99 protein-coding genes and 3 pseudogenes (1 of these 102 only partly in view) are annotated in these 104,918 nt (G+C 48.3%); 71 read left to right on the top strand and 31 right to left on the bottom strand.

From position 1 onward, the window contains the following. Positions 1–74: 74 nt before the first annotated feature. The 3 genes from DXA36_RS17320 (at position 75) to DXA36_RS17310 (ending at position 3,953) form a co-directional block, all read left to right on the top strand. Positions 75–1,775, top strand: a complete 1,701-nt coding sequence (locus tag DXA36_RS17320) for a sugar ABC transporter substrate-binding protein (protein WP_118680730.1) — start codon at positions 75–77, stop codon at positions 1,773–1,775. A gap of 224 nt (positions 1,776–1,999) precedes the next feature. Beyond that, positions 2,000–3,295: an AAA family ATPase gene (locus DXA36_RS17315; protein WP_118680729.1), complete on the top strand. Its 1,296-nt coding sequence runs from the start codon at positions 2,000–2,002 to the stop codon at positions 3,293–3,295. After that, positions 3,285–3,953: an RloB family protein gene (locus DXA36_RS17310; RefSeq protein WP_118680728.1), complete on the top strand. Its 669-nt coding sequence runs from the start codon at positions 3,285–3,287 to the stop codon at positions 3,951–3,953. The genes DXA36_RS17315 and DXA36_RS17310 overlap by 11 nt, the downstream gene beginning before the upstream one ends. Positions 3,954–4,198: 245 nt before the next feature. Here DXA36_RS17310 and DXA36_RS17305 read toward each other — a convergent pair whose 3' ends face one another. From DXA36_RS17305 to DXA36_RS17270, 7 genes are all read right to left on the bottom strand, one after another. Next, complete coding sequence (locus DXA36_RS17305) at positions 4,199–5,923, bottom strand: ABC transporter ATP-binding protein (RefSeq protein ID WP_182479128.1); 1,725 nt, start codon at positions 5,921–5,923, stop codon at positions 4,199–4,201. Continuing rightward, a complete protein-coding gene (locus DXA36_RS17300) occupies positions 5,910–6,833 on the bottom strand; it encodes a tetratricopeptide repeat protein (protein ID WP_118680726.1) in 924 nt (307 codons plus the stop codon). The genes DXA36_RS17305 and DXA36_RS17300 overlap by 14 nt, the downstream gene beginning before the upstream one ends. A gap of 76 nt (positions 6,834–6,909) precedes the next feature. Continuing rightward, on the bottom strand, positions 6,910–8,487 hold the full coding sequence (locus DXA36_RS17295; RefSeq protein ID WP_074049984.1) for a recombinase family protein: 1,578 nt from the start codon (positions 8,485–8,487) through the stop codon (positions 6,910–6,912). A 145-nt stretch (positions 8,488–8,632) separates the two neighbouring features. Further along, positions 8,633–8,827, bottom strand: a complete 195-nt coding sequence (locus tag DXA36_RS17290; protein ID WP_002578728.1) for a hypothetical protein — start codon at positions 8,825–8,827, stop codon at positions 8,633–8,635. A 72-nt stretch (positions 8,828–8,899) separates the two neighbouring features. Further along, on the bottom strand, positions 8,900–9,844 hold the full coding sequence (gene mobV / locus DXA36_RS17285; protein WP_118680725.1) for a MobV family relaxase: 945 nt from the start codon (positions 9,842–9,844) through the stop codon (positions 8,900–8,902). 181 nt (positions 9,845–10,025) lie between these two features. Beyond that, positions 10,026–10,421, bottom strand: coding sequence for a replication initiator protein A (locus tag DXA36_RS17275; protein WP_054323976.1), 396 nt, complete (start codon positions 10,419–10,421; stop codon positions 10,026–10,028). Positions 10,422–10,532: 111 nt separating this feature from the next. Beyond that, the gene (locus tag DXA36_RS17270; protein WP_021423970.1) at positions 10,533–10,946 is read right to left on the bottom strand and encodes a cysteine-rich VLP domain-containing protein; all 414 of its coding nucleotides are present in this window, start codon (positions 10,944–10,946) and stop codon (positions 10,533–10,535) included. 469 nt (positions 10,947–11,415) lie between these two features. Here DXA36_RS17270 and DXA36_RS17265 point away from each other — a divergent pair, with 469 nt between their 5' ends. The 4 genes from DXA36_RS17265 to ant(6) all read left to right on the top strand — a co-directional run bounded on the left by DXA36_RS17265 (position 11,416) and on the right by ant(6) (position 14,353). Further along, positions 11,416–12,216 carry a helix-turn-helix domain-containing protein gene (locus DXA36_RS17265; RefSeq protein WP_021422317.1) on the top strand — a complete coding sequence of 267 codons (801 nt, stop codon included), beginning with the start codon at positions 11,416–11,418 and terminating at the stop codon, positions 12,214–12,216. 30 nt (positions 12,217–12,246) lie between these two features. Next, the gene (locus tag DXA36_RS17260; protein WP_021422332.1) at positions 12,247–12,630 is read left to right on the top strand and encodes a cytidine deaminase family protein; all 384 of its coding nucleotides are present in this window, start codon (positions 12,247–12,249) and stop codon (positions 12,628–12,630) included. Further along, entirely contained in the window at positions 12,621–13,310 is a 690-nt protein-coding gene (locus tag DXA36_RS17255; protein WP_021422329.1) for an MBL fold metallo-hydrolase, read from the top strand. The genes DXA36_RS17260 and DXA36_RS17255 overlap by 10 nt, the downstream gene beginning before the upstream one ends. A gap of 176 nt (positions 13,311–13,486) precedes the next feature. Beyond that, positions 13,487–14,353 (top strand): aminoglycoside 6-adenylyltransferase, encoded by an 867-nt coding sequence (ant(6), locus tag DXA36_RS17250; RefSeq protein WP_021422333.1) that lies wholly within the window; start codon positions 13,487–13,489, stop codon positions 14,351–14,353. A gap of 598 nt (positions 14,354–14,951) precedes the next feature. Here ant(6) and DXA36_RS17235 read toward each other — a convergent pair. Together DXA36_RS17235 and DXA36_RS17230 are read right to left on the bottom strand one after the other, a co-directional pair. Continuing rightward, on the bottom strand, positions 14,952–15,086 hold the full coding sequence (locus DXA36_RS17235; protein WP_118680724.1) for a helix-turn-helix transcriptional regulator: 135 nt from the start codon (positions 15,084–15,086) through the stop codon (positions 14,952–14,954). A gap of 90 nt (positions 15,087–15,176) precedes the next feature. Next, complete coding sequence (locus DXA36_RS17230) at positions 15,177–16,517, bottom strand: winged helix-turn-helix domain-containing protein (protein ID WP_330425050.1); 1,341 nt, start codon at positions 16,515–16,517, stop codon at positions 15,177–15,179. 377 nt (positions 16,518–16,894) lie between these two features. Between DXA36_RS17230 and DXA36_RS17225 the strand changes: the two genes are divergently transcribed. From DXA36_RS17225 to DXA36_RS17215, 3 genes and pseudogenes are all read left to right on the top strand, one after another. Further along, positions 16,895–17,275, top strand: a complete 381-nt coding sequence (locus DXA36_RS17225; RefSeq protein ID WP_118680723.1) for an ACT domain-containing protein — start codon at positions 16,895–16,897, stop codon at positions 17,273–17,275. Positions 17,276–17,277: 2 nt separating this feature from the next. Beyond that, positions 17,278–17,610: a MazG-like family protein gene (locus DXA36_RS17220; protein WP_118680722.1), complete on the top strand. Its 333-nt coding sequence runs from the start codon at positions 17,278–17,280 to the stop codon at positions 17,608–17,610. Between the two features lie 12 nt (positions 17,611–17,622). After that, a pseudogene (locus DXA36_RS17215) lies at positions 17,623–18,099 on the top strand (NUDIX hydrolase); the annotation flags it as partial. Here the strand turns inward: DXA36_RS17215 and DXA36_RS34270 are convergent. Continuing rightward, a pseudogene (locus DXA36_RS34270) lies at positions 18,021–18,290 on the bottom strand (DUF6783 domain-containing protein). The pseudogenes DXA36_RS17215 and DXA36_RS34270 sit on opposite strands and share 79 nt — an antisense overlap. Between DXA36_RS34270 and DXA36_RS34265 the strand changes: the two are divergent. The 13 genes and pseudogenes from DXA36_RS34265 to DXA36_RS17150 form a co-directional block, all read left to right on the top strand. Next, positions 18,228–18,392, top strand: a pseudogene (locus DXA36_RS34265) (DUF6783 domain-containing protein); the annotation flags it as partial. The pseudogenes DXA36_RS34270 and DXA36_RS34265 overlap by 63 nt on opposite strands. A 20-nt stretch (positions 18,393–18,412) precedes the next feature. Further along, positions 18,413–18,925, top strand: coding sequence for a GNAT family N-acetyltransferase (locus tag DXA36_RS17205; protein ID WP_118680720.1), 513 nt, complete (start codon positions 18,413–18,415; stop codon positions 18,923–18,925). 28 nt (positions 18,926–18,953) lie between these two features. Beyond that, positions 18,954–19,937: a DUF4003 family protein gene (locus DXA36_RS17200; RefSeq protein ID WP_118680719.1), complete on the top strand. Its 984-nt coding sequence runs from the start codon at positions 18,954–18,956 to the stop codon at positions 19,935–19,937. Positions 19,938–19,978: 41 nt separating this feature from the next. Then, positions 19,979–20,758 (top strand): nitroreductase family protein, encoded by a 780-nt coding sequence (locus DXA36_RS17195; protein ID WP_118680718.1) that lies wholly within the window; start codon positions 19,979–19,981, stop codon positions 20,756–20,758. Positions 20,759–20,803: 45 nt separating this feature from the next. Beyond that, positions 20,804–21,208, top strand: coding sequence for a GNAT family N-acetyltransferase (locus DXA36_RS17190; RefSeq protein ID WP_118680717.1), 405 nt, complete (start codon positions 20,804–20,806; stop codon positions 21,206–21,208). A gap of 38 nt (positions 21,209–21,246) precedes the next feature. After that, positions 21,247–21,993: a class I SAM-dependent methyltransferase gene (locus tag DXA36_RS17185; protein WP_118680716.1), complete on the top strand. Its 747-nt coding sequence runs from the start codon at positions 21,247–21,249 to the stop codon at positions 21,991–21,993. 52 nt (positions 21,994–22,045) lie between these two features. Beyond that, on the top strand, positions 22,046–22,660 hold the full coding sequence (locus tag DXA36_RS17180) for a hypothetical protein (RefSeq protein WP_118680715.1): 615 nt from the start codon (positions 22,046–22,048) through the stop codon (positions 22,658–22,660). Between the two features lie 82 nt (positions 22,661–22,742). After that, the gene (locus DXA36_RS17175; RefSeq protein WP_118680714.1) at positions 22,743–23,474 is read left to right on the top strand and encodes an SIR2 family NAD-dependent protein deacylase; all 732 of its coding nucleotides are present in this window, start codon (positions 22,743–22,745) and stop codon (positions 23,472–23,474) included. Between the two features lie 104 nt (positions 23,475–23,578). Continuing rightward, positions 23,579–23,998: a hypothetical protein gene (locus tag DXA36_RS17170; protein WP_147366612.1), complete on the top strand. Its 420-nt coding sequence runs from the start codon at positions 23,579–23,581 to the stop codon at positions 23,996–23,998. A gap of 34 nt (positions 23,999–24,032) precedes the next feature. Next, positions 24,033–24,587, top strand: coding sequence for a Type 1 glutamine amidotransferase-like domain-containing protein (locus tag DXA36_RS17165; protein WP_118680712.1), 555 nt, complete (start codon positions 24,033–24,035; stop codon positions 24,585–24,587). Positions 24,588–24,658: 71 nt separating this feature from the next. Then, positions 24,659–25,486: a transglutaminase-like domain-containing protein gene (locus tag DXA36_RS17160; RefSeq protein ID WP_118680711.1), complete on the top strand. Its 828-nt coding sequence runs from the start codon at positions 24,659–24,661 to the stop codon at positions 25,484–25,486. A 107-nt stretch (positions 25,487–25,593) separates the two neighbouring features. Beyond that, positions 25,594–25,854 carry an AbrB/MazE/SpoVT family DNA-binding domain-containing protein gene (locus tag DXA36_RS17155; protein WP_118680710.1) on the top strand — a complete coding sequence of 87 codons (261 nt, stop codon included), beginning with the start codon at positions 25,594–25,596 and terminating at the stop codon, positions 25,852–25,854. After that, entirely contained in the window at positions 25,854–26,252 is a 399-nt protein-coding gene (locus DXA36_RS17150; protein ID WP_118680709.1) for a putative toxin-antitoxin system toxin component, PIN family, read from the top strand. Before DXA36_RS17155 ends, DXA36_RS17150 begins: the two co-directional genes overlap by 1 nt. Before the next feature lie 293 nt (positions 26,253–26,545). Here the strand turns inward: DXA36_RS17150 and DXA36_RS17140 are convergent, their stop codons facing one another. From DXA36_RS17140 to DXA36_RS17095, 10 genes are all read right to left on the bottom strand, one after another. Beyond that, complete coding sequence (locus DXA36_RS17140; RefSeq protein ID WP_118680707.1) at positions 26,546–26,965, bottom strand: amino acid-binding protein; 420 nt, start codon at positions 26,963–26,965, stop codon at positions 26,546–26,548. A 354-nt stretch (positions 26,966–27,319) separates the two neighbouring features. Beyond that, positions 27,320–27,778: a helix-turn-helix domain-containing protein gene (locus DXA36_RS17135; RefSeq protein WP_118680706.1), complete on the bottom strand. Its 459-nt coding sequence runs from the start codon at positions 27,776–27,778 to the stop codon at positions 27,320–27,322. A gap of 104 nt (positions 27,779–27,882) precedes the next feature. After that, a complete protein-coding gene (locus DXA36_RS17130; RefSeq protein WP_118680705.1) occupies positions 27,883–28,887 on the bottom strand; it encodes an HD domain-containing protein in 1,005 nt (334 codons plus the stop codon). 17 nt (positions 28,888–28,904) lie between these two features. Then, positions 28,905–29,438 (bottom strand): GNAT family N-acetyltransferase, encoded by a 534-nt coding sequence (locus DXA36_RS17125; RefSeq protein ID WP_118680704.1) that lies wholly within the window; start codon positions 29,436–29,438, stop codon positions 28,905–28,907. 177 nt (positions 29,439–29,615) lie between these two features. Continuing rightward, a complete protein-coding gene (locus DXA36_RS17120) occupies positions 29,616–30,251 on the bottom strand; it encodes a cytidylate kinase-like family protein (RefSeq protein ID WP_118680703.1) in 636 nt (211 codons plus the stop codon). Positions 30,252–30,330: 79 nt separating this feature from the next. Continuing rightward, positions 30,331–31,041, bottom strand: a complete 711-nt coding sequence (locus DXA36_RS17115) for an ABC transporter ATP-binding protein (protein ID WP_118680702.1) — start codon at positions 31,039–31,041, stop codon at positions 30,331–30,333. A 15-nt stretch (positions 31,042–31,056) separates the two neighbouring features. Next, a complete protein-coding gene (locus tag DXA36_RS17110) occupies positions 31,057–31,815 on the bottom strand; it encodes an ABC transporter ATP-binding protein (RefSeq protein ID WP_118680701.1) in 759 nt (252 codons plus the stop codon). Between the two features lie 2 nt (positions 31,816–31,817). After that, the gene (locus DXA36_RS17105; RefSeq protein WP_118680700.1) at positions 31,818–32,900 is read right to left on the bottom strand and encodes a branched-chain amino acid ABC transporter permease; all 1,083 of its coding nucleotides are present in this window, start codon (positions 32,898–32,900) and stop codon (positions 31,818–31,820) included. Between the two features lie 11 nt (positions 32,901–32,911). Further along, complete coding sequence (locus DXA36_RS17100) at positions 32,912–33,793, bottom strand: branched-chain amino acid ABC transporter permease (protein ID WP_118680699.1); 882 nt, start codon at positions 33,791–33,793, stop codon at positions 32,912–32,914. Positions 33,794–33,994: 201 nt separating this feature from the next. Beyond that, positions 33,995–35,257 carry an ABC transporter substrate-binding protein gene (locus tag DXA36_RS17095; protein WP_118680698.1) on the bottom strand — a complete coding sequence of 421 codons (1,263 nt, stop codon included), beginning with the start codon at positions 35,255–35,257 and terminating at the stop codon, positions 33,995–33,997. 364 nt (positions 35,258–35,621) lie between these two features. Here DXA36_RS17095 and DXA36_RS17090 point away from each other — a divergent pair, with 364 nt between their 5' ends. Genes DXA36_RS17090 through DXA36_RS17080 form a run of 3 tightly spaced genes read left to right on the top strand, consistent with a single transcriptional unit; the run spans position 35,622 to position 38,432 of the window. Then, positions 35,622–36,926: a dicarboxylate/amino acid:cation symporter gene (locus tag DXA36_RS17090; protein ID WP_118680697.1), complete on the top strand. Its 1,305-nt coding sequence runs from the start codon at positions 35,622–35,624 to the stop codon at positions 36,924–36,926. Between the two features lie 50 nt (positions 36,927–36,976). Continuing rightward, a complete protein-coding gene (locus DXA36_RS17085; RefSeq protein WP_118680696.1) occupies positions 36,977–37,351 on the top strand; it encodes a cytidine deaminase family protein in 375 nt (124 codons plus the stop codon). Between the two features lie 55 nt (positions 37,352–37,406). Further along, positions 37,407–38,432, top strand: coding sequence for a zinc-dependent alcohol dehydrogenase family protein (locus tag DXA36_RS17080; RefSeq protein ID WP_118680695.1), 1,026 nt, complete (start codon positions 37,407–37,409; stop codon positions 38,430–38,432). 134 nt (positions 38,433–38,566) lie between these two features. On the opposite strand, the gene DXA36_RS17075 is transcribed toward DXA36_RS17080, so the two are convergent. The 5 genes from DXA36_RS17075 to DXA36_RS17055 form a co-directional block, all read right to left on the bottom strand. Then, positions 38,567–39,310, bottom strand: coding sequence for a PepSY domain-containing protein (locus DXA36_RS17075; RefSeq protein ID WP_118680694.1), 744 nt, complete (start codon positions 39,308–39,310; stop codon positions 38,567–38,569). Between the two features lie 219 nt (positions 39,311–39,529). Continuing rightward, positions 39,530–39,925 (bottom strand): hypothetical protein, encoded by a 396-nt coding sequence (locus DXA36_RS17070; RefSeq protein ID WP_147366611.1) that lies wholly within the window; start codon positions 39,923–39,925, stop codon positions 39,530–39,532. A gap of 200 nt (positions 39,926–40,125) precedes the next feature. After that, positions 40,126–41,538: a sensor histidine kinase gene (locus tag DXA36_RS17065; RefSeq protein WP_118680692.1), complete on the bottom strand. Its 1,413-nt coding sequence runs from the start codon at positions 41,536–41,538 to the stop codon at positions 40,126–40,128. Between the two features lie 5 nt (positions 41,539–41,543). Further along, positions 41,544–42,215: a response regulator transcription factor gene (locus DXA36_RS17060; RefSeq protein ID WP_118680691.1), complete on the bottom strand. Its 672-nt coding sequence runs from the start codon at positions 42,213–42,215 to the stop codon at positions 41,544–41,546. A gap of 218 nt (positions 42,216–42,433) precedes the next feature. Further along, the gene (locus DXA36_RS17055) at positions 42,434–42,781 is read right to left on the bottom strand and encodes a hypothetical protein (protein WP_118680690.1); all 348 of its coding nucleotides are present in this window, start codon (positions 42,779–42,781) and stop codon (positions 42,434–42,436) included. Positions 42,782–43,038: 257 nt separating this feature from the next. On the opposite strand from DXA36_RS17055, the gene DXA36_RS17050 reads away from it, so the two are divergent. Then, the gene (locus tag DXA36_RS17050; protein ID WP_118680689.1) at positions 43,039–43,482 is read left to right on the top strand and encodes a rhodanese-like domain-containing protein; all 444 of its coding nucleotides are present in this window, start codon (positions 43,039–43,041) and stop codon (positions 43,480–43,482) included. Positions 43,483–43,634: 152 nt separating this feature from the next. Here DXA36_RS17050 and DXA36_RS17045 read toward each other — a convergent pair whose 3' ends face one another. Then, on the bottom strand, positions 43,635–43,937 hold the full coding sequence (locus tag DXA36_RS17045; protein WP_118680688.1) for a CD3324 family protein: 303 nt from the start codon (positions 43,935–43,937) through the stop codon (positions 43,635–43,637). A gap of 820 nt (positions 43,938–44,757) precedes the next feature. On the opposite strand from DXA36_RS17045, the gene DXA36_RS17035 reads away from it, so the two are divergent. The 5 genes from DXA36_RS17035 (at position 44,758) to DXA36_RS17015 (ending at position 50,056) form a co-directional block, all read left to right on the top strand. Next, the gene (locus DXA36_RS17035; protein ID WP_182479127.1) at positions 44,758–45,282 is read left to right on the top strand and encodes a helix-turn-helix domain-containing protein; all 525 of its coding nucleotides are present in this window, start codon (positions 44,758–44,760) and stop codon (positions 45,280–45,282) included. Positions 45,283–45,285: 3 nt separating this feature from the next. Continuing rightward, on the top strand, positions 45,286–45,999 hold the full coding sequence (locus DXA36_RS17030; protein ID WP_118680685.1) for an ABC transporter ATP-binding protein: 714 nt from the start codon (positions 45,286–45,288) through the stop codon (positions 45,997–45,999). After that, on the top strand, positions 45,992–47,605 hold the full coding sequence (locus tag DXA36_RS17025) for a hypothetical protein (RefSeq protein ID WP_118680684.1): 1,614 nt from the start codon (positions 45,992–45,994) through the stop codon (positions 47,603–47,605). Before DXA36_RS17030 ends, DXA36_RS17025 begins: the two co-directional genes overlap by 8 nt. Positions 47,606–47,758: 153 nt before the next feature. After that, on the top strand, positions 47,759–48,658 hold the full coding sequence (locus DXA36_RS17020; RefSeq protein WP_118680683.1) for a DUF2156 domain-containing protein: 900 nt from the start codon (positions 47,759–47,761) through the stop codon (positions 48,656–48,658). A gap of 87 nt (positions 48,659–48,745) precedes the next feature. Next, complete coding sequence (locus tag DXA36_RS17015; RefSeq protein WP_118680741.1) at positions 48,746–50,056, top strand: M18 family aminopeptidase; 1,311 nt, start codon at positions 48,746–48,748, stop codon at positions 50,054–50,056. Here DXA36_RS17015 and DXA36_RS17010 read toward each other — a convergent pair. Together DXA36_RS17010 and DXA36_RS17005 are read right to left on the bottom strand one after the other, a co-directional pair. After that, the gene (locus DXA36_RS17010; protein ID WP_118680682.1) at positions 50,038–51,339 is read right to left on the bottom strand and encodes a sensor histidine kinase; all 1,302 of its coding nucleotides are present in this window, start codon (positions 51,337–51,339) and stop codon (positions 50,038–50,040) included. The two genes, DXA36_RS17015 and DXA36_RS17010, sit on opposite strands and share 19 nt — an antisense overlap. A 1-nt stretch (position 51,340) precedes the next feature. After that, on the bottom strand, positions 51,341–52,015 hold the full coding sequence (locus DXA36_RS17005; RefSeq protein ID WP_118680681.1) for a response regulator transcription factor: 675 nt from the start codon (positions 52,013–52,015) through the stop codon (positions 51,341–51,343). Between the two features lie 252 nt (positions 52,016–52,267). Here DXA36_RS17005 and DXA36_RS17000 point away from each other — a divergent pair, with 252 nt between their 5' ends. From DXA36_RS17000 to DXA36_RS16905, 20 genes are all read left to right on the top strand, one after another. Next, complete coding sequence (locus tag DXA36_RS17000) at positions 52,268–54,559, top strand: ABC transporter substrate-binding protein (RefSeq protein WP_182479126.1); 2,292 nt, start codon at positions 52,268–52,270, stop codon at positions 54,557–54,559. 11 nt (positions 54,560–54,570) lie between these two features. After that, positions 54,571–55,419 carry a carbohydrate ABC transporter permease gene (locus tag DXA36_RS16995; RefSeq protein ID WP_118680679.1) on the top strand — a complete coding sequence of 283 codons (849 nt, stop codon included), beginning with the start codon at positions 54,571–54,573 and terminating at the stop codon, positions 55,417–55,419. Next, complete coding sequence (locus tag DXA36_RS16990) at positions 55,416–56,285, top strand: carbohydrate ABC transporter permease (protein WP_118680678.1); 870 nt, start codon at positions 55,416–55,418, stop codon at positions 56,283–56,285. Before DXA36_RS16995 ends, DXA36_RS16990 begins: the two co-directional genes overlap by 4 nt. 64 nt (positions 56,286–56,349) lie before the next feature. Next, on the top strand, positions 56,350–58,164 hold the full coding sequence (locus tag DXA36_RS16985; RefSeq protein ID WP_118680677.1) for a hypothetical protein: 1,815 nt from the start codon (positions 56,350–56,352) through the stop codon (positions 58,162–58,164). A 261-nt stretch (positions 58,165–58,425) separates the two neighbouring features. Beyond that, on the top strand, positions 58,426–59,103 hold the full coding sequence (locus DXA36_RS16980) for a hypothetical protein (protein WP_330425049.1): 678 nt from the start codon (positions 58,426–58,428) through the stop codon (positions 59,101–59,103). Positions 59,104–59,506: 403 nt separating this feature from the next. After that, a complete protein-coding gene (locus tag DXA36_RS16970) occupies positions 59,507–60,061 on the top strand; it encodes a M48 family metallopeptidase (protein WP_118680675.1) in 555 nt (184 codons plus the stop codon). Between the two features lie 170 nt (positions 60,062–60,231). Further along, entirely contained in the window at positions 60,232–62,046 is a 1,815-nt protein-coding gene (locus tag DXA36_RS16965; protein WP_118680739.1) for a S8 family peptidase, read from the top strand. Between the two features lie 86 nt (positions 62,047–62,132). Beyond that, positions 62,133–62,315, top strand: coding sequence for a winged helix-turn-helix transcriptional regulator (locus DXA36_RS34430; protein ID WP_412250553.1), 183 nt, complete (start codon positions 62,133–62,135; stop codon positions 62,313–62,315). After that, the gene (locus DXA36_RS33000; protein WP_182479124.1) at positions 62,308–62,478 is read left to right on the top strand and encodes a hypothetical protein; all 171 of its coding nucleotides are present in this window, start codon (positions 62,308–62,310) and stop codon (positions 62,476–62,478) included. The genes DXA36_RS34430 and DXA36_RS33000 overlap by 8 nt, the downstream gene beginning before the upstream one ends. A gap of 205 nt (positions 62,479–62,683) precedes the next feature. Continuing rightward, positions 62,684–63,889 (top strand): enolase C-terminal domain-like protein, encoded by a 1,206-nt coding sequence (locus tag DXA36_RS16955; protein ID WP_118680673.1) that lies wholly within the window; start codon positions 62,684–62,686, stop codon positions 63,887–63,889. Positions 63,890–64,092: 203 nt separating this feature from the next. Then, entirely contained in the window at positions 64,093–65,010 is a 918-nt protein-coding gene (locus tag DXA36_RS16950; protein ID WP_118680672.1) for an ABC transporter permease, read from the top strand. Beyond that, positions 65,004–65,894, top strand: a complete 891-nt coding sequence (locus DXA36_RS16945; RefSeq protein ID WP_118680671.1) for a carbohydrate ABC transporter permease — start codon at positions 65,004–65,006, stop codon at positions 65,892–65,894. The genes DXA36_RS16950 and DXA36_RS16945 overlap by 7 nt, the downstream gene beginning before the upstream one ends. Positions 65,895–65,950: 56 nt before the next feature. Next, a complete protein-coding gene (locus DXA36_RS16940; protein WP_118680670.1) occupies positions 65,951–67,582 on the top strand; it encodes an extracellular solute-binding protein in 1,632 nt (543 codons plus the stop codon). Positions 67,583–67,613: 31 nt separating this feature from the next. After that, positions 67,614–68,486 (top strand): D-psicose 3-epimerase, encoded by an 873-nt coding sequence (locus tag DXA36_RS16935; RefSeq protein WP_118680738.1) that lies wholly within the window; start codon positions 67,614–67,616, stop codon positions 68,484–68,486. 29 nt (positions 68,487–68,515) lie between these two features. Next, positions 68,516–69,940: an L-fucose/L-arabinose isomerase family protein gene (locus DXA36_RS16930; protein ID WP_118680669.1), complete on the top strand. Its 1,425-nt coding sequence runs from the start codon at positions 68,516–68,518 to the stop codon at positions 69,938–69,940. A gap of 12 nt (positions 69,941–69,952) precedes the next feature. Beyond that, a complete protein-coding gene (locus tag DXA36_RS16925; RefSeq protein ID WP_118680668.1) occupies positions 69,953–72,523 on the top strand; it encodes a glycoside hydrolase family 2 protein in 2,571 nt (856 codons plus the stop codon). A gap of 44 nt (positions 72,524–72,567) precedes the next feature. Next, positions 72,568–73,590: a Gfo/Idh/MocA family oxidoreductase gene (locus DXA36_RS16920; RefSeq protein ID WP_118680737.1), complete on the top strand. Its 1,023-nt coding sequence runs from the start codon at positions 72,568–72,570 to the stop codon at positions 73,588–73,590. Next, a complete protein-coding gene (locus tag DXA36_RS16915) occupies positions 73,587–74,624 on the top strand; it encodes an alcohol dehydrogenase catalytic domain-containing protein (RefSeq protein WP_118680667.1) in 1,038 nt (345 codons plus the stop codon). Before DXA36_RS16920 ends, DXA36_RS16915 begins: the two co-directional genes overlap by 4 nt. A 72-nt stretch (positions 74,625–74,696) precedes the next feature. Further along, complete coding sequence (locus DXA36_RS16910) at positions 74,697–76,202, top strand: xylulokinase (protein WP_147366610.1); 1,506 nt, start codon at positions 74,697–74,699, stop codon at positions 76,200–76,202. Positions 76,203–76,349: 147 nt separating this feature from the next. After that, positions 76,350–77,135 carry a DeoR/GlpR family DNA-binding transcription regulator gene (locus DXA36_RS16905; RefSeq protein ID WP_118680665.1) on the top strand — a complete coding sequence of 262 codons (786 nt, stop codon included), beginning with the start codon at positions 76,350–76,352 and terminating at the stop codon, positions 77,133–77,135. Positions 77,136–77,252: 117 nt separating this feature from the next. On the opposite strand, the gene deoC is transcribed toward DXA36_RS16905, so the two are convergent. Beyond that, positions 77,253–77,945: a deoxyribose-phosphate aldolase gene (gene deoC, locus DXA36_RS16900; RefSeq protein ID WP_118680664.1), complete on the bottom strand. Its 693-nt coding sequence runs from the start codon at positions 77,943–77,945 to the stop codon at positions 77,253–77,255. Between the two features lie 356 nt (positions 77,946–78,301). Here deoC and DXA36_RS16895 point away from each other — a divergent pair, with 356 nt between their 5' ends. The 6 genes from DXA36_RS16895 (at position 78,302) to DXA36_RS32990 (ending at position 83,725) form a co-directional block, all read left to right on the top strand. Further along, positions 78,302–79,453, top strand: coding sequence for an AAA family ATPase (locus DXA36_RS16895; protein WP_118680663.1), 1,152 nt, complete (start codon positions 78,302–78,304; stop codon positions 79,451–79,453). Then, positions 79,446–80,471: a hypothetical protein gene (locus DXA36_RS16890; protein WP_118680662.1), complete on the top strand. Its 1,026-nt coding sequence runs from the start codon at positions 79,446–79,448 to the stop codon at positions 80,469–80,471. Before DXA36_RS16895 ends, DXA36_RS16890 begins: the two co-directional genes overlap by 8 nt. Before the next feature lie 330 nt (positions 80,472–80,801). Then, complete coding sequence (locus tag DXA36_RS16885; protein WP_118680661.1) at positions 80,802–81,548, top strand: 8-oxo-dGTP diphosphatase; 747 nt, start codon at positions 80,802–80,804, stop codon at positions 81,546–81,548. Positions 81,549–81,721: 173 nt separating this feature from the next. Beyond that, positions 81,722–83,053, top strand: coding sequence for a serpin family protein (locus DXA36_RS16880; RefSeq protein WP_118680660.1), 1,332 nt, complete (start codon positions 81,722–81,724; stop codon positions 83,051–83,053). A gap of 340 nt (positions 83,054–83,393) precedes the next feature. Further along, the gene (locus DXA36_RS32995; protein ID WP_182479123.1) at positions 83,394–83,561 is read left to right on the top strand and encodes a hypothetical protein; all 168 of its coding nucleotides are present in this window, start codon (positions 83,394–83,396) and stop codon (positions 83,559–83,561) included. A gap of 23 nt (positions 83,562–83,584) precedes the next feature. Beyond that, complete coding sequence (locus DXA36_RS32990; protein ID WP_182479122.1) at positions 83,585–83,725, top strand: hypothetical protein; 141 nt, start codon at positions 83,585–83,587, stop codon at positions 83,723–83,725. Positions 83,726–83,763: 38 nt separating this feature from the next. Here DXA36_RS32990 and DXA36_RS16875 read toward each other — a convergent pair whose 3' ends face one another. After that, positions 83,764–84,954, bottom strand: a complete 1,191-nt coding sequence (locus DXA36_RS16875; RefSeq protein WP_118680659.1) for a PucR family transcriptional regulator — start codon at positions 84,952–84,954, stop codon at positions 83,764–83,766. Positions 84,955–85,131: 177 nt separating this feature from the next. On the opposite strand from DXA36_RS16875, the gene DXA36_RS32985 reads away from it, so the two are divergent. From DXA36_RS32985 to DXA36_RS16845, 6 genes are all read left to right on the top strand, one after another. Beyond that, positions 85,132–85,308: a hypothetical protein gene (locus tag DXA36_RS32985; RefSeq protein WP_182479121.1), complete on the top strand. Its 177-nt coding sequence runs from the start codon at positions 85,132–85,134 to the stop codon at positions 85,306–85,308. Positions 85,309–85,850: 542 nt separating this feature from the next. After that, positions 85,851–86,471, top strand: coding sequence for a hypothetical protein (locus tag DXA36_RS16865; RefSeq protein WP_118680657.1), 621 nt, complete (start codon positions 85,851–85,853; stop codon positions 86,469–86,471). Positions 86,472–86,673: 202 nt separating this feature from the next. Continuing rightward, on the top strand, positions 86,674–89,400 hold the full coding sequence (locus DXA36_RS16860; protein WP_118680656.1) for a translation factor GTPase family protein: 2,727 nt from the start codon (positions 86,674–86,676) through the stop codon (positions 89,398–89,400). Beyond that, entirely contained in the window at positions 89,397–90,842 is a 1,446-nt protein-coding gene (locus tag DXA36_RS16855) for a Wadjet anti-phage system protein JetA family protein (protein WP_118680655.1), read from the top strand. The genes DXA36_RS16860 and DXA36_RS16855 overlap by 4 nt, the downstream gene beginning before the upstream one ends. After that, positions 90,823–91,524 carry a DUF4194 domain-containing protein gene (locus DXA36_RS16850; RefSeq protein ID WP_118680654.1) on the top strand — a complete coding sequence of 234 codons (702 nt, stop codon included), beginning with the start codon at positions 90,823–90,825 and terminating at the stop codon, positions 91,522–91,524. Before DXA36_RS16855 ends, DXA36_RS16850 begins: the two co-directional genes overlap by 20 nt. Next, the gene (locus DXA36_RS16845; protein ID WP_118680653.1) at positions 91,502–94,846 is read left to right on the top strand and encodes an ATP-binding protein; all 3,345 of its coding nucleotides are present in this window, start codon (positions 91,502–91,504) and stop codon (positions 94,844–94,846) included. Before DXA36_RS16850 ends, DXA36_RS16845 begins: the two co-directional genes overlap by 23 nt. Before the next feature lie 11 nt (positions 94,847–94,857). Here DXA36_RS16845 and DXA36_RS16840 read toward each other — a convergent pair whose 3' ends face one another. Beyond that, positions 94,858–95,760, bottom strand: coding sequence for an AraC family transcriptional regulator (locus tag DXA36_RS16840; protein WP_182479120.1), 903 nt, complete (start codon positions 95,758–95,760; stop codon positions 94,858–94,860). Positions 95,761–96,008: 248 nt separating this feature from the next. On the opposite strand from DXA36_RS16840, the gene DXA36_RS16835 reads away from it, so the two are divergent. The 7 genes from DXA36_RS16835 to DXA36_RS16805 form a co-directional block, all read left to right on the top strand. After that, positions 96,009–98,207 carry an alpha-galactosidase gene (locus DXA36_RS16835; protein ID WP_118680651.1) on the top strand — a complete coding sequence of 733 codons (2,199 nt, stop codon included), beginning with the start codon at positions 96,009–96,011 and terminating at the stop codon, positions 98,205–98,207. A 269-nt stretch (positions 98,208–98,476) separates the two neighbouring features. Then, positions 98,477–99,334, top strand: a complete 858-nt coding sequence (locus DXA36_RS16830; RefSeq protein WP_118680736.1) for an AraC family ligand binding domain-containing protein — start codon at positions 98,477–98,479, stop codon at positions 99,332–99,334. Next, positions 99,321–100,250, top strand: coding sequence for a DMT family transporter (locus DXA36_RS16825; RefSeq protein WP_118680650.1), 930 nt, complete (start codon positions 99,321–99,323; stop codon positions 100,248–100,250). Before DXA36_RS16830 ends, DXA36_RS16825 begins: the two co-directional genes overlap by 14 nt. Positions 100,251–100,271: 21 nt before the next feature. Next, positions 100,272–100,694 carry a DUF2000 domain-containing protein gene (locus tag DXA36_RS16820; protein ID WP_118680649.1) on the top strand — a complete coding sequence of 141 codons (423 nt, stop codon included), beginning with the start codon at positions 100,272–100,274 and terminating at the stop codon, positions 100,692–100,694. 182 nt (positions 100,695–100,876) lie between these two features. Beyond that, on the top strand, positions 100,877–101,926 hold the full coding sequence (locus DXA36_RS16815) for a tetratricopeptide repeat protein (RefSeq protein ID WP_118680648.1): 1,050 nt from the start codon (positions 100,877–100,879) through the stop codon (positions 101,924–101,926). 223 nt (positions 101,927–102,149) lie between these two features. Then, positions 102,150–104,540, top strand: a complete 2,391-nt coding sequence (locus DXA36_RS16810; protein ID WP_118680647.1) for a ribonucleoside triphosphate reductase — start codon at positions 102,150–102,152, stop codon at positions 104,538–104,540. A 274-nt stretch (positions 104,541–104,814) separates the two neighbouring features. Beyond that, positions 104,815–104,918 carry the start of an iron-containing alcohol dehydrogenase family protein gene (locus DXA36_RS16805; protein WP_118680646.1) on the top strand. The gene runs 1,054 nt beyond the window's last position, so 104 of the gene's 1,158 nt are visible here — the first part of the coding sequence; it begins with the start codon at positions 104,815–104,817; its stop codon lies beyond the right edge, outside the window.

The raw sequence follows: 104,918 nt of genomic DNA, 5'->3' as shown, positions 1-104,918 counted from the left end.
TGGAAATACAAGGTTTTTAATAAAAAACGGGGTGTCAGACTTGACACTACCATTAATCAATAGGAGGACTACGTATGAAAGTAAGAAAAGTACTGGGGGCGGCGCTTGCGGGAATTATGATATTTTCCCTGGCGGCCTGCAAAGAAAGCACAACGGATGCAGGAAAGGAAAATGCCGCCGAAACGGCCACGAATGTTGCGGATATGCTGGATACGGATGTGGCGGCTGATTCGGAGGAAGCACAGCTCGATTATACGTATGGGGAGGATGTAACTTTCCATTCCGATGAGCCGGTGACTTATTCTATGATGTATTCGGATCATGAGAATTATCCCTATCAGGAGGATTGGCTGCTTTGGTCAGAGATTCAGAAAAGAACAAATGTTACATTTGATTTGACGGTGATAGCAAGAACCGATTATGAGGATAAAAAATCAGTTCTCGTCAATTCCGGAGATTCCCCCTATATTATTCCTAAAACATATGAAGAAGGCAAATATGTGAACGGAGGACAGGTGGTTGCTATCTCCGATTGGGTAAAGTATATGCCCAACTATCAGAAATGTGTGAAAGAATGGAATATGGCCGATGATTTAAAGAGTAAGCTGCAGGCTGACGGTAAATACTATGTACTTCCCGGTTTATGGGAAATCGGGGGAGGCGGTTATTCCTTTATTATCCGTAAGGATATATTTGAAGAGGCCGGCGTGGATGTTACTGAACTGGAAAAAACCTGGACCTATGAGGATTTCTATGAAGCATGTAAAAAAGTAAAGGAGTATACCGGCTGTGATTATGTAATATCGGATATGTCCAAGGGTGACTGTCTGCTTAATATTTCTTCCATATCTTATGGCGTGAAGGCCGGATGGGGAATTTCCAACGGATTGGCTTTTGATCATGAAAAAGAAGAATATTATTTTGCGGATGCCACGGATAATATGAAAGAATGGCTTGCAATACTGAACAAAATGGTAAAAGACGGGATTTTGGATCCGGAATCCTTTTCTCAGGAAGATGATTCGGCAAAGGCCAAGTTTTTTACAGGCGAAACATATGCGATGACCGGAAATTACCAGAATCTCAATGATTATGCCATGCAGATGCAGGTAGATGATGCCCAGTTATATATGACTGTTGCTCCCGGCGGCCCCGCAGGACTTTTGCAGATGGAGAATTCCCGGCTGGAAAACGGTGTTATGATCTCCCAAAATGCATTGGATGATCTTGGGGAAGAAGGCTTTATTAAAATGCTGCGTTTTGTTGACTGGCTATGGTATTCAGAGGAAGGACACCTTCTGGCCCAGTGGGGTGTGGAAGGGGAGACTTATACCAAAGATGCGAATGGGGATATTGTATTGAATTCCGATATTACCTACAGCGGCTTAAATCCGGAGGCCTCCAAAAAGCTGAATGCGGATTATGGCTTTGCAGGAGGGGTATTTGCTTACGGAGGTTCCGCATGGATTAAAAATTCCAGGATGACAACGGCTGAAGAAAAGGATTTTGATGCAAGAATCAGGGAATATAGAGAAATGAGGCCGATTGATCCTCCCTTTATGGCAAATGAAGAGGAAACGGAAGAATTGACGCTGATTCAGACACCATTGATTGACAGCACAAAAACCTGGATACAGAAATTTATTACCGGACAGGCGGATATTGATTCGCAATGGGATGCATATATATCAGAAATAAAGAATCTAGGCGCTGATAATTATGTGACCGAGGTAAATGAGATATTTGCGAAAAATAAAAGTAAGCTCGGATATTAACAGGAAAAAAGGGGTTGTGAAAAATGGAGTTGGGCAAACTCCATTTTTCCGGCCTCTTCTATATTTGAAAAAAGCGTATTGCTTCAAGAGAAGCTTCCTCTCCTAACACCAATAAAATCAACATCTAATTTTTAAATTTAATGAAATTAGATGTTGATTTTTGCTCAAAATGGTATACTCTATAATAGAAAGATATCATAGTTGTCCAGAACGAGGAGATTATTATGCTGATACAATTTAACTTTAAGAATTTCAAATCATTTCGTGATGAAGTGTCGCTGGATTTGTCAGCGACTAAAATAACAGAACATGAGGATCACGTTGTGGATATCGCAAATGACAAGCTGCTCAAGGTAGCTGCAATTTACGGCGCTAACGCAAGTGGTAAGTCAAATGTGTATGAGGCGTTTGACTATATGAGCTATTATGTAGAAGAGTCTTTTAAATTTGGAGATGAGGAAGAAGGCCGCCGGAAAAAGGAGGAGGACTATCTGAAAGTTACTCCATTTCTGTTTGATGATAACAGCCGCAATGAAGAGACCACATTTGAGGTCTTTTATGTAGATAATTCTGAAAATACCGGAAAGATATACCAATACGGGTTTTCCTTAAAAGCAGATGAGGTAGTGGAAGAATGGCTGTATTCCAAAGCCAAGACAGCAAGAAAAAATTACAGGACCATGTTTTACCGTAAAAAAGGGGAAGAACTGGAAATGAATGGATTCTCCAAGAGCCATGTGGAGAATATTAAAGCGTCTCTGAATAAAGAAGCGCTAATCGTTTCTCTGGGTGCAAAGCTGCGGGTTGCTAAACTCAAAAAGGTGAGGGAATGGTTTCTGAATAATGATATCATTGATTTTGGTGACCCGACAGAGAACTTCTTCCGCTCCAGAGTCCTTCCGGATGGGTTTACAGATAGTAAGGAAGTGCAGGAGAATGTGGTTAAATATTTTGCTTCCTTTGATGAGTCAATACAGGATTTTGAAGTGGAAGAACTGCAGCCGGAAGACGAGAAGGATACGGGCAAACGCTTTACAATTGATGCCCTCCATAAAAAAGTGGGAAGTCAGGAGATGGCCTCCATTCCGCTGAAGCAGGAATCCAGCGGCACACTGAAAATGTTTGCGCTTTATCCATCGTTGAAAGACATGCTGGATAATGGGGGAACATTGTTTATCGACGAGCTGAATGCCAGGCTGCATCCGTTGTTGGTCCGGAATATCATATTGACCTTTTTGTCACCAGAAATTAATACACAGAATGCCCAGCTTATTTTTACTACACACGATATCTGGCAATTTTCTAATGAACTTCTGCGTAGGGATGAAATCTGGATGGTCAATAAAAACAGGGATGGAGTATCAGAACTGTATTCATTGGCGGAGTTTAAAGACGGGGACGGTAATAAAGTGCGAAGAGATGAGGCTTTGGCAAAGAATTATCTTACAGGAAACTATGGAGCCATTCCGGCATTGAAACCGATGAAGATGCTTACAGGGGGAACTGCGGATGGCGAATAAAAGCAGAGAAAAACCCAGTGACCGCAGGTCTGGGAAAAGAAAAGACCGGAACCAGAGTGTGGGAACAAGAGTACCGGAGTTGGGATATTATCTGATTGTGACCGATACGGAGGAGACGGAGAAAAATTATTTTGAGGGTCTGCGGGACAGTATTCCGGCAGGGCTGAAAGATCGTCTGGTGATAAAAGTGGAAAAGGCCAAGACGGTAGAACTGGTGGAACGGGCGCTGGAGCTTGCAAATAAGGAGCCGCAGTACCGTATTCCATGGATTGTCTTTGACAGGGATCAGGTAAAGGATTTTGATGATATTATTCTGGCGGCAGAGAAAAGCGGTGTGGGAGCCGGCTGGTCTAATCCCTGTTTTGAGATTTGGATGTATGCCTACTTTGGCGAGATGCCGGCGATATGGGAGTCATATACTTGCTGTGACCGGTTTGCGGATAAGTTCGAAAAGGTTACGGGGCAGAAATATTTTAAGAAGGATAAAGATATTTACCGCAAACTGGTGCAGTATGGGGATGAGCAAAAGGCAATTCAGATAGCCGGGCGGTGTTGCAGGAAGTGCGTGGATGATGGGAAGGATAAGCCGTCGGAGATGTGGCCGGCTTGTATGGTGCAGGGGTTGGTGGAGGAAATAAGACTAAAAATACAGTTATAATGGGGAGAAACGGGATGGATCAAATAAAGGTACTGTGGTATATGATGCAGAGTTAATTCTGGACGGATATGAGGATTTTATTTATTACGGAATAGCTTTCTATAAAAAGCTCTGCAGGGTAACCGTTGAATAATAAAAAAGTGAATATCAAAAGGGTTGCACATCGATTACGGTTTATTTCCCGTGTTTGGTTGCAGCCCTTTTTAATCCGCTCTTCCTCTGCTTGACGAATTATATTACGGTTTTTACTGGGATAAGGTGTACAGGGAATAAAAATAAGCTTTATTTTTCATCAGGCTGTCAAAGGTTCCATGCTCTGCCAGGCGGCCGTCCTTTACTACCAGGATATCATCAAAGCGCCGGAGAAGGATTTCTTCCAGACGGTGGGTGACAAGGATCCGGGTTATTCCGTCCAGGGACAGGATCGCTGAGGTTATTTCAAAGGCGGTGGCGGCATCCAGTGCGGCGGTGGCTTCGTCGGCCAGCAGGACCGGCGTGCTCCGCAGCAGGCAGCGGGCTATGGAAATGCGCTGCCGTTCCCCGCCGGACAGGGAACTTCCGTTTTCGCCGCACAGATAATCGGCGCCTTTTGATGCAAGGAACGATTCCAGGCCGGCCTGACGGACTGCGCGCTCTTTCTGTTCTTCGGGGAATTCCCGGAACATAGTGATATTATCCTGGATAGAGCTGTTGAAGAGAAAAACGTTCTGTTGTATGACAGAGATGAGATCATACAGGGAATCCGGTTTAAAACAACAAAGCTCTTTTCCGTCATAACAGATATGTCCCTGATAGTCCATGTAGCTTCCCTGGAGGAGCTGGAGCAGAGTGGATTTCCCGCAGCCGGAGTTGCCGACGATGGCATAGGTTTTGCCTGCGTCAAAACGATAGGTGATATTTTTGAGTACCGGTTCCTCAGGAGTATAGGAAAAGCTTACATTTTCTAAGGTTATAGAATCCCGGAGGGTATGGGGTGCCGGAATGCCGCCCTGTTCCTGACCGGCGGAAAGGGAGGATGCCAGCTTATCTATCAGGGCATTGGAGGCATTCTTGTTTGCCAGAATTTGGGGCAGCTGTGAAATAGAAGATTCGGCCATTTCCATCAGCTGGACAAATACTAAAACCACACCGGCGGTGACACCGTATCCTTTGATTGCGAGCAGCGCACCCAGAAGGAATACGAAAAATAAGGCCAGCAGTCCGGAAGCCGCGCATAGGTTCTGCAGGATGCTGCGGGTACGGTTGGCGCTGCATTTGCTTTTCTGACTGGCGGCGTTATAACGGACAAACAGGCGGATAGCTTCGGGCTGGGCTTTAAAGCTTTTTATCACAGGAAATCCCGCCAGCAGATCCTTTAGCTCCGCCAGGAAATACTCGTTTTGATCGGATACTTTTTTCTCCTGAACAGCCAGCCGACGGCCCGCCAGCAGGGAAGCAGCCAGAGGCAGCAGGGACGCGGCGGCAGCGGCAAGGGTCAGAGGAAGGCTGTAATAGAGCATCAGGCAGAAAGCGCCGGCCAGCATCAGAAAACTGCCGGGCAGAGTGAACAGTGCGGTCAGATAATTCGTTTCAATGCTTACCGTGTCAATGGTCAGGGCCGAGAGATAGGTAGAGGTATTTTCCTTGTGGAAAGTACCCGTACCTTTCCGGGTCAGCTCTTCAAAAGCATAATCACGGTACTGCTGTACGGCGCGCCGTATAAAAAGCGGGCGGGCATAGCAGCCCACAGCCATAATTACCCCCATTAGGGCAAAGGAGAGCAGCAGGCTGGCGCTGATCCCGGCAAGGCTGAACATGGCAGGGGTTCCGGCGGCAATGTCGATAAGCTGCTGCATCTGCCAGGAAATAAGCAGGTTCAGAGGCGTATTCAGTACGACTGCGGCCATGGCGAGCACAGCAGCGGCGTGGTTATTCCGGAAAAAACAGCGGGTGAGGGCCTTGCGGGTTTGGTTTCTGTCACTGGTCATCATCGGTAATTTCCCTCCATAGTTCCCGCAGCTTTCCGCTGCCTGTGCCCGTTCCCTGAAGGATGCTGTTTTCCAGGCCCTGTATGGCTGTGGGGCCGAAACTGTCGGATAGCAGGAGCGGTTCTGTGCCGTGGTAAAAACGGATGTTTTCCATGGTGTAGACCGGTGCGGCATCAAAAAGACGGGCGGCATGGTACGCCTTTAGCAGACTGTCTTTGGCAGAGGCCAGATCTCCTGTGTCCGCGTAAATCTGTGCCTGCAGATGAAGCAGTACCACTCCGGCTTTATCCAGATAGGAAACCTTTCCGGGAATTTTCAGACCATCGAGGATCTGCCGCATCCAACAGAGAACCTGCAATGCTTCGCAAGGATTTCCGGTTTGTGAGGCACAGGAGGCTATTCCCATGGTCACCCGGATCAGCTCCGTAATTTGATCCAGTGTGGAGGCGGAAAGATAGAACAGGGCCTCTTCATAACGTCCCAATGAGGAAAGGAGGGAACCGATACGCCCGTTGTTGGTACCCGCGTAATTGTATTTTTTATATTGGGCAATTGCCCGATCCGTTTCCCCCAGAGACGACCATATCTGGGCGATTTGGCTTTGAATCACGGCTTCGTCAAGCTGTTCGTCCGTATTTTGATCCAGGAGCAGAAGGCTGTGCTCCAGCAGCTGGCGGGAGCGGTGAAGAAGCTCCCGGTTGTGCTGCTCCGTACCTATGCAATCATATAAATCAGCAGCACGATAGACCACATCAAAGTGGTTCGGGTATTTTAATAACGCCCTTTTAGATTCCCGGACGGCGTCTTTATATTTTTTCTCCAGCATCAGGGCTCGTATTCGCCCGGCTGACTGTCCGGCATCTGTATTCTGCAGCTGGTAGCCCAGCAGTACATCCACGGAAATGCCGAACAATGCAGCAAGCTCCAGGATTGAAGAAAGATCAGGAGTGGTTGCGCCGGTATCACATAGTTAAAGATATTGGTATCATTCAATCAATTTTGCCGATAAAGCGGTAGAAGATTTCTACCTCCTGTTCCCGGCTTCCGTCCTCACCTTTGACCGCTTCATGGACAACGATTTTTTCAATCAGCGTATTCAAAAGTTCGGCGGTCAGTTCTGTTGGATTGACGCACTCTTTCATCAAGGCAATCCATTTTTCTGCGTCTGCGGCGTTCTGGCTTTCAGTGGCGATAGCGGATTGAAGCTGTTCAATCTTTGTGTCCAGTTCAGCCTGTTCGCTTTGGTACTTCCCGGACAACATAGAGAAGTTGTATTCCGTGATACACCCCGCCGCCCAGTCCTCATACATCCGGGCAAACAGGGTATCGACTTCGGCTTTCCGCTTCTCTGCCTTTTTCAGTTCGGCGGCCTGCTTCTTTCTTGCGGCGGCCTGTCCCTTATCAGTGGCATTTAACAGCCGCTTCAAAAGCCGTTCTTCATCATGCTGTACCAGCCCCGACCAGTATTGCAGACGGGAGAGGACATAGGCGTAAAGCACATCATAGCGGATATAGTGCATGGAGCATTGGCGTGTGCCCTGTCCGTACTTGCTACAATGATAATGGCCGTAAGGCTTGCTGTTCTGCCTGTTCTCCCCATAGGACAGCGACCAGCCGCAATCCGCACATTTTACCAATCCGGAAAAAATCTGTGTTGTACCGTCCTTGCATTTTCTGCGGCGGTTTGCTATCTGCTCCTGTACCTGCCGGAAAACCTGCTCACTGATAATCGGCTCCTGCGTGTTCTCCACCCGCACCCATTCACTTTGGGGCTTGCGTACCCTCCGTTTGTTCTTAAAGGAAATGTTCGTTTCCCGGTAGTGGATGGTATGGCCGATATAGGTTTCATCTTTCATAATGCTCTTGACCTGGGCTATCGTCCATGCGTAGCTTTTTTCCTCCGGCGCACCCGCATAGATGTTTGCAAAAGTCCCGTCACGCTGAAAGTTGATAAATCCCGGCGTAGGAACCTTTTCCTCAATCAGTATTCTTGTGATACTGGCCGCCCCTCTGCCATGAATAGCAAGGTCAAAAATCTTCTCCACTATCCAGCGGGTTTCCTCGTCGATTATCAGCTTGTTTTTGATTTCCGGGTGTTTCCTGTACCCGATAGGAGCATAGGCGCCGATACGCTGTCCTGTGGCAAACTTCGCTTTGAAAGCGGCCTTTACCTTGCGGCTCGTATCTTTCGCAAACCATTCATTGAACAGGTTTTTGAATGGGACAAAATCGGAAAGCCCTTTTTCTGTGTCCTCATTCTCCGCAACGGCGATGTAGCGCACCCGTTTTTCCGGGAACAGAAATTCCAGATAGTAGTCCATCATCACATGTTCCCGCCCGAAACGGGAAAGGTCTTTCGTGACAATGCAGTTTACTTTTCCGGCTTCCACATCGTCCATCATGCGCTGAAAATCCGGGCGTTCAAAGTTCGTCCCCGACCAGCCATCGTCCACATACTCACCGACTACATGAAGCCCCTGTTCCTTTGCGTACTGTTGCAGGATTGTCCGCTGTGTTTCAATGCTTACGCTGTCACCATAGTTTTCATCGTCCCGGCTCAATCTCATATAAAGCGCCGTGTTGTAAATCGTAGTATTGTAAGGTTGTTTCACCGTTAAAAATCCTCCTTCTAAAGAAACAACCCACGCTTACAATACTTTTGCTCTATGGCAATTATATCATAAGCGTGGGCGTGCTATCAATGATGGGCTATCAGGTTGAAGCGGCTTTTTCTGCGGTGTGCCGCACCACATCTACAATCAGATCACCGAGGGGCTTCCCGCCTGCGGCGAAGTGTTCGGAGATTTTTATACGGTTGTTCCCACATACAAAATACTGCGTGCCGTTCTCTGCTTGTATGACCTGCCCTGTCCGGGGTGTAAAAGTATCGCTTTCGCTTTTTGCCATCCAGTGTCCTCCATATTCAGTTTTCAAGGTACAATGCCGCACAAGGGCGGCGAAATTTTCTGCTTATATCTATCACCTTTCCTTTACCGTGTGCCGCTGCTGCCGTTTCAGTTCCGCCAGTATATCCGGCGGGATACGGTTAACCAGCCGCTGTAAATTGTCCAGTTCGCTTTCCAGCTTTGCCCGTTCCATCGTATCTTTCATCTTGCCTTTTTCGCTGGCTTTGGCTCTGGCTTCCAACTGTTCATTTTCTGCCAAAAGGTCGTTTATCGTGACCTTGTATTTTTTGAGCTGCCCAGAGAAGTTCTCCATCTGCGGAAACCACTTTTTCAGCAGGGAGAGGGCTTCCTCTTTTTTCTTTCCGGCGTTCAGCGGGTTAATGCCGTCCAGCGTGGCTTCAATGGCTCTGGCCTGCCGGGAGAGGGAAACTGCCTGTTTGAAAAGCCGGGTGGGGATATGCTTCCGGCCTGTCTTGCTGGCGCTTTCCCCACGCTCCAAGTCGGGATATTTCTCCACCATGTAGGCGTGAAAATCGTCCTGCCACTTCGTCAGGTTTGCCCGGTTGCCGATAATCTCCTTTGCACACAGGCGGTTGTCCTTTGTCAGCGGAACAAAGGTCAAATGCAGGTGGGGCGTTTTCTCGTCCATGTGTACCACCGCCGACACGATATTTTCCCGTCCTACCCGGCCAATGAGGAAGTCCGCCGCCCGCTGGAAAAACGCCTGTATCTCCTTTGGGGATTTCTCCTTAAAAAACTCCGGGCTGGCGGTTATCAGCGTATCGACAAACCGTGTGCTGTCCTTGCGGGTTCGGCACCCGGCCTGCTCAATCCGGCTCTGAATGAAGTGGTAATAGCGTCCCTCCGGCTTGACGATATGGAAGTTGTATTTGCTCCGGCTTGTGTCAATGTCGGGATTGCTGGCATACTGTTCTTTCTGTCTTTCGTGATGGGCTTCCAGCGGCCTTGCCGGGTTGCCCTTGTGCTTCTCAAACCGTAAAATTGCGTGTTGTGCCATTCTGCTCCTTTCCCCATTCCTTTCCTATCCGGGGTTTTCCACAGGGAAATCCCGCAGAAAATAGCTCGGATAGGATTGGAATGGATAGAATATAAATCAATCTTTTTATCTTTGTATTTCTATATACCGTCCGGTTTTCGTACGTCTCAGGAGTGATTTCCGTACTTAATGGGTACGGTTTTCAGTCCTCCGGTGTACCAGAACGGGATTTCTTAAAGTCGGTGTTTGGAACCGCTTCATAGGATTTTGGAAAAATGCGGTTGGGTTTTCCACAGCCCTGCTTCTGGATCTCCACCAGTCCGGCGTATTGCAGTTCCCGCAGGGTATTCACCGCTTTCTGCCGCCCACAATGGAGCAGGTCAACCACCTCGCAGATGGGATAGTACAGATAAATCCGTCCGCAGTCATCCGCCCACCCATTCTTGCGGGATAACTCTGTCCGGCGCAGGATAAAGGCGTACAGAACCTTTGCCTCGTTAGACAGGGCCTTGAATGTGGGGGCTTCAAAGAGAAAATTCGGGAGCCGGGTGAAGCTGAACGCCTTTTCCGGCTGATGAATGTAAATGGTGTTTGTCATATCGTGTTTTGTGGACGGTTAGAAGCCCGTTTTCCGGGGCGGGCGATACTTTATACCACCTGCCCCGGTTTGGGGCTTGCGGAGCCTGATAAATCAAGGCTTTCTTCGCTCCTAACTGTCCACAGCAGACCTCCTTTTCCGTTCACTTTCTGTTTTCTGCCGCCTGTGAACTCTGGCGGCACAGCCGGGGCAGTATTTAGCCCGGTTGGATTTAGGGACGAACACGCTGCCGCAGACCGCACAGCGTTTCAAGTCCTTATCCCGGAAAATCTCCGCTTCCAGCGTCCCGTACAGCGGCAAAACCGCCCATCGGAACCACTTGCAGCAGACCGAGAAAGAAACCGTCTGCGGGCAGGTGCAGGTGTCCCCATCGTCAAGAACAACGCAGTTGCCGTCCTCAAAGCAACAGCACTCCCGGCGTATCAGGCTGGCCGCCTGTTTCCTCTGCGCCGGTGTCATGCGGTAAAGGGAACCGTTCGGCCTGCGTTCCAGTGGCGGCAAGTCTTTATAGGGGTTATCTCTCATGCGTTCCCTCCATTTTGCTTTCCGTTGCCGTTCCTCCGAAAAGGTTTCCTGCCCCATTCCTGCGGCGTGTTCCCAACATGGGGCCCCACAAAGTCGTCAGACTTTGTGGGGAGAGGAGCCGCAGCGGAGCGAGTGAGCTTTCGCCATCTGGCGGAAGCGAATGATACGCAGCTTGCGGCGACGAGGCACGCTCCCCGCAGCTTCGGGACAACTTGTCCCGAAGTGACCTCTGGACAAAGTGTCCAGAAGCTGGCTCCTTGCAGTGCTTCCCCAGCCGGGGTATTCCTTTTCGGACGGTCATTCTGTTTTCAAGGTGCCGTTCATCGATGAACTACCCTAAGTCTACACCTAAATGACCGCCCGTCCCGTATATCCGAAAGGTAGGAAATTGGCCTAAAAAACAGGCTATTTCCACGCTTTCGGAATTGTGGTATAATAAAAATGATATTTGCAGACAAGGGGGGAGCGCATGGAACTATCCATACAAGAACGATTGAAAGACCTGCGTGTGGAACGCGGTCTGACGCTGGAACAGCTTGCGGAGAAAACCCACCTCTCCAAGTCCGCTTTAGGGAGTTATGAGGGGGATAATCTCAAGGACATCAGCCATTACGCCCTTATTGAGTTGGCAAAGTTTTACGAAGTGACTGTTGATTATCTGCTGGGCCGTTCTCAAACAAGAAATCACCCAAACGCCGATCTTGCAGACCTGCATTTGAGTGATGATATGATTGAACTATTGAAAAGCGGGCTGGTGGATAATTCTCTTTTGTGTGAACTGGCGACCCACCCGGATTTTCCCCGGCTCATGGCCGACCTTGAAATCTATGTGAACGGCGTAGCGGGAAAGCAGGTGCAGAGCGCAAACGCCATTGTGGACGCTGTGAGTGCAACGATTATGAAACAGCACAATCCCGGCTTGACTGACCCGCAGTTAAGGCAGCTTATCGCCGCCCATATTGACGACGACAGCTTTTGCCGCTATGTGATACAGCAGGATATAAACAAGATAGCCCTCGACCTGCGGGAAGCCCATAAGGACGATTTTTTCAGTGTCCCGGAGGACAACCCACTGGAAGATTTCTTGCAGACCGCAGAGGAAACCACCAGCCCGGACAGCGACCCGGAGCAGGCGGCGATGGCGTTTATTTGCAAGCGGCTCAAGCTGAACTATGGGAAGCTGTCAGAGGAAGAAAGAAAGTGGCTAAAAAGAATTGCACAGAAGTCGGACCTGCTGAAAAATCCAAAGCCACAACGGGGGCGAAAGTAAGAGAGTTTATTCGAGATTTATGGAGAAATTATGAAAAATTTATATCAAATTGCGTTACAGACTGTATCCCCTATAAAATTAAAGAAAAATGGGGAAGCAGGGCATGTAGGTTGTGCATTGGAAACAGTTGGTGGAGTAGTATTTACAGGCATTTGTATTGATGTGCCTTGTTCTATCGGTATATGTGCGGAACAAGCGGCTATTGCCGAAATGCTTAAAAATAGGGAAACAAAAATTAAGAGGATTGTAGCTGTATACGAAGATGGAAGCATTTTGCCTCCCTGTGGAAGATGCAGAGAATTGATGTCACAATTAGACCTTTATAATGAAAACACAATGGTTGTCGTCGATTTTGAAAAGGAAGTAAGGCTAAAAGAACTATTGCCGGAAAGATGGGACAAAAAATGGGATTGAAAAATCTGACCAAAAATATTTACTTTTTGCCGCATGAGCCTGAAGTTGACAGGCCAATGCTGGCCTATGTAAAAGGGGATAAATTTTCCTTAGCCGTTGACGCAGGATATTCAAAAAAACATGTGCAAGATTTTTATAGAGCATTAAGAAGTTGCGATTTGAAAGAACCCGATTTTACGGTCATTACGCATTGGCATTATGACCATACATTTGGCTTACATGATATAAGTGGAGTTAGCATCGCACACCAGAAAACGAACTTGTTTTTAAGAGAACAGCAGGATCGAGCAAATGATAAAAAATATATTGACATCCTAAAAAAAGATGATACTCATTTTGCTAAAGAATATGCTGGGGAAAATGAATTGAATATCGTAATAGCTGATATTGAATATGTAGAAAAAATGACATTAAACTTAGGGAATATAACCGCTCATATTTTCCATACTGTTTCACCACACTCCGAAGATACAACTTGTATTTATATCCCGGAGGAGAAAGTTTTATTTTTAGGTGACTCTACAAGTGAAGATTTTTTTAATGGCGGCTATATGGACAAGAGAAAATTACAGCATTTGATCGAGAGAATATATTCCATAGATTGCGATTATTGCGTGTTAAGTCATTGTGAGCCATTAAAGAAGAATGAGTTACTTGCATATTTAAACACGTTAAAATAATCAAAATTTCTTATTTATCGAGAATGGCAAAGCCAGCCGAGCCAGTCAACGGTCAAGATGAACGGCGCATAAATGCGCCGCCGCTGACAGCCCCGCCCGTCTTTGCTAAAGGGTAATCAAGGCGGGAAAGCCCTAAAATGGTTTCACACCTATTTCAATAATTGGAGGAGATAAAAATGAGATCAGAAAAGGAAGTTTATGATATTGTTTTGAATTTTGCAAAAACAGACAAACGCATTCGCATGGTTACTTTGGAAGGATCTAGAACAAATACAAATATTCCGCCTGATGATTTTCAGGATTTTGATATTACTTTTTTTGTTACGGATATGGACAGCTTCACAAGTGATGATAAATGGCTAGATATATTTGGTGAAAGGTTGATTCTGCAAAAGCCGGAAGATATGGAATTATTTCCAGCTGTAGAAAAGGGATTTTCATATTTAATGCTGTTTACTGATGATGTTAAGATAGATTTAACTTTGCTGCCGCTGGAACTGATAGACGAGTATTTTACATGGGATAAACTGGTAAAGTTACTGTTGGATAAAGACAACCGTATCGTAAAGCCGCCAATACCAACGGATATAGACTACCACTTGCAGAAGCCTACTCAAAGAATGTTTGACGATTGCTGTAATGAATTTTGGAATACTACAACATATGTAGTAAAGGGCTTATGCCGCAAAGAAATTCTTTTTGCTATTGACCATATGAATGATATAGTACGAAAAGAATTGCTTCGCATGATTTCCTGGCTGATTGGTATCAAACAGGGATTTCATTTCAGTTTGGGAAAAAACTATAAATTTATGAAGCAATATGCCCCAGAGGAATTGTGGGAACGACTTATATCCACTTATAATATGGATTCCTATCCCCATATGTGGGAATCCTTTGAACAATGTATGGCATTGTTCCGGGAGGTTTCGTCAGAAGTGGCATGCCAGTTGGATTACCAGTATCCACTATATGATGAAAAAATCAGTAATTATGTGATTCGGCAAAAGAAAAAATATGGCATTGAAGATGATAACAAATAAAATTTTTTCAATCGAAAAAATTTATTTTGATTATTCAATTTTGAAAAACTGAATACCTCAAAATCAGAAAGAGCGCGGACAAGCACTTTGAGGGATTGACCGCCTTGTCCACCCATTCAGTGGGACGGCGGGCGGCGGTCAAGGCCGGGTGTAAACCCGTTCATTTCAGCCTTGACGGTTACCCGCTGTCCTGTTACTTTTCCGGGAGTGTAGCCACAACTTCGGGACACTTTGTCCACAAGTCGGAGCGTAGAACGCGGGACGGGGGCTTTCATATACGCCCTGTCTGCTGTTGAAACCAGACCTGCGCTTACGGCTCCACGCCACGCAAGCACAGCCCTGTTTTCCTGCCGCTTCAAATGCCCTTGCCCTCCCCGGCGGCAACGGCATTTTCACGGCAACGCCGACAGAGCGTATAACACACTACACTTTGCTTCGCAAAGTCGTGTGCCAAATGGGGGCGTTGCCCCCTTTGGAAACCCCCACAAGGAAAGGCGGTACGCTACCCCTCCACGGGGCGCATACCGCCTTTTCTTGTTATCCAGCCCTCCGGCTGTATCGGTTGAGCAAAAGTCAGCGTGGGAATGGTGTGGTATCTTTATCTAAGTGAAACCCCGCTTTCCCACTTGGAAACGGCACCTACCGTAACCCCCATGGCTTCCGCAAGCTGTTCCTGAGTCAGACCGGCGGCCTTACGGTTGGCCCGTATAGTTTCTGCTATCAGTATTTTCATAGAATACCTCCTTATACGGTTAATCATAGCGGAAACAGCCGGTCTTGAAAAGCTACGGGTAGTAATATTAAGAAATAAAAAAGTTTCCTGTCAGGAAAGTATATGCGGAAGCGTATTCTCATATTGAATGCTGCCACATTGGTTAAAGCGGGCAAAACGTTTCACACTTTTGTCTATTTCGGTTAACAGCTTCTTGGTCTGCCGGCAATCCTCCTCATACCAGATGTTTTTTACAAGCAGGGTTCCGGTTTTTGACTGGGCGATGGCTTCGATACGTCCGGCAAAACGTTCGCCGTAGATAATCGGAAGGACATAAAAGCCATATTTGCGTTTGTCGGCCGGTGTATAGATTTCCCAGGTGTATTCAAAGCCAAATAAAGCCTTTATCAGTTTACGGTCCCACAGGAAACAGTCAAGCGGGGCGATAAATTCACAGCGTGGTTTATAAGTCCTGTTTTCAAGAACCGTTTCCAGAAGGGGACGGTCTTCGGCACGGCAATACAGTTCGGAAGCGATCCCTTCCACCGAAACTGCAAGGATTTTTTCCTCGGAAAGTAAATCTGCAAATATCCGGATACGCTCCGGCGATTTCAATCCCCAGATGTTCAGCCATGCATCGGACGGCCGGTTCCACAGAAGTCCCACGGCCCCTATCCGGCGGAGCACCCTCCACTTTTGGTGTTCGTACTCATCGGGGAGAGGATCCGGAGCGGACAGCAGCCGGGAAGGCAGGTATTTATCAGCCAGATCATAGTATTTCCGGCTTCCTTTTTTGTGGTGGATGATAAGCTCGCCTGTGGAATAAAGCTGCTCCAATACCGCCCTTGCGGCATTGGTATTTCCGTTCCAGCCGCCGCTCCAGTGGATGGAGGAATGCCAGTGGATACTGCCCTGCACGGGTAACTCGTCAGAGCTTACGGCTCCGTTGGCGCGGATATATGCAATTGCCTGTTTTTCCAGATCAGCCAGTTCCGGAAAACGTAAACCCCCGTCCTTTGCCGCGTCCCGGTAACGGCGAAAATAAGGCCAGTCTTCCGTGGGGAAAATAGAAAGATTTTTATCCGGAAAATCAATCAGGCTGCGGTCTGTATAGAGCAGTTCGGACAGGGTTTGTTTGGTGAAATTCCTGACCCGCGACTGCAGGGTAAGCTCTGCATTTTTCCCGCAGGAATCCACCGGATCGAACTGGATGCAGCCGGCCTGACTCACGAAGGCAAGGGCACCCTGCTTTCCGGTAAATTTATGTGCGCCGAGCAGTCCGTGTTTTAGCAGTAGGAATTGGCGGGCCTGTCTGTTTGTGAGATGAATCATAGGGGTTACCAGGATCCTTTCTTGGGTGGAATTGCTGTAACGGTTCCGTGCCTTCACACTTACATGTAAAATCCAAGTAAAACCGCCTGCGGCGATGGGATTTTTATACTCTTGAATCATTTTCTTACCGTCTGGGCGGTAAAGGTACAGAACTGCTGAATAGTTACAAATTCCTTTTGTGTAGTTGATATGTTTATTATACCGGATTAACTGCGACAACAGTATGTCATAAAAGGAAAAAAGACAGTATTTTAAAAAATTTTTTATTGTTCACGCCCCCTGTGCCGCGTTGGAGGAAACCATCGGTTCGTTTATGACAACTTTTGGAATGTATAGACGGGTCTGCGTATTCACTGCGTAACAGGTCAGACGGCCCCTTGTGCCCTGCGGCATCCCCGGCGCTTGGGAAAGGAACGGATCCGGGGAATGAATTTCCTTTCTGGATGAAAATAGTGTATAATAGGTCTAAATAGGAAGTCGGCCGTGGGGGACATAAAATGGAAATCAAAGTAATAAATCAGGACTTTTCCATATGTAAACTGGAAAATATGTCCGGTATAAATTATGAGGATGAATTCTTTTTTCTGGGGAAAACAGAGGAAGAACTGTCTCTGGTATGCAGTACCGGATCCGTACCTGATAATGTGCGCAGCCGTGATGACGGATGGCGGGCATTCCGGATACAGGGGGTTCTGGATTTTTCCCTGATAGGAATCCTGTCACGCATCACCACTTTGCTTGCGGATAACAAAATAGGGGTATTTGCAGTTTCTACTTACAATACCGATTATATACTGACTAAAAAAGAATGTTTTGAGAAGGCTCTAAAAATCCTTGCGGGCAATGGATATGTGATTATAAAAACAGGAGGACAATGATTATGGGAATGTCATTTCAGGAGGCAATTGAGCTGTACAGAGAGGTTTATCACAGGTTTGAAAAGGTGGAAGGGAAGCCATGGGGCGTAAACGGGGCAATGATTGAGTTGAGTAAACAGGTGGGTGATTTATCCCGATGTATCATGCTGAAAGAGGAATATTATGCATACAAGGGAGAACGGCCCGTGGGTCTGGAAAAAAACATCGGAAACGAGCTGGCCGATATCTTCGGACAGCTCATCCGTATTGCGGATTGTTATGGCATTGATCTGGAAGAGGCCCATGTGCAGGCTAGAGCGGAGGAAGACCGTGATTTGGAGTCGCGCGGGGTATAAAAAGGACTACGTATGATTGCGAGTGGCCGAAAGAAAAGGAGTAACACCATTATGATGCCGGAGAGACTTTCCACCCAGACAATCTATGAAAGTGATTGGATATCCTTATATGCGGATAAAGTAAAAATGCCGGAAGGATATATAATAGACACCTATCACAGACTTCACTATCCTCATGAATCGGTTTGTGTGGTAATTTATAATGACCAGGATGAAATTCTTATGATACAGTCCAAGAGATACATTACGGGCCGGCTGGAATGGGAAATTCCTGCCGGGCGGGTGGAAGATGGGGAAAGTCCGGTGGATGCGGCCAAGAGGGAATGCCTGGAAGAAACCGGATGTATCCTGGAAAATCCGGTTTATTTATGCAGTCAGTATCCGAATAACGGAATGTCGGATCTTCGGATTCACATTTTTGCAGCCAGGGTACAGGCGGAAGAGAGTGCGTGGGATGAAAATGAAGTAAATTGTAAGAAATGGGTGAAAAGGCACGATATGATGGACATGATGAAAAATGGGGAGATAACCTGCGGAGTGTCCATGCAAGAGCGTGTCTGAAAATTCATTCCCGCCATCTGCACGTCCCACTTTGCGGTATATTTGCCCCAAATTCAGTCAACGTAGCCCACTACGATTCCCTCATTTGGGACAAATCTCCCACAAAGTGGGACGCACAGCTGTCGGAAAACAATTTTCAGACACGCTCTTTCTCTGCTGTATGCGGAATTTTTTTACAGGCAGGATCAATAATATCCCCTTCCTCCCTTTGTGAGCTGTGATATGAAAGGAGTCCAGTTTTATGGATTTGGAAACAAAACGTCTTGTCATCCGCTGTTTTTCGGGGAATGACACAGAGGATTTATACGAGTACCTTTCCAAAGAAGATGTGGTAAAATATGAGCCTTATGCCCCTTATTCCAGGCAGGAGGCAGCGGCAGAAGCGGCCCGGAGGGCTGAAGATCCCCGTTTCTATGCAGTTGCTTTAAAGGCAGGAAAGGTGATCGGGAATCTGTATCTGGAAAAGGGGGATTATGATACCTGGGAGCTGGGATATGTTTTTAACAGCGATTACTGGGGAAGGGGATATGCTTTTGAAAGCGTGTCGGCATTGCTTACCAGAGCCACAGAGGAATGGGGGGCGAGGAGAATCGTTGCCATGTGCAATCCCCGGAATGAGGCTTCCTGGAAACTATTGGAGAGGCTGGGGTTTCGGAGGGAAGGGACGCTTATCCGGAATATCTGGTTTTTTCAGGATGAAGAGGGAAAGCCTTTGTGGCAGGATACCTATGAATATGGGATGTTAAAAGAATAATGGCGCCGGAGTGCGGGACGGAGAGAATATGAAAGATAGTATGCAGGCAAGATGCGAGCAGTTTATCCGCAGCAGGGATCGGATTAAAGAAACGTTTGGATGGGAAAATTCCTATCTTTACCCGCTGTGTGCTGCTGTTTTTACCTTACATGACAAAGAGGCGGATGGAGTTGTCCTGAAGTCTTGTGTGGAAGCCCTGAAACGTCAGACCGGTGTGTTTTCCAATTTCCGCAGTATGGTAAAGCTTCCGGTAGCCTCCATTATGGCGGTCAGCAAAGAACCGGAGGGCGTGCTGGCCAGGACCCTGCAGGTATACGGTCTTTTGAAGGAGACCTTCCTGTCCTCCTGCTATCTGCCGGTAGCCGCTGTGGCGATTGCACAGCTTGCGCAAGAAAGGGAATTCGAATCGATTGCCGGACGGACGAGGGCGCTTTATAAACAAATGAAGGCGGAACATCCTATGCTCACTTCCGGTGAGGACAGCGCATTTGCCGCACTTCTTTCTCTGTCCCGGAAAACGGATGAACAGCTGATTTCCGCCATGGAAAAGTGCTATGAAATATTGAAGCCCGGCTTTTTTTCAGGAAATGCGGTCCAGTCCCTGAGCCATGTACTTGCGTTGGGAGAGGGGCGGGAAGAAGAAAAATGCAGCAAAACCCTGGCGTTATATGACCGTCTGAAGGAACGGGGCTGTAAATACGGCACCAGCTATGAACTGCCCACATTAGGTGTTCTCGCCTTATCGGACGGAGAAGTAAGCGAGATTGTAAGGGATATGGCGGAGGTGGACGGGTATCTGGCGGGACAGAAGGGCTTCGGCGCTTTCGGCATCGGAAAACGTCAGCGTCTGATGTATGCAGGTATGCTGGTACAGGGGGAATATCTGGAGAAAAATACGCTGCAGACTGCGGCAATCAATGGAACCCTGTCCCTGATCATAGCCCAGCAGGTGTCGATGTGCGCGGCTGTCGCAGCAACGGCAGCGGCTTCCAGTTCTTCGTCTTCCTCGTAACGAGCGGGAAGAAAACGCAAATTGTCAGGAGGGGAAGCAAAATGATTTTGATTGATCAGGATAAATGTATCGGCTGCGGCCGTTGTATTACGGTTTGTCCTTTTACCGTATTGCAGTTAAACGATAATGGAAAAGCGGAAAACGGGGGAAAACGCTGTATCGCATGTATGCATTGTGCGGCCGTTTGTCCGTGCGATGCGGTTTCCCGTGATTTTGGCCCGACAGTTGCCGGTCCGGTTAAACCGCTGCCGGAGGGCTGTGCCGCTGCGGTGAAGCAGCTCATATACCAGCGGCGCTCCTACCGCAGATTTGAGAAACGCAAGATTCCGGAAGAATTGGTGCGTGAGGCCCTGGAGGCCGGGACTATGGCTCCCAGCGCAAAAAACGAGCATCCGGTCAGCTGGCGGATTCTGGCGGATGAAAAAAAGAAACAGGATATTATGGAAGATATACTGCGCTGCTGCAAAGAAAAGCAGATGGCAGCTGAACTCATCGGGGAATATGAGAACGGGAACAATCCGGTGATGGGAGAGAATGCGGTCCTGCTTATCGCCCTGTGCCGGGAGGATGCTATAAATCCCCAACAGGATACGGCAATTGCCATGACTACGGCCGAGTTGCTTCTGCAGGCGCAGGGAATCGGCACATGCTGGGGAGGTTATCTCACCCGTTTCCTGAATCTTCTGCCGGAATGCCGCCGGCTGTTGGAAATACCAGAGGGATGTCTGGTATATGGAACCCTGATGGCAGGCTATCCCGATAACCAGTGCTACCGTCATATTCCTTTCCGGGAACAAGCGGACATAAGATTTATAGAATGATTTCTGCAAAAGCAGCTTATGCTTTTGCAGGAGACAGGAGTATACATGGAGATTCAATACAAAGAAGAAAAAGAATTCACCCCCGGAGCGCTTGAGGAACTTTTTCTGTCCGTCGGCTGGGAATCCGGGAACTATCCGGAGCGGCTGGCCAGGGCTATGAAACAATCCTCCCTTGTGATCTCCGCCTGGGATCATGACAGGCTGGTGGGGCTGGTAAGGAGCCTGGACGATGGGGAAACCGTGGCGTTTATCCATTATCTGCTTGTGAATCCGGCATACCAGAAGCAGCATATCGGCGCGGAGCTGATGAAGCGCCTGCTCTGCCATTATGAGGATCTGTTGTATGTGAAGGTGATGCCTTCGGATCCTGCCACCATCCCCTTTTATGAGAAATTCGGATTTGTACGGTATGACAATTACCGTGCGCTGGAAATAAAACGTCTGGGATAATCGCAGCCAGTCAGGAAAAAATGGGAAAGGAGATATCTATGAAACAGGACAGTTCAACAATCAGCTGGAATCAGGCCGGGGAAGACTGGATCACCCTTGCCCGATCCAATGATTTCAGGTTATTTTATATTATGCCCTATACACTGGAATATCTGGGAGATGTGAGAGGCATGGATATACTGGATTTAGGCTGCGGGGAAGGCGGCTATTCCCGGGCGCTTGCGGGCGGCGGGGCCAGGGTATACTCGGTGGACTGTTCTTCCTTTTTCATCGGTTATGCAGAGGATAAGGCGGCGGAAGAGGGGCTGGATATCCGGCATTTTGTGCGTAACAGCAATGACCTGTACGGAATTCCTGACGAAAGTTTTGACAGGGTGATCTGTTCCATGATGCTTATGGACTGTGAGGATCTGTATGGGACGCTCCGGGAGGCCAAAAGGGTATTAAAACCCGGGGGCAGGCTGTTTGCCAGTGTTCTGCATCCCTGTTTTAACGGAAAAGAAATGAGCTGGGTCGGAGAGGACACGGAGAAAAAAGTGGTCGTAGGAGATTATTTCCAGCCTGAAATATGGGAAAAGCCCTTGGCAAAAGGAATGGAAACACAGGTGATATGGAGACACCGGACGCTGCAGGATTATGTAAAAGCCTTTGTTGCATGCGGTTTTACTATCCTTGATTTAAACGAACCGCTGCCCGAAGCAAGCCTTCTGGAAAAATCGCCCAGGCTTTGCTGGCTGCAGAAAATCCCTATGTTCCTGTTCTGGGAGCTGGAAAAAAAAGAGTAAAAAGCGGAAACTGCCGACGCGGGGCAGGCAGGATACGCAGGCAGGAGAAAATATGGAAAAGCTGTATATATTAGGAGGTTCCCCATGCAGCGGTAAAAGCAGCATTGCGGAAAAGCTGGCGGAAAAGCTGGGATTTGCATATTTCAAGGTGGATGATTATCTGGAACAATATATGAAGCGGGCAGGGACGGAACACAAGCCTTATTCCGAAAAAGCCCTCGCCTTATCGCCGGAGGAAACCTGGATGCGGGATGCCGGGGTACAGGCGCAGGAAGAGCTGGAAATATACCGGGAGATGTTTTCCTATGTCTGGGAGGATTTACATGCACTGCCGGAAAAGAACGGTATAATAGCGGAGGGAGCGGCTTTTCTTCCGGAGCTGGTATACGAAAAGGGAGTGGATAAGGAACATTATATTACCATTACGCCAACCAGGGAATTCCAAATCCATCACTACAGCCAGAGACCGTGGATCCCCTTAGTGCTGGAAGGCTGCAGTGATAAGGATACCGCATTTTCCCGCTGGATGGAAAGGGACGCCCTGTTCGGCGAATGGGTCCGGGAAGATGCCGGGAGAAAAGGTTATTCCTGTATGGTTACGGACGGAAGTGTGGATCTTGAAAAAATGACGCAGGAGGTCTGCCGCCTGTTCGGCCTGACCTGGTGAATCGTATTTTTTCCATCGCCAGGTAATAAATAGTCAAAATCGGGAAATGATTGTATAATGGAAGTGGATTAGGAGGCGGCAGATGGATGACAGAATAGCACTTTTACGAAAAATTCTGGATGAAAGCAGCTATACGGTTGCATTGTGCGGATCAGGGATGATGGAGGAAGGCGGTTTCATCGGTGTGAAAAACCCGGATAAAGCCTATGATATAGAGAAAAAATACGGCTATTCACCGGAGGAGATTTTTACCGGCTCTTTTTACCATACCCGTCCGAAACAGTTTTTTGAATTTTATAAAAAGGAAATGCTGGAGGATGCCCCGGAGCCTACGGAATCCGGCAAAGCGCTGGCCGCTATGGAGCGTGCCGGTAAGCTGCAGTGTGTAATCACCAGCAATATTTACGAACTGAGCCAGCGTGCAGGCTGCCGGAATGTGATTGATCTGCACGGCAGCATCTATCATAACAGATGCAACCGCTGCGGAAGGGAATATCCGGTGAATTATATCCGACAGGCAAAAGGGATTCCCGCATGTGAAGACTGCGGTATTCCGATCCGGCCGGGGCTGTATTTTTTCGGGGAAATGACCGACAGCCAGCTGATTACGAGGGCCACGGAGGAGGTTCATGACGCGCAGGTGCTGCTTCTTCTTGGGACAACACTGAATTCGGAGGTATTTGCCCATTATATTAAATACTTTGAGGGCCAATGGCTCGTGGTAATCCATAAGGAAAGGCATTTCCTGGATGATAATGCGGATATGGTTTTTATAGACCGGCCTAAGAATATTCTTTCCAGGCTGGGGTATTAACAACGGATGCCACGCTCCGCAGCCCATCCTTATGTGCAACAAAAGCGGCGCTGCGCCAGATTAGGCAGCGCCGTTTTTACATGAAAGGAAAGTAATACGAGCTCGTGGTTAACAGCGTGAAAATGAGCCATTCCTGTGGATTACATGCGGTAAAGAAACCCGGGGACGGGATGTACGAAGGCATTCTGATAAAGGAGAGCCTTTCCAGTGACGTAATTTTGGATGAAGTATCTGTTAACAAGGTCGAACTCTGGAATGCGGGAGGGGTGCCCAAATATTGGACCGCCATTTTTTTTACCGCCTCCCGGCTCGATTTCCCGGTACATATTTCCCGGATGATTAAGGGGGGAAAGGAGGAAGGAGAGGTATGGTTTGTGGATTTTAAAGCCGGAAACCGGAAATATGTTGTATTAAAAGATCAGGTGTTTCATTACGAAATCGGTAATTCCATAGATAAGGAACAGGTGCGTGCGGAATGCAAAAAGCTGGGAATTGCAGAAGAGCAGATGAACTGGCCGGAATAAAAACGGCAGCAGGGGAAAGGAGAAGGAAAGGAAGATGAAGCTGTTACTGACTTCAGCAGGTTTTGAAAATAAAAGAATAGCGGAAATTTTTCTGGCATTAGCAGGAAAAAGGCCGGAAAACATAAAGGCGGTTTTTATCCCTACAGCGGCGGTTAATGCGGATGCCATAGAGGTGCTTCCGAAATGTCTGCATGATTTACTGGATTGCGGGATACCGAAAGAAAATATCCGGGTATATGATTTGCATAAAAAGATGACGCTGGAAGAACTGAAAGGGTATGATGCGGTATATGTCTGCGGAGGGGATACCGGATATCTTCTGGATCGGATTGACGAGCAGGATTTCCGCAGTGTTCTGCTTGCTTTTATAGAGCAGGGCGGTGTGTATGTGGGGGTGAGCGCAGGAAGCCAGGCTGCGGCGGGCAATCTGAAAAACAGCTTCGGTTATCCGGCCTGCCCGATCCATGTGCATTGCAGCGAAGGGATGTCACCCGGCCCTGTGGACAGGAATGGGTGCAGACAGCTGCGTATTACGAATAACCAGGCGGTCCTGGTTACGGACGGGATGGACATCAGGATTGTTGAGTGATGTTTCAGCCAAAAACAATGGTCGGATACAGGTGCATGTCCTGAAGAGGACGGCCTTGGAGGGGGAAATCTATGAGTACAGATTATGATGCACTTTTAACAGCGAACAAAAACTTTCGGGCAGACAAAAAAGCAGAAATCAGTTATATCTTTTCCGGTGAAGAATACCAGGAGCTGGAAAGGGAATATGGTATCCGTCATACAGCAGGGAAGGGCGGTACGTTTTTGCAGGCATTGCATTTGTTGGAATGGGTTCATCAAAATATAAGGCATAAAGGAAATTATGATAATTCCGATCCACAGGATGCCTTACATTTGCTTTCCTTAGCTTATAAAAAAGAAGGCTTTGGAGTCAACTGTCTGGCCATGTCTATTGTCCTGGCGGAATGTCTTCTTGCAGCAGGCATGTATGCACGGGTGGTTTATATGATGCCCGCGGCTGCCGCGGATGGAGATAACCATGTGGTGGCCGAGGTTTTTATCACGGAATGGAATAAGTGGATTTTGCTGGATCCTACCTATGGGAGTTATTGTGCGGACACTTCCGGTGCGGTGCTGAATTTGTACGATATCAGGAATTTGGTTATCAGCGGCGGCGGGTATTCGTTTTCCGATAATCTGGATTATAACGGGGAGAGGGTGTCTGATTTGGAGGATATAAAAGAATATTACGCTAAAAATTTGTTTTTTCTCAGAAGCAAGTCTGTGCAAGGGTATGGAGTGCATCGGGAATTTGGGAATATGCTGGAATTAGCGCCTGCCGGATTTGATGTCCACGAGAGGATGGTTGCAAACTTGCAGTATCGGATTAAGGAATACGGGGCCTGTAAGCTTTTTTCCGATTGGCTTGCCTATGAAAGAGAATTATGCAACAGATATATTGATATCAATAGATTTTAGCAGCCGCCTCACAAAAAAGGCGGAAAAAGTTGATATATCTTGTTATTTTGTATATAATAAGGTAAGGAAAGTAAGGAATTCATTGAATATAGAAAGGAGTTATATTTATGGAACTAGCAAAAATTACTTCTAAAGGCCAGATTACTATTCCTGCTTCTATCCGCAAACTGCTTGGTGTGAAGGATGGTGATAAGGTATTATTTGTGCAGGAGGGTAACAAAGTAGTTATGATGAATGCTTCTGTCAATGCACTGCTGGAGGCCCAACGGGAATTTCAGGGTATGGCAGAGGCGCTAGGTTTGAAGGGTGAACAGGACGTAGTGGATATGGTCAAAGAAATCCGTGCTGAAAGGAGTGATGGCCGATAATGCGAATTATGCTTGACACTAATGTCCTGATTTCTATGATTATCTTTCCGGGAAAACGTTTTATGCAGATGCTGGAGTGCATTACCCAAAAACATACCCTGGTTTTGTCTTCCTTTGTAGTGGAAGAACTGATAGCGGTTGCCGATAAGAAATTCCCGGCTAAGAAGGGTGTGATAGACCTTTTTCTTTCAAAATTGGGGTATGAACTGGTATACACGCCGTACAATATACCGGCAGGCCTTTTCCAAATTCGTGACAGCAATGATTATCCGGTACTGTATACAGCCATCGTGGAAAATGTGGATATTTTTATCACCGGGGATAAGGATTTTGCGGAAATGGAAATTGAGAAGCCTGAAATCCTTACACCTAAAGAATTCCTCGATAAGTACGTTTGACCATAGAGATATATTGGAAAGCGTTAATGGGTAAAATATGTGACATCGGAAATATGAGGCCTGTAAGCTGTTTATCGGTTGGCTTACCTATGAAAGCGAATTAAGCAACAGGTATTTCGATTTCAATACGTTTTACCAGCCGCCTTTCAAAAAAGGCGGGAAGAGATAAGGCAGCGGAAAATGCAGGGGAAGAATAAAGACTGTTACACAAAGAAAACCGGACGCTTAATCGGGAAATATCCTCCTGGAAAGGGGGATACACCACAAGCGGTCCGGCAGTTTTGTGAATACCATTAAAATCGGTCACCTTGTACAACGGTAAATCCCTTTGTCGTCAGGCACCCTTCCACCTCCGTAATATCATCGGTATGGAAGATCAGAATGGGCATCCCTGTGTTCCTGTTAAAGGAGAGGTAAACATAATCCACGTTGATATTACTTTCGGAAAGCGCCTGCAGAAGATGGTGCAGATTCCCGATTTCATCGGCCACTTCCACGCCGGTTACTTCGGTGAGTTTACATAGATAGCCTTCCTTTTCCAGAGCCTTTGCTGCTTTAACCGGATCAGACACTACCATGCGGACAATACCGTATTCCGCGCTGTCATTGGTGACAGAACCGAGAATATTAATCTGCTCTGCTTCCAGGATACCGGTAATATTTTTTAATGTGGCTTTCCTGTTTTCGGCATAGATTGATAATTGTTTCAGCATATGATTCCTCCTGATAATTGGCATCGTGATGAGAATCTGTATGGGACAAAAAGATTCGTACCAATGTTTATTATACACTATTGTATATAGATGAGGAAACCATTTTTAAAAATACTTTTATTCATATACCGTAACCGTGTTACTGTTCACTCCGTGACCAGTAACAAGCATAAATCCATAAAAATCACCTGCGGTGATGGGATTTATGCACTCTTGAATCACTTTCTCACGTACCGTGCAGTAAATGCACAGTACTGAGTGAACAGTAACGTAACCGTTACCACAGGCAGTTCTCACCATGCGGGTGCCCATGACAGCGGCACCCGTAACGGTTCTGCGCCTTCCAAAGTTATTTTATTCCTTTTTGCTGTTATTGCGGTATTTCAGACATACCAGAATGCAGATAGCCGTAGCTATCAGGAATTCCGCAAAAATAACGGATGGATTCCAGATTTGAAAATAAAAATGTCCGATAAAATAAACGGCAAATGCAATGAGATAAATTGCCAGGCAACTGAAAAGACAGTGGAAAAAGGCGTCCCGTTTCCGTTCTTTCTGTATCATTTCCTGTTGTTGCTTTTCCAGGATTTCCGTCTTAATAGAAAGCTCATCAATTTCGGACGGCTTCAGCAGATAATCGATGGTTACATGAAACAGGTCACTCATCGCCGGCAGCTTATCCGCATCCGGGACAGCCTGACCGGATTCCCATTTGGATACCGCCTGCCTGGAGACCTGGAGCTGTTCCGCAAGCTGCTCCTGTGTCATATTATTTGCCTTTCTTAGTTTTAGAATTTTTTCTGAAATATCCATAATTGGTACCTCCTTATTTTTATGGTTTCAAGATAACAAAAGCAGCGGTTGCACACCAGCAGGAGGACTGTATATTTGGTCAACTGCAGGTTGCAGATGCGTATCTATTTTGGGTTTATCGCGGTTATCCAGTAATCCGTATTCGTGGAAAGGAATTTTTTAATCTTTTGGGTTTGTTGATCAGAAACTGAAGATACGCGTCCCTGGGAAAGAACGTAAGGATCTATATATCGTTTTTTGGAAGATACACGTATCCACTTCCTATCAATATTACAGGAATTTTCCATAGAACGAATTGTTCGAGTAAAAGTGCAGAATTGATTCCAGGCCTTCTTTGTTTCAGGAACAGCTTTTATTTTGCTAATTACCTTTGGTTCGGTGGTATATAAATCATCATGTATGAGAATACCTTTATTCAACGCATAAAATAAGATATCGGCCAGATACTGCATGGCATATCTGTCATCATCTGATATATCATTGAAAGAATTTTTTAATGAGTAATTAAAGAAATCCTCAGCTTTATTTAAAGAATTAAACATGATCTCATCCTCCTTTGCTTCATTTTTCCCTATAATTAAATCAGAGTAATAAGAAGCAATGTCACTTAAGGATTTCAGCCCAAAACTCATAAACTTCCGGAAAGTATATTCCAGTCTGTCTGCAGACAGCTTAGGAGAACTATTATCAGCAATGGGATATATATGATAATTACATACAGCTTCAAGGGGAAGTGCGTATTTATCTAGTAGCTGCATAATCTGTTCCGACTTTGTTATGAATGCAGCAGTATCTGATTCGGTAGATTCCTGGAGAAGATAATCCTTATTTAAGAAATCAACTGTATGGGAAAAAACAGGTGTACTTATATCATGCAGCAATCCCGCAATGGTCTGCTTCCTGTCTCCGGTAAAATGCCATATGATAAGGGCAACGCCCAAACTATGTTCGAGACGGTTATATTTTATACAATGTCTATAAGCAGGAAAATTTGTATATTCACATCCACAATCCATTCCCAGTGTTTTCAGGCGCTGCATAGGTTCTGTATCGAAAAAATCACTAATGAACAGTGGTATTTCTTTATGATAAATACTGTTTAATAACATGTGGTGTCTCCTTATAACTATTGTATTGGTTTCAGTACTTTACTCAGATATAAAATCAAATCATCATCATTACAGCATTGGCTATAAGAGGTACAGATTCTGTCACGGTACCAGACTCCGGAACCGTCCGGTATATATCCTCTTTTTATGTACATCCGCTGGGCACTTCCGTAGCCGGCATGAAGGCCGACTCCGAGACAGACGATACCGGAGAGGTTTTGGGCCAGTCTTTCCGCAGTATCCATCAGGCGGGTACCAATGCCCTTGTTCCGATATTTTTCCAAAACGCCGAAATCCACTATTTCAGGTATATTTTTGTTGGCAAACGGACCGGCCGGACAGTTTAGGTATACATTAATATAGCCTGCAGGCAGGCCTTTATATTCTGCGGTAAGGGCGGCTGCGATTCCTTTTTGCTCGTCTGCAATCCGTCTTTTATATTTTTCGGGGGAAGCCTTCCATCCCTGTCTGCATTCCTCATCGCTGAAAATCTGCGGATCCGGCTCCTGCATCCGTCGTATAATTAGATTCGTGTCTTTATAGTAACTCATAAATATCCTCCTGGTATCGGCAGTTAGATTCGGGTTTTGCACTTGCGCACTTGCAGGTATATATCATAAGGGGTTCTGAGGCATAGGGATAAAACCAGCCCCCGGCTATCGAAAGATTACGATAGCCGGGGGCCGGTCATATCTTAAGGGATACCGGTAACGATCCGTTCGGTACAGTCATCCCTTCATCTGCGGGTCGAATTTCCTGCGGACTTCAATATAAGCCAGGATCGCTTCCACCGTACCGTCAAAACCAAGCCTGGAGCTGTCCAGCGACAGATCGTAATTCAGGGCATTTTTCCATTCTTTTCCGGTATAGTATTTATAATAATGTGCTCTGTATTCATCCGTTTTTGCGATGAGCTTCACCACTTCGTTCTCCGGCTGGCTGTTGACCTTCATAGCTTCACGCAGGCAGAAATCTGCCGGGGCATGGACAAAGACACGGGCGACACCGGGCATATCCTTCAATACGTGGTCGGCGCAGCGGCCGATCAGCACACAGGAGCCTTCGTCCGCCAGCTGGCGGATGATTTTGGCCTGGTAGTTAAACAGGTTATCGTCTCTTGTAAAGCCGGCGCTTTCCGGGGACAGCAGTTTGGCGTTGTGATAGCCGCCTGTGAAAAAAGCACGCAGGCTGTGTGTTTTTTTCTCGTCCTGGAACAGGGTGGGATTGATGCCGCTTTCTTCGGAGGCCATTGAGATAATTTCCCTGTCATAGTAAGGGATCTGCAGGCGTTCGGCCAGCATTTTCCCGACGGTCCGTCCGCCGCTGCCATATTGGCGTGCAATGGTAATAATTATTTTCTCCATAATATAAATCCTCCTGACTTTGCGTGGCAAAATGTGAGTTCATTAACGGGCAGGGGATTTTCCCCTTTGTTCCGCCCGGTTATTCACCCAGGTACGCTTTTTTGATGGATTCATCATCAAGAAGGGCGCGGGCCTCTCCTTCGTTAACGATTTTTCCGGTTTCCAGAACGTAGGCGCGGTTGGCGATGGAAAGCGCTTTTTTTGCATTCTGTTCCACAAGCAGGATGGTAACGCCCTGTTTATTGACTTCGGTAATGATTTTGAAAATTTCCGTTACGAATAAGGGCGACAGGCCCATGGAAGGTTCATCCATGAGGATAATCCGCGGCTGTGCCATCAGTGCGCGGCCCATAGCCAGCATCTGCTGTTCCCCGCCGGACAGGGTGCCTGCCAGCTGGCGGGTACGTTCCCGCAGCCTGGGGAAACGTTCATACACCATTTCCAGGGTGTCGGCAATCTCTTTTTTATTTTTGCGGGTATAAGCGCCCATCATCAGGTTTTCATATACGGTGAGGTTGGAGAACATCCGCCGTCCTTCCGGGACATGGGACATACCCAGTTTTACGATCTGGTTTCCGGGGACTGAGGAGATTTCCTTACCCTGAAAATTAATGGAACCGGATTTCGCAGGGAGGATGCCGCTGACGGTCTGCAGGGTAGTGGTTTTTCCGGCGCCGTTGGCGCCGATGAGGGCTACGATTTCGCCTTCGTCTACATGGAAAGACAGACCCTTCAGCGCGTGGATCATGCCATAATATACATTCAGATTTTCTACGGTAAGCATTGCCATGAATTAAGACCTCCTTTAATCGCCCAGATAGGCTTTGATGACCGCCGGATCGTTCAGTACCTGGGCAGGGGTTCCTTCTGCCAGCAGTTTGCCGAAGTTCAATACGTACAGATATTCGCAGATACCCTGTACCAGCTTCATATCGTGCTCGATGAGAAGGATGGTCACTCCGTATTTTTTGCGGACAAGGCTGATGGTATCCATCAGCTCCCCGGTCTCGTTGGGATTCATGCCGGCAGCAGGCTCATCCAGCAGAAGAAGCTTGGGGCTGGTGGCAAGCGCCCGGGAGATTTCCAGCTTGCGCTGTTTGCCGTAGGGCAGGTTGGAAGCCAGATCATAGGCGGAGCTGTCCAGGCCGAAAACACTAAGGATTTCCAGGGCTTTTTGATCCATTTCCTTTTCTTTCCGGGAAAAGCTGCCCAGATGGAGCATACTTTCGGCCAGGGAGTAGGTCACCTGGTTGTGAAGGCCTGTTTTTACATTATCGAGCACGGACAGTTTGGGGAACAGGCGGATATTCTGAAAGGTACGGGCGACACCCATTTTACAGATATCTGCCGGTTTTTTGCCGATCAGGTTTTTGCCGTCCAGGCGGATGCCGCCCTCCGTGGGCTGGTATACACCGGTAAGCATATTGAATACGGTGGTTTTTCCGGCGCCGTTGGGACCGATAAGGCCCACCAGGCCGCCTTCCTCTATCTGCATGGTCAGTTCATCCACCGCCCGCAGGCCGCCGAAGGAGATGCTAAGTTTTGTTACGTCCAGCATTGCCATAGTTATGCCTCCTCCTTATCAGATAATGCGGCCGTGTCCTTCGGATCACCGGCGCGGCGTGCCGCGCGTTTTTCCAGAAGACGTGTTTTCAGGCCGGAGTTATTGAAGATCATCATGGCGATGAGCAGAATCGCGTAAATAAGCATACGATAGTCGTTGAGACCGCGCAGCAATTCCGGCAGAACCGTAAGCAGGGCGGCGGCAACGATGGAGCCCCAGATATTTCCCAGTCCGCCGAGAACCACGAAAACCAGCACCAGGATAGAGGTGTTGAAGTCGAATTTATTGGCTGTAACCGTAGAGAAATTCATGGCATACAGGGTACCGGCCATACCGGCAAAGGCGGCGGAGATAACAAAAGCCAGAAGCCGGTAACGGGTGGCGGAAACACCGATGCTTTCCGCAGCGATGCGGTTATCGCGTACGGACATGACAGCGCGTCCTGTCCGGCTGTGGACGAGGTTCAGGATGAGGAACAGGGTGATGAGAATGAGGACGAAGCCGGAAGTAAAGGTGGATATTTTGGTGACTCCGCTGACTCCCATGGGGCCGTTGATGATCATCTTCCCTTCTTCCCCCAGTGTAAAACGCTGTTCCAGAAGGCTGAAATGGAGTCCGCTGCCATCCATTCCGATATAAAGTACATTTATAATATTTTTAATGATCTCGCCGAAGGCAAGAGTGACGATTGCCAGATAGTCCCCCTTCAGACGAAGGACGGGCACACCCACGATAACCCCGGCCAAAGCGGCGAAAATGCCCGCGATGACCATGGCAACAGCCAGCCGGAGAGGGGCAAAAGGAATCGCCTGTGCAAGGCTTGTGGTCACGACAATGCCGGTAAACGCGCCGACGGACATAAAACCTGCATGCCCCAGGGACAGTTCGCCCAGAAAGCCTACCGTCAGGTTGAGGGAAACCGCCATGACAATATAAGCGCATATGGGAACCAGCTGGCCCTTCAGGGAAGAGGATATATTTCCCGTGGATATCATGATCTGGATTATCACATAGGCAAGGATGACGATACCGAAGGAAACCAGGCTGTCACGCCTGCCTGTCAGCAGTTTTTTCATAGATTTCATACCGTCTCACCTCACACTTTCTCATTGATATGTTTGCCCAGCAGGCCGTCAGGCTTGACGATGAGGACAAGGATCAGCATCGCAAAAACCACGGCATCGGAGAGCTGGGTGGAAATATATGCCTTGGCGAAAATTTCAATAATTCCCAGAAGGATACCGCCCAGCATAGCCCCCGGAATGGATCCGATACCGCCGAAAACAGCAGCCGTAAAGGCCTTGATGCCCGGCATGGAGCCGGTGGTGGGCATAAGCGTGGGGTAGGCGGAGCACAAAAGGACGCCGGCAACAGCCGCCAGCCCGGAGCCGATGGCAAAGGTTATGGAAATGGTGGAATTCACGCTGATTCCCATGAGCTGTGCGGCTCCCTTATCCTCGGATACGGCGCGCATGGCGGTCCCTGTCTTGGTTTTTGTGGTGAACAGTGTCAGCGCTGTCATAATGACGATACAGGCCAGGACGGTGACAATAGTAACACCGGATATGGTAAGCTGTCCGTCAAAAAGCTTCAAGGACCAGTTCCCTACGACGGAGGAGAAGGTCTTGGGGCTGGAACCCCAGATGAGAAGGGCGGCATTCTGCAAAAAGTAGGATACACCGATAGCCGTGATGAGCACGGCAAGGGAAGGTGCTTTGCGCAGAGGCTTATAAGCCAGACGTTCCACAACGATGCCCAGAGCGGTACAGACAACGATGGAAAGCAGGACGGATATAAAAGGGGAAAGGCCCAGATAGCTGGTGGTACAGAAGGATATGTAGGCCCCCACCATGATAACATCCCCATGGGCGAAATTCAGCATTTTTGCAATACCGTAAACCATCGTATAGCCGAGTGCGATGATAGCATAGATGCTGCCCAGGCTGATGCCGCTGATCAGATACGATAAAAAGGTCATGGGATACACCTCACTTTTTCTTGGTGTCGTTGGCCCAGGGCGACGGTCCGCAGGGCAGACAGCCGCCCTGCACCAACGACTTGATTAAGGAACCAGGGGGTAACAGTCCGGATTTACGGAACTGATACAACAAGGGAGCAACCTATCGTGGAATGATAGCGCGCTCCCTTGCGGCAGTTGAATTATGACGGATCCGTTATCTTACAGACCTACATAAGTACCGTTTTCAATAATCATACCCTTGGGGCTCTTGGATACGGCACCTGTGGAATCCCAGGTTACGCCGTTGCCGGTAAGGCCGTCAAAGGTAAGGGAAGGGAAAGCCTGGATCATCAGGTCACACAGTTCCTCGGCAGTCTTATCTGCTGTTGCGCCGGCAGCTTCGAGGGCTGCTTTATAAGCATAAATACAGTCATAAGCATCTGCGGCAAACTGGTTGGGGACATCGCCGAACTGCTCTTTGTATTTATTTACGAAGCTCTGGGTCTTTGCATCCTCTGCATCCGCATTGAAAGGGGTCAGCAGCATTACACCTTCTGCCAGGGAGGTATCGAAGCCTTCCAGGGTCAGGATTCCGTCCATGCCGTCAACGCCGAATACGGTAGGAGTGTAGCCCATGTCGCTCGCCTGCTTGAGAATCAGGGAAGCGGGCTGATAATAAATAGGCAAGAACAAAAGATCTGCGCCTGCATTTTTAGCTTCTCCCAGCTGAACGGAGAAATCATTGGAGCTGGCATCCGTGAATGTGGTTGCGGATACGATTTCCAGCCCCTTGGTTTCCGCCTGGGCTTTGAATTTCTCATAGATTCCGCTGGAGTATACATCGTCGTTCCGGTAGATAACGGCAATCTTTGTACCCAACTGCTTTTCGGCTATGTAATCGGCGGAAGCGGTACCCTGGTTGGGATCCGCGAAACACATCTGGTATACGTTATCCTTTCCGTCGGTTACAGCCGTAGAGGATGCGGAAGGGGTCAGGGCAAAAATACGGTCTGCAAAATGCTCCGTGGAAATCGCTTCACAGGGCTTCGTGGTAACGGAACCGAGGGAAAGCTGGATTCCCCAATCCTTCAGGGCATTGTATGCGGAAACTGCTTTTTCCGGGTCATTTTCATCATCTTCGTATTTCAGTTCAAACTGGATGGCTCCGCCTTCTGCGTTGATTTCATCAACGGCAATCTGTGCGCCGTTTTTAACCGCATTTCCGTAAATGGCAGCAGCGCCTGTAAGCGGTGCTGTGCCGCCGATTTTGAATACACCGCCGGCAGCTGTGCTTCCTGCTGTGTCTGCGGCAGCGCTTTCGTTGGTATCCGCCGCAGCGCTGTCCGCCGCGTCGGTACCTGCCTGAACGGATTCCGCGGGGGCTGCCGGTGTCGTCTCAGCTGTGGCGCCTGTGTTACCGCAGCCGGCAAGGATACCGGTGCACATAACGGCAGCGCAGAAAATACTAAGTGCTTTTTTCATAAGTAGTTCCTCCTCATATATTAGTTTGGTGAACAATTGTCTCTGACAGAAACACATCTGTCTTTCTGAACAATTTGGTTGTATTATACACCAGTTTCTATAGGTAGGCATAACTTTTTTGCATATTTTAATTTTTTCAGCAATTTTTTGGCTTTCGGGGCTATTTTTAGATGGATTTTCGGCGATATGGCATGAGAAAGAAAAAAGATTGGATAATATTGGGCCTGCGTATCGTCCGTGCAGCCTGAAACGCAGCGGTACTGAGATCGCAAAAAGGGATAAACGCAGCGGATAAACGGAATACTAGATGCAGGAAGGGCTGCTGGAGAACTATAGGAAGCATACGTTCAGGGGAAGAGGATAAATGAGAAAAAAGAAAAAAAATCTGACAACGGTTATTTTTATTGCCCTTCTTTGCGGGGCGCTTGCCGGTTTGGCGCTGAATCTGTGGATCCCGGCAGGGTATATCCGGGATACGGTTATCATTGACGGTATTTTTTATGTGATCGGACAGGGGTTTATCCGCCTGATGCAGATGCTGGTAGTCCCTCTTGTATTCTGTTCTCTTGTCTGCGGCAGTATGGCCATAGGGGATACCAAAAGGCTGGGCAGGGTGGGCGTGAAAACCATAGGATTCTATCTGCTGACGACAGCGGTGGCTATCAGTGCGGCAATTTTCCTTGCCGGCCTGATTAATCCCGGTCTGGGGCTGGAGCTGGAGAAAATCCAGGGGACGGAAACCGCGGCTGCGGAAAAAACAAACTTTGTGGATACGGTTTTGCATATAATTCCCACCAATCCCCTGGAGGCCCTGGCGAAGGGGGAAATGCTGCCGATTATCCTTTTTGCCCTGATTCTGGGAGTCATCCTGGCTCATCGGGGAGAAAAAGCGGATATGGTTTCTTCCTTTTTCAGCCAGTTTAATGATATAATAATGGATATGACGATGGGCGTTATGACGCTGGCTCCTGCGGGGGTATTCTGCCTGATAGCCCGAACCTTTGCCGGCCTGGGGCTTGATGCGTTTGTCCCGCTGCTGAAATATATGCTTGCCGTGATTCTGGCGCTGGCGGTGCAGGGGCTTGTGGTGTATCAGGTACTCCTGAAGCTGTTTACGGGGCTGAGCCCGATCCGGTTCCTGCATAAATTTGCCCCCGTGATGGCCTTTGCTTTCTCCACCGCCACCTCCAATGCCACCATTCCCCTTTCCATTGATACCCTTTATAAAAAAATGGGAGTGAGCAAGAAAATATCCTCCTTCACGATCCCTCTGGGCGCCACCATCAATATGGATGGTACGGCGATCATGCAGGGAGTCGCGGTGGTATTTGCGGCGCAGGCCTTCCAAATACACCTGTCGGCGGCGGATTTCCTGACGGTAATAGCTACGGCTACCCTCGCTTCCGTGGGAACGGCAGGCGTGCCCGGCGTGGGTCTGATTACCTTGTCCATGGTATTTCAATCCGTAGGGCTGCCGGTGGAGGCAATCGGCCTGATAATGGGGATTGACCGGATTCTGGATATGACAAGGACCGCAGTCAATATCACAGGGGATGCGGTATGCACTACGATTGTGGCGAAACAGGACGATGCGGTGGATGTGGATGTTTACAACAGAAAGGATGCCGGGGATCCCATGCCGGACAGACGCCGGCGGGAAGGCAGATAAGTCTTGCTTTCCGTAAAAGAAACCGCTATGATGATAGGAGGAAAAGGAAAATGGAATTTGAAGAACTGACGGATATTGCATACCGGACATTAAATCCCAGGGATCTGTCGGAGAGCGCCAGCGCCGGAAGCGTTGCAGCGGCTCTGCTTACGGATCAGGGGAATGTATACAGGGGTGTTTGTATCGATACACCCTGTTCCATGGGCTTTTGTGCGGAGCACGCGGCGATTGCGGCTATGGTTACCGCGGGGGAAAGCCGGATAGTAAAGCTGGTGGCAGTGAACCGGGAGGCAGGGATTGTACCGCCCTGCGGACGGTGCCGGGAGTTTATGTACCAGATTAACCATGCAAATCTGGACTGCCGGATACGGCTGAAGGATAAGGAGCTTACGCTGGAGGAGCTTCTGCCGGAACGGTGGGAATGAATGGCTAATATCCCGCGGCAGAATGACGGGAATAAAAAGGGGAGGGTATAGTAAAATGAAAAGTGCGGTATTTTATGGGAAACATGAGGTAAGGATTGAGGAGCGCCCGATGCCGGAGACCGGCCCGGAGGAAGTGCTGATTCAGGTGAAGGCATGCGGGGTATGCGGAACGGATGTACATATTTATGAAGGGGACAAGGGCGCTGCGGAAGTGACGCCGCCCACCATATTGGGCCATGAATTTTCCGGCGTGGTGGTGAAAACAGGAGAACGGGTCACCGGTTTCCGGGAAGGGGACAGAGTCTGCATCGATCCCAACTGCTGCTGCGGAGCCTGCGAGGCATGCAGAAACGGTGCCGCTCATTTCTGCGGACACATGATAGGATACGGGACTACGGTAAACGGCGGTTTTGCAGAATATTGTGCCGTGAATTACCGGCAGGTTTACCGGCTGGGGGATAAAACCACTTTTGAACAGGGAGCTATGGCCGAGCCCGTGGCCTGCTGTCTGCACGGACTGGATATGTGCGAAATCAGGCCCGGCCACCAGGTTGTGGTCATAGGGGGCGGTATGATCGGGCTTCTTATGGTACAGCTGGCAAAGCTGGCCGGGGCGGCTAAGGTTGCTCTGCTGGAGCCTGTGGAAGGGAAAAGAGAAGTGGGAAGGAAGCTGGGAGCCGATATCTGCATTGATCCGATCCATGAGGATGGGAAAGCGGTTCTTGAAGGGGCCGGAATGACCTGGGTGCAGACGGTTATCGAGTGTGTGGGACGTCCGTCCACTATCGAACAGGCGATTGCTCTTGCAGGGAAGAAAGCGGTGGTGATGATGTTCGGGCTGACGAAGCCGGAAGAAACGGTTTCCATAAAGCCCTTTCAGATATTCCAGAAGGAGCTTGTGCTCAAGGCATCTTATATCAATCCGTACACCCAGAAGAGGGCGCTTGATTTGATCGATTCCGGCCGTCTGGATGTGAGCAGCATGATATATGACGTCTGCGGCCTGGAACAGCTGGAGGATATCCTGAGCCGTCCGCAGCTGCGGGCAAACGGCAAATATATTATAGCACCTGATAAATAAAACAACCCGCCTGCAATGCTTTCTGCGTGAAGAAGAATCTGGCAGAAGCCATGCGGGCGGGATTTTTTCCCTTTGCTGAAAGGGAGAGGGATACGAATGTAAGCATTCAATTTGTCTGAACGGCCGCGAACGAATCAGTCGTAGATAGATTCCGACTCCCATTCCAGGATTTTTCCGGTTGCGGCATCAATATCAAATTCATATTTAATCTCGTTATATACTATTTTGATTTCATATTTCATTCTTCCGTCGTCATAATCGGTTTTCAGTCTCAGATTGCTTTCCGTTGCGCCGGGCACCTGCTCCAGCGCTATTTTTTTAGCGTCCGCTTCACTGATGGATCCGGCAGGAGCGGCCGTATTTGCATTGCCCGTACCCGTGTTCTGATGATGATCGTCGTCCAATTCCGTATCAAAGCTGCGGATGGTTCCTGTAACAGCATCGATATCATAATCGTATTCGGTATTTCCCGCATAGAATTTCACTTCATATTCCACTACACCGTCATCGGAATCCAGTTTCAGTTTAAAATAAGAAATATCTTCGTCTTTCAAACCGGCATGTTCCAGAGCGATTTTTTTGGCCTCCGCTTCGCTGATGTAGGCTGTCTGCCCGCCGGCCTGTGTATTGCCTGCCAGGGCCTGTGCGGAAGCGCCTCCGGCTGCAATAGGAACCGTTTCGCCTGCTGCAGGCAGTGCGTCGTCATTTTTGTTTTCTGTGACCTGCAGGTTGGAAGCCGATGCGCCGGCGGCAAGGGATTCCTGCGTGGATGTAATCTGCTGTGTTACTAAATCCTGGGAATCCTGACTGCCGCAGGCAGTGAGCAGTGCGGCGGATAAGCCAAGAGCGGGAAGCAGGATATATAAATTTCTTTTCATAACATGTTTCTCCTTTCGGGTGTTTCCTTTTGATGAGTTAAGGATAACGTGTAAAGATTAAAAGAACATTAAAAAAGAATAAAAAGATGCCGGCTGATAATCCTAGTAAATGATTACCATAGCCGGCATCCCTTTCCTTTCTGTCAGAAGCGGGACCACCTTACGCATCTGCGTATCGTCCTGAACCGTTCCCCCAATTCCCGCTTCGGGGTATCTGACTTATAGGATTCGCTGTATAACCTGTGTAAGTATTTCGCACTTATACTCATCATCCATATCGGAAGAGGACAGGAGATTTTGTATAATTTCCAGCTTAGTTACGCCGGTATCCTTTGTCTGGGGCTTCGTGGCCTCCAGCATTTTCTGAAGTAACGCAATCATACACTGGTTAGTCCGTTCCCTGTTTTCCACCACGTTGCTGATAGCCATGGCGGTGTCACCTTCTGCGTGCTCCAGCTGTCCCAGGGCATCCCTGATATACCGGGAATCATCCATGATCTGATCGATTTTACGGATGATATAAGACATATCGGGTTCTGCATCCGTTCCGGCAGCTGCGGTTTCCTGTACCGGTTCCTTCTGGGAAGTCTGGTTTAAAATATCTTTTACGTTCATAAATTCACCCTCCGTAATATCCGGCGGGCACGCAAGGCAGATGGTTGTCTCGTTGACGAAGCGTGCCCTGCCGTTCTTAACAAGACCTCTGGCACGTTTGGGCCAGGTGGCTTCATATACATTTCCCTGCGCATCAATTACAGATATGTTTTTTATAATGGGTGCCCTCCCCCCTGTCTGATGCCTCATGCTGCGTTTTTTTATATGGGTGTCTCCCCCTGCCCTTTCATTATACTTCCCCGGACGCCCTCCTGTAAAGCCGTTTCCCAGGAAAAGGTAAAAGCAGTTCCTTCACCGGGCGTGCTTTCCACACGGATGGTTCCGCCGTGAGCTTCGGTAATCCATTTGACCATAGGCAGCCCCAGTCCGGCCCCTTCCCTTTCACCGGAGCTTCTGGCGGGATTCACCTGGTAAAAACGTTTCCATATCTTATCCAGTTTATCCTTCTCAATGCCGATACCGTTGTCGGATACCGAACCGGTAATGCGGCTTCCGTCGCTGGTGAGCGTGATCCGGGTCGTTCCGTTTTCCCTGCCGTAGGTAATACTGTTGGATAGCAGATTGATGAAAAGACGCATCATCATGGTTTCATCGCCGCGGAAAAGGATATCCGGCTGAATATGGGTTTCCAGGGTGATCCCTTTGGCGGCAGCTATGCTTTTTTGCTCTTCGGCTGTGATTTCCGCCAGTTCACTCAGGTTCAGCAGTTCATAATGGAGCTTCTGGGTTCCCTTATCCGCGCGGGCCAGGGTGAGCAGCTGGGAAATAAGGGAGGACATTTTCCGGGACTGGCCGGCAATGGTACGGACGCAGTCCTGTACCTCAGAAGGAGAGGTATCCTCCTGCAATGCATATTCGCATTGGGAAAGGATGACCGTAACCGGGGTGCGCAGCTCATGGGAAACATCGGAGGTGAACTGCTTTTCGTTTTCAAAGGATTCCTCCAGTTTGTCCATCATCCGGTCAAAGGTATGGGCCATTTTATGTACCTCATCCTTTCCGGCTCCCAGCCGGATGCGCCGGGATAGATCGCTGCCTTCGCTGATTTTCCGCGCGGTATCCGTCATAGCGGCCAAAGGGGCCAGGGTGCGGCGGATAATAAAATAACCTCCTGCGGCGATGCAGAGGACAAAAAAGGGGAGAAAAACAAGGGCCAGCCGTACGACGGTCGCAAGCGCGGCATCCGTCTGGGTCTGGGAGGCGATACCCCGTACCCACAGGTTGCCGTACCCTTCTATTTTCTGGCAGTAATCATAGACATACCAGAGGGTCTGGCCGGAATCCACCTGCTGGATTTCATCCATAACCAGTACGGGAGCTCCGTTGAAAAGGGAGGGGATTCTTCCGTACAGCAGTTTTCCCCCGGTATCGTATACCGAGATATAGATTCCTTCCCCCAGAAAATTGATATCGTTATCAAATTCCAGCACACCATCCTCATAATCGATTTCATGGAAGCTTCTCGTCACGGTGTCCTTAAGCCGGAGGCGGGCATTGGAAAGGAGCCTGCTGTTGCTGATATATAGAAGCAGCCAGAGGATTCCTATTACAAGAAGGGTCATAAATAAGGTATACCACAGAGTGATTTTCAGTTTGATTGACAGATTCTTCATAGGTTTCAGGCCTCTTTCAGCACATAGCCCGCACCCCGTACCGTATGGATCAGTTTCGGGGTAAAGCCGTCGTCGATTTTCTTCCGGAGATACCGGATATATACGTCCACCACGTTGGAGCCGCCTTCATAGTCATAATTCCATATATGCTGTTCTATTCTTTCCCGGGAAAGGACGATTCCCTGATTGCAGACAAGGTATTCCAGGATGGAGAATTCTTTGGAGGACAGGGTGATGGCTGCGTCATCACGAAAGGCCGTCCTGGCATCGCAGTCCACAGTCAGGTTGGCGATCCGGTAGCAGTTATCGGACCGGCCTCCTTCCCTGCGCAGCATCACCCGGATGCGCGCCAGCAGTTCCTCAAAAGCAAAGGGCTTTACCAGATAATCATCGGCGCCGGAGTCCAGGCCGGCAACCCTGTCACGGACACTGTCCCGGGCGGTGAGCAGTAAAACAGGGGTTTTATTCCCTGCGGAGCGCAGCTTCTGCAATACCTCAAGGCCGCTGACCCGGGGCATCATTATGTCCAGGATAATGGCATCATATTCGGCCATGGCAAGGAAATCCAGGGCCTCCTGCCCGTCCAGGCAGGAATCCACGGAATAGTGGTTCTTCTGCAAAGTTTTGGTAATGACCTGGTTTAAATCTTTTTCATCCTCAGCAATCAATAAGCGCATGACAGTCTCCTCCTGACGGCACGATTTTGTAAAGCAAGCCCTTAAGTGGCCTGCTGACAGCCCTGGTATTGCACACCCTTACCGGGGGATCGGCGATGGACACCGGCAAGCAGATTTTCAGGTTTTCACGGAGATGAAAAGGCGGAAAAACGCAAAGTGTACCGCTTTGCACTGCTTTCCGCTGCTAAGAACTGCTAAAGGGGAGATACGCAGCCGAACTATACAACGTTCTCACCCAATAAGATTCTAGGCATTGTAGTCAGGCAACGATTCCATCTTTTATAAAACTGCTCCAATCCAAGCTTGGAAACGCGGGCATGGGTTTCTTCATCCTCAAGTGTCCAGTGCAAAATATATGTGACTTTACCCACCCATTTTGTCAAGCGGACAGGCGGTTTCCCTTCCTTGACAGCGTTGAAATCCTCTTGCCGGTGTGTGCGTTTGATATACTTCACATCGATAACCCCGGGTTGTGAAAGATAGAATTCGGCAACCTCTTTCATTAAAGCTTCTATTTCATCTTGTTTATCAATTTTCGCTTCATAAATACAAATTTCATTAAACACTCCAACCCCTCCTCCAATCATACTGCCAGCTTTTTCATTTTAATATGAGCATATGGAAATGTCAAACAGCTCCCGGGTGCAGATAAAAAAGTATGGCGTCCCCGCCCCTTTTGTTTTCTGACTTCATGGGCCTTTCCAACTGGTAAAAGGATAATATCACCTTTGAATAGTAATTACTTAAAGCAGGAAAATATTTTTCTTGACAGAAATAACTGTAACTAATATAATTACAGTATAAAACGAAAAGGAGGCACTATATGAGGAACGGAATAAAAAGGGCAATAATGGTTATTCTTATTACCGGAGTCCTGGCAGGCGTGCTCACAGCCTGCGGGAACCGCAGTGAAAATACGGAAACAGTACAGGAGGAAGCAATGAAAGGGGAATATCATAAAATAACAGCAGAAGAAGCAAAAAACAGAATGGATTCCGATGACACTATTATCATTCTGGATGTGAGAACACAGGAGGAATATGAGGAAAGCCATATTCCGGGAGCTATCCTGATACCGAATGAAAGCATAGGGACAGAAAAGCAGGAACAGCTGCCCGATATGGACCAGGAAATCCTTGTGTACTGCCGCAGCGGAAACCGCAGCGCCCAGGCGGCAAAAAAGCTGGTGGAAGCAGGGTACACACAGATTTATGATTTTGGCGGAATCATGGACTGGCCGTATGAAACGGAAAGCGGAATAGAATAGCAACAGAGCCCGCAACGGCAATACTTCCTGCAGGATGTAATCCTGCGTGAGGGGAGTATTCCAGTTCTGCGGTGCTCTGTTTTTTTATGGAACACAAGGATGGCCGCGGAGGTGATATCCGTAACCTGCTTTCCGCAGTTTTTTGCGGTATTTCAGGTAGGCGGCTGTACCGCCTGCGGCGAAAGATCCGGCCGGTTCCCATATATAATTTTTCTCACCGTATTTTCTGCCAGATGGAAGGTCCCGGCAAGCTCGGGTACCGTGCTGCCGGCCTGGTACAGGCGGTACATTTCCTGATTCCTTTTTCTGTAAAAGCTCCGGGAGCCATTGGTTTCTCCCCAGCCTTTTCTCCGGGATTCCTCCGGGATATAGAGAAGTCTTTCCCCATTTGTATAGCGGCGGATTTCCGCCAGCAGATCTTCCGGTAGTATTTGTGCTGCATTTACGCATTTCATAAGCTATCCGCTCCTTATTATTTTTTTGATAATAAGTGCAGAACACGAATATGTGATGCGGTTTCCGTATTCTCCCCGTACAGAGCATTTTACCTTACCGGCCTGTGGGCACAGGGCCTTTGGCAAAGAAAAATGCCTTCACATAATCAATGCTCTGCAGGGGATAATTTTTGTCTTTGGATATGTTTTTTAAAAATTTCATCCGATTTGTGATTCATTTGTCAACCGCCTCCTTTACCTGGCGGGAAGCTGCGGGAGATAGGTTATGGCCCGCAGGCCCCGTGGAAATCTGTCTTTTCCGGAAGAACTCCGGTAAAAATATTCGTTGTCAGATCCAGTATAGCAAGTGGGCGGGGGGATGTAAAGGAGGATACGTTCTGGGGGTGCAGATAAAAAAGGTAGGTGTCACCCGCCCCGGCTTCCCTGTGCGGCCTGCTGCCCTGCAAGGTTCCTTCCAGGGGACGCTTCCGCTCGGATAATCACGCAACGGTACTAAGGCCGCAAAGGACGCAGCCTAAGGACCGGCGTGCTTATAAGGCCCCTTACAGGAATCCTTGCAGGGCAGCAGGCCGCACAGGGAAGCCGGGGCGGGTGACGCCTACCTTTTTTATCTACACCCACGTTCTGGAGCAGCAGAATTGAACGGTTACTATTACGTTACCACTCCTTACTGTGCATTTACTGCACAGGGTAACATATTATGGAAACTGTATTATTGGGTTGACACAGTGATACAAAGGTGGTAGTATCAGGATGTGATAAATATTATTAATGGTGATAATAATATCATTTTTGATAATAATCGAAAGGGATGATGGTTATGGACCAGCAGGAATTTATTCGGGTGGTAATGAATCCTGTAAGGCAGCGTATTGTTCAGTATTTGATATTGCATGGGGAAGGGACGGCGGCTTCTATAAAGGAGGAGCTGAGTGATATCCCCACCGCCAGCCTGTACCGGCATATCAGGGTGCTTTATGATGCAGGCTGTATTGAGGTGGTACGGGAATGCAGGAAACGGGGAACCGTGGAGAAAACATATGCCCTGGTAAAGGAGCCGATGGGGGAATATGACAGGAATGGCGTGGAGGGGCTGGTACAGTCCGCCTTGTTTTCCCTGATGGCATCCTTTACCGCTTATTTCGGCAGGAAAGGCAATGATCCGGTTAAGGATATGCTGAGTCTGAGCAGTTCCACCCTGCTTCTTACGGATGAGGAGTTCGTGGAGATGACGGGGAAAATCGGAGCCGTATATAATGATTACATTTATAACAAGCTGGAGGAAGGGCGCAGGCCCAGAAGGCTTACCTTTATTTCCTCTCCGTGTGAGGAAGAACAGGAGTGAAGCATGTTAGAGATCATACATTTTTCAAAAACATATAAGGGCGGTAAGAAGGCCGTTTCCGATCTGAACCTGGAGATTCTGCCAGGGGATATTTATGGATTTATCGGACATAACGGGGCTGGGAAAACCACTACAATTAAGGCGGCGGTGGGAATCCTGGACTTCGGGGAAGGGGAGATTCTCATTAACGGGCATTCGATAAAGAAGGAACCTATGCTCTGTAAATCCATGCTGGCTTATATTCCGGATAATCCGGATTTATATGAGCATCTTACAGGAATCCAGTATCTGAATTTTATTGCGGATATCTTCCGGCTGGATTCCGGGGTGCGCACGGAAAGGATACGGGAATATGCGGAGCAGTTCGGGATTACAGACAGCCTGGGAGACCTGATTTCTTCCTATTCTCATGGCATGAAGCAGAAGCTTGCTATTATATCGGCCCTGATTCACAAACCGAAGCTGTTGGTTCTGGATGAGCCTTTTGTGGGGCTGGATCCCAGCGCCTCCGTGGTGCTCAAGCAGAACATGCATACACTCTGCGCGGAGGGCAGCGCCATCTTTTTTTCCACCCATGTCCTGGATGTGGCGGAAAAGCTGTGCAATAAAATAGCTATTATAAAAAATGGAGAACTTGTAGTGTCCGGGGAAACAGCCGCCCTGACCCATGGGAAATCTCTGGAAGAGGTATTTATGGAGGTGGTCAAAGGTGATTAGCCAAAGCGTAAGGCTTTTAAAGATCCAGCTGTTAAGAGGATTCGGTATCAATGAAGTGGTTCATTGCAGAGACGGTAAGAAAAAAGGCCGCCTGATACTTATGCTTTCCGTATATATTCTGCTCGGGGTGATGCTGGCATTCTATACGGCAGGAGCCGCTTTTATTCTGTGCTTTGCGGGGGCGGCGGAAAGTGTTCCCGGGTTTGTGGTGGCGGTCTCCAGTCTGGCCATATTTATTTTTACCTTATTTAAAGCGGGACCGGTTCTGTTTTCCGCAGGGGATTTTGAGATGCTTACAGCGCTTCCCATCCGGCCTTTTTCCATCATTGTAAGCCGCCTGCTTCACATGTATCTGAGTTCCCTTCTGCTGTCTTCGCTGACAGTGGTTCCGGCGAGCCTGGTATATGGCGTCATGACCGGCCCGTCCCCTTATTTTTATGGGGCAGCTGCGGTAAGCCTTTTGTTCGTGCCTCTGGTGCCGCTGACTGCGGCATCCTTCCTGGGTACTTTGATAATGGCCGCCGGTTCCAGGGTTAAGCATAAAAATATGCTGGTTATTTTTCTTTCTCTGTTTTGCACCCTGGGAATCCTGGCCGCATCCATTGTATTTTCCATGCGGGCGGAGGACATGAATCTGGCGGATATGGCAGGTATGATTACGCTGGGAGTGGAGAAGGTCAACGGGGTGTATCCGTTATCAGGGCTGTATACCGCGGGGATTACCGGCGGAAATGCTGCGGCTAACGCGGGATTTATGGCGGTATCGTTCGGCACCTTCCTGCTGTTCGCCGCTTTGGTCCAATGGAAATATGTGAGCATCAGCAGTGCCCTGCGCTCCCATGCGGCCAAAAAGAACTACCGGATGCAGGCACAAAAAAAGAACTCCCTTCTCAAAGCGCTGTATATAAAAGAGATGAAACGGTATTTGGCATCCAACATTTATGTACTGAATACATTAATCGGATATGTTCTTATGGTGGGCGCAGCCATATTGCTGGCATTTACAGGGATGGATAAACTGGAATCCTATCTGGCTTTGGGAGGCGGGGAAGGGTTCACGATGCCTTTTTCCATAGGAAGCATCCTGCCGTTTCTTTTGTCCCTTATGATCATGATGGGAAGCACCACTTCTTCTTCTATATCCATGGAAGGAAAACAGTGGTGGATACCCAAATCCCTGCCGATTCCCACCCGGACGATTCTGGATGCAAAAATGATGGTCGCCTTCACGCTTTCGGTACCTGCCATCCTGCTTTCCGCTGTCATCCTGATACTTTCCGGGCAGACCGGCGGTGAGACTCCCATCTGGCTGATCCTGGTTCCCGGATCCTATGCCTGTTTTGCGGCGGTGTTCGGAATTACCATTAACCTCAAAATGCCCGTTTTCAACTGGGACAATGAAACGACGGTAATCAAACAAAGCGGTTCCACTATGATAACCGTCCTGGGAGGAATGCTGTTCGCCCTGGTTCCCGTAGGCCTGCGTGTGCTGCTGCCGGGGATCCCTTCCGATTTATTCATGGGCGTTATTACCGCGGTGCTCCTGGCAGTCTCCCTGCTTTTATATCAGATAAACAGCCGGTGCGATCTGCGAAAAATAGATTAAGATAACTCCTGACAGCCGGCCCTTTGTGTCCTGCGGCATCCCCGGCTCCCCTCCCCTGCTTTTCCCTGGGCCGGCTGAACGGTTACGGATTGTTACTCCCATGATTGTATTTTTCTCATTCAGGGTATACTATAGACCAGTTGAGGTGGTACAATGGAAATTACATGGAAAAAAATTGCACTGCAGGATAAAGAGGAGATCAGTTCCTATTATAAGAAAATGCCGGTGAGAAACTGTGAGTTTACCTTTGCCAATAATTATTTATGGGCACCCTTTTATCAAATCCGCTGGGGAGTGGCAGAGGGGAGGCTGGTGTTTTTATCCGGGGAGGGTGACTTTTCTGTCAGCTTCCCTCAGGGAGATATGCCGCTGGGACCGGTGGTGGAAGCGCTGCTGGCCTATTTTAAAGAGCTGGGGAAGGCGTTCCGTATGCATCTGGTCAGCCCGGATCAGTTTCAGGAGCTGGAAGCGCTGTATCCGGGTAAATTCGAAATCGCTTACAACCGGGATAAGGCGGATTATGTGTATGAAAGGGAAAAACTCCTCACGCTGGCCGGGAAAAAGCTTCACGGAAAGAGGAACCATATAAACAAATTCAAGGGGAATTATCCGGACTGGAGCTACGAACCTGTGACGGCGGAGAATGAGGAGGAATGCCTGGAACTGGCGAAGCGCTGGCGTACCCTCAATGGCTGTGAAGAGGATGAGGAGAAGTCGGAGGAGCTGTGTGTGACAATGAATGCGCTGCAGATGCGGGAGGCGCTTGACCTGCGGGGAGGCCTGATCCGCGCCGGCGGCCGTGTGGTGGCTTTTTCCTTAGGAGAGCCTTGCGGAGAGGGCATGTTTGTTGTTCACATGGAAAAGGCCTACCCGGATGTACAGGGGGCCTATCCTATGATAAACCAGCAGTTTGTGGAGCATGAAACGGAAGGCTTTCCCTACATCAACCGGGAAGAGGATACCGGCGCGGAGGGCCTGCGCAAAGCCAAGCTTTCTTATTATCCCGCTTTTATGATGGAGAAAGGGACGGTCACTGTCAGACAGCAATTTTAATTCCGGCGTTGCTAAAAATACTGTAATCTATAGCCCTTTTCACCTATTTTAACCTAGCAGTGCCAAGACGCACAGATGGGAGAAGAAATGGATAAGAAGAATACACGAACAGAAGATATTACAGAAGGGCTGTTTCAGTTTATTGACAACAGCCCGACCGCATTCCATGCGGCCGCCAATGCCGCCGCTGCGCTTGAGAAGGCAGGATATGTCCGGATAACCGGGGAAGAGGAAGCCGGGATAAAACCCGGAGGAAAATATTACAGGACCAAAAATGATTCCGCATTGATTGCTTTCCGGCTTCCGGAGGGAAGGATAAGCGGCCTGCGTATTGCAGCATCCCACAGTGATTCCCCCTGCTTTAAGGTGAAGGAGACACCGGAGATGGAGGTAGAAGGGCATTATGTGAAGCTGAATACGGAAGGTTATGGCGGTATGATTATGTCAACCTGGCTGGATCGGCCCCTGTCCATAGCGGGCCGGGTAATCGGAAAGGAAAACGGCAGACTGGTCACCCGCCTTCTGAATATTGACAGGGATTTATGCATCATCCCCAATGTGGCCATTCACTTTAACCGGGAAATCAACAAGGGCTTTGCGTACAATCCCCAGGTGGATCTCCTTCCGCTGTACGGCGGCGGAGCGGAGGAGGGGACGAAAATGACACTGAAATCATTATGTGCCGATACCCTGGGGATGGAAGCGGATCAAATCCTGGCTTCCGACCTTTATCTCTACTGCAGGGAAAAAGGGAGACGTATGGGGGTGCAGGGGGAATTCATCGGTTCTCCCAGACTGGATGATCTGCAGTGCGCTTACGGGACGCTCCGGGGATTTCTGGACGCGGAGAAGGAAGAAGGGGCGGGCGGAGAATACGGCGCCGTGTATGCCCTTTTCGATAACGAAGAAATCGGAAGCGGGACAAAGCAGGGGGCGGATTCTACCTTCCTTTCCGATATCGTGGACTGTATCTGCGATGCGTATGGTTTAAACGGTATGCAAAAGAGGGATCTTCTTGCCGGAAGCTTTCTCTTATCCGCGGACAATGCCCACGGGGTCCATCCCAACCACCCGGAAAAATCGGATCCGACCAGCAGGCCTTATGTAAACGGCGGTATTGTGCTGAAATTCCAGGGAAGCCAGAAATATACCACAGATGCCTGGTCCGCAGCTGTGGTCCGGGATATCTGCCGGGAGCAGGATATCCCCTGCCAGAATTTTGCCAACCGGGCGGATGTGCCCGGAGGATCTACCCTGGGAAACATATCCTCGGCCCATGTTTCCATACCTGCGGCGGATATCGGCCTGGCCCAGCTCGCCATGCATTCGGCCTTTGAGACAGCAGGGGAAAAGGATACGGAATACCTGGTGCGGCTGTGTCAGGGCTTTTTCCGGTAGGAACCCAGGGAAGCGGTAAAGGTGGCGCCGCCTCCCGGGGAGTCGGAAACCGTGATGGTTCCATGATGCGCCTCCATGATTTCCCGGGCAATGGACAGTCCCAGCCCGAAGTGGCCGGAATCCTGGCGCGAGGCATCGCCCCGGTAAAAACGGTCAAACAGATGGGCTTTTATGGTGTCCGGAATTCCCGGCCCATTATCCGACACGGTAAAAAAAGTGGTCTTGTCCTGCTGACGCAGGGATAACGTGATCCGGCTGCCGGAGGGACAAAAGCTGAATGCATTATGAAGTAAAATGGACAACACCTGGCGGATGCGATCGCTGTCGCAGACAAGAGGTGTTGTTTTTTCTTCCGGGAGCTGTATGGAAAGATGATATCCTTTTTCCCGGGCCAGAAGCTGGGAGGCTTCAAAGAGATCCAGAAGAAGCGTGTCCGGTTCACAGGGAGCGGGACGGATGGCAAAGGAATGGCTGTCCGCGCCGGCCAGCGTGAGCAAATCGGAAATCAGGCGCGACATGGCTTCCCCTTCCTTCTTTATGATATCCAAAAACACGCCCTGTTCCTGTGGGGAGGCCTTCCGGCAGGCATTTCCTGCCGAGAGGATGACGGAAAGAGGGGTTCTGAGTTCATGGGATGCGGCGGCCACAAATTGAATCTGGCTCTGCCGGCTTTTTTTCAGAGGCTGTAAAAACAGGCCTGTAAACAGGTAGGAAAAGAAGGCGAGGACAAAAGCCGCCGAAACCACCAGGATCAGAAAGGTATGCCGCTGGGTCAGGATACGTTCCTGCAGGTTTTCTGTGGACTCCAGAATTAAAATGGTGAGAGTGCCCGTATCACGCGAAGAAAAAGCGATGCAGCCAAAATAATCCTCATTTTTATCTGCATCGGTGGAAAAAGAAAATTCCCGGTGCTGTATGGTAAAAGGCAGGGTGGAAGGAAAATCCCCGGAATGGGAATCATAATAATCCCAGCCGGCCTTCAGCGCTTCCCGGTAACCGGAAGCATGTTCCTGGTTTCCCCACAGAAACGCCTGATCATTGTCCCTGATACTCAGAAAATACTTTCCGTTTCCCTCCATTTTGGAAAGCCATTCATGGGTGATGATCGTCTGGTTTTCCAGATTGGAAAGCAGGGTATTCATATCATTTTGAAAGGAAGTAAAGCTGGTTTCCTTCAGGTTCTTTTCGGAGACATACAGATAGCTGCAGGACATGAGTACAAGAACCAGAATGGTGATTCCTGCACATAAAAGGGTGAGGCGGCGGTGTACTTGACGGAACATCTCAGCCCTCCTCTATACGATACCCGATGCTGCGGACGGTTTTCAGCTGCACACGGCTTCCCACCGCCTTCAGACGTCTGCGGAGAAAATAAATGTAGTTATCCAGATTCCCCTCCTCCACGTCGCTGTCCGGCCCCCAGACACGGCAGAGCAGAATCTGGCGGGAAAGAGACTGGCCGATATTCCGGAGAAAGGTTTCCATAAGCGCGCCCTCCCGCCTGGAAAGGGAGCAGGTATCCTCCGGTCCGGTAAGCCTTGCTTCCTCCGGTTCAAAGCTGATATCGGCGAAGGTAAGCTTCTCAGAGGCTTCCATCCGCCGCGGCCGTCTGCCTATACTGCGGATACGGGCGGCCAGTTCTTCAAAATCAAAGGGCTTCACCAGATAATCGTCGGCACCGCAGTCAAGCCCCGTTATTTTATCCGTAAGGGCCCCCAGGGCGGTGAGCATGATGACAGGCGTCATGTTCCCTTTCCGGCGCATTTCCGTCAGAACCCCGATTCCGTCCAGCCTGGGCAGCATCCGATCCAGAAGGATCAGATCATAAAGCCCCTCATTCAAATAGTAACAGGCCTCTTCGCCGTCCAGACAGGAATCCACCGCAAAGCCTTCTTTCTCCAGCTGGTAGGTAAGCGTCTTGTTCAGTTCGTTATCATCTTCTACAAGTAAAAGTTTCATGGTTTTCCTTTTTCATAAGTAATGAATTTGCCGGTTTTTCAGATGCCGCCGTTTCTTTTACTCTAATTTTAAACAGGGAGGCTGTCAAGCTGTTGTGCCAATTTCCTGAAATTGTAAGTCCGGGACTAAAAAACCATTATTTTCAGCATATCATAGAAGTCTCTAAGGTTTCTCTAATTTCCGCGGCATTTTTAGAGGAAGCTTAGAGACTTTTATGATACGATAATGTCCAACAACAGATTGGAGGTTATTATGGACGGAAAAAAAAGAAGCAGCCGGAAACGGTTATCTGCATTATTGCTGTGTATACTTTATGTTTCCACGATACTTATAAGCATGACGGGATGCGGGAAGGAAACCTCTGGGGTATCCACGGCCCCGGCGGAAGACCGCACGGAGGAAGGAAGCCGGGCGCAGGAAACGGAAAGCAGTGTGGCGGCCATGGGCCGGTATATGGAAACCACCTTTGCTTTGCCCGAGGGGGCGGATGCGGAAGGAAGGACCATGACCATGCTTTCCGACAACAAGTTGGCTTATTTTGACGTTAAGGCGGGGATGTTTCTGTCGGAGGATGAAGGCCGCAGCTGGGATCTCTATAGGAAAGCGGCGGATATTACCCCCGGCGAGGGGTATGTCTACAACAGCTCCATAGCGCCGGACGGAAGCCTTATCCTTTGTAATATGATATATACGGAGGATCAGAAAATGACCTCCGCCCTTATCGGGATAGATGCGTCCGGCAGCAGAAGGGAAGCGTCGGGGCTTCTGGCGGACGGAGACTATGTTAGCAAGGTATTTGCCAAATCGGAAAACGAATGCTTCGGCACCACCATTACGGGGAAGGTCTGCTCCATTAACTGGGAGACCGGAGAAGCACAGCTGATGTTTACGCTGCCGGAACAGCCTGAAATGATGACATTTACGGATACACAGTTACTGTGCCTGGGCGACAGCGGCGCTGCGGTTTATGATCTGGAGCAGGATACCATGCTGGAAAAGGATACGGTCCTGAATGATTATATTACCGGTAATCTGAAGGGCAGGCTGAATAATACCTCCGGCAGCTTCGGTGCAATCCTGTTTCCCGGGGAAGAAAATACGCTGTATCTGGCTGACAGCACCGGTTTATACCGGCATGTAAGAAACGGAAACGCCATGGAGCAGCTCGTGGAAGGAAGCTTCAGCAGCTTCGGGGATCCCATGAATGGCATGTGTGCCGTGGTAAGGCTGGAAAGCGGGGAATTCCTGCTGCTGAACACCGGCGGCGAGCTGATACGTTTTACCTATGATCCCAATGAACCCACGGTGCCGGAAAAGCAGTTGAAGGTGTACAGCCTGGAAGAAAATTTTGCGGTGAAACAGGCGGTCTCGTTATATCAGAAACAGAATCCGGATGTATATGTCAAATACGAATATACTTATGCATTTATGGAAAAGGATTCTTCCATGACAGTATCGGATGCGCTGAAGAATCTGAACGTGGAGCTGCTCAGCGGCACGGGGCCGGATGTTATCCTGCTGGACGGAATGGATGCGTCTGTGTATTCGGATAAGGGAATGCTGGCGGATCTGTCCCCAATCCTGAAAGAACTGGTGGATCAGCAGGAAGTCTTTGCGAATATCGTATCCGCCTGCCAGGAGGAAAAAGGTACCTTTGTCATTCCTTCCGGATTCAGCCTCCCTATGCTTTTCGGACGGAAGGAAGATGTGGAAGCGGTAACGGATATGGACAGCTTGGCCGCGCTGGTGGAAAAGCTGCGTCTGGAGCATCCGGAAGGCAGCATAACAGGAGCCTTCAGCGCCCGTCAGGAGCTTCTGCAGCTGATGGTGGTCAACAGCGGGGCATGGCTTGACGGGAAGGAACTGAACACACAGGCGATTTCGGATTTCCTGAATCAGGCCCTTCGGATTTATAAGGCGGATATGGAAGGCGTGAGCAAGGAGGAACTGGAAGTATGGGGAGAAAACAAGACGGCCTGGACACTGGGAAGCCTGGCAACCCTTACCTCCGGGGATAGGGTACAGATAATGGCAGGGAAAGCGGGTAATATGCTGATGGATATGGGAGCCGTAAGCAAGGTGGCGGCGGAACAAGGATATGTATTTGATTTGTGGCCCACAGAGGAAGGCACCGGCTTTCTTCCTATAGATAAGCTGGCGGTTTCAGCATCCAGTACCCAGCAGGATCTGGCAATGAGTTTTGTGAAGCTGATGCTTGGGGAAGAGTATCAAAAGATGGGAAATGGTTTTCCCGTAAACAGAGAAGCATTTGACAGGCAGTTTGAGAACGACGGGGAAATAACCCTGGGGACCGGATGGAAGATCGGCGGAAACGAATTTGAGTTTTCCTATGGGTATCCCACGGAGGATGTGGTAGACCGGGTGAAGGAACTGGCGGAAAAGGCTGACAGGAATCTGGAAGGGAATGTGGTGCTGGAAGAAGCCGTACTGGAATTCGGGGTACAGGTATTGGCCGGAACCATGAGCGCGGAACAGGCAGTGAAGGAAATTCAACAGAAATCTGCAATTTACCTGTCGGAATAAGGAGCTTCGGCGTGAAAAAAAAGAAATGGAATAAAAGCAGGAGGGCCTTTCTGGCCTTTCTGCTCCCCAGTTTTCTGGGGGTGATGTTTTTTGTGCTTCTGCCCTTTCTGGATGTTTTTAAACGATCCTTTACCACGGCGGTCACAGGGGAATTTGTAGGGCTGAAGAATTATGAAACAGTATATGAAAACGGGGCGTTTCGCCTGGCGGTGGGAAATACCCTGCGTTTTACGTTGGTATGTCTGCCGCTTCTTTTGTTTCTGGGGCTGTGCGCCGCTCTTTTGCTTACTAATTTAAAACAGGTGCAGCTTATAAAATCCTTTTTCCTTCTGCCCATGGCAATGCCGGCGGCAACGGTGGTGCTTATCTGGAAAATGACTTTTTCCGGGAATGGTTTACTGAACCGGATGCTGTCCTCCAATACCGATTATATGGGGACCGAACTGGCTTTCTGGGTCCTTGTTTTCAGCTATGTGTGGAAGAATCTGGGGTACACCGTGGTTCTGTGGCTGGCAGGCCTTCTGGCGATACCCGAGGATTATATCCAGGCGGCGAAGGTGGACGGGGCCGGCCGTGTGCGTATTTTTTTCTCGATCATACTCCCGCAGCTGAAAGGCAGTATGTATACTATCACGGTGCTTATCTTTCTGAATTCCTTCAAGGTGTTCCGGGAAAGTTACCTGGTTTCCGGCTCCTATCCCCATGAAAGCATGTATCTGCTGCAGCATATGTTCAATAACTGGTTCGTTTATCTGGAGCTGGATAAAATGGCGGCTGCGGCGGTCAGCATCGGTGTTGTGCTTCTGGCAGTCATACTGCTGCTGGAAAAGCTGTGGGAAGAAGGAGACGGGGAGTCATGAAACGGATAAGAAAAGTAAGAAAGGCGGCAGGACGACTGATATGTATTTTGATCCTTCTCGGCCCTGTTTTCCTGATGTGCGCCCCGATTTTCCTGCTGCTGTCCGGGTCGGTTATGAGCAGGCAGGAGCTGGCCGTATACCTGGCACCGATAGTAGGGGAAGGGGAGGGATATATCAGCTGGAGGCTGTTTCCCCGTTATCCTACAGGGGAGCATTACTGGAAGCTGCTTTTGTATACCCCCCAGTTTTTTACGGTGTTCTGGAATTCCATGAAAATGGTGGGAATCATATTGGGAGGGCAGCTTCTCATAGGAGTGCCTGCGGCCTGGGCGTTTGCCGTATACCGGTTCCGGGGGAGGAAGTTCCTGTTTACCCTTTATATTGTGCTGATGCTGATGCCTTTCCAGGTGACCATGCTTTCCCAATACCTGGTGCTCAACCGGGCAGGGGTTATGAATACCCATTGGGCGGTGATTCTGCCTGCGGTCTTTTCCACCTTTCCGGTTTTCCTGATTTACCGCGGTTTTTGCGGAATACCCAGGGGGCTTCTGGAGGCGGGACGGATTGACGGCGCAGGAGAGTGGTACCTTTTCCTGCGGATCGGGCTCCCCCTGTCCTCCGGCGGGATTCTTTCCGCTATGGTGCTGGGCTTCCTGGAATACTGGAACCTGATTGAACAGCCGCTGGCGTTTCTGAAGGATAAGGCATTATGGCCGCTTTCTCTGTATCTGCCGGAGATCGGACAGGATCAGGCCGGCTTTGCTTTTGCGGCTTCGGTGGTGACGCTGGTGCCTTCGGTATTTGTGTTTTTGCTGGGCAGGGATTATCTGGAAAAAGGGATTGTGGCATCGGGATTGAAGGAATAGAAGGCAGACAGTTACGAAAGGGCAATGGTTACGTATAAGGCCGGAATACGAGGAGAATGGGATTATGTTGATGGAAGTGGATAAGCGGAAGAAGGTCCTGAAGGGATTCGGGGTATTTTTGGGAGGGATGCTGGTATTGACTTTGGTGTCCAGGGGGATATATGCACAGGGGCTGGCCAGGGTGACGGCGGAGGAACCGGAACGGTTGTCTGTGGAGCATGCGGTGGAGGTAACGGGGAATGTGAAACAGAGCAGGGAGTTGGCGGTAAATGTGGCGGAAGGGCTGCGGGTGCAGGAGGTGTTTGTGATTCCGGGGGATCGTGTGGAGGCGGGAAGCCAGCTGTTCGCATTGGATCTGGATTTCCTGGAGGAGAAGATCCGGGAAAAGCAAAGGGAGATAGAAAAGCTGGAGCTGCAAATCGCTACGGTTCAGGGAAATCTGGCTTTGGCGGGAGAAGAAAAGAATACGGAAATGAACCGGGCCGGGGAAGATGCGGTTTGGGCACAGGAGCAGGCAGATAAGGCCCTGCAGCGGGCTGTCCAGGATGTGGCGGCGGCCGGGGCACAGCTGCAGGAGCATGTAAATAAGAATATGGAAAATACATCGGAGGAAGAGCGTAAGCGCCAGGAAGAAGCCTATCAGGCATGGAAGGACAGGCTTGCGGAAGGCGGGCAAAAGGAAAAAAGCATGTCGGAGAAGGTTAAGGATCTGCAGCGGCAGAAGGAAAGTCTGGAGAGTGAGATTGCGGCGCTGAAGGAAAAAATTGCGGAGGCGGAAAAGAAAGGAGAAGGTAGCGGAAAAGAAAGTGCGGACGGAGAAAACGGTAAGGAGGGAGAAAACGGGACGGTGAGCGGTAACAGCCCGGGCGATGCGGGAAATTCCGGAAGTGACGGAGAGCTGGAGGCTCTGAAAGCGCAGCTGGTACAGAAGGAAGAAGCGCTTGCCCGGGTAAAAAAGGAGCTGTCCCAGGCCGGATGGGATCAGGAGGATGCCGCTGCGCAGTTGGGAGAGATTCAGGGGAATGCGGTGAAGGAACCGGACTATACGGCTGAGGATGCGGCGTGGGAGAACTGGATGAGCACCCGGAAGAGTCTGGAGGATAAGGTGCAGGCGGCGGAACGGGCTTTGGAAGATGCGGAGGATGCAAAGGAAAAGGCGGTGAAGGACGCACAGAGGAACCTGGAGGATAGTATGCGGCCGGAGCAGGCAGATTCCACGCTGGGACTTTACCGGCTGGATTTGGAAACGGCAGGAGAGGAGCTGGAAAGACTGCAGGAGCTTTTGGCACAGAAAGGGCTGGTGCCGGCAGAAGCTTCCGGTGTGATTACCCGTGTGGGGGTGGCAGCAGGGGAGGAAACTTCGTCCGGCGCTTCGGTGGTTCTGGCGGATACGGGAAAGCCCCTGCAGTTTGAAGTGATTCTGCAGAAGGAAGACAAGAAATATGTAAATCTGGGAGCACAAGCACAGATAACGCTTGCCGGCAGCAGCAGTACCATTAAGGCAACGGTTGATTATCTGACGGAAATAGAAACAAGCCCCGGCAGTTTTTCAGCACTGGTGACGCTGCCGGAGGGGACAGGTACCATTGGACAGAGCGGGACATTCCGGCTTACACAGCAGTCGGAGATGTATAATCTGTGTATACCTGTGGATGCGCTCCATATAGATGAAAACCAAAGGAATTATGTGTATGTGCTGGGGGAAAGGAGCGGTTTCCTGGGGAAGGAGCTGACGGCGGAAAAAATGATGGTGGATGTGCTGGATAAAAATGACAGATACGCGGCCCTGGCAGAAGGGGTGATAGATCAAAACAGCCGGATTATCTCTGCGGCGGACCGGGAAATCGCAGAAGGGGATCCGGTGCGTATGAAAGATTAAAGGACGGCGGAAGCAGCAGCCATCGCGGAATTCTCCCGCATCCGGGCGCAGTGGTTATCCTGGCAAAGGAATGGAGGAATGTGATAAAAACACAGGTGGAAATTTGTGTATAATGACTGTAAAATTATGGATGAGGAGGAATAACTTGTAAAATACTCCCAAAGCATTTATAATAAATACATGATTTGAAGTCAAGGTTTCGGAAAAATCGGTTTCTGGGAAAAGCGGCTTCAGGTACAAAACGGGAAATGCATTTGGCGCATGGAAGAGATGATATCTTCCAGGGAAGGAGAAGGCATGGAAAATAAGGTGATGAAGTTTTATTCTAAAGCCGGAAGCAATATTATTCTGAGGGCGATACCCGGACATTTTGCAACGAGTCATTCCCATATCAATTATTATGTGGACATGACGGGGCTGAAAACCCGGCGCAGTGAGGCGGCTGCGGTGGGAAAGGCATTTGTGCAGAGGCTGCCGATAGAGACTGTGGTGGATACCATCGTATGTCTGGACGGCTGTGAGGTTATCGGCGCATATATGGCGGAAGAGCTGGAAGTGGGGAATTTTCCTTCCATGAATATGCATAATACGGTTTATGTGGTAACTCCGGAATTTAATATGAATAACCAGATGATTTTCCGCGATAATTTGGTGGGGGCCATCCAGGGGAAGAATGTTTTACTGCTGCTGGCTACTACCACGACCGGCATGACCATGCGCAGAAGCCTGGAATGTATCGAATATTATGGCGGCAGGGTACAGGGGATCTGTTCCGTGTTCAGCGCGGTGAAGTCTATTAACGGCATGCGGGTGGACGCGATGTTCGATACCAGCGACATCCCCGGGTACCAGGCATATGAGGTTCACAACTGTCCCATGTGCAAGGCGAAGCAAAAGCTGGACGCCATGGTAAATGGGTATGGATATTCCAAGCTGTAGGCATACCGTAAGAAAGTGCAAGAGTACAAAAATCCCATGCCGGAGGCGATTGGGGATGGATTTTTGCAGTGACTGTGAAGGTATGGAATCGTTACGGACTTATAAATATATGGTTTCCTCCAGTCATCCAGCACCGCTTTCAGAGCGGTGCTGTTTCTATGTATAACTCAAACTTCGCAGGAGCAAAATTTGGGTGTATAATCGGAAATCGGGGGTTTTCTGTCCCGGGAACCGGGATTCCTAAGGAGATTCTTCTCATTTGCCCTGAAAAAAGTGCTGCGGGTAACCGTTCAAACGGCCTTCCTGCAGAGGGATGTTATTCAGATGGTATTGAATACGGGGGAAAAATCCGTTACACTACAGAAAACAGAACCATTTACCAGGCAGATAAGAGGAACGCAGCATGAATATAGAAATACGGAGAAGTAACCGGAAAACAATGACGCTGGAGGTAACGCCGGATGCAAAGGTGATTGTCCGCGCGCCCTGCCGGATGCCTGAAGCAACAATCAGGCGTTTTATCAACGAGAAATCCTCCTGGATCGAAGAGAGCCTCCGCAAAGTAACGGAAAGACAAAAAGAACGTGGGGAACAGGCAAAGCTGTCCGTGGATGATATCCGGAAGCTGGCGGATCAGGCGCTGGAGGAGCTTCCCGCCAGGGCTGCCCTGTATGCAGAAAAGATAGGCGTAACCTATGGCCGGATTACGATCCGGAACCAGAAAAGCAGATGGGGAAGCTGTTCGGCAAAAGGGAACCTGAATTTCAACTGCCTTCTTATGCTGACGCCGGAAACCGTCCGGGACTATGTGGTGGTGCATGAATTATGCCATCGGAAGGAAATGAATCATTCGGCACGTTTCTGGGCGGAGGTGGAAAAGATCCTGCCCGATTACAGGGAACGGAGAAAGTGGCTGAAGGAACATGGAGGGAGCATCATAGAAAGCATGCCGGAATAACTCCTGTGCCGGGAAGCCGGTCCGGCTGTCCGCCTGTAAAAAACAGGAAACATACGGCAAACGGCTCATACCCTAGGAGTAAGATCATTGCAGGCGGAGTCTGCGGGCAGGCAGATATTGCAGTATCTGCCTGTGCCGGCGGCCTGCTCCGGTGTCAGGGGAGAGCTGTCATGAATTCACAGAAGCTGGAGAATATTTTAAATCTGAGCCTTGATTCCTCTATGGAGGAACGGGAGAAATCCCGGACGTTGAATGTGGGCTTTGACAGGGAGGATAAAACCTGGGAGCTGATTGTAAAATTCCATGGGGACATAAGCCGTCTGGAAAGCGAAGGGATCAAAGTGGAGATTCTGCTTGCAGGATATGCGATTGTCACGATTCCGGAAAACCTGATCCCCGCGCTGACGGCATTGGATGAAATAGAATATGTGGAAAAACCGAAGGATTTGCTTTACAGCGTTTATGACGCCAAGCAGCAGTCCTGCTTTCCCCCTGTGGGATCCTTTTACGCGGATGGGCCGGCATCCGGAAACGGAAACCTGACAGGCAGGGGATGTATTGTGGCGGTGCTGGATTCCGGGATTGACTATACCCTGCCGGATTTCAGAAACAGTACGGGAAGCAGAATCCTTTATTTATGGGACCAGTCCCTTATCCCGGATCCGGAACGGGGTTTTTATCCTCCGGAAGGATATTCCCTGGGGGTGGAATTTACACAGGAACAAATTAACCAGGCATTGGAGGCAGGGGAAGAGGAAGGCTTCCGGCTGGTCCCCAGTATCGATGTGTCCGGACACGGAACGGCCGTGGCTGCCATTGCGGCAGGCAGCAATACCAATGCCCGCTACACGGGGGCGGCCCCCGGGGCCGCGCTTTTGATTGTGAAGCTGGGGCAGGCGGGAAGCGGTTCGTATCCCCGGACGACACAGCTGATGCGCGGGCTTTCGTATGCGCTGGGGAAAGCACAGGCGCTGGGAATGCCCCTGGCTGTGAACCTGAGCTTCGGAAACAGCTATGGGGCCCATGACGGCTCTTCCCTTCTGGAGCGTTTTCTGGATAATGCTTCCGAGGTATGGAAAAATGTAATCTGCGCCGGAAGCGGTAATGAAGGCGCCGCGGCGGGGCATGCCTCCGGCCGCCTTCCCGGAGGGCGTACGACGGGCGGAGGCGGGACGGGACAGACAGCGGGAAGGCAGAGCGTGGAACTGGCGGTGGGCAATTATGAGAGGACCATCAACGTCCAGCTGTGGAAGAATTTTGCCGACAGCTTTCGGATTATACTTCAGGCGCCCTCCGGCCGACAGGCGGTAGTCCCTATGGATCAGCCCGGAAAAACCCAGCTCACCATCGAACAGACCCAGATCCTGATTTTTGTGGGAGAGCCATCTCCCTATTCCGTGAACCAGGAGATTTATTTTGATTTCCTGCCCGTGGAAACTTATATCAATGCCGGGGTATGGGTTTTTCTGCTGGATCCGGTCAATATCCTTACCGGTGAATACCAGCTGTATCTGCCGGGGCAGGCGGTGCGGTCCGAGGATACCCGTTTTTTTGCCCCTACACCGGAGCTGACGCTTACCATTCCATCCACGGCGGGAAAACTGATTACCGTGGGAGCGATTCAGGGGGTTTATGATGCCTACGCGGACTTTTCCGGAAGAGGGGTACTGAGTCTGGAGGAAATGCCGGGGTTTCCCAATACCAAACCGGATATTGCGGCGCCGGGCGTGAATATCATGGCAGCCAGGGCCAGGGGAGGCTACGAGTCCTATACGGGCACTTCTTTTGCCACACCGCTGGTGACGGGGGCGGCGGCGCTGATGATGGAATGGGGGATTGTGAGAGGGAACGATGCGTATATGTATGGGGAAAAGCTGAAGGCTTTTTTGCGCAGAGGAGCCAGGAATGTGCGGGGGGAGAGGACTTATCCCAATGACAGGACGGGGTATGGGGCGTTGTGTGTAAGTGATAGTTTACCGATTTAGACTTTGTTTTGCAAAACACACTTTATTCAACACTTTTCGCGTTGAATAAAGTGTGTTTTATGCGTTGAATAAAATAGCAGAAGGGGATATACGATGAAAAAATACTTAGAATAATGAGGGAGAATAGCGGCGTTAAAGTGAGTGAAATCAGTAAAAGGATTGGGGTTGGAACCACTACAATTACGAAACGAATACGTAGGTTAAGAGAACAGGGAATGATTGAGAGAGCAGGTTCTAAGAAAGATGGACGGTGGATGGTCAATGGATAGAGAAAAAGAAGTATTTTTTGAAGAATTGTTTTCGGAGACTGCAGAGGATGATTTACAAATATCAGAAAGGTCTGCACAGATATATATCGAAGCTGTAACATTCAGGGGTCTGTCAAGACATGTGATGGAGTTTTCAAATATAGCAGACAGCCTGCCAAGGTAAGAATACGGTGAAAACAGGCCGGAGAAATAAAAAGTGGGATAAAAGGACTGATCAGTATGGAAAGCTGACCGGTTCTTTTTTTATCTGCACCCAGAAATGTGATATTGACTTTACAATAACACAATGCTAGAATGACAATAAATAAAAATAAATGATAATATATAAAATAAATCAAAAATAAATAAAAGAAAACAAAGGAGAAAAAATGAAAAAAGTAATAATATGCGATGTAAAAGCATTCTGTCTGGCTCCTTCTGCGGGCCTGAATCTGGTGGTGGTAAAGGTGGAAACCGATGTGCCCGGGCTTTATGGCCTGGGCTGCGCCACTTTTTCGTACCGTTATAAAGCGGTGGCCTGTGTAGTGGAGGAATACCTCAGGCCATTGCTGATAGGCAGGGATGCTTCACGGATCGGGGAATTATGGCAGCTGATGAACCAGAATGCATATTGGAGAAACGGAGGAATTGGAAATAACGCCATATCCGGCGTGGATATGGCATTATGGGATATTAAGGGGAAGATGGCGGATATGCCGGTGTATCAGCTGCTTGGCGGGAAGTTCAGGGAGGCGGTTCCGGTGTATTGCCATGCAGAGGGGGAGACCATCGGGGAGGTTCTGGAAAATGTGAGAAGGCTGAAAAAGGAAGGGATCCGTTATATCCGGGTTCAGCTTGGAGGTTACGGCGGCCGTCAGGTTCTTGCTTACAGACCGGAGGGGGCTTTGGACGGAATTTATTTTGACCCGGATAGTTACTGCAGGGAAACGTTGAAAATGTTTGAAGCGGTGCGGGAAGAATTTGGGGACAGCATCGAGCTGCTTCATGATGTACATGAACGGCTGACTCCTGTCGAAGCTTTGCGTTTCTCCCGGGAACTGGAAAAGTATTCCCTCTATTTTCTGGAGGATGCCCTCAGCCCCGAACAGGGGCAGTGGTATAAGGAGATCCGAAGGCAGAGTGCAGTCCCCATGGCCGTGGGGGAATTATTTAACAACCCGTCAGAATGGAGAGAATTGATCGCGGGGAGGCAGATTGACTTTGTGAGGTGCCACATCAGCCAGATAGGCGGAATTACACCGGCAAAGAAACTGGCGGTCTTTGCGGAACAGTTTGAGGTGAGGACGGCATGGCATGGGCCGGGAGATGTATCGCCGGTAGGCCATGCGGCTAATATCCATCTGGATTTGGCCAGCCTGAATATGGGGATACAGGAATGGGCCGGTATGAATGATGTGCTGAAAACCGTATTTCCCGGCTCGCCCGAATTGAGGAACGGGTATGTCTATGCAAATGACAGGCCGGGATTGGGAATTGATTTTGATGAACATGCGGTGGAACAGTATCCATGTAATGACGAAATTACAGCGTGGACACAGACAAGACTGCCTGACGGAACGATACACAGACCCTGACAGAGAATAAAATGCGTAAAGAAATTAGAAAACGAAAATATATTTTGTGCAAAAAGAGAAGAATAGATAAGTAAAATGAAATAATATGATAGAAAACATTGACAAAATGCATAATATAATATATATTGATATAAAACGAAAAATAAAAATAACAAACGAAAACAAAAAAGAAAGGAAGGCTGCATGCCTGCAGGAAAAGAGGAATGAAACATGGACGCAGAAGTGTGAAAGCGGAGATGTCAAAAAACTGGCAGCTGTATCTTATGGTTGCACCCGGTATTTTGTTTTTTCTGATTATGAGTTATCTGCCTATGGGATATCTGACAATTGCTTTTAAGGAATATAACGTGGGTAAAGGAATACTGGGTAGCCCCTGGGTTGGGTTTGAAAATTTCAGCCGCCTTTTTCATGAGAAATTGTTTTTTACCGTATTGAAAAATACACTTGCAATTAATCTGATGAAATTATTTTTCTGCTTTCCGGGACCGGTTTTCCTGGCTCTTTGTCTGAATGAGATGAAGCCGACCCTTTTTAAGAAGCTTTCCCAATCGCTGATTTACCTGCCCCATTTTCTGTCATGGGTTGTGGTATATGGAATTATGATTGGATTGTTTTCCGTGAACAGCGGCCTTGTCAATAAATTCCTGGAAATGCTGGGATTGCCCACTGTGGCGCTGCTTACATCACCCAAAATGTATAAGGCATTTCTGGTAATCAGTGAAATTTGGAAAGAAATAGGCTGGGGATCCATTATTTACATAGCAGCCCTGTCCGGTATTTCGGTGGAACTTTACGAGGCGGCAACGGTAGACGGGGCATCAAAGCTGAGACAGATATGGCATGTGACTCTTCCGGGAATCCGTTCCACAATGATAGTTATGTTTATCTTAAGCTGCGGGACAATTGTATCCGGTTCCTTTGAACAGGTAATGTCAACAATTAACTCAGCTGTTTATGAAGCGGGAGAAATCATACCTACATATGTATATACAAAAGGTCTGACGGAATTCCAGTTCAGTTATGCATCGGCAGTGGGGCTGTTTCAGTCGGTTATTGGATTTATCCTTGTATTTACTGTGAATAAGCTGTCTGCAAAATTGGGAGGGGAATCATTATGGTAAAACTTAAAAAGGGTACCGCAGTAAAAAAGAGCAGGGAAGAACGTATTGTGACTGCGGTGGCGTATCTTATCGTTATCCTTCTTACTCTGTTGTGTCTTCTGCCGTTTATGCGGGTGATATCCCAGGCTTTCAGTTCCGATGTATATGTACAATCTGGTAATGTTGTATTGTTTCCCAAGGGGTTTACGCTCAAGCATGTGGAGTTTGTGTTCGGCTCTGCGGCGTTCCTGCGGTCACTGTGGATCTCGGTGGCATCTACCGTGGTATTTACGATAGTGTCTATGGTACTTACCACAATAACGGCATATCCGTTATCCCGCTCTGATTTGGCAGCCAGAAGGCCGCTGACCCTGCTTATTGTATTTACCATGCTGTTTAACGGCGGCATCGTTCCTACTTATCTTGTTGTAAAACAGCTGGGCGTGCTGGATACCTTTGCGGCATTGATTATTCCCCAGGCTATCAGCGCTTACAATACGATTATACTGATTACTTCATTCCGGGGGATTCCTAAGGAATACGAGGATGCGGCGAAGGTGGACGGGGCTTCCCAGTTTAAAATCCTGTATAAGATCATGATTCCCCTGAACAAGCCAAGCCTTGTGGTAATATTGCTGTTTTATGCCGTTTTCCGGTGGAATACCTGGTTTGATGCATTGATTTATACCAACTCCAAAGATTTACAGACGGTCCAGCTGTTTGTGAAAAATGTCATTGAACAGGGAACGAATGCGATTGCCAACGGGGCTGTTGCAGGAAGAAGCCCTACAACCGCTGTAAAGTCCGCAACAGTGATCATTGCAATTATGCCTATTCTGGTAGTGTATCCTTTTGTGCAGAAGTATTTTGTAAAGGGTGTCATGATCGGCGGGATAAAGGGGTAACAGCCTGAAGTAGTACGGGTTAACTAAATAATTTTCTTACAAAGGAGGAAAAGAAAATGAGAAAGAAAGTACTGTCTGTATTGTTGGCAGCAGGAATGCTTGCGGGAATTCTGTCAGGATGTTCCCGGAGCACAGGAACAGCCCCGGAGGAAACCGGCGGCGGACAGGAAGCGGCGTCATCGTCAGTTTCCATGGAAGAGGAGAAAGGGAAAAGCGATGTGACTATCCAGGTGATAGTACCCGGTAACTTCCAGGAGTTCCCGGAGGGGATCGACGAAAACAATAATTTTATAGTCGATTACTGGAGAGAAAAAACAGGATATGATTTTGACATTGTCATTCTCCCTACTGGTGATGAGGGAAAGGAAAAACTGAATCTTATGTTTAACGGCGGGCAGGTGGAAGGGGTTGTATTTACACAGACAACTTATAAGGCCTCCCAAATGGCGGCGCAGGGACTGCTGGAGCCGCTGGATTCTTATCTGGCCGACAATACCCTTTATAACCAATACAAGGATATTCAGGCGCTGGGGGAATATGAAGGAAGCCAGTATGGGATTGTAGTTCCTACGGATGGTATTTTCGCACAGGGTTCCCTGACTGTGGCAAGAAAAGATATTATGACAGCTAACGGATTTGCACAGCAGCCCAAAACCTTTGAAGAGTTCAATGATTTGCTGTATATGTTTAAGGATCAGGGGATGACAGCAATGGCTGTGTATGATTCGCCTACAAAGAAACCCTTTGATATGTTCCTGTCCATGTTCGGAATTTCATCCACTCATGCATCCAACTTCATGCTTGGAGAAGACGGGAAGCTGCAGTTTAAAATGATAAGTGACCAGGCCAAAGACTATCTTGCTTACATGCATCAGCTCTATGTGGACGGAATTATACCCAAAGATTTTGCATCACTGGATATTACCGCCGCAAACGAATTATATCTGGGCGGAAAAGCAGGGATGGTTGCCAATGATATTGCATGGCAGATGCCGCAGCTGTTCCAGTCCTCTGAGGAATTGGGATATGATTCCAAATATCTGGACTACCCTGCGGATTCTTATGGAAATACCGCATATGGTGACACCCATACTAATGTGGCTAACCAGGTTATTATGGTGGCAAAAGGGTGCCCTTATACAGCAGAGATTATGGATTTTCTGAATTTCCTTATGGAGCCTGACACCTTAATGCTTAATAATTACGGGATTGAGGGAGAACATTATGAACTGGTGGATGGGGTTCCCAAGGCCACGGAAAAAGCATCGGATATCGCCTGGGGCGTATATTACCGTAATATATTCCTGCCGGAAGACTGGTATCAGGCATACGGCGTTGGCGCAGACTGGGCGGAATATTATTATCCCAGTGAACGCCATACGATAGGGAAGGAAATATATGATCTCCAGCTGCCCGTAAGCGGAGAAGTTATTAACAAGAGGGACGACCTGACTAAAACGATTGTAGACCCCTATTTCACCAAAGTAATAACCGGGGAGGAAAGCCTGGACAGCTTTGATGCTTTTGTACAGGAATGGCTCGGAGCGGGAGGCCAGGAGATTACGGATGAATATAACCGGCTTTTTGAGGAATCCGGAAAAGAACCTTATGTTGTGACCTCTTATCTGCCGGAGGAACATCCGGAGTATACCGGCAAATATTTATTTGACGGTCCTGAACAGGAATAAGGACGGCTCATCTCAGAAAGGGAAAAGGCATATGAACAAAATTGGTATCTATTTTGCATATTGGGAAAGGGAATGGAAAGCCGATTACTGTAATTATATCAGGAAGGTAAAAAAGCTGGGATTTGACTGTCTGGAAGTGGAGGCCGGCAGCATGCTTGCCATGAGCAGGGAGGAACAGGAACGAATACGAAATACCGCACAGGAGGAGGGGATTGAACTGACCTTTTGTATCGGTCTGCCTCCGGCTTACGATGTGGCGGGTGAAAGCGCGGAAACAAGAAAAGCAGGAATTGCTTATCTGAAGCAGCTGTTTTGTATGATTCATTCCATGGGAGGGAATATGTTGGGAGGTATTATATATTCCTGCTGGCCGTTTGCTGGTGCTTCTGTAGAGTATAAGCTTGCAGCAACAAAGAGGAGCATCCTTTCCATGCGTGAAGCGGCCAAAGCGGCAGAGGAATATCAGATCACATGTTGTCTGGAAGTAGTGAACCGGTTCGAACAATGCATTCTGAACACCGCCAGGGAAGGTGTGGACTTCATACGGGAGGTGGACAGCAGACAGGTAAAACTGCTTTTGGATACCTTCCATATGAATATAGAAGAGGACTCCCCGGCAGATGCCATCCGTTTGGCTGGAGATAATCTGGGCCATTTCCATATAGGGGAATGTAACAGGAAGGTGCCGGGAAAAGGGCATATGCCATGGAATGAAATATTCACGGCGCTGAAAAGTGCGGATTATAAGGGAAGAATCGTGATGGAACCTTTTGTGACGCCGGGAGGACAGGTTGGCAGTGATATTAAAATATACAGAGATTTAAGCGGAGGAGCCACGGCGGAACAGATTGATCAAGATGCCGGCGGCGCACTGGAATTTGTCAGAAAGCAGATAGGAAACTGAAAAAATAATGGAATGCTGGGAGGAAACCTATGGGCAGAAAAATTAAAGTAGGAATTCTGACAATGTCGGACGGCAGAATATACCTTCATGATGAGTATAAAGATCTGAATATGCGGTATCAGGATGAAATTGCCAGAAGGCTTGAAGAGACCGGAGAGGTGGAGGTGGTTCAGGGAACAACACCCATCCATACGAATGAAGAAGCAATAAAGGAAGCAAAACGCCTGCAGCGGGAAGGTGTGGAAGCCACCATTTTTAATTATGTAATCTGGTGTTATCCGCAGTTTACTGCGGTTGCCCGTAATTTCGCTCCCGGCCCTTATCTGCTGTTCTGCAATCTTCATCCTTCGGAGTGCGGCATGGTGGGAATGATGGCGGCAGCAGGTACCATGGATCAGCTGGGTGTCCGTTACAGCAGGCTGTGGGGAAGTGTACAGGATGAGGAAGTATTCGGTAAAATGATGGCTTTCCTGAAAGCGGCATCTGTCGCGGGACGGTTAAAAGGGGCAACCTTCGGGAATTTCGGGGGAAGGCCGCTCGGAATGTATACAGCGGTTGCCAATGTGGAACAGTGGCAGAAGCAGTTCGGTATTGATGTGGAAAATATAGAACAGGATGATATCATACGGGCCGGGGAGCTTATGGAAGAAGAAGAGGTGGAAAAAGCTTTCGCCTGGCTTACGGAGAATGTGGGATCCATACAATATGACGGCCAGGGGCTTACGCCGGAAAAGCTGAAGCTGCAAATCCGTTCCTATTACGGCCTCCGGAAAATCATTGCGGAAAGGAAACTGGATTTCATCGGTATAAAAGCGCATGGAGATCTGACGGATCGATATGTCACTATGGATGTGGCGGAAGCATTTCTTAACGATCCGTATGACTGGGACGGCCCTCATGAGCCAATTGTTGCAGCGACGGAATCGGATATGGACGGGGCTTTGACCATGCAGATTTTTAAACTGCTCACAGGTTCACCGGTATTGTTTGCAGATGTAAGGCATTATGATAAAGAAAACAATGTGTGGTTTTTCTCTAATTCAGGGACCCATGCAACCTATTTTGCAGGAAAGAATCCGTTTGAACCGAAGGAAAACCTGAAAAATGTCACATTTTTCCCGGAGACCCATTATTATCCGGCGGGGGGCGCCAGTGTGCATCATTTTGCAAAGGGCGGAGAAGTTACTCTGGCCAGGCTGGCAAGAAAGAACGGGCAATATTATTTGACCATTGTTCCCGCAGAATTTGTGGAATTCCCACGGGAAAAAGCGGTTGCGATGGGAAGTATGACAACACCGGCATGGCCGGTTGCTTTTACCAGGCTTAAGGTGGATGCGGATACTTTTATCAGTAATTTTCCCTGCAACCACATCCATGGCGTATACGGCGACTGGGTAAAAGAACTGGAAATGACGGCACAGATTCTGGATATTCCTGTACAAATCCTGCGATAAAGGAGGAAGATTGTGAAAGCAGATACTTTTGAAAAGCTTGTTTCCGGCGTCCCCATGCTTGATGAAAGGGAAAAAGAAGGATGGAATCCCGGGAAATCCCTGTTTCAGGAGGAGGAATACCCGGTAACGCTGCTGTGCGGCAGGGAAGAAACCATTCCTGAAAAAAAAGAGTATTCCCTGGATGGTACCTGGGAGATGGCAGAAGGCGGAACAGAAGAAGAAAGAATTGCCGGGGGTGGGCACTGGGCGGATAGTATGGATGCAAACGTACCATGCAGCGTACATACGGCACTTTTTGAAGCCGGGAAAATACCGGATCCCCTTAAGGCATGCAATGACGCCATTGCCAGGAAAAACAGCTATATGACCTGGTGGTTCCGAAAAGGATTCCGTATGGAAGTAGGACGGAAGCCGGATGAATTATTTTTTCAGGGGGTCTGCTATCAGGCTGATTTCTGGCTGAATGGGATATATCTGGGAGAACACAGGGGGATGTTTTCGGAATTTTCTTTCGATGTGGGAAAGTATCTGAAAGAGGATAATGAGCTGGTAGTCCGTATTGCCAATGCCCCTGAAAAGCAGAATCCCATGTCTGCCTATATGGATAATGACGATGGCTGGAAAAAAGGTACCGTTATCAACTGTGTATATGGGTGGCATTATGCCTGTATTCCCTCCCGGGGAATCTGGCGTTCTGTAGGGCTGCGGTATAAAAAGAGCAGTTTTTGGGCGGAAAAACCGTTTGTTATGACCCAAAATGCGGCGGAAGGGAAAATTCATATCTGTGTCAGGCTGCATGGCGCTTCCGGGAAAGAGAAAGTAAGAGGAAATCTGTCTCCCGATAATTTCGAAGGAAAAACATGGTCTTTTTCATGTGAGCCTGGCGTATGCGGCCCGGACGGCGTCCTTAATCTGGCCGTACGGGTGCCGGAACCCAGATTGTGGTGGCCGCTGCATCATGGAGAACAGAATCTTTACCGGCTTTGCCTGTGGATAACAGCTATAGACGGAACAGAGCATACCTTTGAAACCACCTTCGGCATCCGTACGATACAAATGATGGCGGCAGTGGGACAGACGGATGCGAACCAGTATAAATGGATGTTTGTAATCAATGAAAAACCTATATTTGTTAAGGGCTCAAACTGGTGTACCACGGATGCGCTCCTGCGGTTTCCGGAAGAACGATATGAACGTTTCCTCACACTTGCGGCAAAAGGAAATATCCAGCTGCTGAGGGCATGGGGTGGCGGAATGCCGGAAAATGATATCTTTTACCGGTACTGTGACAAGCTGGGGATCCTGGTGATTCAGGAATGGCCGACCTGCTGGGACAGCCAGAAAGAGCAGCCGCTGACGGAGCTGGAAGAAACAGTCAGATACCATATGCCGAGACTGCGCAATCACCCTTCTCTCGTTATGTGGTGCGGAGGAAACGAATCCAAAGAGGCAGACGGGGAGGCCATGGACAGGATGGCAAAGCTGGCGTATGAGCTGGACGGAAGCCGGCCCTTCCACAGGACAGAGCCCTGGGGAGGTTCCCTTCATGATTATTCCACCTATTGGGATATGGGGGATATTGACTTAAGTCTCAGACTGGAATCGGTATTTTTGGGAGAATTCGGAATGGCATCCGCTCCCAATTACGAGAGTGTTATGAAATACCTTCCTGATTCGGAAAAAGCAGTATGGCCTCCCGAACGGTTTGGTTCCTTTGGCCATCATACCCCGCGGTTCAACCAGCTTGAACCCAATGACATGGCCCATATGGAAAACAGTGCGGTATTGTTTTGCAGGCTGGATTCCCTGGAACATTTTATCTGGGCGACGCAGATGGCACAGGCAACAGGAGTGCGCCACACGCTGGAGGCATACCGGTGCCGTTTCCCAAAAGCTGCGGGTGTCTGCTACTATAAGCTGACGGATGTATATCCTGCCTGTTCCTGGGCGACGCTGGATTATTATGGTGTACAGAAATTATCCTACTATGTACTCGCAGACAGCTATGAACCGCTTCATGCCTGCCTTCTTCTCGACAGTACCAGAATATGCCAGGGCTGGGAAGCTCCGGTATATCTTCTGGATGATGCGCTGAAAGCCTGCGGACATACCACACGGATCGAAATAACTGCATATGATGACAAACTGCAAATCATTAAGAGAAAGATGTTTGACGGACCTGCACAAGCAGAGGTGTCTGCCTGTCTCGGAACATTTTCGCTGGAGGAGGATACTGCGGAAGCGGTTTGCCGCAGAAGCGAGGAAGGTCTTGTATTAATAACCATAAGGGTTTATCTGGACGGGGAAAAGCGGGATGAAACCTTTTACTGGCTTAATTTCCAGAAAAAACAGGGAAGCCTTCTTGAACTGCCGGCGGCAGCTCTCGCCTGGGAAACACAAGAGGGTATACTGACAATTACCAACAGCGGGGAAATACCCGCTGTGGGGGTGACGGTGGAATGCCCTGAAGAGGCGGAACACTTCTGGGTGGAGGACAGTATGTTCTGGCTGAATCCGGGGGAAACAAGACGGTTGGCTCTGAATAAAACAAAGGGTCTGCGCATCCGGGCATTCAACACATGATAACAGGCAAATGCGTTACGGATATGGGAAAGGCGGAGATAGAAATGATACATAATAAACTGGCAGTCTGTGTTATCGGCGCCGGAAGGGCAGGGATGATTCATGCCGTTAATTTTGCAAAGCATGTGCCGGACGCCCTTTTGGCTGCCGTGGTGGATACACAGGAGGAGGCGGCAAGGGCGGCAGCGGAAAAACTGGATATCGCACACTATTATTCAAGCTGTGCACACGCCCTTATGGATGACCGGATAGATGCCTATGTTGTGGTTTCCCCCACAAAATACCATATGGAAACAGTGAAGGCTATTGCAGAGGCGGGAAAACATATCCTGTGTGAAAAACCGATGGCTATGACAGAGGAAGAATGCGAAGAAATGATACGGGTATGCAGACAGCACAAGGTCAAGCTTCAGCTCGGTTTTATGAGGCGTTTTGACGAAAGCTTCCGTCAGGCTAAGAATATGGTGGATTATGGAGAAATCGGCGAGGTGGTAATGGTGCGTTCCAATACAAGAGGACCCAGCATCCCCCGGCCATGGATGTATGATATCCGTAAAAGCAATGGACCGCTGGCCGAGGTGAACAGCCATGATATCGATACAATGAGGTGGTTTACAGGAAGTGAATTTCAGACATTGTATGCTGTCGGGGGTAATTACCGCTGTCCGGATGCCAGGGAACAATTTCCGGAATTCTACGATAATGTGGTAATGGCCGCTTCCTTTGCAAATGGAATGCAGGGGATGCTTGACGGCGCGCAGGGAGTAGGATACGCATATGATGCAAAAGTCGAAATCCTGGGTACCAAAGGAGCCATCAGTCTGGGAAGTGTAAAAGGAAATGACGTCGTGCTCTGTTCCTCCGCTTCCCAAAGAGGGAGCTATCCATTGGTGGAAAGCTGGCGTACCCTTTTTAAAGATGCGTATTTAAAAGAAGACAGAGCGTTTATTGACTGTATTTTACAGGATAAAGAACCCGCCGTTACCGGCATGGATGGAAAAATGGCAGTAAAGGTCGTAAATGCCGGTAATATCTCCATTATGGAAAAAAGGATGGTGACATTGTGAAGGCTGCGTTTTTATATGGAAAAGAAAAGTTAACCCTTATGGAGGTACCTGTCCCCGAAATCGGGGATGATGAGGTGCTTGTCCGCGTAAAAAGCGCTGCAATCTGCGGGACGGATGTGCGGATGTACAAAAACGGTGCACCTGGCGTATCAGAAGAAAGTCCCCTGATTATAGGTCATGAGATGGCAGGTATCATTGAGAAGGCGGGAAAGGATGTCACACATTATAAAGAGGGGATGAGAGTGGCTGTGGCACCTAATATGGGATGCGGCATCTGCGATGATTGCATACGCGGAAACAGCCATATGTGCAGCGGTTACCGGGCGTTGGGCATTAACCTTAACGGCGGATTTGCCGAATATGTAAGAATTCCGGCAGCCGCGGTACGGGCCGGGAATATGGTGGAGATGAAAGGAAAGATATCCTTTGAGGAAGCAGCGATTACGGAAGCCCTTTCCTGTGTGTATAACGGGAGCAGCCAATGCCGTATCAGGCCCGGGGATACGGTGCTGGTTATCGGCGCGGGGCCTATCGGGATTATGCACGCCATGATGGCAAAGATGTCCGGTGCAGGAAAGGTCATGGTGAATGACATCAGTGCTGCCAGACTTGAGGAATGCAGGAAAATCGATTCTTCATTTCTCACAATAAGGAATGACCCAAAAGAAACCGTCATGAAGGAAACCGCACATAAAGGAGCTGATGTGGTGATTACAGCCTGCCCGGTGCCTTCTGCCCAGCAGCAGGCACTGGAACTCGCTGCAAATTATGGGCGTATTTGTTTTTTCGGAGGACTTCCGGAGGAAAAAAAACGGGTGGAGCTGAATACAAACCTAATCCACTACAAACAGTTAGCGGTAACCGGAACAACAAGAGCAAGCCTGTTCCAGTTTAAACAGGCACTGGGATTTGTGGAAGCAGGCCTTCTGGATGTGGATAAACTGATTACACGAAGATTTATGCTGGATGAAATTCAGGAAGGCTTTCACTGTGCATGTGCAGCCGATGGCCTGAAAAATGTAATTTGTATGTAACATTTCAGGTAGGTCTGTGCATTTACTGCGCAGGCCGTAAGGGAACGTAAGGCGGGTTAATGGGGGTGTGGTGTGGAAAAAACACTTTTAATGGCGGTTGATTTGGGGACAAGCTTCATTAAAGCAGGGATATATGACCTTCACGGGAACTGCATCGCTCAGGAATTAAGAAATACGATCTGCAGACAGCCGGAACCGGGAATCTTTCTGCAGAAGGGAGAAGAACTTTTTTCCACGGTACTTACCTGTATGACGGCAGTTATCAATAAAACGCCGAAGGCTGCCGAAGATTTGGAAGCCATTTCTTTTACCGGACAGATGGCAGGATTTATGGGGGTGGACAAAGACTGGAATGACATGACCGGCTGGTCCTGTTCCCTGGACACCCGTTATATCCCATATGCTAAGAAGCAGCAGGAAAAATTCGGAGATGATTTTTTACTCCATGGGGGGACCAATGCACCGCTTATGGCTCCCAAATTGGAATGGTTCAGAACCGAATTCCCCTGTGAATCAGGAAAAATTGCAAAATATATGATGCTTAATGGGTATTGCCTCGGTAAATTGGGCGGTTTAAAAATCGATGATGCCATTATTGATTATTCCCTCATTACCTGGAGCGGTCTGGCAGATATCCGGGCGGGGAGTTGGTCTGAAGAAATCTGTTCCGGGTTAAAGGTAGATCCCGGGATGCTTCCGCGCATCGTGGAATCCGCGCAGATCTGTGCATATCTGCAGCCGGAGATGGCGGCGGTTTTGGGCCTGCCGGCGGGGATTCCGCTGGTGGCGGGCGCAGGAGATAAGATAGCGGGCTGCGTGGGAGCCGCCGTATGCCGGGAAGGGGACATGATATTTGAGGCGTCCTCCTATGGCGGTTTCAGCAGTGTTGTGGGCGAGTACAGACCCGATACCGTATGCAGGAACTATGATGGGCTGATTGGTGCGGACGGGAAAACAAGCATCGCACACAAATACATTCCGGGTTCCGGAATTACGCTGAAATGGTTCCTTGATAATTTTGGAAAAACGGCGGGAATGTCTGATTTTCAGGAACTGGATGCCAGGGCGGCACTGGTACATCCGGGCTGTGACGGACTCGCTGCGGTAGGACTGCTGGGCGGAAGTGCCATGCCTTTTGACGGCGGGCTGAAAGGGATGTGGATAGGATACGACTGGACGCACCGGCCGGAACATTTTTACCGTGCCCTGCTGGAGAGTTTTTCCTTTGATTTGGCCCTTACCATTGACAGCATCGAAACAAATTATCCGGAATGTCCCAAACGGGAATGCAAATTAACAGGAGGCGGGGCAAGCTCCCGCTTATGGGCACAAATGCTTGCCGATGTTACCGGACGTCCCTTTCAGAAACTGAACCGAAAGGACAGCGCACTATGGGGAACGGCAATTCTGGCAGGAAAAGGCTTGGGCATATTTGAAAATATGGGGAAAACTGCTGGCGAAAATATAGAGGCGGGAGAACTTTTTCTTCCTGACAGAGAAAAAACAGAAGTGTATCACTATCTGAAAGAAAGATACCGCAGGCTCAGGGATTCGATGCACGGTATACTTGATATATAGAAGAAGGAAATGGGTGCAGATAAAAAAGTTGGGGCGGGGGACACCAAACTTTTTTATCTGCAACCGAAGGACATATCTGTTGTTGTAAAAATCTGCCTGCTATGATAGATTAAAAACAGGAATGAATTAGGGAACAGAGGTGACGGGATGGGATTAGCAGGAGATGAAGGCATTTTTGCTGAAGAACGAAAAAAAATGATAGTGGATATTGTAAACCGCAATACCAAGGCTACCGTTAATGAATTGTGCGAAAAATTCGCAGTCTCCTCTGCGACAATCAGAAATGATCTGCGGGAATTGGCAGAATTCGGCCTTCTGGAACGGACACATGGCGGGGCGCTCCAGAAATCAAGCGTTAATTTTGAACTGAACACGGTTGAAAAAGAAGTTATCCGTGTGGATCAGAAGAAGGCTATTGCAAAAGCGGCGCTGAGATATATTAAAGAAGGTGCCTCTATTGCCCTGGATGCCGGGACGACCTGTCTGGAGGTTGCCAAGCTTCTTGCCCCGTTCCGGGAACTGACTGTGGTGACCCACGATTTGAATATAGCATCCTGCCTGGATAACAGTACGGATGTCAGTGTGATTATTGCCGGGGGACAGCTCAGGAAGGGTTTCCACTATACAATTGGCGATCTTGCCCAAAATGCATTGAAGGATTTGAATGTGGATGTAGCCTTTATCGCTGTAAACGGGATTCACTGCGAGAAGGGGATGAGTACTCCGAAATTCGAAACAGGAACAATTAAACGGGTACTTATGAATAATGCCAAACAGGTGATTGTGCTGGCTGACAGGGATAAAATTAATTTTGTGTCCTTTGCGAAATTTGCCGAACTGGAGGAAGCGGATGTGATTATCACGGACAGCGGGGCGGATGAAAATTTCGTGGAAAATGCAAGGATGAAGGGAATAAAAGTGGAGCTTGCCTGAGTTTGCAGATTCTTTCCCGGATTTGGGTATGGCAGACCGTAAAAATGTAAAATAGAAAGCCGCCGGATAAGAGGAATACTCATCTTATCCGGCGGCTTTTTCTGCTGTGAAGGTGTGTTAACAATGGCGTTCCTTATCGAATTCTTCCAGTATTTTAAAGCTGCTGCTTGTACCGATCCGTTCCGCACCGGCATCTATCATAGCTTTGCAGGTTTCCCAGGAACGGATACCTCCGGCAGCTTTCACCTTTACCCCGGCTCCCACGATATCCTTCATCAGACGCACATCCTCAGGCAAAGCGCCCGATGTGCCGAAACCGGTGCTGGTTTTAATGAAATCAGGATGAACCTCACGGGCGATGGACGCTACGCTGATTATTTCTTCTTTCGTAAGATAACAGTTCTCAAAGATCACTTTGGAAAGGACTCCGCGGCTGCGGCAGATGCTTACAATCGCTTCCATTTCCCGGCGGATATAATCGGTATTTCCGTTTTTAAGCTCGCCAATATTTATTACATAATCAATTTCATCGGCTCCATCACCGATTGCCTGCTGTGTTTCATAAACCTTGGTTTCCAGGGTAGTCTGCCCCAGAGGGAAAGAAATTGCGGCTCCCACGTGTACACCGCTGCCCTTTAAAAGCTGTTTGCACAAGGAAACGGGGGCGGAATTAATGGCAACCATGGCAAAGTGGTTCTCAGAAGCTTCACGGCAGAGCTGTTCAAACAGGGGACGGTCTGCATAAGGTTTGAGATTCGTGTGGTCGAACAAGGAACATAATTCATCTCTTGTTAAGGTGTTGCTGTTCATAATGTCTCCTTTGTGTGATTGTTGAATTATATTGTTTTATATTGTTTGTTATCGTTTATTATTTTATATTATTATTTTACCAAAGTCAATATACATGAGGTAAGAGAGTAATTTAAATAGAAATGATGCCGTAAAAAAATTACGGAAAGCGTTGTTATTTTTCTTCAAAGCTGATATACTAATAAAGAAATATTGTAACTATTCAACAGGTAAGCGAATTTACTGCGCTTACCGTAAGAAAATGATTCAGGAGTTCAAATATCCCATCGCCGTAAGCGATTTAAATAGACTTTTGCATGTAACTATGAAGGTAATGAATAGTTACGAACTATTTATTAAAGGAAGGTGATACAATCATGCTGAAGAAATTTGAAGTTAGCAATTATAAGAATTTTAAAGAACCCATCCAGATCGAGTTCGATAAAACAGGAGGTTACCAATTTAATGCAGAGTGTATTACTGATGATATTATAAGCAAAATGCTTATTTATGGTAGAAATGCCACGGGAAAAACAAATCTGGGTAAAGCACTGATGGATATCTCGTTTAATATGACTGGAATACCTTTTTTCCCAACACAAAAAGGAATTTATTTAAATGCGGATTCATATAAAAAGGCTGCAACATTTAAATATGAATTTCAATTTAAAAATGATAGAGTCATGTATATATATAAAAAGCTATCAGAGGCTGAATTGTATGACGAAGAGTTAATTCTTAATGGAGATAAAATTTTCTACTGTAATTTCGAGACCAAGCAATATGATTTTAATAATCTCAATAAGATTGAAGCAGATACGGTCAATATAGAACGTTATTTACAAGGTATAGATGTAGTCAATTCTCAAGAGGATGAAAATCAATCTTTACCATTTTTACGCTGGATTATAAATAATACGGCGCTTAAAGAAGATTCTATATTATTATGTCTTGATGATTATATAAAAAGAATGTCAATGCTCACTGTTGGTTCTGGTGGATTAATGAGACCAAGAAGATTTTATGATTCTTTCTATGAAATACTTGATAATGAAAATGCATTAAAAGATTTTGAAGATTTTTTAAATATAATGGGTGTTAAATGCGAATTAGAGTTGAACTCTTTGCCTGATGGACAAATGGAACTTTATTTTAAACATAAAAAATTAGTGCCATTTTTTGAAACTGCTTCAAGTGGCACTTTGTCATTAATAAATTTATATAGGCGCATATTGGTCGGAAGAAATTCATCCATGCTGTATATGGATGAATTTGATGCTTTTTATCATTATGAGATGGCAGAAAATGTGATACGCTTTTTCAAGATGAAATATCCTGAATGTCAAATCGTTATGACAACACACAATACAAATTTGATGACCAATAGGATAATGAGACCGGATTGTTTATTTATTCTTTCGCAAAAAGGAACTCTTACAGCCTTATGTGATTCAACTGAAAGAGAACTTCGAGAAGGGCACAACTTAGAGAAGATGTATATAAGCGGAGAATTCAGGAAATATGAATAATTATGATTGGTTTCAACCTAGAAAGAGAAATAGAAATCTTCTTATTGTAGAGGGAAATCATGAAAAGAATGAATTAATCAGAGCACTGTTAAAAGTTTATCCAAAGATAGATATTGAAATGGATGATATAATCATTTATCAAACTAATATTTATCAGTTGTATGATGAGATTGTAAAAGAATACGATGCGGATTGGGATAAGTATGATGTCGATTTACCATTTATTGTTGGTAGAAAATTAAAATTTTTAGAAGATATGAGTAAAGACAATTTTAAAAATATCTTAATAACATTCGATTATGAGAGACATGACACATATTTCTCAGAAGAAAAAATTAATCGTTTACAATCTTACTTTAGTGATTCTGCAGATCAGGGTAAACTGTATATTAATTATCCTATGGTTGAATCGTATCAACATTTGACATCTTTACCTGATGTAAGTTTTTCGGAGCGTAGTATTAGTGTTTTAGTACATCCAGGTTCACAATATAAAGATATGATAAGAAAAGAAAGTTGTATAGCCTGGAAGATGGAATTCCCTTGTAAAATCAAAGATATTCTTTTTGACAGATTTGACATTGAAGATAAAAATCAATGTAATATGCTTGTAGAACAAATTTTAAAGATTGAATCTAGTGAAGAAGATATAGCAGTTCAAGTTAACAGAATATTGAAAAGTAGTCTTAGAGGAAAAGATTTATTAACTGCAAGTAATCAAATGAAACACTTAATTACAAAGTGTGGTTATGTAAGTGAAGGAAAAACTTATTATGATTATATGCACTCAATTTTCAACCAAGTAATAATTCACAATATTTGTAAATCAAATAAAATTCAAAGGAATGAATTTAATGTGCCTGAAGATAATCTGAAAGATTGCTTTGGAACATTGGATTTTAAAAGAATATTGGATTTACAAAATGAAAGAAGTAGAGATGAGCAAACAGGTATGATATGGGTTCTAAATACTCTTGTCTTGTTTGTTCCAGAATATAATTTTAGTTTAATAGAGTAGTTAACAAGTAGATTTAATTCATGATTATTTAATCGTGTGCTCGGGTGAGTAAAGCAGTTCAGAATAAAGATGTTTTTTTAGTCCTATCTTGACACAAGCAGAGAAAGTGAAAGCCTATCTGATTAGAGGAGGAGAAAGCAGCCGGGATTTCCGGTATGGACTAATATACAGATGGGGTATTATTTTTATAGCCGAGGAGAAATCCTCGGCTATAAAGGGATTTATGTTGGAGGAGATGATGTGCAGGCAGGTCTGGCAAAAACAGCTTACCATTAATCTGTCATCAATTCGTACTGAAAAATCTCCATACCAGGAAGGAAAATATCTATCATGTCAAAAAAGAATCATATCCAGACAGGAGACAGGCTGCTGCAATCAGATAAGAAATACGCACATCTGAAGCTGAAACAAAAGGAGAAGATTGCCGCCTGGATGTATGATGAAACCAGGAAATATTGCAGTCAGTTTGACAAAGTACCGGAGAATCTTAAAACGGATGAAATTGTCAGCCGTATTTATGATCGGATAGAAGCAGAAGGTATCTGGATCCCATATAGGGAAGTAGTGAAGCATTACAGGGGAAAGCAGTCGCAGATCCTGAAGCGTATCCGGAGGGAAAACAAGGCGGAATTCAACAGCCTGCGGCTCCAGAAAGTTAATTTTATGAATATGTGTATGATTTGTGACGGGAAAGGAAATGTTGTGGCATTGGATAAGGTAGGAGACAGCTATTGTGGAACAACGTTTCCGGGAGGTCATGTAGAGCCTGGAGAAAGCTTTGCCGATTCCGTGATCCGGGAAGTGAAGGAGGAGACAGGGCTTATTATTGAAAATCCAAAGCTGAAAGGTATCTATCATTGGTTTTGTGAGAATATCCATAATATAGGCTACCTGTACAAAGTGGATTACTGTGAGGGTGAGCTGCGCAGTTCCGGGGAGGGAGAAGTTTACTGGATATCACTGGAGGAATATGTCCAAAAAGAACTTGCCGGGGGAATGGACAAAGTATTGGCAATTTTGATAGGGAATGATTTCAGTGAATGCTATTGTAAGGATGGGGAAGAAATTTTGCGATAGACAGCCTGTCATATAGATCCGTAATATTCTAGTTTAGTAGTGTTGTATTGGAAAACCGCTTGGAAGAAGCCCGGGATTATCAGTAAGTTGGCTTTGATGAGTTGATAATCGATGTGGCGTGACGGTGCTTTTGTAAGGAAAAAGAGAGAGATGTCTACAGAGAGGAGAAAATTATGAAAAAGTTACGATATGCAACAGGAAAAAAAGTCCGTTCTCTGACAGCGGTATTATTGGTACTCTGCATGGCCTCTGCCGTTATCGCATGCGGAGAGGATGCCCTTTCCTCCTCCACCAGGGATCTTACGGAAAAATACCGTAAGAACACGCCGCAGGAGAATACCGCACTGGTGGGAGAGCCGTTTGCCATATCCTATCTTAATTTCTCGCTGGATCTTCTGAGAGAGAGCAGAAGCGGCCAAAATGCAGAAGGGACAGACGGGGAACAGAAAAATGGTACCCCGCAGGGGAACAATACCATGGTTTCCCCTCTTTCGGTACTGATAGCCCTGGAAATGACCCGGCAAGGTGCAGGGGAGGAAACCCTCCGCCAAATGGGGGAAACCATGTATCCCGGACTGGATCCAGAGCAGGGATGCAGGGAATTGTCGGCCTGGTGCAGTAAGCTGCCGGATGGGAAAGGCGGAAAACTGAGCGTGGCCAATTCTATCTGGTTTAACAATGACAAGGAAGAATTTGTCCCTAATGAAATGTTCCTGCAAAAAAATGCGGAGGAATGGGATGCCTATATCTACGGCGCGCCTTTTAACCAATCCACATGCGCCGATTTGAACCGCTGGGTGGAAAAAAACACAGACGGAATGGTTACCGATATCCTGGACAACATGCCGGAAGCGGCTATTATGTATCTTGTTAATGCCGTAGCTTTTAACGGGGAGTGGGAAGAGCCTTATGAAAGCTATCAGGTTCACGATTCCGCCTTTTATACAGAAGATGGAAAGGAAACGACGGTACCCATTATGTATTCGGAAGAATCCCGTTATCTCTCGGGGGAACATGCGGCGGGTTTTGTCAAGCCTTATGTAACGGGCTACCGGTTTGCGGCGCTTTTGCCGGAGGAAGGGATGACTTTGGAGGAATACATAAATCAGTTGACCGGGGAGGCTTTTTACCGCACGGTTACCGGGGAAAAGGAAACCGCTGTTTCCGCAGGAATGCCAAAGTTTAAGGCGGATACGAGCCTGGAACTGTCCGATATTCTTTCCGGCCTGGGAATGCCTTTGGCCTTTGACGGCAATCTGGCGGATTTTTCGGAAATCGGAAGCTGCGGGGATTTGACCATCCATATCGACAGAGTCCTTCACAAGACACATATTGATGTGGACGAGCTGGGTACGAAAGCCGGAGCGGCTACGGTGGTGGAGATGCTGGCGGAGGGCGCCATGGAGGAAATGGAAACAGTGATTCTGGACCGTCCGTTTCTTTATGCAATTGTGGATGAAAATACAAATCTGCCCGTATTTATAGGGACGGTGGAAAATCCATAGGAACAATAGGCGGTATCCGACAGTACAGGATGTTACATTTTTATCGGCAAAAGAAAAGGAATAGAAGAAACGGAGAATTATATGGCAACGTGGATGGTTCACATTTGCCCCGGATGCGTTTGACAACCGGAGAGAACATATTTCCGGATTTTACCGGGAAGCGCATGGTAACCTGGAGCGCGAATATCCTTATCTGAAAGAAGCGGACATGGAGCTGTTTGTGGGAAATACAATGGAACAGCTTACAAAAAGGCTGATCGAAGAAAAGTGGCTGGCGGGAGAAGAGAGTACTGCATTGCGTAATGAAATATGTATGGGGTAATGCACAGGAGGATAAAAAATGCCGTTTACAATGATACATCTGCACGTGGCCATGAGAGCGGCGGGCGGTAAAGCAGAAAAGAAAGAAGAGCTTCTTCTGGGCAGTATTGCACCGGATGCAGTACATTATCTGCCGGATTATACCAGTGTGTATAAATGCAGAAGCCTTTTTCTATACCGGGAATAATTGGTATTACGGAGATTGTAAAAATGAGGCAGCATGATTTGGCGTTTATGTATGAGGCAAAGGAGGCCCCGGATATCCATAGGAATCAATACTGTACGTTGGAAAAGACAGAATGGCTCATACGGGAAGTATCGGATTATGCCGCCGGCGTATTGGGGCTGTAGCGTTCTGCCTGTTTCTGTGCAGGGCTGCCGCTGTTCCTTTACAGCTTCATATCCCGGATACAAAAGGCGATTTGGTAGGGAAACAGATCGGCTGTTGTTTTCAGTTCATTATGCAGCAGCTTTTTTATATTCTGAATCCGATAGTTTACTGTATTACGGTGGGTATAAGTGGCACGGGCGACACCAATAAGGCTCCTGTCATTGGCAATATAGCTGCGGAAGGTTTCCACATAGCCTGTGCCTTCCTGCCCTTCCGTGTGATGGAGCCTGTCGTATTCCTCCAGCGGGCCCAGCAGCTGTTTGGCATAGCTTTTCAGGATATCCGGATCCTCCGTGGAAAACAGGATGCCGAAAACACCCATCTGATTAAAATCAACGATGGGTTTTTCCATCTGCCGGGACATATGCATGGCGATACGCGCGCGTCCCAGCGCCTGCTTCAGGCTGTGTATTCCCTGACAGGCAGGCCCTATCCCTAAGGAAAGCTGTTTCCTGTCAAAAAAGTAGGAAAAGATATTCCGGATCTGTGCGGTAAGCTCATCCACCTTTTCTTCCGGAAAGTCATTGACCGCCAGGATATAGGTATCCTTAACTTCCATAAAAAAATAAGGGAAGCGGATTTTTGTCCCGCTCTGCCACAGTCCGAATACATTCTCCAGCTTCAGCCCGGCCTGTCGGAACAGGACTTTTTCCTCTGCGGTATATTTGGGCAGCAGGCAGAATATCCGGAAACTGCCTTCCAGATGATAACGGCTGCCGATTTCTTCCAGGAACCCATCAGGCACCTCTTTACCCCGCAGCAAGCGTTCAAAGAGAAGCCCTTCCTGCCGTTCCTTATGTATCTGGCGCATAATACGCATACAATAATCCTGGATAAGATCAGTGATGGATATCTCCCAGGGCATTTCCAGAAGTGGAAAATCGTGGGCCTCACACCAGTCTATGACGTCCTGAGGAACCTGCTTCAGATACATACCCGTATTGATGATGATACCCGTACTTTCCGCCTTTTTCATAGAAGATACCAGCTGCAGCAGCCACCCCTCTTTTCCGGCTTTCATGCCCGTGGTTACGGCAAGCTCTTCCCCTGCGAACCGGTTGATAATGGTTTCATCCTCCAGCATATGTACCCATCCCGTAACATTATCCATTCCGTTTTTTCCTGCCAGAATCCGCAATTTATACTTTTCTTTTGTCTCTTCATAAATTTCCCAGAACCGGATTGCCATAAAATGCCTTCCTTTCCCTATACTTGTATCGGCAGTACATAATTATCCTGTTTTTTTCAGGCTAGCAGATTATGGACGAAAAGTCCAGAAGATAATATAGTATAAGTAAAGAGAAGCATTGGGGTTACTGGTTACGGAGTGAACAGTAATTGGGGATGTATCTAAGGAGGTTGGGTTATGAACGCATTTGATTTGGACTATAACAACAATGCTATTTTGTCCGGACAAAAGGTGGTATATCCGGAATGGGTGGCAACGGAAAAATTTTATAACTGTGAGAACTTCGGAAGGATATATGCCGGAAGAGAGCCTTTTATCCGCAGCCTGTTCGGAAGGAAAAGAGGGAAACGGTAATAGTGATATCATATACCCGGGAATCCGGCCGTGCAGGATAAAAGGAAGCGGAAAACAAAATAGAAATGGAAGTTGTCTCCGGACCCAATGGATCCGGAGACATTTTGTACATAGTTGGCAAATATGGAATTAGCTTGGAATTGCAACCGCTACGGCACCCGGCCCAAAAAAACGCCACGCGTGTGGCCGGATGCCTGCAGCCACCACGTTTTCTTATGGTCATCGCAGTAAATGTGCAAACCTGTCTGAACGGTTACAAGCAGACGGCAGATTTATCATAAATAGCAGACGACAGATTTATTATAAATAACTTGCAGACAAGGATAATTTATGGTAAAGTTTTTTACGATAGATTTCATTTGTGAAGCTATCAATTTCAATTCTTTTCAACAGCCGTTACAGACACGGCATCATGGCATATCAGCCATATATCCAATGGTAATAAATTATAAAATGAAGGGAGGAATGCCTTTGGCGTGAATCCGGCACTGTTTTTATACTCTTTTAAGTCGTTCGGAGGTAAGAAAGAGGTAACATAGTAAATGAAAGAAACAACAGAAAGAAAAATGAATAAACGGCTCCTGGCAGCAATCCTGTTTCCAGCCCTTATCCTGGCTGCCTCTTTAGGTATTAAAATATCTGCTGCGGCGGAAGCGGACGGCGGTGTATCAGCGGCTGTTACCCATAGCAGCACACCCGGACCCGAAGCGCCGGAAAAAGCAAAAGGCCATGCAGAATGTGTATGTATCGATACCTGCGGGGGCAGGGGAAATGTAAATTGTCCCTTATGCCGCCTTATGCCGGAGAGATGCCGCGTAAAAACTCACGGCCGTCTGATGCCTTTTCTTATAGAGCTTGGGATTGCTGCTCTTTTATTAAGTATTCTGCCGTCGGTTTTGTTAGTTGTCAGACCAGTGTTCCTCTTCGGGAAAAAGGAAGAAGGGAACTATCGGTTTGCCGGAGTCCTTTTTGTTGAAAAAAAGTACGGGTATTGGCAGATTCTCCTTTGCAAGCCCCGCTATGATTCCTTTAGAACAGGTGAGTTCCGGCTTCGGTGCGGGCTGTGGGGATATTTCCATGAAGGGGATGCACTTGCAGTTTCCCTGGAAAATATTATCTTCAAGAAAATTGAGGTTTCCGCAGTTATGGATTTCAAGCTGTGAATAGCTGTTACCTTTCATCCCTCTGTAGGGGCCTGAAAGGTAACAAATAGCTCTGAATAGAAACAGCTTCCTCTGTTTTTTACCTGTTTTTTATGGTATACTTATACCGTTTGCACAAAGCAATGCCGGGAGGTAGTATTCCCGGATTAAATAAGATACGATAACGTTGCCATGATTCATACAACGGATAACAGGATAATAAATGAAAAAATTAGTGATAGGAATTCTGGCCCATGTGGATGCCGGAAAGACAACTTTATCGGAAGGGATCCTCTACCGCAGCGGTATGATCCGGAAGATAGGCCGCGTGGATAATAAAGATGCCTTTTTAGATACCTATGCGTTGGAAAAAGAGCGGGGAATTACCATCTTTTCCAAGCAGGCTAACTTCCGGTGGAAGAATATGGAGGTCTCACTTCTGGATACGCCGGGGCATGTGGATTTCTCCGCAGAGATGGAAAGGACACTCCAGGTGCTGGATGCGGCGGTTTTGGTGATCAGCGGAGCTGATGGGGTGCAGGGGCATACCCAGACACTGTGGCAGCTGTTGAAAAGATACCGGATACCGGCCTTTCTGTTTATTAATAAAATGGATCAGAACGGGACAGACAGGGAGGCGCTGAGGGAAGAACTGAAAACCAGGCTGGATGAAGGCTGTGTGGATTTCGGTGAAGGGTTTACGGAGGCGTTTTATGAGCAGTGTGCGGTTTGTGACGAGGCGGCTCTGGACATGTTCCTGGAAAAAGGAAGCCTGCCGGAGGAGGAGCTTGGCCGTCTGATCCGGGAACGGAAGCTTTTCCCCTGTTTTTATGGTTCGGCCCTGAAGCTTACAGGGGTGGATGAATTTCTGGACGGACTGGAGCGGTTTGCCGTTTCGCCGGCTTACGGACCCGCTTTCGGGGCTAAGGTTTTTAAAATTGCCAGGGATGAACAGGGAAACCGCCTTACGTATATGAAAATAACCGGAGGAAGCCTGCAGGTAAAAACCACCCTGTGTAATGCGGGGAAGGACGGGGCGGGAAAGACTGCGCCGTCGGACAGGGAAGTTTGGGAAGAAAAGATAAACCAAATCCGTATTTATTCCGGAGATAAATATGAATTGGTGAATGAAGTGCAGGCCGGAAGCGTATGCGCGGTTACCGGACTGCACCACACGCATCCGGGAGAGGGGTTGGGCATGGAGCAGGCATCTGCCGCCCCTGTTCTGGAGCCGGTGCTCACTTATTCCATACGTCTTCCGGAGGATTGCCCGGTTCCGGTGATGCTCCCCAGGCTGCGGCAGCTGGAAGAGGAGGAGCCGGAGCTTCATATTGTCTGGGATGAAAGGCTGCAGGAAATTCAGGCCCAGGTCATGGGAGAGGTACAGATTGAAATTTTGAAAAGCCTGATACGGGAACGTTTCGGCGCAGATGTGGAATTCGGGGCCGGAAATATTGTGTATAAAGAAACGATAACGGAACCCGTGGAAGGTGTGGGGCATTTTGAACCCCTCCGCCATTATGCCGAGGTCCATTTATTGCTGGAACCGGGGGAGCAGGGAAGCGGCCTTGTGTTTGCTGCGGACTGCAGCGAGGATATCCTGGATCGGAACTGGCAGCGGCTGGTTCTGACCCATCTGGAGGAGAAAGACCACAGAGGTGTACTGACCGGTTCGGTTATAACCGATATGAAGATCACGCTGCTCACCGGACGCTCCCATCTGAAACATACGGAGGGAGGGGATTTCCGGCAGGCTACTTACCGGGCGGTGCGCCAGGGGCTGATGCAGGCCCGCAGCATTCTTTTGGAGCCATGGTATCAGTTCCGGCTGGAGGTGCCGGAAAAAATGGTGGGAAGAGCCATGACGGACATTGAGAAAATGTACGGTATCTTTGATACGCCCCGGACGGAAGGGGAAATGGCGGTTCTTACCGGCAGTGCGCCGGTGTTCACCATGCGGGATTACCAAAAGGATGTGATTGCCTATACCAAAGGCTACGGCAGGCTTTTTTGTACGCTGCTGGGCTACCGGCCCTGCCATAATGCGGAAGAAGTGATTGAAAATACGGGTTACGATCCGGAGCGGGATACGGAGAATCCCACCGGTTCGGTATTCTGCGCCCATGGCGCCGGGTTTGTGGTGCCCTGGGATAAAGTGAAGGATTATATGCATCTGGAATGCCGTATCCTGCAGCGGGAAGCAGCGGAAGAGGAAAACGGATTTTCTCCCAAAGCAAAGGCGCCGTCGGAGCCGGAATGGATGGGAGTGGAGGAAATCGATGAGATCCTTGCCCGTACCTATCGTTCCAATCAGAAAAATAAGGATATATCCCAAAAAGGAGGCTGGAACGGGAGGGTGTCAAGACATTCCGCCCCGCCTCCGAAGGAGCCGGTCTACAAGGGGAAGGATTCAAACAGGATTGCCGGCAAAAAAGAAAAATATCTTCTGGTAGACGGTTACAACGTGATTTTTGCATGGGAGGATCTGAAAAGCCTGGCCGAGGTGAGCATTGACGGCGCCAGGGGCAGGCTGCAGGATATCCTGTGTAATTATCAGGGGATTGTCCGCTGCCAGGTGATCGTGGTTTTTGACGCTTACCGGGTGCAGGGGCATACGACGGAAATACTTGACTACCACAATATTCATGTGGTATATACCAGAGAGGCGGAAACCGCCGATCAGTATATTGAGAAATTCACCCATGAAAACGGGAAAAAATATGAGATCACCGTAGCCACCTCCGACGGCCTGGAGCAGATCATAATCCGCGGACAGGGCTGCCGCCTCCTTTCGGCAAGAGAACTCGCTCTGGAGGTGGAGCAGGTAAACGGCAGGCTCCGTGAGGAGTATCTGGAACAGCAGAAAACGGATAAAAATTACCTGCTTCATGCGCTTTCCGAAAAAGCCCGCCGGCAGGTTGAAAAGATACAAGAGGATGAAACAAGTTGAAATTTATATATGAGATTCCCGCCTCCTTCTGGGGGCTGTTCCGGTCGGTAAACCGGGATATTTATATGGAAGCCCTTTTGACAATTGATGATGAATACCAATACAACAATTTTTTCCTGAGCAGGGAAGCCTGCGTGCAGATCCTGGGGGATATGTATGCCGAGCGCCGGTTCCTTCTGGAGAAGGAGGAAACGGAAACGGAAGAGGAAGCGCAGGAGACCGTGCCCAAGCGGATATTGAACTGGCTTCTGCGGACGAAGTGGCTGCGGAAAATGGAAGATTATACCACGATGACCACCAATATCGTCATTCCCGACTATGCCGCTGTTTTTATCGGCGCCTTTGACCAGCTGGTTAATCAGCCTCTGGAAGACACCGATATCTATATCCAGAATGTGTACGCCACTCTTTTTTCCTTTAAAAATGATGCAAGAATGAATATCACCATGCTGAAAACAGCGCTGGTGAATACCAAAAAGCTGAACAAGGCCCTTCAGGATATGCTTCATAATATGGATAAATTTTTTGAACGGCTCCTGGCCAAGCAATCCTACGGGGAACTGCTGGAGGAGCATCTGGAAGGCTATGTGGAAGAAGTGGTCAATAAAAAATATCATATTCTGAAAACCAGCGATAACTTTTATATCTATAAAATGGATATTAAACGCTGCCTGAAGGAAATGCGGGAGGACGATGCCTGGATAGAACGGATCCGGGAAAAGCAGAGGATCACAAAGGACAAGAAGGGAAAGGAGCCGGAGGGCTTTTACCGCAGGAGGCAGGAGGAGGACGTGCTGGATCTCATCGACCAGATTGAACGGGGGTTTGATGATATCGAACACCGCATAGCCAACATGGACCGGGAGCACAGCAAATACGTACGTGCCACGGTGAGCCGCCTGAATTACCTGCTGAGCGATGAAAGCGACCGCCACGGGCTGATTATCCAGCTGCTGAACCGTTTGGGGGAACAGGAAGAAACCGGACAACGGGCAGAGTGTGTGCAGCAGGCGGAACGCCTGCAGCTCGTGGCACAGAGGATGAATCTTTCTTCTTATGAGGTTCTGAATGACAACCCGCTGTACAAACGGAGACGGAGAAGGAATTTTACGGACGAACTGGCACCGGATGAAGAAAATAAAGAGCTTTCCCGGGAAGAGGTTCTCCAGCTGAATAAAATACACCACCGGTTTACCCGAAAACAGATTGAAGACTTTATTGAGGAGCATATGACGGACGGCGTCCTGGAAACAGGAAGCCTTCGGATTTCCTGCCAGGAGGATTTTGAAAAGCTGATTCTGGCCTATGATATCAGCATGCGTAAAAACAGCAGCTTCCAGGTGGTTACGTCGGGGGAACAGGTGGAAGGGGAACAGTTCACCTATCCGGCCATGATGTTTGTGAAAAGAAAGGGAAAAAGCGATGCTTCCATATATGACTGAATTATCCCAGGAGGAACAGGAAAAATTACAGGAGATGATCCGCAGGCTGTTCCGCCAGACCTTCCTTCTGGAAAGAAAATATGACAGAAAAGCCGGCAGAATGGTGGCTGACAAGGATTTTTATTTCGCTGACAGGCATATGGAATTCTTGACGGATTATTTTGCCGCCGCGGGAATCCGGCTGGAAATGAATACCGAGCTGGGAACCATTTACCTGACCGGGGAAACCACTATGGGAGAACGGATACCTAAGCTGGCCACCATATACCTTCTTCTCCTGAAGCTGATCTATGATGAACAGATGGCGGCCGTATCCTCCAGTGTGAATATTGTGACCACCTTCGGGGAACTGAACGGTAAAGTAGGGGAGTTCCGTCTCTCCCGAAGCCTTTCCTCCCTTACGGAAATCAGGCGGGCCTTTGCTTTTCTTAAAAAATACCAGATGATCGAGCTGATGGATACGCTGGATGAGCTGGGAGAGCATACCCGTATCCTTATTTATCCCTGTATCAACCTGGTGCTGATGCGGGAGGATATTCTGAAGCTGCTGCAAAGCTTCGGGGATGAGAATATTCCCGACGAGGAGGAAAACCTGGGGGTATTCCGTGAAGAAGAGGAAGCCGGGGACGAGTTTGATACATTAGAAGGAGAGAAAACAGATGGAGATACAGCAGTCCTTTAAGGCGGTAACCCGGATTGTACTGAATAACTGGCATTATATTGACGCAAAGGTACTCACTCTGCATAAAAACATTAACTTTTTTACCGGCCATTCAGGAAGCGGCAAATCCACCGTCATTGACGCCATGCAGATTGTGCTCTATGCCAATACCGACGGAAGGGGCTTTTTTAATAAGGCGGCTGCGGATGATTCGGACAGAAGCCTGCTGGAATACCTGAGAGGCATGATCAATATCGGGGAAAATAACCAGGCGGAATACAAGAGGAACCGTAATTTTTCCACCACCATTGTGCTGGAGCTGGAGCAGACCGGAAGCGGGGAAAAGGAATGCGTAGGTGTGATTTTCGACGTGGATACCGCCACCAATGAAATCGGCCGTTTGTTCTTCTGGCATAAGGGAGAGGTCCCGGAGCATTGCTACCGCACGGACGGACGGGCTATGGCTATCGGGGAGTTTAAGGGGTATCTGCAGAAAAACCTGTCAAAGGAGGAATGGTTCTGTACATCTAATAATGAACGGTTCCGCAGGAATCTGTATGATGTGTACCTGGGCGGCCTGGATATGGAGAAATTCCCCAGGCTTTTCAAACGTGCCATACCGTTTCGCATGAATATCCGTCTGGAAGAGTTCGTGAAGGAATATATCTGTATGGAACAGGATATCCACATCGAGGATATGCAGGAAAGCGTGGTTCTCTATGGCAGGATGCGCAGGAAGATAGAGGAAACACAGACGGAAATCGGCGAACTCACCGGAATACGGGATCAATTCCGCCGTTTTGTGGAAAGCCGGCAAAAGACGGCAGCCTATCGTTACCGGCTGGAAAAGCTCACGATTTGTCAGCTGAATGAGCTTATCCGTGAGCTGCAGACCCGTGTGGAGGAAGGGAAAAAGGATCATCTGGCCCAGAAGGAGAGTCTGGAAAACCTTCTTGCTGTCAAGGAAGAATACGCCTCCCGGTATGAGGAAATCAACCGCCAGCTCATAAGCAGCGGCTATGCCCAGCTGGAGGCCAGGCAGCACAGCCTGGAGGAGAACCTGAATCTTCTGGAGCGCAGTGATCGGAAATGGAAGGCTCTTTCCGAAAGCCTGGAAAAATGGGAAGAGGAAGAAAATATATCCAACCAGACCATTTGGGATATCGGCAAATTCCGGAAGGGAACTATTTCCGGGGAAGAACTGGAACGGCTGAAAAAAAGCCTGAAGGAAGTGGCTGCCGATTTGGAGAAGCAGCATCAGGAAGCGGCGGCCGAAGGAAAAGCCCTCCAGAAGGAAGCGGATCTTATCCAGAAGGACCTCATGGAAATTATGCTGGGACGGAAAGCCTATCCCAGGGAGCTGGAAGATGCCAGAAGCCAGATACAACGGCAGCTTTACGAGAGGACCGGAAAAAATATCCCGGTTCGTATCCTTGCCGATTTGCTGGATATCCGGGATGAAAAGTGGAGAAATGCCATTGAAGGCTATCTTGCATGGAATAAGCTGGCCCTTGTAGTGGAGCCTGCCTATGTGAAGGAGGCTATGGAAATCTATGAAAGCCTGGATGCCAAAAAATTCTGGAGAGTGTCCCTGGTGGATACGGAAAAGCTGATGGCTTTAGAACATCCAGTGCGTGAAAATGCCCTGGCGGAGGAAATTGACTGCAGGGAAGCCTATGTGAAGGCCTTTCTCCATTTCCTCCTCGGAAATGTGATCAAATGTGAGGATGTGCAGCAGCTGCGCCGGTGTAAAATAGGGGTTACCGCTGACTGCCTGCTGTACCAGAACTTTCAGCTGCGCCGTCTGAACCCGGATAACTATACCAGAAGGGCTTTTATCGGGGAAAAGAGTATGCGCAGGCGCCAGAAGGAACTTCAGGCACGTCTGGAGGAGTTGAATAAAAGTCAGGAAGAATATTCTGCTGCTGCGGCAGAAGCCAGGCGTCTGCTGGGCTATGAGTATCTCCAGGACTCCGTGGAAAGTTATGTGGAGCTGTTCCAGGATATGGAAGAGAAAAGGAAAAAAGAGGAACAGCTGCGGAAACTGGAAAAGCGCATGGAAGAGCTTGGCACCGGTTCGGTGGAGGTCCTGAAAAGACAGCTGAAGGAAGTCACGGAGAAACAAAAAAGCCTGGAAACCCATATCGACAGCCTGAAAATCCAGATCCATGACAGGGAAAATAAAATAAAAGCCGATGAAGCCGCTTTTATTGAAAGGAATGAAGAACTTCTGGAAAAACGCAGGCAGCTGGTTACTTCCCCTGCATGGGAAGAGGACTGGGAAAGCTTTTTATCCCAGGTGAAAAATCCCCGTTATGATTTGCTGATCAAACAGACGCTTTCCGCTATTACGGAGTCGGAGGAGGATCAGGAGTCCCAGAGGAACCGTCTGGTGGATATCCGGTCCGAATATCTGAAACGGCATCCAGGCCGGGATTTTTCCGCAAGCGGTGAAAAGAACGGGGAATATCAGGCGCTGCTGGATGAGCTATCCTGCGACCGGATTAAGGATTTTGAAGAAAAAGCCATGGAACAGGCGCGGATTGCGGTAGACCACTTCAAAGAAGATTTTATTTATAAAATCCGCAGCGCCATCAAAGAAGCGTATATCCGCCGGGACGAGCTGAACCGGATCATCCGCAGGCTGAATTTCGGCAAGGACCGGTACCAGTTCAAAATCACCAAAAATAAGGGGCTGGACGGCGAATACTATGATATGTTTATGGATGAATCCCTGGAAATCGATCCGTCCACACTTTCGGGTTCCGTGGAGCATCAGATGAATATGTTTTCCATGGATCATGAGGGCAGGTACAGCACTCTTATGAACGATCTGATCCGCATTTTTATCCCCCCGGATACGGCCAACGCCCAGGAGCAGGAGGAGGCCAGGAAAAATATGGAGAAATATGCGGACTACCGTACCTACCTCTCGTTTGAAATGGAACAAATCGTGGAAGGGGAGGAACGGCTTGTAATCGGTTTAAGCAAAATGATTAAGAAAAATTCCGGCGGAGAAGGGCAGAACCCGCTTTATGTAGCCCTCCTCGCCAGTTTTGCCCAGGCTTACCACATCAACCTTTCCCGCAGGCCCACCATTCGCCTTGTGGTGCTGGATGAGGCCTTTTCCAAAATGGATGCAGAAAAGGTGGCGAGCTGTATTGAACTGATAAGGGGGCTTGGTTTCCAGGCCATCATCAGTGCCACCAACGACAAAATCCAGAATTACCTGGAAAACGTGGATAAAACCTTTGTTTATGCCAATCCCAACAAAAAGAGCATATCCATCCAGGAATTTGAAAAGAAAGATTTCCCGCAGCTGATTCGGGAAGAGGAGGCTTAACCTATTACGTTTTATGGAACCGGTTCACGGCCCGGTTCCTTCCGAAACTGCGTGGGTGTGATGGAAAACCGCGCCTGGAAGTGGTGACAGAAGGAGGCGCTGTCCGCAAATCCGCAGGAGTTGGAGATTTCCGTGATCCGAAGGTCAGTGGAGGAGAGCAGACGCTTCGCCATGGACAGCCTCAGCTTAATCAGATATTGCTGGGGAGAGATTCCCAGCTCCCGGTTAAAAAGCTTGTACAGATAGGTTCGGTCAATCCCCACATACCGGGCCACGTCCTGGATTTTTATATCATATGCATAGTTATGCTGCAAATAATCCAGCGCCTGCTGCAGATAGGTGCTGGAATTTTTTTCGGCATTTCCCAAATCCGGACATAAAATCGAAAAAAAGCGGTAGAGCAGGGAAAGATGAAGATAGGTATTACCCGGCTGGGAATATAAAGTCTCGTTGATGGAAAGCAGACATTGTCCTGCCGGATCCCTGGAAAAACTGTCCGCCCTTTCAAGAGAAGCGGAAGAAAAGGGTACGGAAGGAACAGGCACGCAAGGAACTAAGGCAAAGCGGGCCGGGGCAGAATGGAATACCGGAGCGGAGGCAGTAAGACCGCAGGCGGCCAGGATATCGGCGGCATCCCGTCCGTCGAAACCAATCCAGCAGTATTCCCAGGGGTCATGGCTGTCCGCCGCGTAGGCCGAGACAACTCCGGGGATGATCAGGAAAGCATCGCCGGCGGTCAGCCGCCAGCTGTGTTTTTCGCTTGTAAAGGTTCCCGAACCGGAAAGTACATAATGAAGCAGATAATGGGGCCATATACCGGGGCCGCAGGTAAGGGAAGGGGCGGTCTGTTCGTATCCGCTGAAATAGAGGCGGACGGGTGGCTCCGCGGCGGGCAGGCCGGGAAGGTTTGTCATGGCATTTCCTCCTGTAAAATACAGAGTATACACTGTCTTGGGTCTCCTGTTTCGCAGTTTCTTCCGGACAGCTGCCTGGCAAGGGGACGATAATGCCAGGCAACATAATAACAATAAAAAGAAACAGATACCGCTTTTCTTTCCAACAGTATAAAGTATAATAAATAAAAAAGCAAAGCCCTGCTGCACAGAGCCGGAGCTGTGCGTCATGAACAGTAACCAGGAACATACCACATAGGAGGTTTTTTATGGGAATAAGAGTCTGTGAGGAAAAGAAAATATTCAGCATAAGCACACCAAACACCACATATTTAATGGGCGTTGCCGCCGGAAGTATGCTGGGGCACATGTATTATGGAAAACGAATGGATGATATGGACGGTTTTTATCTGCTCCGCGCAGGTGCTACGCCGGATGAGATGCATATTCACAGGAGAGAAAAGGTTGGTTGTCTGGACACTTTCAGCTTTGAGTATCCCGTCTGGGGAACCGGCGACTTCCGGGATCCATGTCTTTGCGTCCGGGATGAAAACGGCTGCCGTGCATGTGAACTGCATTACGAATCCTATGAAATCCGGGAAGGAAAGCCGGCGCTTGCAGGAATGCCTGCCACCTTTGCGGGAAAAGAAGCGGGACAGGCGGCGCAGACGTTGATTCTTACGCTCCGGGATGAAGTGCTGGGGTTAAAAATATTGCTGCGGTATAGTATTTTTGAGGATTCCGATGCTATTATCCGCAGCGTCACGGCAGTCAATGAAGGCGGGCAGAAGCTGTATTTGGAAAAGATACTGAGCGCCTGCCTGGATATGGATAATGAAAATTTTGATCTGCTCACGCTGCACGGCTGCTGGGCGAGGGAAAGACATATCACTCCCCATAAGGTGACCGAGGGCAAACATATCGTTTCCTCCCTCCGCGGGGAAACAAGCCATCACATGCAGCCGTTCATGGCCCTTACCACGAACGGCACGAGCCAGACCGAAGGCAGTGTATATGCCATGAACTTTGTGTATTCCGGCAATTTCATAGCGGAAACAGAGCTGGATCACAGAGAAAGCGTACGCATGAGCCTTGGCATCCACCCGGACGGCTTTGAGTGGGTGCTGAATCCCGGCGAACAGTTCGAAGCGCCGGAAGCGGTGCTGGTTTATTCCGCACAGGGACTTGGTAAAATGACACGTACGTTCCATGATTTATATAAAAACCATTTGATCCGCAGCAAATATCTGCATTCCAAACGTCCGATCCTGATCAATAACTGGGAAGCCACCTACTTTGATTTCGATGACGACAAGCTGGTTGCCATTGCGGCGGAAGCCAGCAAGCTTGGCATCGAAATGCTGGTTATGGACGACGGCTGGTTCGGGAAGCGCTGCAACGACGAATGTGCGCTGGGAGACTGGCAGGTCAATGAAAGCAAGCTCAGAGGCGGCCTGAAGGCTTTGGTTGACAGGGTTAACGAACAGGGACTGAAATTCGGCATCTGGTTTGAGCCGGAAATGATATCTCCGGATTCCGATCTTTACAGAGCCCATCCCGACTGGGCGATACAGGTGCCGGGCCGGCCCATCAATATGGCACGCCATCAGTATGTACTGGATCTGACCCGTCAGGAAATTGTAGACTATGCTTATGATTGCGTGGCAAAGATACTTAGAAGCGCCAATATCGAATATGTGAAATGGGATATGAACCGCCCGCTTTCCGATATCGGAAGCGCTGCCCTGGACAGTGAGCACATGGGAGAATTTTACCACCGTTATGTCCTTGGCGTATATCAGATGCAGGAACGCCTGCTTCAGGAATTCCCGGATCTTCTTTTGGAAAACTGTTCTGGCGGCGGCGGACGTTTTGATCCGGGCATGCTGTATTACAGCCCTCAGATCTGGACTTCCGATGATATGGATCCCATTGAACGGCTTTCCATCCAGGAGGGAACGGCGCTCATCTACCCCTTAAGCTCTATGGGCGCCCACATCTGCGTCTGTCCCAATCATTCCGTAGGCCGGATAACCCCTATGGAAACCAGGGCCCATGTGGCGCTTGCAGGAACCTTTGGCTATGAACTGGATATCACAAAGCTGACGGAGGAGGAAAAGAAAAAAGCCGCCGGATTCAACCGGGATTACCATAAATATAACGATTTGATCCGGGAAGGCGACTACTACCGCATCGCATCCTACCGGGAGAATGCCATGTACGACTGCTGGCAGGTGACAGATAAGGAACAAAAGCAATGCCTGGTGACCTATGTGCAGGTGCGCTATGAAACCGAACGCAAATCCAGACGCCTGAAGCTTTGCGGCCTGGATCCGAAGGCACGCTACCGGCTGGAAGAAACCGGGGAGCTTTATTCGGGAGAAATGCTGATGAACGCGGGATATTTACAGGAAATGATCTTTGGGGATTATGGCAGCAGGCTGCTGTATTTTATCAGAGAAGAGTAATAATAGGAACAAAGAAGGCAGGCGGTAATATTACCGTCTGTCTTTTTTCAAGAAAGAGAAATGCATACCGGTTAAATAGGGAAGCAAAATAATCAAAAAAAGTGCCATATCATACAAGACAACCCCTCTCCTCTGTGTTAAAGTATATCAAAACGTTTGTAAATGCAGGCCTTGTCCATCCTCCGGAAGTTTTCCGCGGTACCTGTGTGCCTTACGGAATCGGGGTTGGACGGGATTTCGGCTATGAGGAAGCCGGAGGGAGGACCATCATGCTTCAGGAACAGGAACAAAGACATATCTATTATGACAGGGATTTGGACATAGAGGCCTATAACTTAAGCGGCATTGTACAGAAATTTCCCAACCATTTTCATGAATATTACGTGATAGGTTTTGTGGAAGGCGGCAAACGCCATTTATGGTGTAAAGGCAGGGAATATGATGTGTCGGAGGGCGATTTGCTGTTATTCAACCCCAGAGACAACCATTACTGCGCACCCATAAACGGGGAAATCCTGGATTACCGGGCGGTGAATATCAATCCGGAGGTGATGGAGCGCAGCGTTAAAGAGATTACCGGGGAAGCCTATATGCCTTATTTCACCGAAACGGTAGTCTATAAAAGTGATATCACCCAATCGGTCCGGGACTTGTACCGGGCCATACTGGACCATGCACCCAGGCTGGAAAAGGAAGAGACCCTGTTTTTCCTCATTGAACAGATCCTTCAGGAATATGCATCGGATTTTGAAAAGGCGGACATTCTCCAGCCCAACCCCCAGATACGGAATCTGTGCTCTTATATGGAAAGACACTATGCCGAAAACCTCACTCTGGATGATTTGCTGGCTATGACGGATTTCGGAAAGTCCTACCTTCTGCGCTCCTTTACCAAACAGACAGGCGTTTCTCCATACCGGTATCTGCAGACCATACGGCTGGATAAGGCCAGAAAGCTTCTGGAACAGGGGACAGCGCCTATTGATGCCGCAGGGATGGCAGGTTTTGCCGATCAAAGCCATTTCACCCATTTTTTCAAAGAGTTTATCGGGCTGACACCAAAACAGTATCAGCGTATTTTCCAAAATAAAACAGAACAGGCGGAAACAGACAATGACAAAGAATAATACCATGCAGGGACATTTGGCGGCTTTTCTTACTATTTTTATATGGGGTACCACTTTTATTTCCACCAAGGTGCTGCTGAGAAGCTTCAGCCCTATCGAAATCCTGTTTATCCGCTTTTTTATCGGCTATGCGGCCCTTTGGATCGGATACCCTCACAGGAAAAGGAAGGGGGAAAGGAAACAGGAGCTGTACTTCGCACTGGCCGGCCTGTGCGGCGTAACGTTGTATTTTCTTCTGGAAAATATTGCACTGACCCTTACCTATGCTTCCAATGTGGGAGTAATCATTTCCATTGCGCCTTTCTTTACGGCAATTTTCAGCTTCCTTCTTAAAAAAGAAGAGAAGCCGGGAAAACGGTTTTTCCTGGGCTTTCTCATGGCTATGGCGGGAATCTGCCTGATAAGCGGCTTCGGCGGACTGAATCCCCTGGGGGATCTCCTTGCGGTGGGAGCGGCGGTGCTCTGGGCGGTTTATTCCCTGCTGACCAGAAAAATCAGTGATTTCGGTTATCCCGTGGTACAGGCTACCAGACGAACCTTTTTTTACGGACTGGTGTTCATGATACCGGCTCTTTTTCTCATGGATTTTCATGTGGATCCTCGGCTGTTTCTGGAGCCTGCCAACGCAGGAAACCTTCTTTTCCTGGGGTTCGGAGCCTCCGCCCTGTGTTTTGTCACCTGGAATTATGCGGTGCGGGTGCTGGGAAGCATAAAAACCAGCGTCTATATTTATATGGTGCCGGTGGTAACTACGGTGACTTCGGCGCTTATCCTGGGTGAAAAGATAACCATGTTGTCCGCGGCAGGCATTCTTCTGACTCTGGGAGGACTGTTCTTATCCCAGAAATGGGGAAAGGCAGAAGGAGACAGCAGCAGGGAAGCGGAAGAAAACGGAGCGGCCGGAGAGCGTTTGTAATAGGAAAGAAAGGAAGAAAAAATGGAACTTCAGGACAGAAAATGTGTGATGATATTAAATGAAGAGCTGCCGGCCGGCGTGCTGGCCAATGCGGCGGGAATCCTTGGGATCACGCTGGGAAAACAGGTGCCCGATACCATTGGCCCCGACATATGTGATAAAAACGGGAGGCAGCATCTGGGGATTGTGGCGCTGCCGGTTCCGGTTCTGAAAGCGGATAAGGAAAAACTGAAGGCTATCAGGGAAAAGCTGTTCCAGCCGGAGTTTGCGGATTGTGTGGTGGTGGATTTTACGGACGTGGCCCAAAGCTGTCAGAACTATGAGGATTACATAGCCAGGGCGGCAGGGACAGGGGAAGAAGAGGTAACCTATCTGGGGATCGGTATCTGCGGGGCCAGGAAAAAGGTAAACCGGCTGTCCGGGAGCCTGCCGCTGTTAAGATGAAACGGGCAGGCAAAACCGCAGGGCCGCGGCACAGGAGCCGGGAACAATAACGGCGCAAGCGGACAAAATAAAATTTCCCGGCAAAAGGGGGTGAAAAAAGAAAGCTGATTTGTTATACTATAACCTGAGAGCAAACAGATTTCTTTTTTTAATATAGAAAAATTACAGGTGCAGTGATAAATATGGTAAAGTTAAAATATATAACCGCAGTTTTTGTGTGCAGCCTCTGCATGGTATCCGCATCTGCCTGCGGAGCATCCAAACAGGAGAATATTGATCAGGGAATGCAGCTGATTGAACAGCTCAGCTATGAGGAGTCCCTGCCTTTTTTTGATGCGGCGCTGCTGGATAAAGAAGATGCCCAGCTTTCTTACCGCGGACAGGGACTTGCCTATATGGGGCTTACCCAGTATGACAAGGCCGTGGAAGCTTTGGAAAAGGCGCTTTCCTACAGCGATGCCAGGCTGGGAGAGATTGATTTTGATATCAATTATTACCTGGCTACCGCCTATTATAAGCAGGGAGAGCTGGACAAGGCCAAAGCGGTGTATGAATCCATCACTGCGCTGCGGCCGAAGGAAAAGACGGCCTATTACCTGAAGGGCGTGGTTGAGATTGAACAGGGAAACCAGGAGGCGGCCCAGGCGGATTTTGACCGGGCGGTGGAAATTGATCCGGAGGATTATGATATGCGGATCAATATTTTCTGTACCTGTTCGGATAACGGCCTCCAGGAATTAGGGGAAGGCTATCTGCAGGCTGTGCTGGACAGCGAGGACAAGAAGCTGACCGATTATAACCGGGGAAGGATGAATTATTACCTCGGCGATTATAACAGCGCCAGAAACAGTCTGGAGAAGGCAAAGGACGCCAATGGGGGCGTGGATGTGGTTAGCCTTCTGGGGCAGACTTACGAAAAGCTGGGGGACAATAACTATGCCGCCAGTGTATACAGCAATTTCCTGAATACCACTCCGGATGCGCAGATTTATAACCAGCTGGGGCTGTGTAACCTGAAAATGGGAGATTACCAGGCGGCACTTACTGCGTTTCAGGCGGGGCTTGCCATAGAGGGAAACCAGCTGATGCAGGTGCTGTCCTTTAATGAAATTGTTGCATACGAATATTTGGGAGATTTCAAACAGGCTACCGTACTTATGCAAAAATATCTGGGAACCTATCCGGATGATGAAAAGGCCATCCGGGAGTATGAATTCCTTCAGACCAGATGATTCCCGGGAAAGTTCCGTTTTTCATGTGGTGTTATTCCCTACTATATTTATGTCAATATGTTACCTGTTCCACAATATGTGGTATGTGTGCATTGACTTAGGATAAGAATGGTGCTACAATAATCCCAACGCCCAACCAGGGGCAAGTATCCATCGGATATTCAGCTGATGGATACTTGTCCATTTTTAAGCCTTAAGGAAAAATCACAGAGGGGGAAGAAATATGTTTCATGTAATTAAACGAAACGGAGAGACTGCAGACTTCACATTGACCAAGATAAATGATGTGATTATGAAAGCATTTAATGCTACGGATATGGAGACCACCAATGATATTATCGATCTGCTGGCACTGCGTGTCACTGCGGATTTCCAGGATAAAGTGAAGGATGGGGCCATTCATGTGGAGGATATCCAGGACAGCGTGGAAAAGATCCTGGAGCAGGCAGGCTATACGGAAGTGGCGAAAGCATATATTCTTTACCGCAAGCAGCGTGAGAAGATCCGCAATATGAAATCCACCATCCTGGACTACAAGGATGTGGTAAACAGCTACGTGAAGGTTGAGGACTGGCGTGTCAAAGAGAATTCCACCGTTACCTATTCCGTGGGAGGGCTTATTCTCAGCAATTCCGGCGCCGTTACTGCCAATTACTGGCTTTCCGAGATTTACGATGAGGAAATCGCAGAGGCCCACAGGAATGCGGATATCCATATTCATGATCTTTCCATGCTCACCGGCTATTGTGCAGGCTGGTCTTTAAAACAGCTGATTTCAGAAGGTCTGGGAGGCATTACGGGAAAGATCACCTCCGCACCGGCGGCCCATCTTTCCGTTCTCTGTAACCAGATGGTCAATTTCCTGGGGATCATGCAGAACGAATGGGCAGGAGCACAGGCGTTTTCCTCCTTCGACACCTATCTGGCCCCCTTTGTCAAGGTGGATGATCTGACTTATCCGGAAGTGAAGAAATGTATTGAGTCCTTCATTTACGGGGTAAATACACCCAGCCGCTGGGGGACCCAGGCGCCGTTTTCCAATATTACACTGGACTGGACCGTGCCGGACGATCTGGCAGAGCTGCCGGCCATCGTAGGCGGGAAGGAAATGGATTTCCGTTATAAAGACTGCCGCAAAGAAATGGATATGGTAAACAAAGCCTTTATCGAGATCATGATTGAGGGCGATGCCAACGGGAGAGGTTTCCAGTATCCCATTCCCACCTATTCCATCACCAAAGACTTTGACTGGTCCGACACGGAAAACAACAGGCTTTTGTTTGAAATGACTGCGAAATACGGTACGCCTTATTTCAGCAATTACATAAATTCCGATATGCAGCCCAGCGATGTCCGTTCCATGTGCTGCAGGCTCCGCCTGGATCTGCGCGAGCTGAGAAAGAAAACCGGCGGATATTTCGGCTCCGGGGAAAGCACCGGCAGCGTCGGGGTGGTAACGATCAATATGCCCCGTATTGCTTACCTTTCCGCGGACAAGGAAGATTTTTACAGACGTCTGGACAAGATGATGGATATTTCCGCCCGTTCCCTTAAGATTAAGAGACAGGTGATTACCAGACTGCTGAATGAAGGCCTGTATCCTTATACCAAGAGATATCTTGGCAATTTTGACAATCATTTTTCAACCATCGGCCTGATCGGCATGAATGAAGCGGGACTGAACGCCAACTGGATCCGGGAGGATTTGTCAACGAAAAAGACCCAGGATTTCACCAAGGAAGTGCTGAACCATATGCGCGACAGACTGGCGGATTACCAGGAGCAGTATGGGGATTTATATAATCTGGAGGCCACTCCTGCGGAAAGCACCACCTACCGTCTGGCAAAACATGACAAGAAAAAATGGCCGGGAATCAAAACCGCTGGAAAACCGGGAGATACCTGTTATTATACCAATTCCTCCCATCTGCCGGTGGACTATACCGTAGACGTGTTTGATGCCCTGGACATCCAGGATGGCATACAGACTTTGTACACCTCGGGAACCGTATTCCATGCATTCCTGGGAGAGAAGCTGCCCGACTGGAAAGCCGCTGCAAACCTGGTCCGCACCATTGCCCAGAACTATACGCTTCCTTATTATACATTGTCGCCTACCTATTCCATCTGTTCCGAACATGGGTATCTTACCGGAGAACAGAAGGTCTGCCCCAAGTGCGGCAGAGTGACGGAGGTCTGGAGCCGCATCACCGGATATTACAGGCCGGTCCAGAACTGGAATGACGGAAAAGCGCAGGAATTTGAGAACCGGACGGAATATGAACTTTCTAAATCCGTTTTAAAGCATCCGGCAGCAAGAGTGGTTACCTTATCCGATTATGAAAAAAATGCAGAGGTCAAGGTAGAAACGCCGGAGGATATCAAATATCTTTTTACCACCAAAACCTGTCCCAATTGCAAGCTGGCTAAGGAATATCTGAAAAATGAAAGCTATATTCCCATTGATGCGGAAGAAAATTCCGAACTGGCAAGCAAATACGGAGTAATGCAGGCACCTACCCTGGTCGTGGTAAACGGGGAGGAGTACCGGAAGTTCACTAATGCTTCCAATATAAAGAAATATGCGGAACAGAAGGATGTCGTAAACGCATAAATTAAGAAGAGGTCTTACCGGTCACTCCGTGACCGGTAACATGCATAAATCCATTTAAAATCGCCTGCGGCGTTTGTGTTTATGCACTCTTGAATCACTTTCTCACGTACTGTGCAGTAAATGCACAGTACTGAGTGAACAGTAACGGAAAGGCGTTCCCCTTAACAGGGGGACGTCTTTTGTGTATGGCGCCGGAGAAATATATGCGATATAATCGGGGTAAGGATAGCCGGTCAATACCGTTCATAAAGACAGGGAAAGAGAGGAATACCTTATGAAATTATTTATGCCGACCAAAGTATACAGTGAGAAAAATTGTGTGGAAAACCACAGCAGAGAGCTTGCCGCACTGGGGACAAAAGCCCTGGTGGTAACGGG

The organism is Eisenbergiella sp. OF01-20 (assembly GCF_003478085.1).
In the GTDB taxonomy this organism is placed as follows: domain Bacteria; phylum Bacillota; class Clostridia; order Lachnospirales; family Lachnospiraceae; genus Eisenbergiella.
Note: the sequence above shows the minus strand (reverse complement) of the source record. Positions and strands in the feature narration are given on the sequence as shown.

Coding starts and splice junctions, on each gene's coding strand:
- DXA36_RS17115 (WP_118680702.1), bottom strand. CDS start 31,041: ATGGCAATGCTTACCGTAGAAAATCTGAATGTATATTATGGCATGATC.
- DXA36_RS17075 (WP_118680694.1), bottom strand. CDS start 39,310: ATGAAAAGAAATTTATATATCCTGCTTCCCGCTCTTGGCTTATCCGCC.
- DXA36_RS17160 (WP_118680711.1), top strand. CDS start 24,659: ATGAGTACAGATTATGATGCACTTTTAACAGCGAACAAAAACTTTCGG.
- DXA36_RS17175 (WP_118680714.1), top strand. CDS start 22,743: ATGGATGACAGAATAGCACTTTTACGAAAAATTCTGGATGAAAGCAGC.
- DXA36_RS17120 (WP_118680703.1), bottom strand. CDS start 30,251: ATGGAGAAAATAATTATTACCATTGCACGCCAATATGGCAGCGGCGGA.
- DXA36_RS17165 (WP_118680712.1), top strand. CDS start 24,033: ATGAAGCTGTTACTGACTTCAGCAGGTTTTGAAAATAAAAGAATAGCG.
- DXA36_RS17230 (WP_330425050.1), bottom strand. CDS start 16,517: ATGATTCAAGAGTATAAAAATCCCATCGCCGCAGGCGGTTTTACTTGG.
- DXA36_RS16935 (WP_118680738.1), top strand. CDS start 67,614: ATGAACAAAATTGGTATCTATTTTGCATATTGGGAAAGGGAATGGAAA.
- DXA36_RS17080 (WP_118680695.1), top strand. CDS start 37,407: ATGAAAAGTGCGGTATTTTATGGGAAACATGAGGTAAGGATTGAGGAG.
- DXA36_RS16810 (WP_118680647.1), top strand. CDS start 102,150: ATGTTTCATGTAATTAAACGAAACGGAGAGACTGCAGACTTCACATTG.
- DXA36_RS16860 (WP_118680656.1), top strand. CDS start 86,674: ATGAAAAAATTAGTGATAGGAATTCTGGCCCATGTGGATGCCGGAAAG.
- DXA36_RS17045 (WP_118680688.1), bottom strand. CDS start 43,937: ATGAAATGCGTAAATGCAGCACAAATACTACCGGAAGATCTGCTGGCG.
- DXA36_RS16885 (WP_118680661.1), top strand. CDS start 80,802: ATGTCAAAAAAGAATCATATCCAGACAGGAGACAGGCTGCTGCAATCA.
- DXA36_RS16890 (WP_118680662.1), top strand. CDS start 79,446: ATGAATAATTATGATTGGTTTCAACCTAGAAAGAGAAATAGAAATCTT.
- DXA36_RS17310 (WP_118680728.1), top strand. CDS start 3,285: ATGGCGAATAAAAGCAGAGAAAAACCCAGTGACCGCAGGTCTGGGAAA.
- DXA36_RS17320 (WP_118680730.1), top strand. CDS start 75: ATGAAAGTAAGAAAAGTACTGGGGGCGGCGCTTGCGGGAATTATGATA.
- DXA36_RS16920 (WP_118680737.1), top strand. CDS start 72,568: ATGATACATAATAAACTGGCAGTCTGTGTTATCGGCGCCGGAAGGGCA.
- DXA36_RS17205 (WP_118680720.1), top strand. CDS start 18,413: ATGGATTTGGAAACAAAACGTCTTGTCATCCGCTGTTTTTCGGGGAAT.
- DXA36_RS16990 (WP_118680678.1), top strand. CDS start 55,416: ATGAAACGGATAAGAAAAGTAAGAAAGGCGGCAGGACGACTGATATGT.
- DXA36_RS17155 (WP_118680710.1), top strand. CDS start 25,594: ATGGAACTAGCAAAAATTACTTCTAAAGGCCAGATTACTATTCCTGCT.
- DXA36_RS17255 (WP_021422329.1), top strand. CDS start 12,621: ATGGGATTGAAAAATCTGACCAAAAATATTTACTTTTTGCCGCATGAG.
- DXA36_RS16850 (WP_118680654.1), top strand. CDS start 90,823: ATGCTTCCATATATGACTGAATTATCCCAGGAGGAACAGGAAAAATTA.
- DXA36_RS17065 (WP_118680692.1), bottom strand. CDS start 41,538: ATGAAGAATCTGTCAATCAAACTGAAAATCACTCTGTGGTATACCTTA.
- DXA36_RS17290 (WP_002578728.1), bottom strand. CDS start 8,827: ATGGCAAAAAGCGAAAGCGATACTTTTACACCCCGGACAGGGCAGGTC.
- mobV (WP_118680725.1), bottom strand. CDS start 9,844: ATGGCACAACACGCAATTTTACGGTTTGAGAAGCACAAGGGCAACCCG.
- DXA36_RS16875 (WP_118680659.1), bottom strand. CDS start 84,954: ATGGCAATCCGGTTCTGGGAAATTTATGAAGAGACAAAAGAAAAGTAT.
- DXA36_RS33000 (WP_182479124.1), top strand. CDS start 62,308: ATGGATAGAGAAAAAGAAGTATTTTTTGAAGAATTGTTTTCGGAGACT.
- deoC (WP_118680664.1), bottom strand. CDS start 77,945: ATGAACAGCAACACCTTAACAAGAGATGAATTATGTTCCTTGTTCGAC.
- DXA36_RS17275 (WP_054323976.1), bottom strand. CDS start 10,421: ATGACAAACACCATTTACATTCATCAGCCGGAAAAGGCGTTCAGCTTC.
- DXA36_RS17020 (WP_118680683.1), top strand. CDS start 47,759: ATGGAAATTACATGGAAAAAAATTGCACTGCAGGATAAAGAGGAGATC.
- DXA36_RS17225 (WP_118680723.1), top strand. CDS start 16,895: ATGGAAATCAAAGTAATAAATCAGGACTTTTCCATATGTAAACTGGAA.
- DXA36_RS17100 (WP_118680699.1), bottom strand. CDS start 33,793: ATGACCTTTTTATCGTATCTGATCAGCGGCATCAGCCTGGGCAGCATC.
- DXA36_RS16965 (WP_118680739.1), top strand. CDS start 60,232: ATGAATTCACAGAAGCTGGAGAATATTTTAAATCTGAGCCTTGATTCC.
- DXA36_RS17130 (WP_118680705.1), bottom strand. CDS start 28,887: ATGTTATTAAACAGTATTTATCATAAAGAAATACCACTGTTCATTAGT.
- DXA36_RS17050 (WP_118680689.1), top strand. CDS start 43,039: ATGAGGAACGGAATAAAAAGGGCAATAATGGTTATTCTTATTACCGGA.
- DXA36_RS17110 (WP_118680701.1), bottom strand. CDS start 31,815: ATGGCAATGCTGGACGTAACAAAACTTAGCATCTCCTTCGGCGGCCTG.
- DXA36_RS16880 (WP_118680660.1), top strand. CDS start 81,722: ATGAAAAAGTTACGATATGCAACAGGAAAAAAAGTCCGTTCTCTGACA.
- DXA36_RS16865 (WP_118680657.1), top strand. CDS start 85,851: ATGAAAGAAACAACAGAAAGAAAAATGAATAAACGGCTCCTGGCAGCA.
- DXA36_RS17180 (WP_118680715.1), top strand. CDS start 22,046: ATGGAAAAGCTGTATATATTAGGAGGTTCCCCATGCAGCGGTAAAAGC.
- DXA36_RS17195 (WP_118680718.1), top strand. CDS start 19,979: ATGATTTTGATTGATCAGGATAAATGTATCGGCTGCGGCCGTTGTATT.
- DXA36_RS17005 (WP_118680681.1), bottom strand. CDS start 52,015: ATGAAACTTTTACTTGTAGAAGATGATAACGAACTGAACAAGACGCTT.
- DXA36_RS16825 (WP_118680650.1), top strand. CDS start 99,321: ATGACAAAGAATAATACCATGCAGGGACATTTGGCGGCTTTTCTTACT.
- DXA36_RS17190 (WP_118680717.1), top strand. CDS start 20,804: ATGGAGATTCAATACAAAGAAGAAAAAGAATTCACCCCCGGAGCGCTT.
- DXA36_RS17105 (WP_118680700.1), bottom strand. CDS start 32,900: ATGAAATCTATGAAAAAACTGCTGACAGGCAGGCGTGACAGCCTGGTT.
- DXA36_RS16820 (WP_118680649.1), top strand. CDS start 100,272: ATGGAACTTCAGGACAGAAAATGTGTGATGATATTAAATGAAGAGCTG.
- DXA36_RS17315 (WP_118680729.1), top strand. CDS start 2,000: ATGCTGATACAATTTAACTTTAAGAATTTCAAATCATTTCGTGATGAA.
- DXA36_RS16940 (WP_118680670.1), top strand. CDS start 65,951: ATGAGAAAGAAAGTACTGTCTGTATTGTTGGCAGCAGGAATGCTTGCG.
- DXA36_RS17090 (WP_118680697.1), top strand. CDS start 35,622: ATGAGAAAAAAGAAAAAAAATCTGACAACGGTTATTTTTATTGCCCTT.
- DXA36_RS16945 (WP_118680671.1), top strand. CDS start 65,004: ATGGTAAAACTTAAAAAGGGTACCGCAGTAAAAAAGAGCAGGGAAGAA.
- DXA36_RS17270 (WP_021423970.1), bottom strand. CDS start 10,946: ATGAGAGATAACCCCTATAAAGACTTGCCGCCACTGGAACGCAGGCCG.
- DXA36_RS17235 (WP_118680724.1), bottom strand. CDS start 15,086: ATGAAAATACTGATAGCAGAAACTATACGGGCCAACCGTAAGGCCGCC.
- DXA36_RS16830 (WP_118680736.1), top strand. CDS start 98,477: ATGCTTCAGGAACAGGAACAAAGACATATCTATTATGACAGGGATTTG.
- DXA36_RS16985 (WP_118680677.1), top strand. CDS start 56,350: ATGTTGATGGAAGTGGATAAGCGGAAGAAGGTCCTGAAGGGATTCGGG.
- DXA36_RS17070 (WP_147366611.1), bottom strand. CDS start 39,925: ATGAACGTAAAAGATATTTTAAACCAGACTTCCCAGAAGGAACCGGTA.
- DXA36_RS17305 (WP_182479128.1), bottom strand. CDS start 5,923: ATGATGACCAGTGACAGAAACCAAACCCGCAAGGCCCTCACCCGCTGT.
- DXA36_RS17220 (WP_118680722.1), top strand. CDS start 17,278: ATGGGAATGTCATTTCAGGAGGCAATTGAGCTGTACAGAGAGGTTTAT.
- DXA36_RS16835 (WP_118680651.1), top strand. CDS start 96,009: ATGGGAATAAGAGTCTGTGAGGAAAAGAAAATATTCAGCATAAGCACA.
- DXA36_RS17140 (WP_118680707.1), bottom strand. CDS start 26,965: ATGCTGAAACAATTATCAATCTATGCCGAAAACAGGAAAGCCACATTA.
- DXA36_RS32990 (WP_182479122.1), top strand. CDS start 83,585: ATGAGGCAGCATGATTTGGCGTTTATGTATGAGGCAAAGGAGGCCCCG.
- DXA36_RS17185 (WP_118680716.1), top strand. CDS start 21,247: ATGAAACAGGACAGTTCAACAATCAGCTGGAATCAGGCCGGGGAAGAC.
- DXA36_RS17135 (WP_118680706.1), bottom strand. CDS start 27,778: ATGGATATTTCAGAAAAAATTCTAAAACTAAGAAAGGCAAATAATATG.
- DXA36_RS16815 (WP_118680648.1), top strand. CDS start 100,877: ATGGTAAAGTTAAAATATATAACCGCAGTTTTTGTGTGCAGCCTCTGC.
- DXA36_RS16970 (WP_118680675.1), top strand. CDS start 59,507: ATGAATATAGAAATACGGAGAAGTAACCGGAAAACAATGACGCTGGAG.
- DXA36_RS17015 (WP_118680741.1), top strand. CDS start 48,746: ATGGATAAGAAGAATACACGAACAGAAGATATTACAGAAGGGCTGTTT.
- DXA36_RS16930 (WP_118680669.1), top strand. CDS start 68,516: ATGGGCAGAAAAATTAAAGTAGGAATTCTGACAATGTCGGACGGCAGA.
- DXA36_RS16905 (WP_118680665.1), top strand. CDS start 76,350: ATGGGATTAGCAGGAGATGAAGGCATTTTTGCTGAAGAACGAAAAAAA.
- DXA36_RS17000 (WP_182479126.1), top strand. CDS start 52,268: ATGGACGGAAAAAAAAGAAGCAGCCGGAAACGGTTATCTGCATTATTG.
- DXA36_RS17295 (WP_074049984.1), bottom strand. CDS start 8,487: ATGAGATTGAGCCGGGACGATGAAAACTATGGTGACAGCGTAAGCATT.
- DXA36_RS16980 (WP_330425049.1), top strand. CDS start 58,426: ATGGAAGAGATGATATCTTCCAGGGAAGGAGAAGGCATGGAAAATAAG.
- DXA36_RS17010 (WP_118680682.1), bottom strand. CDS start 51,339: ATGTTCCGTCAAGTACACCGCCGCCTCACCCTTTTATGTGCAGGAATC.
- DXA36_RS32995 (WP_182479123.1), top strand. CDS start 83,394: ATGCCGTTTACAATGATACATCTGCACGTGGCCATGAGAGCGGCGGGC.
- DXA36_RS32985 (WP_182479121.1), top strand. CDS start 85,132: ATGAACGCATTTGATTTGGACTATAACAACAATGCTATTTTGTCCGGA.
- DXA36_RS17150 (WP_118680709.1), top strand. CDS start 25,854: ATGCGAATTATGCTTGACACTAATGTCCTGATTTCTATGATTATCTTT.
- DXA36_RS17260 (WP_021422332.1), top strand. CDS start 12,247: ATGAAAAATTTATATCAAATTGCGTTACAGACTGTATCCCCTATAAAA.
- DXA36_RS16955 (WP_118680673.1), top strand. CDS start 62,684: ATGAAAAAAGTAATAATATGCGATGTAAAAGCATTCTGTCTGGCTCCT.
- DXA36_RS17060 (WP_118680691.1), bottom strand. CDS start 42,215: ATGCGCTTATTGATTGCTGAGGATGAAAAAGATTTAAACCAGGTCATT.
- DXA36_RS16895 (WP_118680663.1), top strand. CDS start 78,302: ATGCTGAAGAAATTTGAAGTTAGCAATTATAAGAATTTTAAAGAACCC.
- DXA36_RS17030 (WP_118680685.1), top strand. CDS start 45,286: ATGTTAGAGATCATACATTTTTCAAAAACATATAAGGGCGGTAAGAAG.
- DXA36_RS16845 (WP_118680653.1), top strand. CDS start 91,502: ATGGAGATACAGCAGTCCTTTAAGGCGGTAACCCGGATTGTACTGAAT.
- DXA36_RS17035 (WP_182479127.1), top strand. CDS start 44,758: ATGGACCAGCAGGAATTTATTCGGGTGGTAATGAATCCTGTAAGGCAG.
- DXA36_RS17095 (WP_118680698.1), bottom strand. CDS start 35,257: ATGAAAAAAGCACTTAGTATTTTCTGCGCTGCCGTTATGTGCACCGGT.
- DXA36_RS17085 (WP_118680696.1), top strand. CDS start 36,977: ATGGAATTTGAAGAACTGACGGATATTGCATACCGGACATTAAATCCC.
- DXA36_RS17265 (WP_021422317.1), top strand. CDS start 11,416: ATGGAACTATCCATACAAGAACGATTGAAAGACCTGCGTGTGGAACGC.
- DXA36_RS17200 (WP_118680719.1), top strand. CDS start 18,954: ATGAAAGATAGTATGCAGGCAAGATGCGAGCAGTTTATCCGCAGCAGG.
- DXA36_RS16950 (WP_118680672.1), top strand. CDS start 64,093: ATGAAACATGGACGCAGAAGTGTGAAAGCGGAGATGTCAAAAAACTGG.
- DXA36_RS16840 (WP_182479120.1), bottom strand. CDS start 95,760: ATGACAAACCTTCCCGGCCTGCCCGCCGCGGAGCCACCCGTCCGCCTC.
- DXA36_RS17125 (WP_118680704.1), bottom strand. CDS start 29,438: ATGAGTTACTATAAAGACACGAATCTAATTATACGACGGATGCAGGAG.